The organism is Streptomyces spiroverticillatus, assembly GCA_014650415.1.
Classification (GTDB): Bacteria; Actinomycetota; Actinomycetes; order Streptomycetales; family Streptomycetaceae; genus Streptomyces; species Streptomyces spiroverticillatus.
On record BMUX01000005.1, the window covers coordinates 1 to 111,367 of the forward strand.

The following is a 111,367-nucleotide window of genomic DNA, read 5'->3' on the forward strand; positions in this document are numbered from 1 at the left end:
AGCTTCGTCACCCCCCGGGCAACGAGAGCCACCAACGCGAAAACCGCCAGCGTGATGACGACGAAGGCCAAATCGGCCATCGCGAACTCCTGAATGCAGTGGGTGGGTGAAGGCAGGTCTCACGACCCGGGGAGCCCGGCCAAGCCGTACGCCCTGAGATGAGGGAACGCCCTGCCGGGCCCCCTGTGACCTGCGTTAACGCCCTCCTGACGCCTGCACCGCCGCTCTTGACGCCTCCCGTACGGGCCTTGACGCGCCCCATACGGCCCCGCACGGCCGGGGCTCTACAGGCTGGTGGGCCGAGCTTCACCGGAGAACTCGTCCAAACCCGCCTTCCAGCGACGCTGCTGCGTGAGCCAGTGCACATAGCGCGGGGCAGCGTCGCGGAGATCGATGCTGAGCGGATAGGGGTCGAACTCGTCCAGGAGCAGCTTGCGGAGGAATTCGACCATGCCGCAGGAGAACAGGGTGAAGTCGTCACGGGTGTGGCGACCGCAGACCAGGACCGGCCGCCGATCAGGGTCGGGGTAGGACGGAGACCTCCCCGCGGGTCCTCCCGAGGGAGCCGCCGCCCCAGACGGACATGAAGGCTGTGCAGTCCTGCGGGAGCCGTGTGCCCCACCGCTCCTCCGCGGCCGCCCAGTCGATCTCCTCGTCGGCCCCGGGGTCCGGAGGAAGAATCCTGGCCAGCGCTGCGACACCCGTCGGGTCTTCCATGGCAATCCCTAGGCGGCGGGGGATGCCCAGCCGCGCAGTACCGCGTCGATCGTCGACCGGAACGCGGTCTCGGCCGCGGTGCCGGTGAGGCCCCCGGCCAGTTCGAGGGTCACGAGCCCGTGCAGGGCCACCCACAGCGAGACGGCGATCAGCGTGGTGTCGCCCACGAGGACCCGGTCCGCGACGGCACGGTCGATCGCCGCGACCAGCGGCCGTACCGGGTCGCGGTCACCGACGTGGGCCGACGGCACGAAGGACTGCGCTCCGCCGAACAACACCGCGTACAGGTGCGGGTGTTCACGCCCCCACCGGCGGTACGCCACGGCCAGCGCGTACAGATCCGCCACAGCGGTCTCGGAGTCGGGAACGGCCGTCAGGTCCTGGAACAGGCCGGCGACCGCCCGGTCGCGCACCTCGCGGACCACCCCGTCCTTCCCCTGGAACAACGTGTACACCGCCGCCGTCGACGTTCCGGCGGCGGCGGCCAACGCCCGGACCGTGACCGACTCCTGGGGGCGGGTGGCGAACAGCTCGGTCGCGCAAGCGACGAGCCGTTCTCTGACGGCGGCGTCGTTCGTTCTCGGCCTTCCCATGGGGAGCAGTTTACCCATGCTGATAACATCGTTTCAAAACAGCGTTCTGAAACTCTGCCGAGGAGCTCACCATGCCGTCGTCCGCCCTACGCCCCTTACGTCTTGTGCTCCGCCTACTGGCGGCCGTAGCCGCCGTGGTGGGGCTCGTCGCCCTCTTCCTGGCGCTGCTCGTCGCCACCGACGGCGCGGACTCGGGATTCGTCGCATGGTCCGTGACCGTCGGGGTCGCGGCCTTCGCAGCGCTGTGGCGGGGCCGCCGCCGCTCCGGGCGCGGACGGCTGGTGGCCCTCCTGCCGGTGCTCGTCGCGGCGGCCCTGACGCTGTCGGTCTGTGTCCCCACCGTCCCCACGACGCGCAACCCCCCGCCCGCCCTGCCCTTCGTGACCGCCGAGCACTGGCGGCTGTCCACCGGCAGCCGGGTCGCGGTCTACCACTACCCGCCCACCGGCAACGGCCCCCGGCGCAGCGCCCCGCTCGTCTACCTCAACGGCGGCCCGGTGCGCGGCATTTCGGTGCTCGACCACCGCTTCCTCCAGCGGCTCGCAGGCCAGGGCCACGACGTGTACGCGTACGAACAGGCCGGCGGCGGTCGCAGCGACCTGCTGCCCATGGGCCAGTACGCGATCACCCGGTCCGTCCACGACCTCGGCGCCTTCATCGGCAGACTCGGCAAGGGCCGCGCCGACGTACTGGGCTTCTCCTCGGGTGCGGTCGTACTCACCCGCGCGCTGGCCGACCCTGCCATGGCCGACCGACTGCACCGTGCGGTCATCGCCGAGCCGGGCCCCATGGACGGTCCTTCCGCCCGGATGCCGGAGCAGAAGGGCCGGCCGTCGGCCCGCGACATCGCACCGGCCATGACCGGGCCGCGCTCCACGCATGTCCCCCGGTACGCGGTGGCGTTCGGCCTCATGCGGCTCGGGCTGCTCGACCCGGACAACGGGCTGGTGGGGCAGGCGGAGGGCGTCAACGCCTTCACCGCCGCCGATCTCGGCAGCGACACCGCGTCCGCCTACTGCGCGCGGGACGCGCACCGCATCCCGGTCGAGGACACTGCGGAGAACTTCTCCTTCAGCGCCGCCGCCAGCCTCCGCATCCAGCAGACGATCAAGGACTCCCCCGCCCTCGCCCCACGGCTCAGCCACTCCCGGACCCCCGCGATGCTGATGATCGCCGAGTGCTCCTCCCAGGTCCGGCAGTGGCAGACCGCCGTCCTAGCGGACAACCCCGCCGTCCGGCGCACCCAGTACCTGCCCGGCGTCGGCCACCACATGTGGAACGGCCTGGACGACAACGACCGACGTGCGGCGGCCGTCATCACCGCGTTCCTCCAGGACAGGCCCGCACCGCTGCCCGACTACCCGAAGCGGGCCGACATCCCGGCCTTCCTCCGCGACCACAAGTAGCGCAATCCGGCGGGCAGGCCCCGCCCGTCCCTGCACTGCCCCTCTCCGCCCCGCCCGTCTCCGCCTCACCCCCCGGCCCCGGCGGTCCGGGTCCGCCCGCACCCGGCAGCGACACCACCATGGTGAGCCCCCCGCCCGGGGTGTCCTCCGGGGTCAGAGTGCCGCCCATGGCCTCCGTGAGGCCCCGGGCGAGGGCGAGGCCCAGGCCCACTCCCCGGGTGTTGTCCGTGTCGCCGAGGCGCTGGAAGGGGACGAAGACCCGGTCCCGGTCCGCGACGGGCAGGCCGGGGCCCCGGTCCGCGACGCGCAGTTCCACCCGGCCGCCGAGGGTGCTCGCGGAGAGGCGGACGGGCCGGTCGGCCGGGGAGTGCCGTACGGCATTGCTGACCAGGTTGGCGACCACCCGCTCCAGCAGCGGCGGATCGCTGAGGACGGAGGGTGCGGTGTCCAGTCGTACGCACACGACCTGCGGCCCGTCGGGCGGCAGCCCCTCCAGGGCGGCGGGCAGGACTTCGTCGAAGGCGGTGGGCCGCAGGGCGAGGGTGAGGGCTCCGGCCTGGAGTCTGCTCATGTCGAGGAGGTTGTCGATGAGGCGGCCGAGGCGGGCCATGGACTCCTCGGCGGTGGCGAGGAGTTCGTCCCGTTCCTCGTGGCTGAACTCGACGTCGGGGCTGCGCAGCGAGCCGACGGCCGCCCAGCCGACGGCGAGCGGGGTGCGCAGGTCGTGGCTGACGGCGGCCAGGAGTGCGGTGCGCATCCGGTCGGCGGCCTTTATGGGTTCCGCCTCCGCAGCGGCCTCCGCGAGCCGGTCCCGTTCGACGGCGGCGGCGACGTGGGCGGCGAAGGCGGTGAGGACACGGCGTTCGGCGCCGTCGAGCGTACGGCCGCGCAGCACGAGGAACAGGCCTTCGCCGACCGGGACTTGGGTCACCCCGTCGCCCGGAACCCGGCTGAGCCCCTCCCCCTCCGCCCGCTCCTCCACCAGCTCCGCCGACGCCACCCCGAACGTCTCCCTGGCCCGCGTGAGCAGCGCCTCGATCGCCCGGTCGCCCCGGACGATGTTCCCGGCGAGCGCCGACATCGTCTCCGCCTCCGCCGTGGCCCGCGCGGCCCGCCGGGACAGTTTCAGCGAGCGGTCGGCCATGGCCGCCACCGTCCCGGCCACCACCACGAACACCGCGAGCGCGAGCAGGTTGTCCGGTTCGGCGACGGTGAACCGGCCCCTGGGCGGGATGAACCAGTAGTTGAGGAGGAGCGATGCCGTCACCGCGCCGACCACCGCCGAGACGACCCCGCCGATGCAGGCGACGCCGAGCACGGTCACCAGGTACAGCAGTGCCTCGCTGGTGAGGTTGAGGGTGCCCCGGAACCGGTCGAGCAGCAGGGTCAGGAGTACGGGCAGGACCAGCCCGGCGACCGGCCCCGCGACCAGGCGGGACGTGGGCAGGGTGCGGCGGCGCGAGGGCAGCAGCCTGCCGCCTCCGGCGCGTTCGTGGGCGACCGTGCGCACGTCGATGTCGACGTCGGCGCAGAGCGCGACGGTGGTGTCGCCGATGCCGCGCCCGGTGAGGAACCGCTCCAGCCGGCCGCGTCTGCTGGTGCCGAGCACGAGCTGCGTCGCGCTCTCGGCGCGCGCGAACTCGACCAGGGCTTCGGCGACTTGGGCCCCGACGACCGAGTGGTACGTTCCGCCCAGGCTCTCCACGAGCTGCCGCTGCCTGGCAAGCGCGCCGTGCGAGGAACCCGCCGCGAGACCGTCGCTGCGTACGACATGGACGGCGAGCAGCGCACCGTGCGCGGCCCGGTCGGCGATGCGGGCGGCGCGCCGGATCAGGGTCTCGCCCTCGGAGCCGCCGGGCAGGGCGACGACGACGCGTTCCCGGATGCCCCAGGCGTCGGGCGTGCGGCGTTCGGCGCGCAGCTTTTCGTCGACGCGGTCGGCGACCCACAGCAGGGCGAGTTCGCGCAGGGCGGCGAGGTTGTCCTCGCGGAAGTAGTGGCCGAGGGCGGCGTCGATGCGCTCGGGCGGGTGGATGTCGCCGTGCGCCATGCGGCGGCGCAGCGCGTCCGGCGGCATGTCGACCAGTTCGATCTGGTCGGCCCGGCGCACGAAGTCGTCGGGGACGGTGGTGAGTTGGGGCGTACCGGTGATCTTCTCGACGACGTCCTTGAGGGACTCCAGGTGCTGGATGTCGAGCGTGCTGACGACGTCGATCCCGGCGTCCAGGAACTCCGCCACGACCCGCCAGTGCGCGGGGCGCGAGCCGTCCGGCTCGGCGGGGTGGGCGAGGTCGTCCACCAGGACTTCGCGCGGGCGGCGGATCAGTACGTCGTCGAGGGCGACGTACTCCATGGTGGTCAGGATCTCGTCGAGCAGCGCCTCGGTGTGGGGTCGCCCGTGGGCCCGTACGATCCCGATCACCACGTCCGTGCCGCGTGCGGCCCGACGGCGGGCCTCGTCGAGCATGCGGTACGTCTTGCCGACGCCGGGAGCGGCGCCGAGATACACCTTGAGCCTGCCGCGCACCTCCCGCACCTCCCCTCGTGCCCCCGCAGCACCGCCGCTCAGTACTTGTCCGGGTGGAGCCGGGCGAGGAGCAGGTACCCCACCAGAGCGGCGGCGATGACGATCCCGACGATGTTCTCGACAGTCATGCGCTTCTCAACTCTCGTACGGCGCAGTCCACTGGGGACCACGAGTTCGGCGTACGGGTCTGGACCGGCCCGCCGCACCCCATACTCCGGCCCGCCGCACCCCGAAGCCCCGGTCTTGACGCACCGCTGACACGGTGCCGCCGCATCCCTACGCGTCCCTGGCGCGACGGGCCAGATCCCTTGCCCGCAAGCCGGGTTGGCTACTCCCTCTTGCTAAGTACCGGTAGTCAGCGTTACGTTGTACCGGTACTCAGCGACACCGAATAGCTCCCTCAACACCCCACCCACACCTGCCAATTAGGAGTCCTGCCATGACCAAGACCAGCAACGGCTTCTCCGCGACCGGCCTGCGTCGACTGCGCGAGGTGCTGGAAGCGCACGTGGAGTCCAAGAAGATCCCCGGTCTCGTCGCCCTCGTCGGCCGGGGCGAGGAGACCCACGTCGAGGCGATCGGCACGATGCGCCACGAGGGCGGCACGCCGATGCGGCGCGACACCATCTTCCGGATGGCCTCGACCTCCAAGCCGGTCGCCGTCTCCGCGACCATGGTCCTGCTGGACGAGTGCCGGCTGCGCATCGACGACCCGGTCGACGCGTGGCTGCCGGAACTGGCCGACCGCCAGGTGCTCAAGCGGCCCGACGGCCCGCTGGACGAGACCGTCCCGGCCCGGCGGCCCATCACCGTACGGGACCTGCTGACCTCCACCTGCGGGCTCGGCCTGGAGACGACGGCGATGGGCTCCCCGATGATGGCCGCCTACTTCGAGCGCAAGGTGTACGGCGAGAACGGCTGGCTGCTCCCGCAGGTGGAGCCGGACGAGTGGATGCGCCGCCTGGGCACGCTCCCGCTGATGCACCAGCCCGGAGAGCAGTGGATGTACAACGTCAGCGACGACCTGCTCGGCGTGCTCGTCGCCCGTGTCACCGGCCGGCCCTTCGAGGAGTTCCTGCGCGAGCGCATCTTCGGGCCGCTGGGCATGAAGGACACCGGGTTCCACGTGCCCGCCGACAAGATCCACCGCCTGCCTCCGCTGTACGCGCCCGACCCGCAGACCGGCGAGTTCGTCGTCGGGGACCCGGCCGAGGGCGGACACCACAGCACGCCCCCGGCGTTCCCCTCCAGCGGCGGCGGACTCGACTCCACCGCCGACGACTACCACGCGTACTTCCGCATGCTCCTCAACCACGGCGTGCACGAGGGCGAACGCATCCTGTCCCGTCCCGCGGTCGAGCTGATGACCACCAACCGCCTCACCCCCGAACAGACGAACACCCGCGCCGCCATGGCCCGCAACCTCGTCCACCTCTCGTACGGCCAGGGCCAGCACGGCGGTTGGGGCTTCGGGATGGCGGTGCGCACCTACCGGGGCGACTACGCGCCGGTGGGCCAGTTCGGCTGGGACGGCGGGGCCGGTACGTCGACGTACGCCGACCCGCAGAACGGGCTCGTGGGCATCCTGCTCACCCAGACCGGCATGTCGACCCCGGACTCGGCACGGGTCATCAGCGACTTCTGGACCACCCTCTACCAGGCGGTCGAGGACTGACGCCGCTACTGACACCACTACTGACACCGCTGCGGACGACGAAAAGGGGCCGGGCGGTCCATGGCTGGAGCCATGGACCGCCCGGCCTTTCCGCGACCCCCCTCAGAGCCGCGGAAACGGGACTTCCCCCGTCACGAACCGTCCGGGTGAGGTTCCTTCGCAGCTCCGGGCCCCCGCCCCTGGCTCCGCTCGGTACCGGCGGTGCTCGTCACTCGCCCTCCACCCGCACGACGGATCGTTCGTGCGTCCCGTGCGATCACCAGCCTGGGGCACGGAAGTTCGGCCGTCGGCCGCGTTGACGGCCCCCTGACGTCGTGCGCGTCCGGCTTGACGGACTGCTGACGGCCGCCCCCGACCCCGGGCGGCAGATCGGCCGGGCAGCGCCCCGGGCGGCAGATCGGCCGGGCAGCGCCCCGGGCGGCGGATCGGCCCGGCAGTGCCCCGGGAAATGACCCTCGAACGCCAACTTGGCGCCACGGCACACCACTTGGGCTTGCGGTGGCGTCAAAGTGATGCCATCTTGGTGCCACGAAGGCGCGCAGGCCGTTCCACGCCTGCGCCGCCTCCTCCGCGCCATCCCCGCACCATCCCCACCCACGACAGGAGTCCGACTTCGCCATGGCTACCTTCCTCTACAAACTCGGCCGCCTGGCCTTCCGGCGGCGCTGGCTGACGACCCTGCTGTGGGTACTGGTCCTGGGCGGAGTGGGCTTCGCGGCCTCCACCGCCCCCGCACCTCCGACCGACACCTTCTCGATGCCGGGCACGGAGTCGCAGAAGGCCTTCGACCTGCTGCGGGAGAAGTTCCCCGCAGCAGGCACCGACGGAGCCGGCGCCCGGGTCGTGATCCGGGCGCCCCAGGGCCAAAAGATCACCGACCCGGCGACGAAGCCCGGGGTCGACGCACTCGTCGCGGACCTGTCCCGGGCCACCGGAGTCACCGCGGCCTCCGATCCGTACAAGCTGAAAACGATCAGCGAGGACGGCACCACGGCCTACTCCGTCGCCACCTACCGGGCCACCGCCCTGGAGCTGAAGGACGCCGAACACAACGCGCTCACACGGGCGTTGGACAAGGCCCGCAGCAAGGGGCTGACCGTGGAGGCGGGCGGTGACGCCATCAAGGTGGACGCCGCGATGGGCGGCGCCGAAGGCATCGGCATCCTGGTCTCGGCGGTCGTCCTGCTGATCACCTTCGGATCGCTCATCGCCGCCGGGATGCCGCTGCTCACCGCGGTCATCGGGGTCGGCGTCGGCATCGGCGGCATCGCCGCGCTCGGCAGCACCCTCGGACTGTCCGCCACCACCTCCACGCTGGCCATGATGATCGGCCTCGCCGTCGGCATCGACTACGCGCTCTTCATCATCTCCCGCTACCGCACGGAGATCGCCGAGGGCCGGGAGCGCCAGGAGGCCGCGGGCCGGGCCGTCGGCACCGCGGGTTCCGCCGTCGTCTTCGCGGGACTCACGGTCGTCATCGCGCTGGCCGGTCTTGCGGTGGTGGACATCTCGATGCTGACCAAGATGGGCCTGGCCGCCGCCGGGACGGTCGCCGTCGCCGTACTCGTGGCGATCACGCTGGTTCCGGCGCTGCTCGGGTTCGCACCCGTCAGGGTGCTGCGCCGCAGGGACCGCAAGGCCCTCACGGGCAAGCCGCTGACCGCACGCCAGCAGCGCAAGGCCGCCAAGGCCGAGGCGCGTCGCAGGCCCAACCTCGGTGCCCGCTGGGCGGGTTACGTGCTGCGCCACCCCGTGGCCGTCCTGGTCGTCGCCGTGCTCGGCCTCGGCGCGGTCGCCGTGCCGGCGGCCTCGCTCCAACTGGGTCTGCCCGGTGAGGGGACGATGGCCCCGGAGACCACCCAGCGCAAGGCGTACGACCTGCTCTCGGCCTCCTTCGGCCCCGGCTTCAACGGGCCCCTGACGGTCACGGTCAGCGCCCCGGACGCGAAGAAGGCGGCGGACGCGGTGGGCACGTCGCTCGCCGGCCGGAGCGGTGTCGCCTCGGTCTCCCCGGCCGCCGCCAACCCGGCGAACGACACCGCGATCCTCAACCTCGTACCGGCCACCGGCCCCACCGACGCCAGGACCGAGGACCTCGTCCGCTCCCTGCGCGAGAGCGCACGCGGCATCGAGGCGGACACCGGCGCCACCGAGGTCCTCGTGACCGGCCAGACCGCCATGTTCATCGACTTCTCCCAGACGCTCGACGACGCCCTGCTGCCCTACCTGGCCCTCGTGGTGGGCCTGGCGTTCCTGCTCCTGATGGTCGTCTTCCGCTCCGTCCTGGTCCCGCTCAAGGCGGCCCTCGGCTTCCTGCTCTCGGTGGGCGCGGCGCTCGGCGCGGTGGTGGCGGTCTTCCAATGGGGCTGGCTGGCCGACGTGTTCGGCGTCCAGCAGCCGGGGCCGGTGATGAGCACCGTGCCCATCCTGATGATCGGCGTCGTCTTCGGACTCGCCATGGACTACGAGGTCTTCCTGGTCAGCCGGATGCGCGAGGCCCATGTCCACGGTGCCCGTCCCGGCGAGGCGGTCGTCACCGGGTTCCGCTACGGCGGGCGGGTGGTCAGCGCCGCCGCGATCATCATGATCAGCGTGTTCTCCGGGTTCATCACCGAGCACAACGACCTGATCAAGATGATCGGCTTCGCCCTCGCGTCCGCGGTTCTCTTCGACGCCTTCGTCGTACGGATGGCCCTGGTGCCCGCCCTGTTCGCCCTGCTCGGCAAGTCCGCGTGGTGGATGCCCCGGTGGCTGGACCGCCTCCTGCCGAACCTGGACGTCGAGGGCGAGAAGCTGCCCCGTCCCGCGTCGGCCCCCCACTCCGCTCCGGAGCGTGAACAGCGGCCGCAGTACGCCGAATTCACGAGCCGCTGAGGACGATCCCCTGCATCATGACCACGCCCACATCGACAAGGTCTCGCACGGCCACGCCCCGCTGCTGCGCGTCGCGAGGCGGCCCGGGGCGCCGGACACATCGCGTACGGACACGGGGCGCACCGCTGCATCGGTGCCGCACTCGCCAGTCTCCAGACGGAGATCGCCCTCGACCAGTTGGTGCTCCGTCGCGACACCCTCGCCCTGGCCGTCGGGCGGGACGCGGTCGAGCGGGTCGGATTCGCCGGGGAGGGGACCTTCCTGCTCCGGCTGCCGGTCCGCCTCTGACCGGACGGGCCGTGCGGGCCCGGACGGGCCCGGACGGGCCCCACGGCCTCGCTGCGCTCGCACCGGCTTGCGGTTCGCGGAAGGATGGGCGGGGCATCCGCTCTGCGCCGGGGCACCCGCTCTTCGCCAGGGCACCCGCTCCTCGCACTCCGATTCGGCGAGCAGAACAGGAACCCACGCCACCATGACCGACGAACGGACCCCGCACCGGGCACGGACGTGGCTGCTGGAGGGCCTGAGCGAGCAGACGGCCCGGCATCCCGGTCCGCACGGCACACCGCCGGCCGAGCACACCGGTCACGCGTGGTGGCGCGTCATGTGCCTGACCGGCGTGGACTACTTCTCCACGCTCGGCTACCAGCCGGGCATCGCCGCCCTCGCCGCCGGGCTGCTGTCCCCGCTGGCCACCCTCGTGCTCATCGCGCTCACCCTGCTGGGCGCGCTGCCGGTGTACCGGCGGGTGGCGCGGGAGAGCCCGCACGGCGAGGGCTCGATCGCGATGCTGGAGCGGCTGCTGCCCTGGTGGGCGGGGAAGCTGCTGGTCCTGGTGCTGCTGGGGTTCGCGGCCACCGACTTCATGATCACCATCACTCTTTCGGCGGCCGACGCCTCCGCGCACGTGGTGGAGAATCCGTTCGCCCCGCACTGGCTGCGCGGGGAGAACGTCTGGATCACGTTGGTGCTGGTCGGAGCGCTCGGGGCGGTCTTCCTCAAGGGGTTCCGCGAGGCGATCCGGGTGGCGGTGGTCCTCGTGGCCCTCTACCTGGCGCTCAATCTGACCGTGCTGGCCGCAGCGGTGTGGCAGGTCGCCGCACGGCCGGTCGCGGTCGACAACTGGTGGGAGGCCGCCACCGCCTCGCACTCCTCGCCGCTGGCGATGGTCGGCGTCGCGCTGCTGGTCTTCCCGAAGCTGGCGCTCGGCATGTCCGGCTTCGAGACCGGGGTCGCGGTGATGCCGCAGGTCAGGGGCGGCGCGTCGGACACGTACGAGAAACCGGAAGGGCGCATCCGGGACACCCGCAGGCTGCTGACGACCGCCGCCGTGATCATGAGCTGCTTCCTGCTGCTGTCGAGCCTGGCGACGACGCTCCTGATCCCGCAGGAGGCGTTCAAGGCGGGCGGTCCGGCGAACGGGCGGGCGCTCGCCTATCTGGCGCACGAACACCTCGGCGAGGTCTTCGGCACGGTGTACGACGTCTCGACGATCGCCATCCTGTGGTTCGCCGGGGCCTCCGCGCTGGCGGGTCTGCTGAACCTCGTACCGCGCTATCTGCCGCGCTACGGCATGGCGCCGGAGTGGACGCGTGCGGTGCGGCCGCTGGTGCTGCTGTTCTTCGCGATCGCCGTGGTCATCACGCTGTGGTTCAACGCGGACGTCGACGCGCAGAGCGGGGCGTACGCGACGGGGGTGCTCGTCCTCATGTTGTCCGCGTCCTTCGCCTCCACGGTCGCGGCCCGGCGCGGCGGGCACCGGGCGGCGTCGGTGGGGTTCGGGGTGATCACGGCCGTGTTCGCATACACCCTGGTCACGAACGTGGTGGAGCGGCCGGACGGCATCAAGATCGCGACGCTGTTCATCCTGGGCATCCTGCTGACCTCCTTCGCCTCGCGCGTGCACCGGGCCTTCGAGCTGCGGGCGGCGACCGTGACGTTCGACGAGACGGCCCTGCGGCTGATCGACGCGGCGGCGGCCGAGGGGCCTCTGCGGGTCATCGCGAACGAGCCCGAGGAGCACTCGACCCGCGAGTACCGGGCCAAGGAGTACAGCCAGCGCGAGCAGACCCACATCCCGGACGGGCGGCCCGTCCTCTTCCTGGAGGTCTTCGTCAGCGACTCCTCCGACTTCACCACCGACCTGACCGTCCACGGCGACGAGAAGCACGGCGCGCGCAGGCTGCGGGTCCAGGGCGCCGGAGTACCCAACACCATCGCCGCCGTGCTGATGCAACTGCGCGAACGCACCGGGCAGGTCCCGCACGTCTACTTCAACTGGACCGAGGGCCACCCCCTCGGCCACCTGATCCGCTTCCTGATCTTCGGCGACGGCGAGGTGGCGCCGGTCACCCGCGAGGTGCTGCGCCGGGCGGAGCCGGACATGGCACGGAGGCCTCGGGTGCACGTGGGCTGAGGCGGGGCCGGCGGGAAAGGGATTCGGGGTACGGGGCGGCGGTTTGTCGCAACCTTGACGCCCGGGAGCGGCGGGGTCCGCCCCGCCCCGGCGCGCACCTCGCTAGGGTGCGCTCATGCCCGTCAACCGCCGTACGTGTCCGCCCAGTTCTCCCGCAGACCACCTCCCCGGGCCGCCCGCCCACCGGGAAGCCCGATCGTCATGAGCGCCTTCCGGCGACCGGCGCTCCACCTGAAGCGGGTCATCGCCTGCCTGCTCGCCTGCGCGGCGGCACTGCTCACCACGGGCTTCCTCACGGGCTGGTTCTGGCTGGTGGGCGTCGGCGTGTGGGCGCTGATCGCCGCCTTCCTCCTCGAATTCACCTTCGCCCCGTGAGCGGGGGCGCCGTGTCCGGCACCCGGCGCAACTCCCCCGCGCGCAGCGCCGGGCTGCTGCGGGACATGCTCGCGCCCGGCGGCCGGCCGCGGCCGGAGTTGGTGGTCGGCGGGGAGCACGATGTGTTCCTGCCGCCCCGGAGGCTCGGTCCTGCGGTGCGTTCGCGGCTCGGCATTCGGCTCCAAGTGCTGGCGGATTCGGGGCACTTGGTGGTCGAGGAATGCCCGACACGGCTGGCCGCCCTGGCCGGTTGACCGGCCCCCCTCGCAGTCGCCTCGGCACTGGCAATCCCGGCTACTCGGTGCTACCTTGTAGCAGTACTCGGTACTACACAGTACCAAGAGGGCCGAGGAGGACTCTCCATGGACGACCTGACGGAGATGCTCAAGGGCACGCTCGAAGGGTGCGTGCTCGAAATCATCGCGGGCGAGGAGACGTACGGGTACGCCATCACCCGCCGACTGAACGAACTCGGCTTCACCGACGTCGTCGAAGGAACGGTGTACACCATCCTCCTGCGACTGGAGCGCAAGAAGCTCGTCCAGGTGACGAAGCGGCCGTCCGAGGTCGGACCGCCGCGCAAGTTCTACGCGCTCAACGACGCCGGCCGCGAGGAACTCGCGACGTTCTGGACGAAATGGGCCTACGTGTCGTCGCGCATCGACAAGCTCAAGAAGGAGGGCGGACGATGAAATTCTGGGAAACCATCACGGGAAGCGATCTGAGCAGGGAGTGGAAGGCGTTCGAAGCGAGGGCCGAGGCCCTGCCGGACGAACACCGGGCGGCCTGGGGGCAGATCGTCAGCCATCTCCTCCCGCACGGCGACTTCACCGGCCGCAACCTGATGCCGATCCTCGACGGCGCCCTGGGTCTGCTCGAAGAGACGGCGGCGGACGGACAGAGCGTCCACGAGGTGCTCGGCGACGACGTCCCCGGCTTCTGCACGGCACTGGCCGGCGGAGAGGGCGCCCGCACCTACCGCGACCGCTGGCGCGAGCAGTTGAACAGGAACGTCGCACGCAAACTGAGCAGGCTGGGAGGCTGAGCCGAGATGGGCATCCAGGACATCATCGAGGGCAAGAAGCAGTGGCGGGCGCACAAGGCCCGGGTCAAGGCACTCCCGGCGGACTACCGCATCGTCTACGAGGAGATGCAGAAGTACCTGTTCAAGGTCGGCCCGGTCGACCTGCCCGACGGCCCCCTGCTCCCGGGAATCGTGGACTTCTTCGAGGAGGGCGTCGCTGCGGGCAAGGGCGTCCTGGAGGTCACCGGCAACGACGTCGCCGCGTTCTGCGACGGCCTGATCCAGGACTCCCCCACGTACGCGGACCTCTACCAGGCTTCCCTCGACGGGGACTTGGGCAAGAAGTCCCGCTAGCGCCGGGCGGGTCGGCCCCGGCCGGGAGCGGGGCGGCCGGACACCGGCCCGCCCCCGCGGGCGCTCGCCTCGGCCGGAACGGCCCCGGCGCACGACTGGCCCCGTACGTCGCCGTCTTCGCCTACAGGCGCGGGGCGACGTAGGCGGTGAGGTCCAGGAGGCGGTTGCTGTAGCCCCATTCGTTGTCGTACCAGCCGAAGACCTTCACCAGGTCGCCGTGGGCCTGGGTGAGGCCCGGGTCGAAGAGGCAGGAGGCGGGGTCCTTGATGACGTCGCGGGAGACGATCGGGGCGTCGGCGACGCGGAGGATGCCGTGCAGCGGGCCGTCCGCGGCCTCGGTGAACGCGGCGTTGATCTCCTCGGCGGTCGCTTCGTGGTCCAGGACGACGGTGAGGTCGGTGAGGGAACCGTCCTCGACGGGGACGCGGACGGCCAGGCCGTCGAGGACGCCGTCGAGTTCGGGGACGACCAGGCCGACGGCGCGGGCGGCCCCGGTGGAGGTGGGGATGATGCTGAGGGCCGCCGAGCGGGCCCGGCGGAGGTCCTTGTGGGGGCCGTCGAGGAGGGCCTGGTCGTTGGTGTAGCCGTGGATGGTGGTCATCAGGCCCCGGGAGATGCCGAAGCGTTCGTGCAGGACCGTGGCCATGGGGACGACGCAGTTGGTGGTGCAGGAGGCGGCGGAGACGATGTGGTGTTCGAGGGGGCGGTACGCCTCGTGGTTGACGCCCATCACGACGGTGAGGTCGGCGCCCTTGCCGGGGGCGGAGAGGAGGACCTTGCGGGCGCCGGACTTGAGGTGGAGCGCGGCGCTCGCGCGGTCGCGGAAGCGGCCGGAGGACTCGATGACGATGTCGGCCCCGTGGCCGGCCCAGTCCAGCGCAGCGGGGTCGCGCTGCGCGGTGACGGCGATGCGCCTGCCGTCGACGGTGAGGGAGGTCGCGTCGTGCTCGACGGGGAGGCCGAGGCGGCCGTAGGTGGAGTCGTAGGCGAGGAGGTGGGCCAGGGTGGCGGGCGCGGTGATGTCGTTGACCGCCACCACCTCCAGCCCGGTGTCCGCGCCGCGCTCCAGGAGGGCGCGCAGGTAGTTGCGGCCGACGCGGCCGAAGCCGTTGATGCCGACGCGTACGGTCATGAGAACTCCTCGTGTCGTGCGGTCGTGGTGGTGAACGCGGTCGTGGTCGCCGGGGGTGCCGTGTGCGGTACGACGACCACCGGGCAGTGCGCGTGGTGCAGCAACGCGTGGGCGGTGGCGCCGAGTTGGAGGCCCAGCGGGTTGCGCCGGTGGTGTGCGCCGAGGACCAGGAGGTCGGCGGTGGCCGTGAGGTCGCGCAGCACCTTGTGGGCGGGGCCCTCCACGGTGGTGCGGTCGACGCGGAGGCCGGGGTGGTCGGCGGCGGCGTGCAGCGCGTCGTCGAGCCGGGCCGCGGCCTGCTGTTCGTACGTACGGGAGAACCGGTCGGACGCGGACGGCAGCAGCCGCGGGTCCGGGGCGGGGCTGCGCCAGGCGGTCACGGCCTGGAGGGTGCAGGCCCGGGTGCGCGCCTGGTCGAGGGCGAACCGCAAGGACGCCTGGTCGGGGGTCGCCGCCTTGACGCCCACCAGGACCTTGCCGTGGAGTCCGTCGCGGTTGGCCTTGTCGCCGCGCACCACGACGACGGGGCACACGGCGCGCGCCGCCACCGCCAGGCTGACGGAGCCGAGCAGGAGTTCCGCGAAGGGGCCGAGTCCGCGGGAGCCGGTGATCAGGGCGGCGGCCCCGTGCGCCTCGTGGAGGAGCGCGGACTCCGCGTCCTCGGGCAGGACGGCGGTGGCCACCTTGACGCCGGGCTGCCGGGCTGTGGCACGTGCGGCGGCGACGGTGACGGTGCGTTCAGCGACGCTCAGCCGGGTGGCTCCGGCGAAGTCGTAGGCGAACGCGGCACTCTCGTAGCTCTCCCAGCGCGAGGCGTGCACGAGGCGCAGGGGCAGGTGGCGGCGGGCGGCTTCGTCGGCGGCCCAGTCGACCGCCTGGAGGCTCGATTCCGAGCCGTCCACGCCCACGATCAGGGGCAGTTCCATGAGGGGGTGGGCCTTTCCGGTCGTCGTGCGCGGGAGGGGCACGCTCAGGCTGGCGGGTGGTCGCGCGGGGCGGCAGGGGCCTCCTCGCCCTTTCGATGGGCCGTTCGGCCCCCGTTCCCGGCGGTGGGTCCGGGCGGGACGGGTGCCAGCTCCCGGGCGATGGCGTCGGCCCACGCCTCGACGGCGGCCCAGTCGCGGTAGTCGCCGTACCGGCACCCCATCAGCCGGAACATCAGCCGCCCCGTGAAGGGGAAGTGCTCCGGTCGGACCACTCCCGACAGCAGCCGGTGCTCGCGCGGCCGGAGCCGGACCGGGAGGTCCTGGAGGATCAGCGGCTCCTCCTTGTCCGCGAGCCGCTTCCACGGGCCCCGCAGCGCCCCCGGCATCCCGACGCTGAACAGCCACACCGGCCGGGACCGCAGCAGGTCGCCGTGGCGTCGTACGAAGTCCTTGGCCGGCGGCAGCCAGGCCTGACCGTGCACGGCACTGCCCAGGACGAACGCCCGCTGTTCCAGGGGCACCTGTACGTCCGTCAGTGCCCGCACCTCGACCGTGAGGCCGTGCTCGGCGAGGCGGGCGCCGATGCGTTCGGCGATCTCCCGGGTGGAGCCGTGCGCGGATGCGTGTCCCACCAGAACGTCCATGTCCACCCTCCCGTCGGCTGCTTCCGTACCTCACCGTCGCGCGGACACGGGGGCTGCGGGCAGGTGCCGTACGGTGCGCGCGCGGGGCCACAGGGCTCCTTCGCGGTGGGGCCGTTCGCCGGGTGGTGCGCCCCGTTCGGCACCGGGACCAAGAGGGGCCGGGGCGGCAGGCTGAAGGCAACGGCACGAGACGGTGCCCGAGGCCCGAGGGGGCGGCGATGATTCCTCTGATTCTGCTGGGAGCCACCGTGCTGGGCGCCGGGGTGATCTTCGGCTTCAGTTCGTTCGTGGTGGGCTTCGCCCTGCTGGTGGGCGGGGTACTGGGACTCGTCTCCTTCATCGCCGCGGGCCCCGGACGGCAACGGCCCGGCGAGCACGAGACGGTCATCGAGGAGCGGCACTACATCGGGGGCGACGGCCACCACCGGTACGACGACGACTACTACGACCATCACCGCAGGTGAGAGAAGGACGGGGTGCCCGGCTCCAGCGGGAGGCCGGGCACTCCTCCGCGTGCCCGCGGCCTCACGCGTGCGGCACCACCACCACGGGGCACAGCACATGGTGGATCACCGAGTGGACGGTCGGGCCCAGGTGCGGGCCCGCCGCCAGGGGACGGCCGACCACCAGCAGGCTCGCTCCCGCCGACTCCAGCAGCAGATGGTGTCCGGCCCTGCCGTGCACCACCTGCTGCACGACCTCCGTGCCGGGGAACTTGTGCCGCCAGGAGGTGATCACCGCGTCGAGCCTGCGGGTCCGCTCCACCCCCGGGTCCTTCGCGGAGGCCGTCGGCACCAGGGGAAGCGTCCAGGCGTGCACCACGTGCAGGGCGGTGCGCCGGGTCGCCGCCGCGTCGAAGGCGTACTCGAGGAGTTCGTCGCACGGGCGGTCCAGGTCGATGCCCAGCAGCACGGGCAGGTAGGGGGCGTCCTGTGCCCCCTGCCGTTCGTCGGCCGGCCGCTCCCCGGCCCGTACGAGAGCCACCGGGCAGGCGGCCCGCGCGGCGACCGCCTGCGCCACCGACCCGACCATGAGACCGGTCAGCGCGCCGTTGCCGCGCGAGCCGAGGACCAGCAGTTCGGAGGTTTCGGCGGTGGCGAGCAGTGCCTCCGCCGGATGCCCCGCCACCTCCTCCTCGACGATGCCGAGTGCGGGATGGGCGTAGGAGAGGTGGAGGGTGGCGCGGTCGAGCACAGTGCCGGGCTCCCCGACACCGCCCTCCGGCACGGCCGGCAGGCCCGGCGGGACGGGTGTCACGGCGGCGTGCACCAGGTGCAGGGGCAGTTCGCGCAGCAGGGCTTCGCGGGCCGCCCAGTCGGCGGCGTCCAGGCTCTCGGGCGAGCCGTCGACGCCTGCGGTGATGGTCCGTTGGTGGGACATGGGCACACCTTCCAGGGAAGTGGGGCCGGGGATCAGCCGGTCCAGGTCCAGTCGGCGACCTCGGGCAGGTCGGTGCCGTGGGCCCGGATCCAGGCGTGGTGGCGGGTGCGGGCGTCCGCCATGGTCTGGCGGACGGCCGCGGCGCGGACGCCGAGTCCGGGGACCCGGTCGACGACGTCCATGACGAGGCGGTACCGGTCGAGGTCGTTGCGTACGACCATGTCGAAGGGTGTGGTGGTGGTGCCCGCCTCCTTGTAGCCGCGTACGTGCAGGTGGGCGTGGCCGGTGCGGCGGTAGGCCAGGCGGTGGACCAGCCACGGATAGCCGTGGTAGGCGAAGATCACCGGCCGGTCGGGGGTGAACAGCGCGTCGTACGCGGAGTCGGACATGCCGTGCGGGTGCTCCTCGCGGGGCAGCAGCCGGGTCATGTCGACGACGTTGACGACGCGCACGCCGAGGCCGGGCAGGTGGTGGCGGAGCAACTGGGCGGCGGCCAACACCTCCTGGGTGGGTACGTCGCCCGCGCAGGCCAGCACCACGTCGGGGCCCTTCGCCGGGTCCTCGGTGCCCGCCCACTCCCAGATGCCCGCGCCGCGCGCGCAGTGGGTGCGGGCGTCGTCCAGGGACAGCCAGTCGAAGCAGGGCTGCTTGCCCGCGACGACGACGTTGACGTAGTCGCGGCTGCGCAGGACGTGGTCGGCGGTGGCCAGGAGGGTGTTGGCGTCCGGCGGGAAGTAGACCCGGACGACCTCGGGGCTCTTGTTGAGGACGTGGTCGACGAAGCCGGGGTCCTGGTGGGAGAAGCCGTTGTGGTCCTGGCGCCAGACGTGGGAGGTGAGGAGGTAGTTGAGGGAGGGGACGGGTGCGCGCCAGGGCAGGGCGCGGGTGGTGCGCAGCCACTTGATGTGCTGGTTGACCATGGAGTCGACGATGTGGACGAAGGCCTCGTAGCAGGAGAACAGGCCGTGGCGGCCGGTGAGGTGGTAGCCCTCCAGCCAGCCCTGGCAGGTGTGTTCGGAGAGGATCTCCAGCACCCGGCCGTCGGTGCTGAGGTGTTCGTCGGTGTCCAGGACCTCGCCCTGCCAGGCCTTGCCGGTGACCTCGAAGAGCGCACCGAGCCTGTTCGAGGCCGTCTCGTCGGGGCCCACGACGCGGAAGTCGCGGCTTCGGGCGGTGTCCCGCATGATCTGGGCGAGCAGGCCGCCGAGGACGCGGGTGGGCTCGTGGAGGGCGGTGCCGGGTTTGTCGACGGGGACGGCGAAGTGCTCCAGGGGCGGGACGGGCAGGTCGCGGGTGAGGAGACCGCCGTTGGCGTGCGGGTTCGCGCCGAGGCGGCGGGGGCCGGAGGGGACGCAGGCGAGGACCTGTTCCGTGGGCCGGCCGTCGGCGTCGAAGAGCTCCTCGGGGCGGTAGGAGCGCAGCCATGCCTCCAACTGCCGCAGGTGGTCCGGGTTTTCGCGTACGGAAGGCAGGGGCACCTGGTGCGCGCGCCACGTCCCCTCGACCGGTTCGCCGTCCACGGTGGCCGGTCCGGTCCAGCCCTTGGGCGTACGGAGCACGATCATCGGCCAGCGGGGGCGTTCGCGCGATCCCGCGCTGCGGGCCGCCTGCTGGGCGGCGGTGATCCGCTCCAGCGCGCGGTCCAGGGCGGCGGCCATCGCGGGGTGCACGATGCGGGGGTCGTCTCCCGTGACGTGGATCGGTTCGTGGCCGAAACCGCGCAGCATGGCGTCGAGTTCGGCCTCGGGGATGCGGGAGAGGACGGTCGGGTTGGCGATCTTGTAGCCGTTGAGGTGGAGGATCGGCAGGACCGCGCCGTCGTGCACGGGGTCCAGGAACTTCGTCGAGTGCCAGGACGCGGCGAGCGGCCCCGTCTCGGCCTCGCCGTCGCCGATCACGCAGGCGACGAGGAGCCCCGGATTGTCGAAGGCGGCGCCGTACGCATGGGAGAGGGAGTACCCGAGCTCGCCGCCCTCGTGGATCGACCCCGGGGTCTCCGGGGCGACGTGGCTGGGCACCCCACCGGGGAAGGAGAACTGCCGGAACAGCTTCCGCATGCCGTCTCCGTCCCGGCCGATCGTCGGGTACGTCTCGCTGTACGAGCCCTCCAGCCAGGAGTTGGCGAGCACCGCCGGGCCGCCGTGCCCGGGGCCCCAGACGCAGATCGCGTCGAGGTCGTGCTGCCGGATCAGGCGGTTGAGGTGGGTGTGCACGAGGTTGAGGCCGGGCGAGGTGCCCCAGTGGCCGAGCAGGCGCGGCTTGATGTGCTCGGGGCGCAGGGGCTCGGTGAGGAGGGGGTTGTCGAGGAGGTAGATCTGGCCTGCCGCCAGGTAGTTGGCGGCACGCCAGTGGGCGTCGAGGTCGGCGATTCGGTCGTGGGGCACGGTGAGGGCTCCGTCTTCGGGTGGGGTGTACGAGGTGAGGTGGGGCGGGACCAGGGGGGGCAAGGCCGCCCGCCGCTCAGTCGTGCGGGACGACCGCGACCGGGCAGGGCGCGTGGTGCAGCACGCCGTGGTTCACCGGGCCGAGTTGCATGCCCAGGTGGCCCTTGCGGCGGCGGGCGCCGATGACCAGCAGGTCGGCCGTGAGGGCGGCATCCAGCAGCGCGGAGCGGGCCGGGCCCTCGACGACCTCGCGGCGCACCGGGAGGCCGGCGAACTCGGGGCGGGCGCGCACGGCGGCCTTCAGCACCTCCTCGACCTGCCGTTCCGCCCGCAGCCTGTGGTCGTCCGGAGCCGCCCGGGGGTAGTCGGGCACCTCGTGCGCGGGGCAGCGCCAGGCGTGCACGACCGCCACCCTCGCACCGCGCAGCTGCGCCTCGTGGAAGGCGAACTCCATGAGCGGCGCGGCGTCCTCGGGTTCGTCCACGCCGACGACGACGGTGCCCCGCGCGGCCGTGGCGCCGCGTACGACGACCACCGGGGTCACCGTGCGCGCGGCCACTCCCAGGCTCACCGAGCCCAGCAGGAGTTCCGCCAGTTCCCCGTGCCCCCGGCTGCCGACCACGACGAGCCCGGACTCCTCGCCGAGCCGCACCAGCGCGGAGACCGGGTCCTCGGCCAGCACGGTGCTGGTCACCCGCACCTCGGGCTGCCTGCGTGTGGCGCGCTCCACGGCCGTGGCGGCGACGTTGTCGGCGTACACCTGGAGGGCGGAGCGGTTCACGCCCCAGGCCGGGTCCAGGGAGGCGTACCGCTCCCAGCGCCAGGCGTGCAGGACCCGCAGTACGGTGCCCCGGGCCGCGGCCTCGTCGGCGGCCCAGTCCAGGGCGGCCAGGCTCGCATCGGATCCGTCCACTCCCACGATCACGGGTTCGAGCATCGCGGCACCGCCTTCCCGGTACGCCCCCGGCGGAGGCACTGCTGCGGACGTTCCCACGCGCGGACCGGGCCCGGGAGGGGATAACCGGCCCCGGACAGGGTCGTTCGGCCCCTGCCGCGCACCCGGCCGGCCTCCGCACGGTGGACCGCAGACGTCCTGGACCGCAGGCAGCCCGGACCGCAGACAGCACCGACCCGCTGCCGCCCGGCGGAAGGAGGCGCACGATGACCGCACGGCCGCGCACCGTCGTGATCGGCGTCGGCAACGAGTTCCGCCGGGACGACGGTGCGGGCTGGGCGGTCGTCGCCCGCCTCCGGCCGGTCCTCGCCGGTACGGGCGTGGACCTGGCGGTGTGCGACGGCGACCCCGCCCGCCTCATCGGGCTCTGGGAGGGCGCCGGCCTCGCGCTGGTGGTGGACGCCGCCCACGCCCACCCCGCGCACCCCGGCCGGGTGCACCGGCTGGAACTGGACGCGGGCCCGGCGCAGCGCCCGCGGACCACCAGTTCGCACGGGCTCGGCCTCGGCGAGGCCGTCGAACTCGCCCGGATCATGGGCCGGTTGCCGGGCCGTCTGGTCGTGTACGCCGTCGAGGGCGCCGACGGCGGATTCGGCCCCGGCCTCTCCCCGGCCGTCGCGGCGGCGGTGGACGAGGTGACCGCCCGCGTCACGGACGAACTCCGGGCGTACGACCTCCTCGTGCCCGGTGCGGGACCCCTCCTGCCCGGTGCGGGACCCGTCCAGCCCCGTTCCGGGCCCCTCCCGCCGGATGCCGGGCCCCTGCCGTACGCCCCCGGAGGCGACCTGCCATGACGCACGACCCGGCGGCCGGAGCCGCACCGTACACGGCCGTCCGTTTCGAGGTGTTCGGCATCGTGCAGGGCGTGGGCTACCGGCCCTTCGTCCACCGGCTCGCCTCGGCACTCGGGCTCGACGGCTGGGCCGCCAACGCGGGCGGTCACGTCGAGGGCGTGGTCGCCGGACAGGCCCGCGCCGTACGGCAGTTCACCGCCCGGCTGCGCACGCAGGCGCCTCCGCTGGCCCGGGTGCACCGGGTCCGGGTCACCGAAGGCGGCGATCAACTCCCCTCTCCGGAGAGCGGGTTCACCGTACGCAACAGCCGTCCCGGAGACCCGGGGACCCGTCGCCCCCGGGAGATCCCGCCCGACGCCGCCCTCTGCGACGCCTGCCTGCGCGAGCTCCTCGACCCGGGCGACCGCCGCCACCGCTACCCCTTCCTCGCCTGCGCCGACTGCGGGCCGCGGGCCAGCGTCGTCGAGGACCTGCCGTACGACCGCGTCCGCACCACCATGCGCCGCTTCCCCCTGTGCCCCGACTGTGCGGCCGAGTACCGCGACCCGGGCGACCGGCGCTTCCACGCCGAGTCCCTCGCCTGTCCGGCCTGCGGCCCCCGGCTCTGCTGGCAGGACCCGGGCACCGGACGGGAGTTCTCCGGCGAGGCGGCGCTGCGGGCCGCCGTGAAGGCGGTCGACGGCGTGCAGATCGTCGCGGTGAAGGGGCTCGGGGGCTACCAGTTGGTGTGCGACGCCACCGACGGGACGGCCGTCGCCCTGCTGCGGCAGCGCAAGCACCGGCCCACCAAGCCCTTCGCGGTGATGGTCCAAGACATCGATGCCGCGCGGGAGTTGGCGTGCGTGTCGCGCACCGAGCGGGCCGCGCTGGAGTCCGCGGTGCGTCCCGTGGTGCTGCTGAACGCCCGCGCGTCCGAGGTGGCGGAAGCCACCCATCCAGGCACCGGGCGGATCGGGCTCTTCCTGCCGACCACCGGCCTGCACCACCTGCTGCTGCGCGAGGCGGCCGGGCCGCTCGTCGTGACCAGCGGCAATCTCGCGGGCGGGCCGATCGTCACCGACGACGCGGAGGCCCGCCGGGTGCTGGGGCCGGTCGCCGACGGGTTCCTCCTGCACGACCGGCCGATCCGGGCCCGGTACGACGACTCGGTCGTCCAGGCCACCGGCCGCGTCCTGCGCACCGTGCGCCGGGCGCGCGGCCTCGCCCCGGCGTCGCTTCCGCTGCCGGTCCCCGCCCGTACCCCTGTGGTGGCCGCCGGGGCCCAGCTCAAGCACACCTTTGCCCTCGCAGCCGGACGGAACGCCCAACTCTCGCCGCAGGGAGGTGACTTGGCGGACGCCGACACTCTCGACGCCTTCACCCGCGCCTACGCCGACCTGACCCGGCTGACCGGGATCACCCCCGCGGCCGTCGCCCACGACCTGCACCCCGGCTACCTCTCCACCCAGTGGGCGCACACCCTGTCCCTCCCCCGTGTCCCCGTCCAGCACCACCACGCCCACCTCGCGGCCTGCGCCGCCGAGCACGGGCTGCGCGGCCCCTTCACGGGCGTCGCCTACGACGGGCTCGGCCTCGGCGACGACGGCACCCTGTGGGGCGGCGAGATCCTGGTCGCCGACCTGACCGGGTACCGGCGGGTGGGCCGGTTCGCGACCGCTCCGCTGCCCGGCGGGGAGGCGGCGGTGCGCCACCCGTCCCGGATGGCCCTCGGTTACCTCTGCGCGCTGGAGCCGCTGGGCGCGCCGCGCCCGTACGCCTGGCTGACGCGTCCCTTCACCGACCGGCTCGACCCGCGCGAGACGGCCGTCGTGCGCCGCCTCGCCGAAAGCGGCCTCAACTCGCCGCGCGCCTCCAGCGCGGGGCGGCTCTTCGACGCGGTGGCGAGCCTGCTGGGCCTCGCCGACACGGTCGGCTACGAGGGCGAGGCCGCCGTCGCCCTGGAGAACGCCGCCGGAAGCCTCCGGACCGTACCGCTGGCACATCGGCTGGTACGGGCGTCCGGCCTTTGGGTGTACGACCCGGCGCCGACCCTCACCGACCTGCTGAAGCGGCAGCGCGCGGGCGAGGGCGTGCCGGAGCTCGCCGCCGCCTTCCACCTCGCGGTGGCCGGGGCGACGGCCGACCTGGTCGCCCGTGCGGTCGCGGACGGGGCGCCGCGCACCGTGTGCCTGGCGGGCGGCTGCTTCCTCAACCGGCGGCTGCTCACCGAGGTCCGGCGCAGGCTGCGGGCCCAGGGGCTGCGCGTGCTGGTGGCGGAGGCGGTCCCGGTGGGCGACGGCGGCATCAGCTACGGACAGGCGGCCGTCGCGGCGGCCCGCCTCGCACGCGCGCACTCGTGACCCCGTAACCCTGTGGAGGAGTGAGACTCATGTGCCTGGGCATCCCCGGCCGCGTGCTGGAGATCCACGACGAGGCCGGACTGCGCATGGCCACGGTCGACTTCGGCGGGGTGCGCAGGCCGGTGTGCCTGACGTACACGCCGGACGCCGACGTCGGTACGTACGTGATCGTGCACGTCGGTTTTGCGATCACGGAGGTCGACGAGGCGGAGGCGGCACGCACGCTGGCGGTGCTGCGGGCGATGGCCGACGCGGTCGAGACGGAGCTGGGCGAACCCCTGCCGGACCCCTCGCCCGGGTGAGGGGCCGGGCCGGCTTCAGGGGCCGCGCGGCACCACCTCCATCGTGTTCGGCCTGCCGGCCTTCAACAGCCTCCCGGACGGGCCCTTCGCGTACACCGCCCTGGACGCCACGACGCTCACCGTGCTGGGCAGCGTCCTGCTGCACGGCGGCGGCTCGATCGCCATCGCCCGGCTGCTCCAGGGCCGTGGGGCGGCGGTGTCCTAGCACCGGGGTGCGGACTCGGGTGCCGCAACCGGCCCAGCGGATCAGGGCCGTTTGGCCCCAGTGGGTCCCCGTACAGCCCCTGCCGGGCCGTCGGGCCGCGTTCGATGCTCGAAGCGTCGATTCAGCTCAGGAGGCCCGCCATGACGGACGGCACCCGCTCCGGCGACCCGGTCCACGCCCTGCTCGCGGACGGCACCACCGCGTGCATCCGCCCGGCCCGCCCCGAGGACCGGCCCCAACTGCTGGCTTTGTACCGGGAGATGAGCCCCGAGCACCTGCGGCTGCGGTTCTTCGCCGCGAGCCGCCGGTCCGCCGAACAGGCCGCGGAACGGGCGAGCGCCCCGCCCCGGCCCGGCTATCTGGCACTGCTCGCGGAGGTCCGGGGGCAGGTGGTGGGTCTGGCCGAGTACGACTGGACGGACGAGCCCGCCGCGCCCGCGCCCCTCCCACACGCCTCCCGCACCACCGCCCCGAGCGCCCCGAGCGCCCCCGCTCCCCGTACCGCCGAGATCTCCCTCGCCGTCGGCGAGGGCCTGCACCACCGGGGCATCGGCACCCTGCTGCTGGAGCACCTCGTCTCGGCCGCGCGTGCCGACGGGGTGACCTCCTTCACCGCCGTCGCGCTCGCCGAGAACCGTGCCGTACTGGAGGTCTTCGCCGACCTGGGGCTGTCCGTGGCCCGGCGGCTCGACGGGCCCGAGCTGCACTGCGTGATCCGGCTCGACGAGGACGACACCTACCTGTCGGCCGTCGAGGCGCGCGGGCGCGGCGCCGACGTGGCCAGTCTGGAACCGCTGCTGCGGCCGAACGTCGTCGCCGTGGTGGGCGCGGGACGCAAGCCGGGTTCGGTGGGGCGGGCGATCCTGCGCAATCTGCGCACCGGCGGCTTCCCCAGGTGGCTGTTCGCGGTCAACCCGCACGTGACCTCCCTGCTGGGGGTGCCCGCGTTCCCCTCGGTGACCTCGCTGCCCCGGGTGCCGGACCTGGCGGTGCTGGCCGTTCCGGCGGCCTCCCTGGTGCCGGTGGCCGAGGAGTGCGGCAAGACCGGCGTACGGGCGCTGGTGGTGGTGACCGCCGGGCTCGACGCGGCGCTGGGCGCGGACCTGCTGGCGGTGTGCCGCCGGTACGGGATGCGGCTGGTGGGCCCCAACTGTCTGGGCGTCGCCAACACCGACCGGGGCATGTCCCTGGACGCCACCTTCGCCGCCCACCACCCCAGGCCCGGGACGGTCGGGGTGGCCGTGCAGTCCGGCGGGGTGGGCATCGCCCTGCTCAGCGGGCTGTCCCGGCTGGGTCTCGGCACCTCCAGCTTCGTGTCGCTGGGCGACAAGTACGACGTCAGCGGCAATGACCTGCTCCAGTGGTGGGAGTCGGACGGGCGCACCGAAGTGGCCCTGCTGCACCTGGAGTCCTTCGGCAACCCGCGCGCCTTCTCCCGCACCGCGCGCCGCGTCACCCGCCGTATCCCCGTCCTGACCGTCGACGCGGGCCGCACCGACACCGGCCGCCGGGCCGCCGCCTCGCACACCGCCGCGGCGGCCACCCGGACCGTGACCCGGCAGGCCCTGTTCACCCAGGCAGGGATCACCGCGACCCGCACCATCGGTGAACTCCTGGACACCGCAGCCCTGTTCCAGTCGCAGCCGCTGCCGGGCGGGGACCGGATCGCGATCGTCACCAACGCGGGCGGCGCGGGCGTACTGGCGGCGGACGCGTGCGCGGAGGCCGGGCTCCAGGTGTCCCCGCTCGGCCCCGACACCGTCGAACGGCTCCTCGCCGTACTGCCCGACGATGCGTCCGCAGCCAACCCGGTGGACACCACTGCGGCGGTTTCGGAGGAGCAACTGGGTCTGTGCGTCGACCAGTTGGCGGAGTGTCCCGGTGTGGACGCCGTCCTGGTGGTGCTCGTGCCCACCGCGGTCGCCGCGGCGACCGGCGACGATCTCTCCCGGGTACTCTCCCGCACCCCGGGCCGTCGCTCCCGCACGGTCGCCGCGGTCCTTCTCGGCCAGGACACCTCCGTCTCCCTGCTGCCCTGCGCGGACGGCGGGCACGTGCCCTGCTACGCCGACCCGCAGGCCGCCGCCCGTGCTCTCGCGCACGCGGTCCGCCGGGCCCGTTGGCTGGCCAGGCCCGCCGGTACCGTCCCCTCCCTCACCGGCGTGGACGCATCCCGTGCGCACGCCCTGGTCGAGGGGTGGCTGGCGGCCCGCCCGGACGGCGGCTGGCTGGAGCCCGCCGCGTGCGCGGACCTCCTGGACTGCTACGGCATCCCGCAGATCCCGTGGGCCTGGGTGCGGTCCGAGGACGAGGCGGTGCTCGCCGCCGAACGGCTCGCCGGGGACGACGGCCGGGTGGTTCTCAAGGCCCACTGGCCGGGTCTGCTGCACAAGAGCACCCAGCACGCGGTCCTGCTGGACCTGCGCGGAGACGGCCAAGTGCGCTCCGCCTACCGGGACTTGGAGACCCGCTTCGAGGGCCTGCTGACCGGTGTGGTGGTCCAGCCGCAGGCCGCGCGCGGCACCGAACTGTTCGCGGGCGTCGTCCAGGACGGGGTGTTCGGCCCGCTGGTGATGTTCGGGCTCGGCGGCACCGCCGCCGACGTGCTCGCCGACCGGTCCGCCCTGCTGGCCCCGCTGACCGGAGCCGACCTCCACGACCTGCTGACCGCGCCGCGCTGCGCCCCGCTGCTGTTCGGGCAGGGCGGCGGCGGGCCGGTGGACCTGGAGGGCCTGGAGCAGGTACTGGCCCGCCTGTCCGCGATGGCCTGCGACCTGCCGCAGCTCGCGGAGGCCGACCTCAATCCCGTACTGGCGCGGCCGGACGGGGTGACCGCCCTCGACGTACGCGTACGGCTGCTGCCCCGCACCGCCCACGACCCCTACCTGCGCCGGCTGCGCTAGCCGGGCGGGACTCGCGAAGGAGATCACGATGAAGCACAGCAAGATCGGTTCCGTGATGACCTCGGAGGTCGTCACCGCCCGGCCCGACACCCCGTTCAAGGAGGTCGCCCGGCTGCTGGCCGAGCACCGCATCAGCGGACTGCCGGTCGTCGACGCCGACGACCGTGTGGTGGGCGTGATCTCGGAGACCGACCTCCTGTTCCACGAGGCCGAGGCCCCCGACCGGTACGCACCGCCGAGCCGCTTCCGCCTCCCCCGCCTCACCCCGGCCGCGCGCACCGCGCAGCACAAGGCGGCGGCCCGTACGGCGGGCGAGCTGATGTCGAAGCCGCCGGTGTGCGTCCACGCCGACAGCACGATCGCCGAGGCGGCCCGCACCATGGCCCGGCACGCGGTCGAGCGGCTGCCCGTCGTCGACGAGGAGGACCGGCTGGTCGGCATCGCCACCCGCCGGGACCTGCTCCAGATGTTCCTGCGGCCCGACGACTCGATCCGCCGCGAGGTCGTCGAGGAGGTCCTGATCCGGGCCCTGTGGCTGCCGTCCCTCTCGGTGAAGGTCACCGTCACGGACGGCCTGGTGACCCTGGAGGGCCAGCTGGAACGCCTCAGCGAGATACCCATCGCCGTGCACATGACCCGTCAGGTCGACGGGGTCGTCGCGGTCGTCGACAAGCTCACCTACCGCACCGACGACTCGCACCTGCGCCCCAGCGAGCAGGCACTGCGCGGAGTGGCCGACGACTGGCTGCGGAAGCTCTGAGAGCCGAGAGAGGACGGACGTCATGACGCTCAAGGTGCTCGTCGCGTACGCGACGAAGAACGGTTCCACCGAGGAGATCGCCCGCACCGTCGCCCGCACCCTGGACAAGGAGGGCGTCTTCGCCGAACCGAGGGCGGCGTCCGAGGTCGCCGACGTACGGGAGTACGACGCCGTCGTCCTCGGCAGCGGGCTGTACGCGGGGCGCTGGCTCAAGGACGCCCGCCGTCTCGCCGCCCGGCAGCGGACGGCACTGGCCGCCCGGCCCGTGTGGCTGTTCAGCAGCGGCCCGCTCGACCCGAGCGCGGGCGAGCGGGAGATCCCGCCGGTCGGGGGCGCCCGCCGCATCCGGGACCGGGTCGACGCGCGCGGGCACGCCACCTTCGGGGGCTGCCTGGAGCCCGGCGCCCAGGGCCGGATGGCCAGGATGATCGTCGAGCAGGGAAAGGGCGGCGACTTCCGCGACTTCGACGCGATCGCCGCCTGGGCGCACGGCATCGCGGCCGAACTGCGCACGCTCTTCCCGGACCTGAAGGAGGAGGGCTGACGCCATGAACGCGCCGACCCGGCCCGGCGGAGCCCGGCCCGCAGGATGGCGGTGGCGGTGGCGGAGCAGTCCGCTGCGCCGCCCCTGCGACGCCGTCGAGGCGTGGATCCGCCTGGTGATGCTGACGGTGCTGCTGGTTGCCGTGCCCCTGGCCGGGGCCCTGTGCGGGGTCGCCGCGTACGACTCCGGACATGCGAAGGCCGAGGCCCTGCGGTCCGCGCACCACGTCGTACGGGCCACGGTCGTCCGGGACGCCCCGAACCCGGCGGCGGCCTCCTACGGAACGGGGCGTACGGAGTACCCCGTCGCCGTCCGCTGGCGCGACGCCGACGGCACCCGGCGCGAGGCCGAGGTGAAGGTCGCGGCGGGCACCCGCGCGGGCAGCCGGGCCGACGTCTGGCTCGACCCCGCGGGCCGGGTGGTCGCCGCCCCCCGGAGCGAGAACGAGCTGTCGACGGTGGCCGTCGGCACCGGCGGGGCCGTCGCGGTCGGCGGCTGGCTCGTGACGGGCGGCCTGTGGTGGGCGGCGGGTGCGGTGGCGCGCCGCCGGCGCATGGCCGAGTGGGAGCGGGACTGGGCCCGCACGGAACCGCTGTGGAGCGGGCGCCGGACCTGATCCGCCGCCCGCCCGGTGCGGCCCCGAGGGTCCCTGCGACAGGGACCCGTACGCCCCGGAGGGGGGCCGGTCGGCCCCTGCCCGTACCGGCCCCCACCGCCGAACCTGGAACTGGAACCGGTGGGGCGCAAAAACCCCCGCCCCGCCCGAGGAGGGCAGCGATGACCAGCACACCGGCCGCGGGAGCGCCCCGTACGGCAGTCCTCGACAAGGACGGACTGGCCGCCCTGGTCGCCGCCCTGGTGGCCGACGGGCGCACCGTCGTCGGACCCACCGTCCGCGACGGGGCGATCGTCCTCGCCCCGATCGACTCGGCCGAGCAGCTCCCGTACGGCTGGGGCGTGGAGCTGGAGGCGGGCCACTACCGGCTGAGCCACCGCGAGGACGGCGCCGCCTTCGCGCACTCGGCCGGACCCCAGTCCTGGAAGAACTTCCTCCATCCTCAGCGCGAGAAGCTGTGGAGCGCGGACCGCGCGAAGGACGGCGAGCTCACGGTACGGGCCGAACCGCCGGAGGCCGTCTCGTACGCCTTTCTCGGGGTACGACCCTGCGACCTGCGCGCCATCGCGATCCAGGACCGCGTCCTGACCGGCGGGCACTTCCGTGACACGGGCTACGGGGAACGCCGGAGGGGAGCGTTCCTCGTAGCCGTCGAATGCACGGCGCCCGGGGCCACCTGCTTCTGCGTGTCCATGGGCGGCGGCCCCGGCACCGACAGCGGTTTCGACCTCGCCCTGACCGAGGTGATCGACGGGGCGGGCCATCGCTTCCTGGTCCGGTCGGGCAGCGAGGCCGGGACCGCGCTGCTGGATCAACTCCCTTGCACGGCGGCCGACAGGGAGACCCGACAGGCCGCGCGGACCGTCGTCGCCGACGCCGCCGACGCGATGGGGCGGGCCATGCCTCCGGTGGACCTCCAGCGGCTGATGGGCGGCAGCCTGGAGGCCGAGCGCTGGGACGACGTCGCCGCCCGCTGCCTCACCTGCGGCAACTGCACCATGGTCTGCCCCACCTGCTTCTGCACCACCACCGAGGAGGTCACCGACCTCACCGGCGACCACGCGGAGCGCTGGCAGCGCTGGGACTCCTGCTTCGACCTGGACTTCTCCCACCTGCACGGCGGCCCGGTCCGTTCCTCGGGGCGCAGCCGCTACCGGCAGTGGCTCACCCACAAACTCGGCACCTGGCACGACCAGTTCGACAGCTCGGGCTGCGTGGGCTGCGGGCGCTGCATCGTCTGGTGCCCGGTCGGCATCGACATCACCGAGGAGGTCACCGCGCTCAAGGCGGAGGCCGACACGAAAGGCCATGCCCAGCACGGCACGCACGAGAAGGAGGCGGAACGATGATGACCACCCTCAGCACCTCGCTGAACGCCCTGCCCGCCGAACACCGTCAGCGCCTGATGCGGATCGCCCGCGAGGTCTCCTTCCCCGCCGGCACCCGGCTCTTCGAGGAGGGCGGCCACGCCGACCGCTTCTGGATCGTCCGCACCGGCTCCGTCGCCCTGGACACGCACGTCCCCGGCCGCCGCTCCCCCGTGATCGAGACCCTCGGGCACGGTGAACTCGTGGGCTGGTCCTGGCTGTTCCGGCCGTACGTCTGGCAGTTCGGCGCCGAGGCCCAGACCCCGGTGCGCGCCTACGAGTTCGACGCCACCTCGGTGCGGCTGATGTGCGACGACGACCCCGCGCTGGGCATGGCGGTGAGCCAGTGGGTCGGCCGGGTTCTCGCCCACCGGCTCCAGGCTGCCCGCACCCGCCTCCTCGACCTGTACGCGCCCTACGGCAGCGGAAGCGGTGTGCGGCGATGACCGCCGTCCCGATGACCGCCGTCCCTGCCGCCCACGGGACTTCCGTCCCCGTCCCGTACCGGGTCGTGGCCCGCTGGGAGGAGACCCCGGACACGGCGACCCTGCGGATCGAGCCGGTCGGTGAGCCGCTGCCGCCTTTCGCACCGGGCCAGTTCGCGATGGTGTGGGCGTTCGGCCGGGGCGAGATCCCGCTGTCGGTGAGCGCCATCCCCACCACCGGGGGTCTCGCCCACACCGTACGGAGTGTGGGCGCGGTCTCCGAGGGCCTGTACGCGGCCGAGGTCGGCCAAGTGATCGGGCTGCGCGGCCCGTACGGCACGGGCTGGGAGCTGGAGAAGGCGGTGGGCCAGGACCTGGTGGTCGTCGCGGGCGGCATCGGGCTCGCCCCGCTGCGCCCCCTGATCCGTGACGCGGTCGCCGATCCCGGAACGTACGGACGGCTCAACGTCCTGGTCGGGGCCCGCACGCCGGCCGATCTGATGGCGAAGATCGAGACCCGGCAGTGGCGGACCGCGTACACCGGAGTGACCGTGGACCGGCCCGACGACCGCTGGAAGGGTCAGATCGGCGTCGTCACCAAGCTCCTGGACCGGGCCCGCTTCGACCCGCACAACGCGACGGCGTTCGTCTGCGGGCCCGAGCCGATGATCCGCGCCACCGCCCGCGCGCTCGTGCACGGCGGACTGGCCCCCAGCAGTGTCCGGGTGTCACTGGAGCGCAACATGCGCTGCGCCACCGGCCACTGCGGGCACTGCCAGCTCGGACCGGTGCTGCTGTGCCGGGACGGACCGGTCGTCGGCTGGGACCGGGCGGAACCGCTGCTCTACACGCGGGAGTTGTGACATGACCACCTCCCCGACGACCCCGACGACCCCGGCGGACCCGGCCGCCCCGGGCAGGCCCACCCTCGCCGTGTTCAAGCTCGCCTCCTGCGACGGGTGTCAGCTCACCCTCCTCGACTGCGAGGACGAACTCCTCGCCCTGTCCGGCGAGGTGGAGATCGCCCACTTCCTGGAGGCGACCAGCGCGGTGCGCCCCGGGCCCTACGACCTGACGCTCGTCGAGGGTTCCGTCACCACTCCCGCCGACGCCGAGCGGATACGGCAGATCCGCGCCGCCTCCCGCCACCTGGTGACCATCGGCGCCTGCGCCACGGCGGGCGGCATCCAGGCACTGCGCAACTTCGCCGACGTCGAGGAGTTCACCCGGGCCGTCTACGCCCGCCCCGACTACATCGACACCCTCGCCACCTCCACCCCCGTCTCCGCCCACGTCGACGTGGACTTCGAGCTGCGCGGCTGCCCCGTCGACCGCCGCCAGCTCCTCGAAGTCGTCACCGCGTTCCTCGCGGGGCGCAAGCCCGACATCTCCGACCACAGCGTCTGCTTCGAGTGCAAGCGGCGCGGCACCGTGTGCGTGACCGTCGCCCACGGCACCCCTTGCCTGGGCCCGGTCACCCACGCCGGGTGCGGGGCGCTGTGCCCGGCGTACGGACGCGGCTGCTACGGCTGCTTCGGCCCGGCCGGACGGCCCGGCCCCTCCGGCGGCTCGCTGTCGGTCAACCTGCCCGCCCTCATCCCCGTACTGCACCGCGACGGGATGGACGACCGCGACGTCGAGCGCCTGCTGCGCACCTTCAACTCGGCGGCGTTCCATGCGGAGTCGGAGGAGGATTCATGACGCACCGAGGCTCCCGCGTCCTGCACGTCGGCTCGCTCTCCCGCGTCGAGGGGGAGGGCGCCCTGCACCTGAGCGTCCACGACGACACCGTCACGGAGGCCCGGCTCCAGATCTACGAACCCCCGCGCTTCTTCGAGGCGTTCCTGCGCGGCCGGGCCCACACCGAACCCCCCGACATCACCGCCCGGGTGTGCGGTATCTGCCCGGTGGCGTACCAGCTCAGCGCCTGCGCCGCCGTCGAGGACGCCTGCCGGGTCACGGCCGGTCCGGCGATCGCCGCCCTGCGCAGGCTGCTGTACTGCGGCGAGTGGATCGAGAGCCAGACCCTGCACATCTACCTGCTGCACGCCCCCGACTTCCTCGGCTGCGACGGCGCCCTCGAACTCGCCCGCACCGCCCGCGCCGACGTCGAGCGCGGGCTGCGCCTGAAGAAGGCGGGCAACGAGATCCTGGAACTCCTCGGCGGCCGTGCCATCCACCCGGTCAACGTCCGCCTCGGCGGTTTCCACCGCGCCCCCACGCCCGCCGAACTCCGGCCCCTGCACGCGCAGTTGACCCGCGCTCTCGACGACGCCCAGGAGACCGTGGCATGGGTGTCCGGCTTCGGCTTCCCCGACGCCGAGACCGACGCGGACCTCTTCGCGCTGGCCGCGCCCGGAACGTACGCCATCGAAAGCGGCACCCCCACCGTCCTGCACGCCGACGCCAAGCACCACCCCGACGGCGGGCTCGACAGCTTCCCCCTGCACACCTTCCTGGACCGGGTCCACGAGGAGCACCTGCCGCACTCCACCGCCCTGTACTCCACCCTCGACGGCCGCCGCCACCTCACCGGCTCCCTCGCCCGGTTCGCGATCAGCGGCCGGTGGCTGACCCGCACCGCCCGGGACGCCGCCGTCGCCGCCGGGCTCGGCGACCCGTGGGAGGGGGCGGCGTGCCGCAATCCGTACCGGTCGATCCTGGTGCGCGCGGTCGAGGTCGTGTACGCCGTCACCGAGGCGCTGCGCCTCATCGAGACGTACGAGCCGCCCGCCCGCCCGTACGTCGAGGTGCCGCCCGTCGCGGGCACCGGGCACGGTGCGACCGAGGCCCCGCGCGGACTGCTCTACCACCGGTACGCACTCGACGCGGACGGCACCGTCACCGACGCCCGCATGGTGCCGCCCACCGCGCAGAACCAGGGTGCCATCGAGGACGACCTGCGCCGCATCGCGCAGGCGGCGCTCGACGCCGGGGAGACGGACGACGCGGCGCTGGCGGCCCTGTGCGAGCGGGCCATTCGCAACCACGACCCGTGCATCTCCTGCTCCACCCACTTCCTCGACCTCACCGTCGAGCGCACCCGCACCCTTTGACCGCCTTCGAGGAGGCCCGCCGTGCCCAGTTCCCCGCACATCGTGAGCGACGTGATGACGCAGACCGTCGTCTCGGTCGGACGTGACGCCGCGTTCAAGGAGATCGTCGAGCTGATGGCCCAGTGGAAGGTGAGTGCCCTGCCCGTGCTGGAGGGGGAGGGACGGGTGATCGGCGTGGTGTCGGAGGCCGACCTGCTGCCGAAGGAGGAGTACCGGGACGACCTGCCGGACCTCTCGCGGACCGGCGGCGGCGCAGCATCTGCCACCGGCTCGGCGGCGGCCGCCGCGAAGGCAGCGCGCCTGGCCGAACTCGCCAAGGCCTCCGCGACGACCGCGAACGCCCTGATGAGCACGCCCGCCGTCACCGTGCACGCCGACACCACCCTCGCCCAGGCGGCCCGCATCATGGCCCGGCGCGGGGTGAAGCGGCTGCCCGTGGTCGACCGCATCGGCATCCTCCAGGGCATGGTGAGCCGCGGCGACCTGCTCAAGGTCTTCCTGCGCCCCGATGCCGAACTCGCCGCCGAGGTGCACCGCACACTGGCCCCGCTCTTCCCCCGGCAGGACGTCACCACCACCGTGCACGACGGGGTGGTCACCCTCCGGGGCACGATGCACGACCGCCGCCTGGTCCCGGTGGCCGCCCGGCTCGCCCAGTCGGTCGAGGGCGTCGTCGACGTACGGCTGGACCTCTCCGTTCCGGACGATCAGCACCGATGAAGTACCTGGAGGAGTACCGCGACCCCGCCCTCGCCCGGCAGTTGCTCGCCGAGCTGGGGCGCGTCGCCACCCGCCCCTGGCGTCTCATGGAGGTGTGCGGCGGCCAGACGCACACCCTGGTGCGCCAGGGCATCGACGAACTCCTGCCCGCCGGCATCCGTATGATCCACGGCCCCGGCTGCCCGGTCTGCGTCACCCCGCTGGAGACCCTCGACCGGGCCATGGCCGTCGCCGCCCGGCCCGGCGTGATCCTCACCAGCTTCGGCGACATGCTCCGGGTCCCCGGCAGCAGCACCGATCTGCTCTCCCTGCGGGCCAGGGGCGCGGACGTACGGGTGGTGTACACGCCGATGGACGCGGTGCGCCTCGCCCGGCAGCACCCGGACCGCGAGGTCGTCTTCCTCGCCGTCGGCTTCGAGACGACCGCACCGGCCAACGCGATGACCGTCCTGCACGCCGACCGTCTCGGGCTCGCCAACTTCTCGCTGCTGGTCAGCCATGTGCTCGTACCGCCCGCCATGACCGCGCTGCTCGACGACCCGGACTGCGAGGTCCAGGCGTTCCTGGCGGCGGGACACGTCTGCGCGGTGATGGGCTGGGAGGAGTACGAGCCGATCGCCCGCCGGTACGAAGTCCCCGTCGTCGTCACCGGGTTCGAACCGCTCGACCTGCTGGAGGGCATCCTGATGGCCGTCACCCAGCTCGAGAAGGGCCGCCACGAGGTGGAGAACCAGTACGTCCGGGCGGTCCGCCGGACCGGCAACACCGCCGCCCGGGACGTCGTCTCCCGGGTCTTCCGCGTCACCGACCGGGCCTGGCGCGGCATCGGCACGCTGCCCGCCAGCGGCCTTGAACTCGCCCCGGAATACGCGGAGTTCGATGCCTCGCGGCGCTTCGATGTCGGCGGCCTGCACCCCGTCGAGGACCCCGCGTGCATCGCCGGGAGCATCCTCACGGGGGCCAAACTGCCCACCGACTGCGCCGCCTACGGAACCCGCTGCACCCCGCGCACCCCGCTCGGCGCACCCATGGTGTCCTCCGAGGGCACCTGCGCCGCCTTCCACGCGGCAGGCCGCACCAGGAGGACCCCCGCATGAGCACGAGCACGAGCACGAACACGGGCACCGCCCTCACCCCGAACGCCGACTGCCCCCTCCCCCACCACGAGCGCGAACGCGTCCAGCTCGGCCACGGGGCGGGCGGACGGCTCACCGCCGAACTCCTCGAATCCGTGATCCTGCCCGCCGTCGGCGGCTGCGGGACCGGGCCGCTCGAAGACGCCGCCCTGCTCCCCTCGTACGGTGAACTCGTCGTCTCCACCGACTCGTTCGTGGTCAGCCCGTTGTCCTTCCCCGGCGGCGACATCGGCTCGCTCGCCGTGCACGGCACCGTCAACGACCTCGCCATGCGCGGTGCGATGCCGCTCGCCCTCACCCTGTCGGTGATCGCCGAGGAGGGGCTGCCGCTGGACGAACTGCGCACCGTCCTCGCCTCGGCGGGCAAGGCCGCGCGCGAGGCGGGCGTGCCCGTCGTCACCGGGGACACCAAGGTCGTGGGGCGGGGAGCCGCCGACCGGCTGTTCCTCAACACCACCGGCGTCGGCCGCCGCCTGCCCAGTCTGCTGCCTTCGGCGGCGGGGGCTCGGCCGGGCGACGCGGTGCTCCTCTCCGGGCCGATCGGGCTGCACGGCACCGCCGTCCTGTCCACCCGCGAAGGGCTCGGCTTCGAGGCCGACATCGCCTCCGACACCCGCCCCCTGCACCGCCTGGTGCGTGCGCTCGCTCCGTACGGTCCGGACGTGCACGCCCTGCGGGACCCCACTCGGGGCGGGCTGGCGACCACCCTCAACGAGATCGCCCACGACTCCTGCCTCCGGGTGGAGATCGACGAGGCGGCTGTGCCCGTGCCCCCGGCGGTGGCCGCCGCCTGCGACCTCCTCGGGCTCGACCCGCTGATCGTCGCCAACGAGGGCTGCCTGGTCGCCTTCGTCGCGGCCCGCTCCGCCGACGCCGCGCTGGTCGCCCTGCGCGCCCTTCCCGAGGGCGCCCAGGCCGTACGGATCGGGCACACGGCGGAGGGCCCGGCGGGGCGGGTGGAGCTGCGCACTCTCGTCGGCGCACGCCGGGTGGTGGACGTACCCGTGGGCGAACAGCTCCCCCGCATTTGCTGACGTGCAGTCAACTGCCCCTCGGAACGAGCTCATTGGGGCCGAACGGCCCTGGTGTGCAGGGGGTCGCGCACGGCACGATCGGTACGGGACGACAGAAACGCGAGGGGCAGTCATGACCGCACGGGCGTTCTCGCCGCAGCAACCGATCCGGATCTTCCTCCTGGACGACCACGAGGTCGTCCGGCGCGGAGTGCACGACCTGCTCGACTCCGAGCCGGACATGACGGTGGTCGGCGAGGCGGGCACGAGTGAACAGGCCCTGGTCCGGGGGCCCGCGCTGCGCCCCGACGTGGCGATCCTGGACATCCGGCTGCCGGACAGCGACGGCATCACCGTCTGCCGCGACCTGCTGTCGCGCACGCCGGGGCTGGCCTGCCTGATGCTGACCTCGTTCGACGACGACGACGCGCTGCTCGACGCCATCATGGCGGGGGCCTCCGGGTACGTGCTGAAGCAGATCAAGGGCTCGGACCTGGTGGAGGCCGTCCGTACGGTGGCGTCCGGCCAGTCGATGCTGGACCCGGCGACGACCGCCCGGCTGATGAGCAGCCTGCGCGGACCCACGCAGGAGGAGCCGGCACAGGACGCGCGGCTGGCGGGGCTCAGTACGCGGGAGCGGGAGATCCTGGCGCTGATCGGGGAGGGGCTCACCAACCGGCAGATCGGCAAGCGGCTGTACCTCTCGGAGAAGACGGTGAAGAACCACATCTCGCGGCTGCTGTCGAAGCTCGGGGTGGAACGGCGCATCCAGGCGGCGGTGCTGGCAACCCAGTTCACGCCGCCGCCGGGCGCGACGGGCGAGTGAGCGGGGGGGCACGCCCGGCCCCGGGACCGCCCCAGCCCCCCACCCTCGCCCTACTTCAGCCCCTTGAGCGGCACCCGCCACACCAGCCGCGTCCCGCCCGACTCCCCCGCCACGACGGTCATCCGCCCCTCCAGCAGCTCCGCCCGCTCCTCGAGGTTGCGCAGTCCGCTGCGCCGCTGCTCTCCCTCGGGCAGCCCGATGCCGTCGTCCGCCACCGTCACGGTCAGCACCCCCTGCCCCACGACCACCGAGACGTCCGTCCGCGAGGCCCCGGCGTGCCGGGCCACGTTCGACAGCGCCTCGCCCAGGACCGCCACCACCTCGTCGGCCACCGCGTGCGGCACGTCCGTGTCCAGCAGCCCCTCCATCCGCAGCGCGGGCGTGAACCCGAGCGCCGCGACGGCCTCCTCGACCGTGCGCACCGCCCTGATCCGCAGGCCGCCGCCGGAAGCGGGCGACTCGTGGGACCGCAGCCCGAAGATGGTCGACCGGATGATCTTTATGGTCTCGTCGAGGTCGTCCACCGCCCGCACCAGCCGCTCCCTCGCCTCCGGGTGCTCGACGAATCGGCGGGCGCTCTGCAAGGTCATCCCGGTGGCGAACAGCCGCTGGATCGCCAGGTCGTGCAGGTCGCGGGCGATCCGGTCACGGTCCTCCAGCAGGCTCACCTGCTCGGCGTCCCGCCGCCGGTCGGCCAGTTCCAGCGCCAGCGCCGCCTGCCCGGCGAACCCGGGGAGCGGTGCCGTCTCCGCCGCGCTGAACGCGGGCCGCCCCGCCGTACGGACCAGGACGAGCACCCCCCGCTCCCCGATCGGGACCGCCACCGCGGGACCGAGCCCCTTCCACCGCTCCGGGGCGAACGTCACCCGGGGGTCGTCCCCGACGGACACCGACGCCACCAGCCCCCCTTCCCGCAGGGCCGCCCCCGCGAGCGTCCCCTCCCGGGGCACCGTCAGCCCGCGGTGCGCCTCCGCGCCCTCGCCCAGCGCCAGCACCCCGCGCAGCGACTGCTCCCCCTCCACCAGGTCGACCACGCCCAGCTCTGCGGACGTGATCAGGCACGCCCGCTCGACCATCACTTCCAGCACCCGGGCCTCCGGCATCCCGGACAGCAGTCCCGCCGTGAACTCGGTGCTGGCCTCCAGCCATTGCTCGCGCAGCCGCGCCTCCTCGTACAGCCGGGCGTTCTCGATCGCCACCCCGGCGGCGACGGCGAGCGTGGTCAGTACGGCCTCGTCCTCGGCGTCGAATTCGGCGCCGCCGCGCTTCTCCGTCAGGTAGAGGTTCCCGAACACCTCGTCGCGCACCCTGACCGGCACTCCCAGGAAGGAGTGCATGGGCGGGTGGTTGGGCGGGAACCCGGAGGAGGCCGGATGCGCCGACAGTTCCGGCAGCCGCAGCGGCTCGGGATGGCGGATCACCTCCCCGAGCAGCCCGTGCCCCGACGGCAGGTCACCGATCCGCGCCCGCTGCTCCTCGTCGACGCCGATCGTCAGGAACTGGGCCAGCCGCTGGTCCTCCCCGATGACGCCCAGCGCCCCGTACTCGGCGTCGACCAGCACCACCGACGCCTCGACGATCCCCCGCAGCACCTGCGGCAGATCCAGCTCCCGCCCCACCGACAGCACGGCCTCCAGCAGCCCGTGCAGCCGGTCGCGGGTGCCGCGCACCGTCTGGATGCGCACCTGGAGTTCGTCGAGCAGCTCGTCCAGCCGGAACCTCCCGAGCCGGGCGTCCGACCTCTCGGTCCCGCCCCTGTCCTCGGCCATCGACCCCTCCGTCCGGTGGCGGGCACGCGAAGTCGCCGCGCAGTCCACCGTATCCACGGGCCGGGCGGGGGGAAGGGTCCGGACCGCGGAAGGCCGGAATTCACGGCTCATCCGTCCCGGGGGTCCCCCCGGGCAACGACAGCCTGTACGACTCCCCGGGCGCCACCGACACCCGTTGCCCGGGGAGCCGGATCTCGATCGGCAGCCGGTCGGAGGCGGGCACGCTCACCTCCAGCCGCCCCGGCGTCATCCGCAGGCGTACGTCCCAGTGCCCCCGGTAGCGCAACGAGAAGCCGTACGAGGACAGTTGCGGCAGCGGCGCGGGGTCGAGCCGCAGCACGTCGCCCCGGGTCTCCAGCCCGGTCAGCCCCCGCTGCACGAAGCCGAGGGTGCCCGCCATCGCCCCGAGATGGATGCCTTCGCCGGTCGTGCCGCCCTGGAGGTCCGCGACGTCGCCCCGCAGCGCCTCCAGGCAGTGGCTCCACGCGTCGGCCCGCCGCACCCGTGCCAGGACGTGCCCGTGGACGAGCGCGCTGAGCGTCGAGCCGTGACTGGTGCGGGCCAGGTAGTGGCCGACGGTGCGACGCCAGGTGTCCGCGTCGAGCGAGTGCCCCAACCGGGCGAACACCGCGCGCAGTTCCTCCGGCGGCAGCAGATGGCCGAGCATCAGCACGTCGGCCTGCTTGGAGGCCTGGTAGCGGTTGACGGAGTCCCCCTCGGCCTCCAGGATCCGGTCGAGCCTGCGGATGTTCCCGTACCGCTTGCGGTATCCCTCCCAGTCCAGTTCGGCCAGCTCGCCGTACCCCTCGAACTGGCTGACGACACCTGCGTGGAACGGCACGTGCAGGGTCCGCGACACCTCCTCCCACAGCTCCAGTTCGCCGCCGTCCAGCCCGATCCGCTCGGCGAGTTCGCGACGGCGCGGTTCCGGCAGCAGGTCCAGCAGTTCCAGGGCGCGGGCGAGGACCCAGGCGGCCATGACGTTGGTGTACGCGTTGTCGTCGAGCCCCGGCCCGGACGCGTCCGGGTACGCGTCGTGGTACTCGTCGGGGCCGACCACCCCCCGGATGCGGTGCCGACCGATGCCCTCGTCGTACGTCGCCGAGGCCGCCCAGAACCGGGCGATCTGCAGCAGCATCTCCGCGCCCTTGGTGTGCAGGAACTCGGTGTCCCCGCTCGCCGCGCAGTACTGCCAGACGTTGTACGCGACCGCCGAGCCGACGTGCCGCTGAAGGTGCGAGTGGTCGGGCAGCCAGCGCCCCGACCGGGGGTTGAGGTGCAGTTTCTGGGTCTCCTCCCGGCCGTCGCTGCCGCTCTGCCACGGGTACATCGCCCCGGTGAGCCCCGCGTCCCGGGCGGCGGTGAGGGCGGGCTCCAGGCGGCGGTGGCGGTAGGTGAGCAGGGCGCGGGAGACCTCGGGGAAGTGCAGGTCGAGGTAGGGCAGGACGAACAGCTCGTCCCAGAAGACGTGTCCCCGGTACGCCTCGCCGTGCAGTCCGCGCGCGGGCACGCCCACGTCGAGGTCGGCGGTGTGCGGGGAGAGCGTCTGGAGCACGTGGAAGAGGTGCAGCCGCAGGATGCGTCCCGCTTCCCCGGGCACGTCCAGGGCGGCCCGCCGCCAGAGCTGGTCCCAGGCGGTCAGGTGGCTCTCCAGCAGTGCGTCGAAGCCGGGGGCGCGGGCCACCCGGTCGCGTGCGGCGTGCAGCGGGTCGCTGATGGCGGGGTCGCGGGAGGTGTGCAGGGCGACGGTCTTGTCGACGGTGACGGTGGTGCCGGGGGTGAGCCGCAGCCGCAGGTCCTGGACGACGCGACGCCCGTCGTGCCGGACGGCCGGGGCGGCCCCGGCGGGAGCTGCCGCGTCGGTGGTCAGCCGGGCCGCCAGGGCGATGCGGATGTCGGAGGTGCTGGTGCGGCAGCGCAGCCACACCGTGCCGGGGCTGCCCTCGCCGGTGTGCACGTGGACGAGGTGGCGGCCGTCGAGGTCGCGGTAGCGGTGCACGCCGCCGTTGGTGACACCGCCGTCGAGTGCCGCCTCGACGTCCAGGCACCCGGTGAAGTCCTCGGCCGTGAACTCGGTGCGCAGGGCGGCCAGATGGGGGTCGCCCATGTGCACGAGGCGCAGCTGCCGCATCCGCAGGGTGCCGTGCCCCGGGAGCACGTACCGCACGGTCCGCTCCAGCAGTCCGGAGGAGAGCAGGAGGGTCTGCCGGTGACCGTGCGCCGATGCCGAGTCCGGGCGGAGCCAGTCACCGGGACCGTCCTGCCCGTACGGACGGAACCGCAGCGGAAGCCAGTTGGGCAGGTTGACCAGGTCCTCGTTCTCCACCCGGCGTCCGGCCACCACGGAGTGCAGCCGGTTGTAGCAGCCGGCGGCGTACGTGCCCGGGTAGTGCACCCCGTCCGCCGCGCACTCGGGGGCGGCGCCGCGGGTGGCGAAGTAGCCGTTGCCGAGGGTGCACAGGGACTCCCTGAGCGCCTCCTGCTCGGGGGTGTGCCCCTCGTACTCCCAGGTCCCGTCCGTGTCCCTCATTCCGGTGCCTCTCCGGTGAGCAGTTCGCCGAGGTCGTGCACGACCAACTGGGCTCCGTGGCGCAGCAGTTCGGCAGAGCCGTCCGGCAGGGCGGTGCGGTCCACACCGATCACCAGGCCGAATCCGCCGCGCCTGCCCGCCTCGACCCCGGCGAGGGCGTCCTCGACGACGGCGGTGCGGGGCGCGGGGACGCCCAGCCGGCGGGCGGCCTCCAGGAAGAGGTCGGGGGCGGGCTTGCCGGGGAGCCCGAGGCGGGCGGCCTCGCCGCCGTCGACCAGGGCGTCGAAGAGGCTCAACACCCCTGCCCGGGTGAGGAGTTCACGGGCGTGCCGGGAGGCGGAGGCCGCGGCGAGGGGCATACCGGCACGGCGCAGGGCGCGCAGGAGGCGTACCGTCCCGGGAAAGGCCAGGACGTCCTGCTGCCGCAGCCGTTCGACGTACCGCGTGTCCTTGTCGGCGGCGACGTCCCGGACCAGGGCGGGCTCGGGGGCGATGCCGCGCGAGGCGAGGAAGGCCGCCGCGCCGTCCTGGCGCGATTTGCCGTCCACGAAGCGCGGGTAGTCCTCGTCGACGTCGAAGGGGCGGCGCTGGTCGGGGCGGAGCGGCGGGTACTGCCGCAGGAAGGCGTCGAAGGCGGCCTGCCAGGCGAGGGCGTGCAGCCGGGCCGAGTCGGTGATCACGCCGTCGGTGTCCAGGACGACCGCCTCGACGCCGCTCAGAGCGGGGGCCGGGTGCGGCACCGCGGGCCGGTGGCGGTGGGGGTGGCGGTGGGCGAAGGTCACGGGCTGCCCTCCTGTCTCGTACGACGGTCGAGGCCGTGGGCCCAGCCTCCGGCGGGAACGCGGTTCGGTACAGGGGCCGTTGGGCCCCCGTACCGTCCGGCGGCCGTCACGGGAGCGAGGCGGGCCAGTGCAGGGCGGCGGCCGCGACGACCCCGGCGTCGAGCAGTACGCCGAAGGACAGCCAGGGGTGGAACCAGACCGCCTTGAGGACCAGCCCGGTCACCCCGGCCGCGACCGCCACGGCCGACCACGCACCGGCCTGCGCGGCCAGCGCCGCCCCCGCCACGACGTACAGGACGGCGGTGGCGGTGGCGAGGACGACGGAGGCCGTCCCGGAGCGCTTCCACGCCCAGGAGTGCCGGGGGTCGAACGGTGCGGACGCGTCGGCGGAGACCCACCACATGGGCAGGTGGATCAGACCGTGTGCGAAGAGGAAGGCCGCGACGAGCACGGTGCTGGTCATGACCGCACCTCGCGCCCGGGTTCCTCCGGGCCCTGGTCGAGGCGGAACGGCGGATAGGCGTCCGTCAGGAGAGCGGCGTAGGCGGCCACCCGCAGCATCCACCGGTTCACTCCGACCACCAGGTCGAAGATGCCGCGCGGGTAGCGGCCGGTGAACAGCAGGGCGATCCCGGCGAACAGGACGAGCACGCCGAGGAGTCCGCCCGCCGCCCAGGGCACCCGCACACCGCCCAGCAGCAGACTCAGGATCAGGTAGTGCGGCAGGGCGAGCAGCCACCACTTCACCAGCACCAGCCCCCGGGAGAGCCGCTGCGGATACGCGACGTCGAAGTGCGCCGGATAGCCCGGTACGTCGTGCAGCGTGAACGGCGGGTAGCGGTCGGTGCCGAGCGCGCCGTACGCGTAGTACCCCACCCGCCAGCTCCAGCGCAGCACGCCCACGCTGAAGTCGAAGAGCGGACGCGGATAGCGGCCGGTGATCAGGACGGCGAAGAAGGCCACGACGCCCACCACCAGGAAGGCGGCCCACAGCAGGACCAGCACGAGGTAGTGGGGCAGCGCCAGCAGCCACTTGACCAGCCACAGCCAGCGCGACGGGGCCGCGTCGCAGCGGGCCGCGAGCCGGACCGGGTACCCGGCGGGCGGCGGCTTCACGGGCGCGGCGTTCACGGGCCCGGCGTTCGCGGGCGCGGCGTTCGCGGGCGCGGCGTTCGCGGGCGCGGCGTTCGAGCGCCCGGTGTTCATGGGCCCGGTGTTCATGGGACGGGCATTCCCGGGTTCGGTGTTCATGGGTTCGGTGTTCATGGACCGACCCTCCCGACGATCAGCGACGGGGACGCGTCGACGCCGGCGTCCGATCCGTGCGTCTCCTCCACACGTCCGGTACGAGCCTCCCGCCGCCCCGCCGCGAACACCCGGGGCCGGGCGGGCCCGGTGCGGTGCCGAACGGCCCCCGCCGCGGGGCCCGTCGGCACTCGCGCACCCGCGCCCGGCCGCGGGACGCTGAGAACGGGACATGAGAGCAGCAACCCGACAAGGAGGACGACATGACGGGCGTGACCGAGCGTCGGTCGAACTGGCCGACTCTGATTCCGGACCTGTTCGGCTGGGTCGAGGCCGGCATCCCCGGCCTGCACAGCACATCCGGCCTGCACAGCATCCGCATCGAGGAGTCCCTCACGGACGGCATCTACACCCTGCGTGCGGAACTCCCGGGCATCGACGCCGCGAAGGACGTCGAACTCACCGTCACCGAGGGCATCCTGACGCTGCGCGCCGAACGCCACGCGGAACTCACCGACAAGCAGCACACCGAGTTCCGTTACGGGGCCTTCGCCCGCGCGGTCCGGCTGCCCGCCGGAGCCAACGGCAACGACGCCGCGGCCGCGTACAAGGACGGCGTGCTGACCATCACGGTCCCGGTCCCCGAGGCCGAGGCCGGCACGCGGACCATCCCGGTACGACCCGTCTGACGACGACGCGCGCACCGCGGCACGGCAGCACCGGGCAGGGGCCCGCGGGCGGCCGGCCCCGGGGGAACTCCCGGGGCCGGCCGCCTCAGCGCTGCCCCTTCAGGAACGCCGCCGCCACCGGGCCCGCGTCCTTGCCGCCCGAGCCGCCGTCCTCGATCAGTACGGCGAAGGCCAGGTCGCCCCGGTAGCCGATGAACCAGGCGTGCGTGCGCGGCGGGCTCTCGTCGCCGTACTCGGCCGTGCCGGTCTTCGCGCCGGGTTCGCCCGGCATCCCGCGCAGGGCCTTCCCCGAGCCCTCGGTCACCACCGCCCGCATGAGCGTGCGGAGTTGGGAGGCGACGGCGGGCTCCAGTTCCGTCGGGGCCTTCGCCCGCCGCTTCACCGCGTCCGGTACGAGCACCGGCTGACGGAAGGTGCCGTCCTTGACGGTCGCCGCCACCGAGGCCATCACCAGCGGGCTGGCCTGCACCCGGCCCTGCCCGATCATGGCGGCGGCCTGGTCGTTGGCGCTGGTGGTCACCGGCACCGAGCCGTCGTAGGTCACCGCGCCGACGTCCCAGCTCTGCCCGATGCCGAACGCCTTCGCGGTGTCCGTGAGCGAGCGCGGGGTCAGCCGGTCGCGCAGGGCGATGATGCCCGTGTTGCAGGAGTGGGCGAAGTCGTCGGCGAAGGTGGCGCCTGTGGGCAGCTGGAAGAGGTCCTGGTTCTCGAACCGTTGCCCGTTGACGGTCTCGTACTTCGGGCACGGCGTCGGGGTGCTCGTGCCCATCCCGCCGCCGATCAGCGCGGCGGCCGTGACCACCTTGAAGTCCGAGCCGGGCGGGTACTGGCCGCGCAGCGCCCGGTTGGTGCCCGTGGGCGGGTTGTCGGCGGCGGCCACGATCTCGCCGGTGCTGGGGCGGACCGCCACGAGCGCCGCGTTCTTCGACAGCCCGCGCAGCGCGGCCTCGGCGGCCTTCTGGACCGGTATGTCGAGCGTGGTGCGTACGGGAGTACCGCCCGCCCCCTTCGAGGTGTGCAGGGTGGCCAGGGTGCGGCCGGTGCTGGTACCGACGATGGCCACGCCGGTCGCCGGACGTCCGGCGAGCTGCTTCTCGTAACGGTAGTTGAGCCCGCTCTTGCCGGGCGCGCCGACCAGCGCGGGGGCGAGCCCGCCCAGGGGGGTGCCGTCGGCGGCCAGGATCTCCGCGCGCCGGGACTCGCTCGTCGCGGCGAGCTTGCTGCCGTCGGTGAGCCTCGGGTGCACGACCGCCGGGCTCCAGGTCACCCGCCAGTCGTCGCCGGTCTTCGTCAGGGGCGCGGCGGAGTCGTACGAGAAGCGCTCGCCGCCCTTGAGGTGCAGGGTGACGCGGAAGGCGTACCGGCCGCCGTCGGCTGCGCCGATGTGCTCGCCGCGCCGCAGCTCGAAACGCGTGCCGGGGAGGTCCTTGGCGAGCGCGCCCAGCCGGGCGGCGGCCTTGGCCGGGTCACTGGTGGCGCGCCCGGCGGCCTGCGCGTCGCCGGAGGCCCATGCGTCGAGGAAGGCGTCCACGGCCACGGCCCGTGCGTCCTTCTCCTCTCCCCCGCGCAGCAGCCGCCAGGCGGCGGTGCCCGCACCGGCGACCAGCACCAGAACGAGGAGGAAGAGCAGGTAGGGGCGGCGCCGTCTCGCGGCGTGTGTCGTGTCGGACATGCGGCGATCAGAACAGGCTCCGCGCACCGGCGTCCAACAGTCCTATCCCGGCGAAACGCATACCCAAATGCCTATGATGCCTGTTCATGGACCTCATCAAGCATGTGCGCTACTTCGTGGCGGTCGCCGAGGAAGGACACTTCGGGCGGGCCGCGGCACGTCTCGGCATGGCGCAGCCGTCGCTGTCGCAGCGCATCCAGCGGCTTGAGCGGGAGTACGGGGTCCGGCTCTTCGACCGGACCAGCCGGGGCGCGGAGCTGACCGAGGGCGGCCGGCTGATGCTGGCCGAGGCCCGGCCGTTGCTGGAGCGGGCCGACGCCCTGGAGGGGATGGCGGCCCGGGTGCGCAGCGGTGCGGCCGGGCTGCTGCGGGCGGCGGTGCCGCCGGAGCTGGACAGTGCGGTGGTGGCCGCGCTGGTCAGCGGGTTCCGGGAGGGCTCGCCCGGGGTGCGGCTCGAACTGCGGGAGCGGGGCGCCCAGGCGCAGTTGGCCGAGCTGGCGGCCGGGAGCCTGGACGCCGGGGTGCTGCGGCACCCGGTGGACGTGGCGGGTCTCGCGCTGGGCGAAGTGATGTCCCGCCCCCTGGGAGCGGTCGTCCCGGACGACGGCAGCGCCCCGGCGGGACCCCTGGCGCTCGGCGAACTCACCGGCCGTGACCTGGTGCTCTTCCCCCGCCCCTCCGGCCCCGCCCTGCACGACGAGATCCTGGCCACCTGCCGCAGGCACGGCTTCGAACCCGGTACGGTGATCGCCGGCCGCGATCCGGCGTTCGTCACCGGCATGGTGCTGTCCGGCACGGCCGTCGCCTTCGCCCCGCGCGAGCGCGAGGTGCCCGCCGGGGCGGTGTGGCGCGAACTCGCCGGTGCGCCGCTCCTGGAGCGGGTGTCGTCGGCGTGGCTGCGCAGCCGTCAGGGCGATCCGGCGGTGGAACTGTTCGCGGCGGTGGTGGAAGCGGCGTTGGCCGAGTACGGAGGAATGATCCCGGTGGCACAGACCGTCGCGGCAGGACGTCTCGGGGCGCCGGTTCCGCGCCTGGGGTTCACGGTATGAGCGGGGCGGCGACCGGCGCGGTGCGCACCCGGCTGCGTGCGGTGTTCGCGGACGCGGGCGTCACGGGCCAACTGCACGCGCTGGACCTGGACAGCGGCGCGGAGGTGGGGATCGGCGCCGACTCCCTGGTCAGCACGGCCAGTACGCACAAGCTGTGCCTGGCCGTGACGGTCCAGCGGCTCGCCGACACCAAAGCCCTCGACCCGACGGAACAGGTCGAGGTCCCGGTCGACGGCCGCACCCCCGGCGGCACGGGCGTGGCCATGCTCCGCGACCCGGTGCGCATGTCGCTGCGGGACCTGCTCGCCCTCGCCCTCACGGTCAGCGACAACGCGGCGGCGGACGTCCTCTACGACCGCGTCGGCCTGGCCGGCGTGAACCGGGCCATGACCGAACTCGGTCTGACCCGCACCCTGGCCGTGCACACCGGCCGCGACCTGCTCGCCACGATCGACGAGGACTGCGGCGGCGACCAGGCCCGCCTGCTGGTGGACCCCGGCCTGACCACCCGCCTGCGCGTCCTGGACCCCGAGCGCACCAACCGCAGCACCCCGCGCGAACTGACCCGCCTCCTCGCCGCCCTCTGGCACGACGAGGCGTGCACGCCCGAGCGCGCGGCCGAACTCCGCTCGATGCTCGCCCACCAGGTGTGGCCGCACCGGCTGGCCTCCGGCTTCCCGTTCGACGACGTACGCGTGTCGGGCAAGACGGGCACCCTGCCGACGCTCCGTCACGAGGTGGGCGTGGTCGAGTACCCGGACGGGGGCCGCTACGCCGTCGCGGTCTTCACCCGCGCCGCCCGCACAGCAGCGAACCAGCCCGCCGCCGACGCGGCCATCGGCACGGCGGCCCGCCTCGCGGTGGAGTCGCTGCGCGTGCCGCCCGGCCGGGGCGCGTGAACGGCGGGCCGTTCGGGCGCTACTGCGGCGGGTCCTCCCCGGTGAGACCGTCGACGGCCTCGCGCAGCAGGTCGGCGTGGCCGACATGGCGGGCATACTCGTCGTGCAGGTCCACCACGATGCGCCGCAGGTTCGGTGCGGAGCCGTCGGGCCACGCCGTGTTCTTCGCGGGCTCGTCGAGGCGGCCCTCGGCGAGGGCCTTGGCGATCGCAGCGCGCGAGCGCTCGGCGGCCCGCTGCCACAGGGCGTAGAGCTCCTCGGGGGTGTCGTCGGCGGCCGAGCGCCACACCCACTGGGGGTCGGTCCTGGCCTCGGGCGCGTCCAGCGGCGGTCCGGGTGCCTCGCCGGTGAAGTCCATGGCGTACCACTCCTCGACGAGCGCCAGGTGCTTGAGGAGGCCGCCGAGGGTGAGCGTGGACGGGGGGAGCGACTGGTTCAGACCGGCGGCGTCCAGTCCGCCGCACTTCCAGGCGAACTGGGCGCGGGAGCGGTCGAGTGCGAAGAGCAGCAGCTCGGCCTCGCCGGCGGTGTTCGAGGGTTCGTGGATCGTGGTGTTCAGGGCGATGTGGTCGTTCATGCAGGTCACGCTAGGGTCGGTTCCGGACGATCTACGACCGGAACAGTCGCGCGCAGAGAAACGCGCAGAAGAACGCGCAGAGAAGAACGCGCAGAGAAGATCGCGGCGATCACGCGCAGGGGGACCCGATGGAATCCGACACGAGCCCCACCGCGCGTGCGCTGCTGGCCCTCGAACTCCTCCAGTCCTTCCCCGGCATCACCGCCGCCCGGCTCGCCGACCGGCTCGGTGTCTCGGAGCGGGCCGCCCGGCGGTACGTCGGCATCCTGCGCGAGGCGAACATCCCGGTGGACTCCGACCGGGGCCCGTACGGCGGATACCGGCTGGGCCGGGGTCTGCGGCTGCCCCCGCTGACGTTCAGCGCGACCGAGGCCCTGTGCCTGGTCATGGCCGTCCTGGACGGGCACCACGACGCGAACGACACGACCGGCCCGGTCGGCAGCGCGCTGGGCAAGATCGTGCGCGCGCTGCCGGAGCCGGTCGCCGCCCAGGCGGAGGCCGTACGCCGGGCCGCCGCGCCGGTGCCCGACCGGGCCGCCGCCCGGCCCGACCCTGGGGCCACGGCCGAACTCGTCCGGGCCTGCTCGGAGCACCGGCGGGTCCTGCTGGCCTACCGCTCGGAGGCGGGTGCGCAGTACGACACCGAGGTCGACCCGTGGGCGGTGGTGGTGCGCCACGGCCGGTGGTACCTGCTGTGCTGGTCGCACACCTCCGACGGCCGCCGGGCGTACCGGATCGACCGCATCCGCACCGTGGAACTGCTGGCCGAGGTCTTCGACCCGCCGGTCGGGCTCGACCCCGTCGCCGTCCTGGAGGAACATCTCGCGGTCGGCTGGGAGTACACCGCCGAAGTGATCGTCGACGCCCCGTACGGCACGGTGGCACACCTCGTGCCGTCGAGCCTGGGACGGCTGGAGCCCGTCGACGCCACCACCTGCCGGCTCACCGGCACGACCAGCAATCCCCGGTGGTACGCGGAGCAACTCGCCGCGCTGCCCGCCCCGTTCCGCGTCACCGGCGGCGAGGAACTGCGCCACTGCGTCCGCGAACTCGGCCAACGCCTGCTCACTGCCGCGGAGCGGGCTGCGCACGCGTGAGCAGCAGGACCCCGTACACCGTCAGCGCCGCGCCGAGGGCCTGCGGCGCCAGCCACCACCCCGTACGGACCTGGTCCCCGAAGAGCACCGCACCGAGCACGAGGCTGGCGGCCGCCTCGCCGAGGGTGAGGGCGGGCTGCGACACGAACAGGGGGCCGGAACCCATGGCGTTGGTGAGCAGGAAGAGGGCGGCCGCGCCCGCCGCCACACAGCCGTACGTCTGCAAGGCGGTGAGCAGTGCCGGGACGCCTCCCTCTTCCAGGTGCGCCATGGCGCTCTTCATCAGGGTCGCCGTCAGGCCGTAGGCGATCGCGCTGCCCAGGCCGAAGAGCACCGCCCGTGCCTTCCCGTACGGCCGCCGTACCGCCCATCCCGCGCACAGGACCACCGAGGCCGAGCCGACGGCCACGGCCGCCGTCCACGTCACGCCGCCCACCGGCCTGTTGCCCTCGGCGGGTGCGGCGGCGCCCAGTGCCAGGGCCAGCCCGCAGGACGTGAGCAGGCACGCCCTCCAGCCTCCCGGTGGCATCGGGGTGCGGGTGAAGGCATGGGCGAAGAGGAGGGCCAGGGGGAGTTCGGCGACCAGGATGGGCTGGACGAGGGTGAGCGAGCCCCAGGTCAGGGCGGCCGCCTGGCAGACGGCCGCGAGGACGATCACGGCGATCCCCGCGAACCAGGCCCGGTTGCGCAGCAGATGACCCACCAGGCGGAGGCTGAAGGCGTCGTTCTCGGGCACGGTGCGGGCGGCAACGCGCTGGAGCACCGTGCCCGCGGCGTTCGCGGCGGCGGTCAGTACGGCGAAGGCCGCGCCGAGCGCCGGGCCGCCCCAGTCCGCAAAGCCCGCCCCGGCAGTAAGGTTCACCCCGTCCGTGAAGCTCACCCCGGCAGTGTGCCCGAGCCCCCGCGTGGGAACCGGTTGCCCCCGCGCAGGAGGGGCGCGGTGGTGGCCCGCACCGGGTGGGCCGCGCGGACGCTTCCGCCGGCGTGGACTCCGTACGCCAACAGCAGCAGCCACCCGCCGACGAACAGCAGGTGCAGCCGTTGCGGTACGCCGTGCCAGCCCGGATGTTCCAGCAGGGGGCCGACGGTGGCGAGGGCCGCGAGCATGGCCGCGCCCGTCAGGGGCAGCCCCCAGCGGCCCACCGTGCGCCAACCGCCCTGCTCCGGATGGTGTTTCGCCCACCAGGCGAGCCAGGCCATGGATGCGAAGAGGAAGAAGTGGACGAGGCCGCTCGTCACCGTGTGGAGGGGGTGGACCGCGTTGCACCCGGGTTCCAGGGAGGGGGCGCAGTCCATCGGGAGCAGCACGTCGGCGGTCGACGCGGCGCCGAAGCCGACCAGCGCCCACCAGCCGGGGCCCCCGCCCTGTCTGCGCCAGGCCAGCGCCGCCAGCACGAGGAGGGCCGCGGAGCCGAACTCGAAGGCGGTGAACAGGGGGCGGGTGGCCTGGTCGGCGGCGTACAGCTCGCTGACGTAGGAGTGGCGGGGGTCGAGTCGGGTCGGGACGGCCGTCTCCAGGAGCCAGGAGTTGTAGAGCAGGGCCGCGCCGACGAGGCCTCCCGTCGTCAGCCGGCCGCGCCACCGTACGTGTCGTCCGTCCGTCCGTGCCGCCGACGTGTCGCCGCCCATGGCCCCGCCCTTCCGCACCTGCGGGGCGGGCCGTCAGGGAAGAGGTGCCCCGAGGTGCTGTGCGATGGAAGGCTTGTGTCCCTGCGGGAAGAGCGGCAAACGCGGTGGGAGGACCCCCACTTCGGGCCCGGTGGTCTACAGACCCAGGTCGCGGCCCACGATCTCCTTCATGATCTCGGTGGTGCCGCCGTAGATGGTGGAGATCCGCGAATCGAGGTAGTCGTGGGCGATGCGGTATTCCATCATGTAGCCGTAGGCGCCGTGGAGTTGGACGCAGCGTCCGACGATGGCGACGTAGTTCTCGGTCGCCCAGAATTTGGCGGATGCCGCGTCGACGGCGGTCAGTTCGCCGCGCGAGTGGCGGGCGAGCAGGTCGTCCAGGTAGGCGCGGCCGACCCGGGCCGTGGTGACCATGTCGGCCAGCTCGAAGCGGGTGTTCTGGAAGGTGCCGATCGGGCGGCCGAAGGCCTGGCGTTCCTTGACGTAGGCGAGGGTCCGCTCCAGCACTCCTTCGATGGAGGCCACCGCGTTCGCGGCGATCGAGATCCGCTCCTGCGGCAGATTGCGCATCAGGGCGGAGAAGCCCGCGCCCTCCTCGCCGAGCAGGTTGGCGGCGGGCACCCGGACGTCCTGGAAGAAGAGTTCGCTGGTGTCCTGCGCGTGCAGGCCGACCTTCTCCAGGTTGCGGCCCCGGGAGAAGCCCGGCCTGTCGGTCTCGACCACCAGCAGGCTGATGCCGTCGTGGCGGCCGGGGCCGGTACGGACGGCGGTGACGACGAGGTCGGCGTTCTGGCCGTTGGAGATGAAGACCTTGCTGCCGTTGATGATGTAGTCGTCGCCGTCGCGGACGGCGGTCGTGGCGATTCCGGCCAGGTCGCTGCCGGTGCCGGGCTCGGTCATCGCCACCGCGACGACGAGTTCCCCGGCGGCGATGCCGGGGAGCCAGCGGGCCTTCTGGGCGGCGTCGGTCAGGTCGGTGAAGTACGGGATCACGATGTCGCTGGAGAGCGTGATCGCCGCGAGGCCGTCGGCGGCGGGGTGGCGGGAGAACACCTCGCCGATCACCGCGTTGAAGCGGTAGTCGGTGACACCTCCGCCGCCGTACTCCTCGGGGATGTTGAAGCCGAGGATGCCGGCCCGGGATGCCTCCTCGAAGAGGGCGCGGTCGACCTTGCCCTCGGCCCGCCACCGCTCGGCGTGCGGGGCGGCGTGCTTGTCGGCGAAGGCGCGGGCCGTGTCCCGGAGGAGCTCGTGCTCGTCCTCGTACAGCGACCGCTCGGCGGAGATCACACCGGTCATCGGAACCTCGGTTTCGGATCGTGGGCGTATGCCAGGTTTCGCGTGTGTACGTCGGTCAGCTCGCCGGGATCAGCACCGGTTTGGTCGTCAGGCCCGCCCGGTGGTCGGCCACCGCACGGTCGAGGTCGGCGAGCGGGTACGGGGTGACCAGGCGGTCCAGGGGCAGTCGGCCCGCCCGGTGCCGCCGGACCAGTTCGGGGACGAGTACGGCGGGGTCGGCGTCGCCCTCCACACAGCCGTGGACGCGCAGCCCGCGCATCATCAACGACCGTACGTCGACGGCGACTTCGGCGGGACCGAGCCCGACCAGGGCGAGCGCACCGCACGGCCGGAGCAGTTCCAGCGCGCGGGTGATCGCATCGGGCCGCCCGGTGGTGTCGAGCGCATGGGTCACCGGCGGAAGCGGCCCGTCCAGCGTGGCGACAACCTCGGCGCCGCACTGCTCGACGAGTGCCCGCCGGGCCGGGGCGGGCTCCGCCACCACGACCTCGACGCCCTCGCCGAGCGCGGTGAGTGCGGCGGCCGAGCCGACCCCGCCCGCACCGATCACCAGCAGCCGGTCGCCGGGCCCCGGGCGCAGCACGTTGAGCACCGCGCCCGCCCCGGTCAGGAACCCGCACCCCAGCGGCGCGACCGCCTGCGGGGAGACGTCCCCGACGACGACGCAGGAGCGGGCGTCGGTCAACGCGGCCGTGGCGAAGGACGACTGCCCGAAGAAGGAGCCGAAGACCGGCTCGCCGTCGACGTGCAGTGTGGGCGAGCCGTCGAGTCTGCGTCCCGAGCCGTTGAGGGCGCTCGCCCAGGCGCAGTACCCGGGAAGTCCGGCCCGGCACCGGTCGCAGCCGCCGCACGAGGCGAAGGAGACCACCACCCGGTCCCCGACCGCGAGGCCGGTGACCGCCGAACCCAGGTGTTCGACGGTGCCGCAGCCCTCGTGGCCGAGGACGGCCGGGCGCTCGCCGAGCCTGCGCCGGGTGACGAGGTCGGTGTGGCACAGGCCGGCCGCCTCGATCCGTACGACCACTTCGTCGGAGCGGGGGTCGTCCAGCTCGGCGGGGACGAGTTCGCTGGGGGCGGTGCCGCGCGAGAGGACGGCGGAGACCTTCACTCCGGCTCGTTTTCCGGGGCGGAGTGCTCCCGTTCCAGGGCGAAGTAGAAGAGGTGCCCGCTGTCGGAGACGGCGGCTGCCTTGCCGTTCATGACGCCGAGCAGCGTGCTGTCGTCCACCCGCTTGAAGTGGTCGAACACCGCCATGCCGTCGTACACCATGGTCGCGGTCGTCTCGCCCCGGAACTCGATGTTCCAGAGGCTGGCCGCGCCCCGCCCCGACGTGGTGTCGGAGTACAGGCTCCCGTCCTCCGCACGGCAGATCAGCGGCTGGGCGTCCTCCACGGACAGGAACCGCTTGCCGTGCCACCGGCTGCGGGCCAGCAGCTTCTCCACGGGGTGGCCGGTCGGGAAGGCGAAGCCCCGCCAGGAGCCGAGGATCGACGCGGCGCCGACGGGTTCCAGGTCGGCCCACAGCGCGTCGAGCGCGTCCGCGTCGACCGGTCCGGCCGCGTTCCGCAGCGCTTCCCACCGCTCCCGCACGGATTTCTCGTCGCCGCTCATCGCACCCTCAGCTTCCGCAGCAGGGCCAGTTGGCGGTTGGTCGTCCGGACGAATTTCAGTGCCGACTGACCGAGCGGCGGCCCGAGCGGCATGAGGCGCTGCACGGCGACGGTCTGGTTCTCGGTGTACTTGCGGATGCCTTCCGCGCCGTGCCTGCGGCCGAGTCCGCTGTCGCCCATGCCGCCCATCTCGGCCTCGATGCTGCCCGCAGCCGCTGCCGCGCCGTCGTTGACGTTGACCGATCCGGAGCGGAGGAGGGCCGCCAGCCGGGCGGCTTCCCGGGTGTCCTTGGACCAGATCGACGCGGAGAGACCGTACGTCCCCCGGTTGGCCAGCGCCACGGCCTCGTCGTCGGTGGCGTACGGGTACAGGGAGACGACCGGCCCGAAGGTCTCCGCCGCACAGACGTCCATCTCCGGGGTGACGCCCTCCAGGACCGTGGGCTCGTAGAACAGCGGCCCGAGGTCGGGGCGCGCCCGGCCCCCGATGAGGACCTTGGCCCCCTTCGCGACGGCGTCCTCGACGTGGGCCGTGACCCCCGCGAGCCGTGCCGCCGAGACCAGTGAACCCAGGTCGCTGTCGTAGTCGTACGAACTCCCCAACCGCAACGACTCGGTGACCCGCACCAGTTCGTCGCGGAAGGCGTCGTACACCTTCTCGTGCACGTAGACGCGCTCGACGTGGATGCACATCTGGCCGGTGTTGGTGAACGCGGCCACGGCGGTGCCGGCCGCCGCCCCGGGGATGTCGGCGTCCTCGCGCACGATCAGGGGGTTCTTGCCGCCGAGTTCGAGGGAGGCGCCGGTCAGACGGCGGGCGGCGCGTTCGGCGACGGTGCGGCCGGTGGCGGTGGAGCCGGTGAAGCAGACGTAGTCGACCGCGTCGACCAGGGCATTGCCGACGGTGGGTCCGTCACCGGCGACGATCTGCCACAGGTCGGTGGGCAGGCCCGCCTCGTCGAGCAGGGCGCGGGTCCAGAGCAGGGTCAGGGGGGTCTGCGGGTCGGCCTGGGAGACGACGCCGTTTCCGGCCAGGAGGGCGGGGAGTACGTCGCCGACGCCGAGGTAGAGGGGGTAGTTCCAGGGGGAGACGATGCCCACAACGCCCCGGGGGACGCGAAGTTGGGTGACCCTGGTCAGGCCGGGGACCATTCCGCGTACGCGGCGGGGGGCCAGGTGGCGGGCGGCGCGGCGGGCGTAGTGCCGGGCGATCGTGGCGACCTGGGCCACCTCCATCCAGGCGTGGTAGCGGGACTTGCCGGTCTCCCACTGGATGAGGTCGAGCACCTGGTCCTGCCGGGTCAGGAGCAGGTCGTGGAAGGCGAGCACGATCTCGCCGCGCCGGGCGAGCGGCAGGCGGGCCCACCGGTGCTGGGCGGCCGAGGCCGCCGCGACCGCCGCGGAGACGTCCCGGGGTGCGCAGGAGGGGACGGGCGCGATCGGCGACAGGTCGAAGGGCGCCAGGGCGGTGCGGGGTTCGACCGCATGCGGACGGGTCTCGTCGCGGTGCACCCAGGCGCACCACTGGTCGATCAGTCCGTCGGTCACCCAGCGGGGGCGCGAGCCGCCCGCAGTCCCGGGTGGTGGTGCCGTGGTGTCCTGCTCCGTGCTCATGGGGCTCCTAGGGAGGGGGCCTTGCGGAGGGCGGCGGGGTGCGCGTGCACGGTCTCGGATTGCCGCGTGCACGGGTCTTGCTGACCACTTGACGCATCATTATGTTAATCGGAAATCACATCGGGGAACAAGCAGGTGACTCCCCCGAGGTTCCAGCAAGTGACCCGCCCGAAGTTGGTGCCGTGGGCGCTTCCGGAAAGCCCGGGATGCGCTGCCCCACCGCGTGGAAGGCAGACAAGTAAATGGAAGATCTCACTCGAAGGCGCGCCCTCTCGATCGGCGCCGTCCTGGGTCTCACCGCCGTGACGAGCGCCCCGCAGGCCTGGTCGTGGTCCTCCAAGGGCTCGCTCGCCGGGACCGACGCCGTCGCCGACCCGTTCCAGGTCTGGGACCCGGTAGCGGACGACGTCGCGGCGCGGCTGCTCGCCGAGGGCTCCATCGACTCGGTCAACAAGGCCTGGAGAGCGTGGAACCGCAACAGCGACGCCCTGCCGGCCGGCCTGCCCGGCTACCTCACCGACTACCTGCGCGACGTCAACAAGCTCCCCTCCTGGGCCGATCCCGCCCTGCTCGCCGCCTCGGAGAAGCTCTACAAGCGCCTGAACAGCTATCTGTTCGTGTCCGAGAGCCTGGGCAGCGGCATCCTCTCCACCGTCATCCCGCGAGAGGCGCGTGCGGTGTACTGGTCGGCCGGCGGCGCGAACATGAAGGAGCGCGCGGCCAAGACCTTCACCTTCGGATACGACCTGCACAGCCCGACGACCTGGCAGCCGCAGGGCTTCTTCGTCGTCAGCGCCAACAAGACGCGTCTGGTGCACTCGGTGGTCCGCAACCTGCTGGTGACCTCCAAGCGCTTCATGGAGACCTCGGACCAGCCGAAGCCCATCAGCAACGGCGACATCCTGATCACCTTCCACTCCGTGGCCACCGTCGCGTACAAGAACATGAAGAAGTGGGGCATCAAGGTCTCGGAGCAGGAGGAGGCCGCCGACCTGCACGCCTGGCAGGTCGCGCTCCATCTGCTGGGCGTGCAGCGCCAGTTCATCCCGGCGAGCTGGGAGGAGGCGCTCAAGCAGGCCGACCAGATGCTGTGGCCGGTCGTCGCGCCGACGGCCGAGGGCATCAACCTCGCGAAGACGCTGATCGGCTACATCGAGGACGCGACCCTGGGGCTGACCAGCGGGTTCGTCAACGAGATGGTCCGCTATCTGATCGGCGACAAGTACGCCGACTGGCTGGGACTGCCGCGCGACTGGGTCATGCGCGGTCTGATCAAGGTGGCGTGGCCGGTGTACGTGAGGTTCCGGGAGGGTCTCTCGCCGGTCGCCCCGGAGGCGCTCCATCTCTTCGACCAGTTCATCCGGGGTGTGGCGATGATGTTCCTGAACAACGGGACGTCGCCGACGCAGACGCTGATCACGCTGCCCGGCGCCAACCGGCCGGGGGCCTGAGACCTGGCGGGACCAGGCGCCCCGCGGTCCGCTCGCGGGGCGCCGTCGCCACTCAGTCCGTCTCCGTCGCCACTCAGTCCGTCGCCGTTCACTCCAGCCCGAGGGCGCCGACCACCAGCGCGGTGACCGCGCTGCGGTTCTCCGGGGTGTCCCGCCAGCGCAGCAGACGGCCGCTCTCGACCACCACTCCGAACCCCGCGTGCACGAGCAGGCGGGCCTGCCGGGGATCCACGTCCGTTCGTACGAGCAGGAGTTGGCGCTCCCACACGGCGATGTGGTCGCGCTGCGCCCGGATCAGCGGCTGGCGCAGACCGTCCGGGAGGCCGACGACCTCGGCCTCGGCGACGCCAGTGAGCGCGGTGTGCTCGAAGCTGTAGTCCACGTACGTGACGGCCAGCGCGACCAGTGCCTCGCGCGGCCCTCCGGCTCCGGCGAGGCTGCGGTCGACCGCCCCGGTCAGCAGTTCCGCCGCCTGCAGGCAGGCCGCCACCAGGATGTCCGTCTTGGTGGGGTAGTGCCGGTAGATCGCGGAGGGGACCAGTCCGACCGACGCGGCGATCTGCCCGTTGGTGACCTTGGCGAAGCCGTCCCGCGCGAACAGCGGGACGGCGGCGGCCAGGATCTCCTCGCGCCGCGTCTGCGGCACCGTGCGGGCGGGCGGTTCGGCGGACCGGGGTACGCCCGTGAGGGCGGCGGGGTCGGTGGCGGCCACCCGCAGCGCGGACGCCACCAGGGCTTCCTCGGCGCGGCGTTGGGTGATGGAGACGTGGTGCATGGTGATGGAGCCGATGGCCCCGAGGGCCGACACGGCACGCAACTCGGCGGTCTCCATGGGGTGTTCGCGGCGCACCGCCTCGGTCACCCGGCCCACCACGCGCGCGAACTTCGCCCGCAGCAGCCGGCGGTCCGCAGGCTCCAGGTAGCGGGCCTCCCACCGGTACAGCCCGCCCGAGGCGCGGTGGGTCACGGCGACGTGGGCGACGGCCCGCAGCACGTCCGCCAGGTCCGCCTCGGCGGGCAGCCCGTCCAGGGCGCCGACCAGCCGGTCCACGGTGGTGTGCGCGCACTCGGTGAACAGGGCGTACTTGTTGGGGAAGTGCCGGTACAGGGCCGCCGCGCTGATGCCGACCTCGGCGGCGATGTCCGCCATGGACGCCGCGTGGTACCCGCGCTCGCTGAACACGCGGCCGGCCGCTTCGGAGATGAGCTGGCGACGGTTGCGCGGCCGCGCGGCCGCGAGCGGATCGGCGCTCACCGGAAGGGCGCGACGTACGGGGTCAGAGGCATGCGGCAAGTCAATCACAGGGTGGCGACACGCTCGGAAGGCCTCGGCGGGATGAGCGGGCCCCATGTGACTCATGATTCACATCCAAGTGATTTTTGATTAACAAAACCCTTCTGGGGCGGTCGTCGCGCGGGCATGATTGCACCCACCCCCACACCCTCCCTTCCGAGTGCAGTCCGAGTGCAAGGAGTGGCATGTCCGCGGATACGGCTCCCGCCTGGTCCTTCCGTCACCACTGGATGGCGCACACCGCCACCCACGCACTGATGCGCCCCGACCGCCCCGCCCTGCGCCATCTCGGGGCCACCACGACCTGGGCCCAGCTCTCCGAGCGCTCACTGCGGCTGGCCGCCGCGCTCGCCGACCGGGGGGTGCGGGAGGGGGACCGGGTCGCCCTGCTCACCCTGAACCACCCGTGGTTCGTGGAGAGCGTCCTGGCCGCGAACAGCCTGGGCGCCATGGCGGTGCCGCTCAACTTCCGCCTCGCACCACCGGAGTTGGACGGCATCCTCGCCGACTGCACACCGTCCGCGATCGTCGTCGACGTACGCCTGCTGCCGCTGCTGCGCGCCGCACCGGCGGCGACCGACATCCGTACGGTGATCGTCATCGGCGAACCGGAAGGTGAACCGGACACTCCCGCAGGCCACTTCGCGTACGAGGACTTCCTGACCGCACACCCGCCGATGGAACTCCCCGACATCAGCGAGGAGTCCACCGCCCTCATCATGTACACCTCCGGCACCACGGGACGGCCGAAGGGGGTGATGCTCTCGCACCGCAACATGCAGGTGCAGGCCCTCACCTGCATCCAGGCGATGGACATGTTCGACGACTCCGACGTCGGCTTCCTCACCGCCCCCTTCTTCCACATCGCGGGGCTGGGCTCGATCGTCGCGAACCTGCTGGTCGGCGGCACGGTGGTGATCCACCCGCTCGGCGCCTTCGACCCGAAGGCCGTGCTCGACGCGTACGAACAGGAGGGCGCCACCGTCGTCTTCAACGTTCCCCAGCAGTGGGACCTGATCTGCGCGCAGCCCGGCATCGCCGACCGCGATCTGAAGCTGCGGGTGATCAGCTGGGGCGCCGCCCCCGCGAGTGACGCGACCCTGCGGGCCATGAGCGCGTGCTTCCCCGAGGCGCTGAACGTCGCGGTGTTCGGGCAGACCGAGACCTCGCCCATCACCTGCGTCCTGCGCGGCGAGGACGCGCTGCGCAAGCTGGGTTCGGTGGGCCGGCCGATCCCGACCGTGCAGTACCGCGTGGTCGACGAGGCGATGAAGGACGTGCCGCTCGGGGAGGTCGGCGAGATCGTCTACCGGGGTCCGACGGTGAGCCGCGGCTACTGGAACAAGCCGCAGGAGACCGCGGATGCCTTCGCCGGAGGGTGGTTCCACTCCGGCGACCTGGTCCGGCAGGACGAGGACGGCTTCGTCTGGGTGGTCGACCGCAAGAAAGACATGATCATCAGCGGCGGCGAGAACGTCTACTGCGCCGAACTGGAGAACGCCGTCGCCGAGCACCCCTCGGTGCTGGAGGTCGCGGTGGCCGGCCGCGCGGACGAGCGCTGGGGTCAAGTCCCGGTCGCGTACGTCACGTTGGCGCCCAGCACCGCCCTCGCCCTGGACGGGCTGACCGACTTCCTCCGGGGCCGGCTGGCCTCGTACAAGATGCCCAAGGACCTGGTGGTGGTCCCCGGACTGCCGCGCAACGCCGGGGGGAAGGTCGTCAAGGGAAAGCTGCCCGACCGGGCGGCGTGAGCAGACGGCTGTCCCCGGCACCTCTCCGGGCCGGGGACAGCATCCGTACGACTACATCCGTACGACTAGTTGAACTCCGGGTCCTTCAGCTGGCTGTAGACCTCCTTGCCGGAGGCGTCGAAGGCGTGGATCTTGGCGTCGAGGCCCCAGTCCTCCTGGCTCGGCACGGAGGGCGCGGAGAGTTCCGCCGCGTAGGCGAACGCGCCGCCGCCCATGACCGTGGGGTACTGCTTCGGGTCGTCGCCGTAGCTGACGGTGACCTTGGCGATGCCTTCCGTGTAGTGCCCGGAGCCCACCACGAGCTGCTTGCGCTTGCCGATGGGGGTGCCGGTGGAGTTGAAGTACGCGATCTGCTTGCCGGTGCTCCACAGGCGGTCGTTGATGAAGGTGGGCGGGTGGCTGGAGCTGGTGCCCTTGTCGCCCTTCGCGCCGCATTCCACGTACTTCTTGTCCGCGTCCACGGCGAGGACCGTGCCGTCCTGGTCCGGCGCGGCGACGGGGGCGCGGAGCGCGACCACCGGCTGGTAGCGCGAGGCGTCCTTGCCCAGGCAGGTGGCCAGGATCTTCGCCGTCGCCTTCGCGTCGATCGGGGTCGTCTTCGTGCTGGTGACGGTGAAGACCGACTTCTGCGGGGCGGTCTTGCCGGAGGACGTCGTACCGGCCCCCTGCGACGGGGACGCCTTGCCCTCCTTCTTCGCCTGGGCGCCGTCCGCCGGGCCCGGGGTCGGCGACCCGGTGCGCGTCGGGTTCCCGGCCGGGTCGGCGAGCACCGGCTTGGCCTCCCCGCCCCCGCTGCCGCCGAGGACGGTCGCGGCGGCGACGCTCATCACCGCGACACCGCCGGCGACCGCGAGCGGCACACCCCACTTGCGACGCGCGGAAGGACGGTGGCTGTCTTCTTCGATCTTCATCAGGAGCTCCTCACGAGTCCGCCGGTGGTCCGGCAGATCACGGTCGGAAGGAGCCGCAGGAACGCCCTGCGAGTGATTCATCGTGCGACCTCTTCCGCGTGGACGGGACGTGTGGAACCGAAGGACGCCGGAACCGAGGCTCCGGCCAGGAGATCCGCGCCCATCCTCCGACGGGCCCGGTGCAGCCGGGACTTGACGGTACCCACCGCCACCCCCAGCGCCGTCGCGGCCGCCTGCTGGTCCAGACCGGACCACAGGCACAGCTCGACGACCTCGCGCTCGTGGCGGGGCAGCCGGGCCAGCGCCCGGTGGATCTCCGACATGCGTCTCTCGTCGTCGACCCGGCCCGCCACCCGGTCCGCGTGGTCGACCACCGGCTCGTCGTGCGAGACGAGCCGGTTGAGGAGGGCCTCGGCCCGCCGCAGCCGGCGCCTGGTGTTGGACACCAGACGGTCGGCGATGCCCAGCAGCCACGGCAGGGCCGAGTCCCGGTCGAGGACCGTCTCCGTACGTCTGCGCCAGGCGTGCAGGAAGACGGTCGAGGTGAGGTCCTCGGCCTCCGACCAGTCGGCGGTGCGCCGGAACAGGTGGTTGTAGACGGTCTTGCCGTGACGGTCGAAGATCCGGCCGAAGGCCTCCCGGTCACCGTCGACGGCTTGCGCCCACAGCTCCCGGTCGGACATCCCTCCGACCGGTGCGGCGGGGCCGGCGTCGTTCAGTTCCATGCTCTGTACGTGTCCGGCACCCGCACGAAGGTTCCCGCGCAGCCACATCCGTTTCACCGAGCCCGTTCCCTCCCCCACGATTCCCGCAACGGGCTCGCCGCCCGCCGCCTCGCACTGGCCCTGCTCCACCACGTCCCGGACACGCGGCTGCCCCGCGTCCGGGACTTCGCGAAAGAACTGGGGTGCGGCAATGGAACCATCCAGGCCGCGATGCCCTCCGCAAGGCGGCGGACATCCTCGCCTGCGAGGCAGCCGTACGACGTCCCGCCGTGCCCACGGCCGACGGGCCGGCGCACACCCTGGAGGCGGTACGCGCCGGGGGCGACGGGCGGAGCGTGGGAGGGCGTGACGGGCGTGGGGCCGGTGCGGCTTCCCGTCCCGGTCGGCGATATTCGCTTGCCCCTTGATCGCCGGGGGCCTACGGTGTCGGGCGTCGGCCACAAGGCCGGGCGATGGACTGACGTACAAGAGAAGGGAGGCCGCGATGTTCACCCCGAATCCGGCGCTCCAGATCGTTCCCGCCGCTCCCGTGCACGTCTGCCGGGTCTGCGAGAACCACCTCAACTGATCAGCCCAGCCGATCTGGTGGCGCCTCCTCGCTTTACCGCCGTGGAGGCACAGTGTCTTTCCGTTCCGTCAACTCCCTTTCCGTCGTCTTCCGTTCGGCCGCCGAGGCCGATCTCGACGGTGTTCTTCCGCTGCTCGTGGCGGATCCGGCGAGCGTCCTGTCGGCCGACGCGTATCGCAGCAAGCTCGCCGACGGCCAGTACCGTCTCGCCTGGACCTGGATCGCTGAGGACCCGTCAGGCGACGGCGGGCCGCTCGCGGTCGCCGTCTGGTGGGGGCCGCTGGGGCACGCCACGCCCGGTGCGCTCGATGCCGTCTACGTCGACGCCTCGCGCGTGACGGACGGTCAACGGGCCACGCTGGTGACCGAGTTGCTCCTTGCCGCGCATGCCGCGTTCAAGGAGGCGGGGGCTGCCGAGGCGCCCGCGTTCCACATCTTCCTGCCCGGGGACTTCCGGGACCGGCCCGAGGTGGCCGAGGCGCTCGCCTGGCGGGAGGAAGCGGCGAGGGCCGCCGGGCTCGTGGGGTTCCTGGAGCGTCTGGGGTACGAGTGGACGCCGCAGGACGGGCTGCGGGAGCCGGCCTCCCGGAAGCTGACCTTCGAGGCCGAGCCCGACGACGAGGTCTTCGTGGACCTCTTCCAGCAGGTGCTGGAGGGCACCCTCGACGCGGGCAGCCGGGCGGAGGCCGAGCAGATCGGGTCCGAGGCCCAGGCCCGCAGCGATCTGGCGGTCTACCGGGACGACCTGGTCGGCGAGCGGTCCTGGTGGCGGGTGGCCCGCGACGCGGCGGGCGAGGTCGTCGGGTTCGGCATTCCCTCCGCCAACTACGTGGGGCTCGCGGTCGGTTACCTCGGGGTGCTGCCCGGCCATCGGGGCAAGGGTTACGTGGACGAGATCCTCGCCGAGATCACCGCGGTCCTCGCCGCACAACCGGGTGCCGGGGAGGTCCGGGCCGACACCGACCTGGGGAACCGCCCGATGGCCGCCGCCTTCGAGCGCGCCGGGTACCGGCACTTCCGGTCGCGGGTGGTGCTGTCGGAGCACGTCGGGTAGGCCACCGGGGTGCGGGCCCTCGGGCCCGCACCCCTTCTCCGTATCAGACCCGGAACACCGATCCGATGAACTCGGCGAGCAGCCGCTCCTTGAGCGGTCCGGGCAGGGCGTCGAGCAGGACCAGTACGGGCGCCATGCGCGTGGGCAGCCCCTTGTCGGAGCCGAGGCCCGCGAAGGCGAGCACGGAGGCGATCTCCTCCGGGCCGAGCGCCCCCGGGTCGAGTCCGGCGGCGAGCTCGGCGAGTCCGGGGTCGACGGTCACCGGCGGGAGCGCTCGGGCGGCCCTGAGCGCTGTCGCCAAGTCGCCGAGCAGGGCGTCGACTTGACCGACGGCCGCCGGGGTCAGGGTGAGGTGGAGGTTGGGCGGCAGGCCGTCGAAGGAGAGCTGCGGCTGGAGGTACCAGCCGCGCTCGCGCATCTCGTCGGCGAGGTGCAGGAGGAGGCTCAGGTCGGGCGGTCCGGCAGTCGTGCCGGTGACGGTGAACGCCACGAGTCCGGCGGCCGGTTCGCCGAGGATCTTGATGCCCTCGGTCGCCCGCAGCCCCGCGAGGAGCCGGTCGGAGGCTTCGGCGACCCGCGCGGCCAGCGCGGTGTAGCCGTCGTCGCCGACGTGCTGGAGCACCGCCCACGCCTGGGCCAGCAGACCGCCCGACTTGGTGCCCTGGACGGTCGGGTTGACGACCGGGTAGCCGGGCCAGCCCGCGTGCGCGAAGTACTGGTGGCGGCGGAGCTCGGCGTCCCGGTACAGGACCACCGACGCCCCCTTGTCGGCGTACCCGTACTTGTGCAGGTCCACGGAGAGCGAGGTCACGCCCGGCACCGACAGGTCGAAGGGCGGCACGTCGCGGCCCGCGCGCCGCAGGTGCGGCAGCAGCCAGCCGCCGATGCAGGCGTCGACGTGGCAGAGGACGCCCCGGGCGGCGGCTGCGGCGGCGATCTCGCCGACGGGGTCGATCACACCGTGCGCGTACGAGGGCGCGGAGGCAACGACGAGCGCGGTGCGGTCGGTGAGGGCCGCCGCCATGGCGACCGCGTCGGCGCGGAAGGTGTCCGGGTCGACGGGCACGACCACGGTGTCCAGCCCCAGATAGTGGGCGGCCTTGTGGAAAGCTGCGTGGGCGGTCGCGGCGATCACGAGCTGCGGCGCGGTGATCCCGCGCACCGTCCGGGCGTGGTCCCGGGCGGCCTTCACGGCGAGCAGGATGCTCTCCGTGCCGCCGCTGGTGAAGGTGCCCTGCGCACCGGGTGCGCCGAGGAGCCGTGCCGCCGCCCCCACCACGTCGTTCTCCAGCCGGGCGACGCTGGGGAAGACCGTCGGGTCGAGGCCGTTGACCGTCGCGTACGCCGTGTACGCGGCCGCCGCGAGCTCGTCGAGCCCGGCCAGGCCCGCATCGTAGACGTACGCGAAGGTGCGCCCGCCGCGCGTGGGCGCGTCGCCCTCGCGCAGGGCGTGCAGCTCGGCGAGCACGTCGGGGGCGGGGCGGGCGGGTTCAGTCGTCACGGCTGGTCTCTTCCTTCAGGGGTACGTTCGCGGGCCGGCCCGCAGCGCCGTCCTCGCGGTAACGGTGCAACGCCCACAGGCCGGCGGCGGCGAGCACGGCGGGCAGCACGCTCATGCCCAGCGTGATTCCGGTCAACGCGGCGTCGGGCTGGGCCACGTGACGGTCCGCCTCCGACGAACGGAACCCGGTCACGGCGAGCACCAGCGCGAACACCCCTGCCCCCAGCGCGAAGGCGAGGGTCTCGGCGGCGGTCCACAGCCCGGTGAAGGTGGCGGCCCTGCGCCGGCCGGTGCGGGCGGCGTCGGCGGCGAGGGTGTCGGCGAGCATGGTCATGGGCAGCAACTGGAGCCCGGCGTAGGCGACGCCGATGACGGCGGTGGCCGCGTACCCGACACCGTTGCCGATCACGGGCGTGAGGGCGAGCAGCAGAGCCCCGCCGACGAAGAGCAGCGAGGCGCACCACTGTGCGGTCTTGACGCCCCGCGCCCGGGCCAGCCGGTTCCACAGCGGCATGACGAGCACCAACGGCCCGATGAGGCAGGCGAAGAGCGGGGTGACCGCACCCGGCCGCCCCAGGGTGTAGGTGGCGAAGTACTGGACGCCCGCGAGCATCACCCCGACGGCGAGCGCCTGCACCGACCACATGGCGAGCAGGTGGAGGAACGGCCGGTGCGACCTGGCAGTCGCCAACTGCGCCCGGATCGACGGCTCGGCCTCGCTCCGCACCACGGTGGGAGCCCACCGCGTACTGAACCACGCGCCGAACATCCCGACCGCCAGCAGCAGCGCGACGGCGACCCCCATCGTGCGGTAGCTCGCCGGGGTGTCGCCGTCGGCGTGGGCGATGGCGGGCGCGAAGGCACCGGACAGCAGGATCGCCACGCCCAGGAACGCCACCCGCCAGCCGAGCACCCGCCCCCGTTCGGCCGGGTCGTCGGTCATCTCGGCGGGCAGGGTCACGTACGGCACCTGGAAGACGGCGTACGAGGTGGCGGCCAGCAGGAACACCACCGCGACGTACCCGGCGGCGGCCGCTCCGCGCAGGGGCGGCGCGGCGAAGATCAGCGCGAACAGGGGCGGCAGCGTGCAGGCCCCGAGCAGCAGGAAGGGCCGGCGCGGCCCGCCGCGCAGCCGACTGCGGTCGGACAGGGCGCCGACCAGCGGATTGATCAGCACGTCCCAGGCCTTCGGCAGGAACACGGCCGCCCCCGCGACGGCGGCGGGCACGGCGAGGACGTTGGTGAGGTAGTAGAGCAGGATGAGTCCCGGCACGGTGGCGAAGGTGCCGGTGCACAACGACCCGAGCCCGTAGCCGATCCGCACCCGACGCGGCAGGGCCGGACCCGGTTCGGGGCGGACGGGGAGTTCTGCGGACATGCGGCAGATCATGGATCACGGCTGACCCGCGCGACAAGGGTCAGGCATGACGGGTTCGTGAATTCGGGCTGGTGGAGGGGGACTTGACAGCACGCCCGGACCGGTGGGCACGGCTTCCCGGACCGGGCACGGGCCCCGGTGAACGCACCCCTGGCCCCAGATCCCGACCGCATGGTAAGCATTTGGCGGGCGGTGCCGCCCGCACGCCGCCCGCGGGAGAGGACTGAGCGTGGAGAGCATCACCAAGAACAGACAGTCGACCGCCGCCCTGCGCTCCATGGTCGCCCGCGCGTACGGCGACGAGCGGGTCCCCACCGGTGACGACTGGTACGGCGAGCTGGGGCACGGCTGGTTCAACGTCGCCTACCGCATCCGGCTGCGCGACGGCGCCGAGGTCGTCCTGAAGGTCGCCCCGCCGCCGGGGGTGGAGGTGATGACGTACGAGCGCGGAGCCATGGCCACCGAACTGGCCACCCTGGAGCTGCTGCGCACGCACACGTCCGTGCCGGTCCCCGCCCTGGACTTCGCCGACCGCAGCCGCGAGCTCTGCGACGCCGACTACTTCTTCATGCCGTACGTCGACGCCGACAACCTCGGCATCGTCTCCGCGGCCCTCCCCGCCGCCGAGCGCGAGGCGTACCTGGAGCAACTGGGCGCCCTGAACCGGGAGATCAACTCCGTGCGCGGCGAGCACTTCGGCCCGATCGCCGGGCCGGGCGATCCGAGCTGGCGGCGGGTGTTCACCGGCATGGCCGAGAGCGTGCTGCGCGACGGCGAACGGCGGGGCGTCGACCTCGGGCAGGAGTACGACGCGGTCCGCGCCGCCCTCGCCACGCACGCCGACAGCCTCGACGACGTCACCGAGCCCCGCCTGGTCGAGTGGGACCTGTGGGACAGCAACGTCCTGGTCCGCGACGGCAAGATCGTCTGCATCATCGACCACGAACGCGCCTTCTACGGCGACCCGTTGATCGAGGCCGGTTTCACCGGCAATCAGCTGCCCGCCTACGGCGACTCCTCGGCCTTCATGCGCGGATACGGCCAGGAGGAGCTGGTGGGCACGGAGCTGGTGCGCCGCCGCCTGTACTGCCTCTACCTGGCGCTCGTCATGGTCATCGAGACCGAGTACCGGGGACACACCGACACCGGGCCGTACGACTGGGCCCGCCTCCGAGTCGGCGAAGCCATGGCCCTGTTGGGCCGCACCTCCCCCTGACAGCCGCCACCGACCACACCGCCCGGCTCGGCACCGGGTCGGTGGGGGGGCTGCCGGGGCACGGGCACGGCCGGCGTGTACGGCGCCTACGCCAAGGGCTCCTTGAGCAGCTGTCGTACGTACGCACGCAGCACACTCGGCATGTCGACCGTGTCATGCGTGGCGTGCGTGGCGTGCGTGTCATGGCCCCGGCCGGTCAGCCACTGCACCTGCAACCCGTCCATCAGCGCCACGAAGCCGTCCGCCGCGGTACGGGGGTCGACCCCGTCGCGCAACTCCCCCTGCTCCGCCAGGCCTTGCAGGGCGCGCTGCACGTAGGCGCGGGTCCGGGCGTAGTGGTCCCGGAAGTAGGCGTGCGCGGGGTGGTCCTCGGCGATGGCCTCCGCCGCCAGCCGTACGTACAGCTCGACCATGCCCGGGTGCCGGGCGTTGTGGTCGGCGAGCTCGACGAGATGCCGTACGGCGGCCTCCGGCGAGAATTCCTCGGGCGCGAACCGTACGTCGTCCTCGGCGTCCCGCCGCTCCAGCACCGCCGCCAACAGGGCCTCCCGATGGGGGAAGTGGTGGAGGAGCCCGACGTGGCTGATCCCGACGCGCTTGGCTATCTCGCGCAGGGAGGCGGCGTTGTACCCGACGTCGGCGTACACCTCGGCGGCGGCCCGCACGATCTGCTCGCGTCGCGCACGGCCCTTCGCATAACCGACCGAAGCGCCCTCGCCCTTGACCCCACCAGCAGACATGGCGACATCATCGCAGGCGGGAGGCAGGGGGCCGGCGGGTGAAGACGACCTCGCACCCGGTGCACAGCGCTGCCAGCGGCAGCCAGATCACCGGAAGGCACCAGAGGGGAAGGCCGAAGTGGTGGACCGCCCCGGACGCGAGCAGCGAGGCGAGCGTCAGCCAGCCGGCGAGCCGCACCAGGGAACGCATGCCCCGGGTGGGCCGGGGCTCCGCACGCCGTCGCATGCGAAGGCCGCACGCGAAGGCGAGCAGCAGCCCCGAGGGGCCCGTCGCGAGGGCCAGCCCCAGTGACGCTTCGGAGAGCCTGCTCGGGCTGATGACGGTGGGCTGCTCGGCGCCGCCCGCCGCGATCGTCACCACGTCGCCGCGCCAGAGTGTCCCCACCACCCGGTCGCCGTCCTTCTGCCCGTCCAGGACCGGTCCGTCATTGCGGAACTGGGCGTACAGGGAACCGGTCTCGGGGCTGGTGAGCCTGGCCCGGATGCTCGCACCCCGCTTCCCCCGCCCGAGACGGACGTCCGACACCACGAACTCCACCCGCCGCAGGCAGTCCGCCGCCCCGGTGCGCGCTGCGGCGGGGCAGACGGGCGCGGTCCTGAACGCGCGGTCCGCCGCGTACCGCTCCGGCACACTGACGGCGAGCAGCCACATCGAGACGGCCGCCAGGGCGAGGCCCAGCAGCAGCCAGAGCACGGCCGTGGCGGGGCTGTCGAGCGGACGCACACGGCTTCTTGTCATGTGTGCGTCCTGCCCGCGCCGGGTACGGCGGTGACCGGACCCCGGCGAAAGCCAGCCGATCGGGGGCGGGTGTCGGCCCGTACGGCGGCGGCCGGAGCCCGCTCGCGGGCGCGGGTGCGCGCGGCAGGCCGTGGGTGGCGGGGGCGAGCGGTCGTACGCCCGGCCCGCTCGGCGGGGCTGTGCGGCTCGTGGACGTTCAGCTTCGGGGACGGCCGCACACCCCGGCCATGTGCACGTGCCCAGCATGCGCGGCGGCCTGCTGGGCACCGGCACGACGGTCCACGATCACCGCCCGTGGGACTCGATCACCGCCTGCGGGACTCGATCACCGCCTGCGGTCAGAGAATCCCGTGGCGCTCCCACACCGTACGCAGGCCGTCGCCCGCCAGGAGTTCCGCGAGGACCGTGCTTTCGGCTGCCGCTCGGGACCGGGCGCGGTCGAGGACGTCCTCCTCGATGTCCTGCGGGATCACCGCCACGCCGTCGTCGTCGGCGAGGACGAGGTCGCCGGGGTGGACGGTGACGCCGCGCAGTACGACCGGCTCGGCGGCGGCGACGATGCGCATGCGGGCCCGGTAGTCCAGTGGACGGTTGCCCCGGGCGAAGGCCGGGAAGCCGAGTCCGGCGATCTTCGGGGTGTCGCGCAGGCAGCCGTCGGTGACGACGCCCACGGCGCCGTGGCCGAGCGCCGCCGCGCTGAAGAGTTCGCCCCAGAAGGCGGACCGGGTGCTGTCGGCGGTGGCGACCACCGCGACCGCGCCGGGGAGCAGCCCGTCGATGAAGGAGATGGAGTCGTCGTAGGGGTCCGCACTGTCGAGAGTGGTCGGCGCGAACTGCACCGTGGCGGCGCGGCCGAAGCAGCGGGAGCCGGGGACCAGGGGACGCAGGCCCGCTTCCAGGACCTGGCCGCGGCGTCCGGCCGCGTCCAGGGCGTCGGAGACGATCGGGGAGGTCAGGGCCTCGTCGCCGGGGAGGGGCACGAACGGCCCGCGCGGGGTGCTCACTTGGCGGCCTCCGGCTTCGCCGTGGCGCCGATGACGTGTCCGCCGCCGGGGCGGAAGGGGAACTCCGCCTCGATCTCCGGGGTCAGGCGGACGCCGAGGCCCGGGGAGACGGGGATGGTCAGACAACTGTCCTGAAGGTGGAGGGGCTCGACGAGCAGAGCCTCGCGCAGCGGATTGGGCAGGGTGCAGTATTCGAAGAGTTCGACGTGCGGGTGGGCGGCGCAGGTGTGGAGGTTGGTCATGAGCGTGACGCCGCTGCCCCACACGTGTGGCACGCACGCGATGCCGTGTTCGGCGGCCAGGTCGGCGACCCGGCCGAAGGCGACGGGCCCGCCGACGAAGGTGGCGTCGGGCTGGGCGAGGTCCACGCCCCCGGCCTCGATGAGCACGCGGAACTCCTCCACCGTACCGTCGGACTCGACGCCGGAGACGGGGACGTCGAGCGCGGCACGTACGGCCGCGTAACCGGCGACGTTCTCCGCCCGGCACGGCTCCTCGTACCACCGTGCGCCCAGTTCGCCGACGACCTTGCCGACGCGTATCGCGTCCTCGACCGACCACGGGTCCGAGGAGCAGCCCTGGACGGCGTCGACGACGAAGCGGGTGCCCGGGGGCAGCAGCGGGACGACGTGGCGGACCAGTTCGACGGTGGTGTCCGGGTCCTGCATGGCGCGGAACTTGACCGTGTGCAGGCCGGCTTCGACCTGGGCCAGCGCCCAGTCGGTGACCTGCTCGAAGGTGCTGCCGAGGCCGCCGCTGGCGTACGCCTCGATGGTCGGCCGGCGCAGTCCGCCGAGGAGTTCGTGGGCGGGTACGCCTTCGCGCTTGCCGACCGCGTCGATGCAGGCGGCCTCGACCGCCCCGAGGGTGCCGGAGGCGATCCCGCCGCGCGACCAGAAGGCGGTGCGGTCGCGCAGGTGGTCGCCGACGTGCAGCGGGTCGGCGAAGTCCTGGCCCTCGATGTACGGGCGCAGTGCCTCGACGATTCCGGGGACGGCGGTCGGGGCCATGATTCCGGCGCCGGCCTCGCCGATGCCGGTGGTGCCGTCGCTGAGGGTGACCTCGACGAGTGCGGCGTCCCAGGAGCGGATGACGCCGCCGACCCAGGCCAGCTCCTCGCCGGGTGCGTAGACGGCGGACAGGAGGACGGGGCGGATCGAGGCGACCGTCAACTGGCGTTCACTGAAAGGCTGTTGGGGCATGTTCACTCCGTACGTGGCGAAGGGGTGGTTTCGGGGGCGGCGTCGGCGTCGCCCGCGGGCAGCCGGTCGACGTCCAGGGAGCGCAGCCAGGTCTCGACCCCGCCGACGTGGGCGGCTGCGGCGACCGAGGCCAGGTGCGGGTCGCCGAGTTCGAGGGCGCTGAGGATCAAGTGGTGCTCGCTGCTCATGCGTTCGGCGGCCGAGCCGTCGACGGCTCCGCGCCAGCGGCGGGCGGCGGTGGTGTCGCCGGATACGGACTCCAGGAGTGCGGCCAGCACCTCGTTGCCGGAGGCGCGGGCGACGACGCGGTGGAACTCCAGGTCGGCGCCGATGCGTTCGTCGAGGTCCGCGTCGGACTCCATGACCGCGATCAGCTCCCGCAGCCCGGCCAGTCCTTCTGGGGTGATGCGGACCGCCGCCTGGGAGGCGGCGAGGGCGTCCAAGGTCCGCCGGATTTCCAGGAGTTGGAGGATGTTGCGGCTGCGCATCAGGTCGAGGGCGAAGGCGGTGCCGTCGAGCAGTCCGCCGGGCCGCAGGTCGGTGACGTACGTACCGGCTCCGACCCGGGACTCCAGGACGTTCATCGTGGTGAGCGCCCGGACGGCCTCGCGCACGGTGCTGCGGGACATCCCGAAGCGGGCGGCGAGTTCGCGTTCGGTGGGCAGCCGGTCGCCCGGCTGGACCTCGGTCTGCACGATCATGTGCTTGATCTGTTCGATGGCGTCGGCTGCGGAAGGCACGGTGGGTGGTTCCTCTTCGGTTCAGGGAGTGATCAGCGGGCGGTTTCCTCCACAGTTTCCCCGGCCGGTGCGGGGCCACGGCTGTCGCCGTCCGTTGCGCGCAGATCCACGTTGTGGGTTTCCGGCGCCTTCAGGACGGCGAGGAAGGAGATCGCGGCCAGGCCGCTGACCAGCAGCGCGATCGGCCGGACCGCTCCTCCGGTCGCGCCGACGATCGCGGTGGCGACGAACGGCGCCGGTCCGGCGATCAGCGCGGCGGTCGACTCGCGGGCGAGCGCGATGCCGCTGAAGCGGAAGCGAGTCTCGAAGAGTTCGGCGTACAGGGAGGCCTGCGCCGCGCACATGGGGGCGATGCCGCCGGCGCCAGGCCGAGGGTGGCGCCGTGCTGCGTGCGGACATACGGCTCTCCCCGTCGACCAGGCGATTGGCCCGACCGATTCACGGTTCGGGCCCGACGCAGCTCAGTATTAGGAGGGTTGATCAAAGAAGTCCAGAGCTTTGGCCGGGCCAATTCACGGCAGGGAGTTCTTGTGGTCCCTTGACCGCCTCAGCCGGCCGCCCGCTCCAGCGCCCCCCGCAGCTCCGCCGCGCTCTGGAAGCCGATCCTCGGGCGCTCGACCAGTGCCCGGTCGATCACCTCGGCGAGCGCCCCCGGCACCGACGGGTCGCGGCGGCGGATCGGGACGGCCGTCTCCTGGAGCACCACCTGCCAGGGGTCCTTCGCGCGCGGGAACTCCCTCGGCAGTTGCCCGGTGAGCATGTTGTAGAGGCAGGCGGCGAGCGCCCACACGTCCACCTCGGGCGCCGCCCGGCGGAAGTTGACGACCTGCTGGCGCGGCATGAACATCGGCTTGCCCGCCGCCGCCCCCGTACGGGTCAGCCCGCTCAGCCCGGCCTGGTCGAAGGCCTTGCTGATGCCGAAGTCGGCGATCTTCGCGGTGCGGGAGCCGTTCGCGCCCTGGTGCAGCAGGATGTTGGAGGTGCTCAGGTCGCGGTGCACCACGCCCTGCTCATGGGCGTGCTCCAGGCCGCGCAGCGCGTCCAGCGCGATCGGCACCGCCTCCTGGACCGGCAGTCGTCCGCCCCGCTGCTCCAACAGCCGGTCCAGGCTGCCGCCGGTGCAGAACTCCGTGGTCAGGAAGAAGGTTCCGCCCGCGAACCCCGCGTCGTGCAGCGCCGTGACGTGCGGGTGCTTGAGCGCCCGGGTCAGGGCCACCTCGCGCAGGAAGCGGGCCCGCGCGGTGGCGTTCGCGGCCACCTTCGGGAGCATCACCTTCAGCGCCACGTCCTCCCCGGTGGCCTCGTGCCGGGCGAGGTAGACGGCGCCCATGCCGCCACGCCCCAACTCCCTTATCACCGTGTATCCCTGAATGGCGGTCAGATCGGGTCGACCCTCCTGCGCCAGCGCGAGCAGCAGGTCGAGCACGGCCCCCGGCTCGGCCTGGCACGGGGCGCACAGGATCTCTCCGGCGCGCCCGCCCGCCTCCTCGCCCATCTCCCGGGCGCACTTCGCGCACCGTACGAGAACCCGTGTGGCCCGGCCGGATACACCCACCCGCAGGACGGTGTCGCCGAGCCGGATCTCGTCGCCGTCGGCGAGGTCGTGCTCGGGGTAGGTCTCGGCGGTGGCCTCCTCGGGGGTGAGGCCCTTGCGGCGCTGGCCGATCTTCTCGCCGTTGACGTAGGTGCCGTTGAGGCTGCCGAAGTCGCGGATGCGGATGTCGGGCGGGTTGATGTCGAGCAGGCAGTGGTGGCGGGAGACGGTCTTGTGGTGCTCGTCGTCGGGGATCCGCGGTGAGCAGTCCACCGAGCGGCCGAGCACGCACGAGGTCCGCTCGTCGAAGACGTACGCGTCGGGGTCGAGTCGCCCCTCGACGAGCGTGAGGGTGACGGTGGGCGGCGAAGTCATCGTGCTCCTCCTACGATTGCGGGGCGGCCTGCGGCAGCCGTCTCCCGGCCCGCGTCCGACCGTGAGCAGCGCATGAACTCCCGCTGCACGCAGGGCTTTTGGGTTTTGGGAACGGTAACGCATCGTTCTGGAGCGTCAGTTGGTCCGCGAGGGTGAAGCCCGGGGTGGCGAGGCGTGCGCGCCTCACCCGACCGTGATGGAATCAACCACCATGAACGATCACTTTCCCGGCGCAGCCGATCTGCTGGACAGGATGGAACGCAACCTCGCGGAACACGCCTGCCACCTGCATCGCAGCATGGCCGGTGCGGACGTCACGGAGGCCGGTGACCTCCTGGTCGCGGACAGCGGCCTGGCCGACGACACCTTCAACATCGTCGCCGCCGCGCGCTTCTCCGCCGCCGACGCCGACCCCCGTATCGCCGACACCGTTCAGCTGTTGGCCCGTACCGGGCGCCCCTTCTCCTGGTGGGTGGGGCCCGCCTCGACACCGGCGGACCTGTCGGCGCACCTGGCGGCGGCCGGGCTGCCCGCGTCCGAGCACGAGGCGGCGATGTGGGTCGAACTGGACGGGACCCTCGCGCCACCCGCCGCCCCGGGGCTGGACCTCCAGCCGGTGACCACGCCCGAACAGCTCGCCGACTACGCCACGGTGCTCGCCGCGAACTGGAACCCGCCCGCCGGGACCGTCCGCCGCTTCTTCGCCGCGGCGGCCCCGCAGGCATTGGCCGCGCGGTGCCCGGCCCGCTACCTGGTCGGTTACGCGGAAGGCCGTCCCGTCTGCTCCGCCGAGGTGTTCCTGCACGCGGGAGTCGCCGGGATCTACAACATCTCCACCCTGGCCGCCCACCGCCGACGCGGCTACGGCGGCGCCATCACACTGGCCGCACTGCACACGGCCCGCGACCGGGACCACCGCATCGCGGTGCTCCAGGCTTCGGCCGAGGGCGAGCCCGTGTACCGGCGCCTGGGATTCCGCACCTGCGGCCGCTTCACCGAGCACGCCGTCAACGCCTGAAGGGGTCGTACGGGACGAACCCGCCGCCCGGGCCGGGCGGGGCGCCGCATACCGTGGCACGAGGATCTCGACCCGACCCCGGAGAGGGCGCATGCACGACGAACGACTCGCCGAGTTCTCCCGCGAGCGGCTGGACGGCCGCCCCCTGCCCGAGGACCTGCGCACGCTGCTGGTGGCCCAGTGGGAGGGCCGCACCGACTTCCTGCACCTCCTCGACCTCGACTTCTTCGAGACCGGAGAGGTCCACCCCCTCCTGGACACCAGCTACCTGCGCCCCGAGGAACTCGCGGACCCGGAACTGCAGAGCGTCAACGCCGCCGCCGCGGAGATGGCCCGACACGTCAAGCTCGTGGCGAAGGGCGGCAAGGGCTGGCTGGGCTACTGGCTGCACCCCGACGAGCCCGCGGACCCGGCGGCCTGGCGCCTGGTCGAGCTGGACACCGAGTTCAGCTTCTGGAGCCTGTCCGGCCGCACCCTGACCGAGGGGGTCGCCGCCGAGCGGGCGCACTACCGCGACGAGCCCGACGAACGCGCCGCCTTCGCTCAACTGGCCGACGAGGTCGCCGCGTTGGGCATGCCCCTGACCACCCGCGACTACGACTCCCTCGACGAAACCGAGTACACGGTCGACCCGGCGCAGCTCATGGACGCCCTGATCGACGCCGAACGCGCGAAGCGCGGGCTGGGCTGAGGGGAGGCCGGGAGCGGATTCGCGGGACAATACACACATGCCCCACGGACGAACCCCGGACTCCCCCGCGCACCACCGCCCCCACCCCGTCGCCGACGCAGCCGCGTACCTCGCCGGTGGGTGGAGTGTCGAGCGGGGCGTCCGCGACCTGGCTCTCGGGGTGGAGGGCAGGTTCGTGGGGACCGCCGACTTCCGGGAGGGCGAGGGGTCCGGCGGAGTGCTGTCGCACGAGGAGGAGGGCCGCCTCGACTGGGACGGCAGGACCTTCCCTTCGAGCCGTACGCTGCGGCTGTGCCCGCGTGGCGACGGGACGGCGGAGGTGGAGTTCGCCGACGGCCGCCCCTTCCACGACCTCGACCTCCGCGAGGGCTCCTGGCACGCCGTCCACCCCTGCGCCGCCGACCGCTACGAGGGCACCTTCACCGTCCGCTCGGCGGACGAATGGCACCTGGAGTGGCGGGTCACCGGCCCGGCCAAGGACCAGTCGCTGCGCTCGGTCTACCGGCGTCGCGCCGACGGCTGACACCCGCTCCGGGCCGAGTGTCAGACCCGTGTGTCAGGATCGGTGGAGATCGGAAGGGTGCGGACGAGGGGGAGGGGAGGCGGGGGACGGGTCCTCGGTGAGGGTGCCGTCGCTCCGGCTGCGTATGACGCAATGGAATGCCTTGAGTGGCGCCAAGGTGGTCGAACTGGCTCTGCGGCTGCGGTCGTTGGAGTGCACCTGGGAGATAGGTGCGACGCCCAGCGCCCGGCGGTCTTCGGCGTGTCCCCGGCGGGTGCCGGTGATCCGGCCGCAGTGGGAGCTGCTCGACACCGGGCTGGAGAGAGACGCGCGTGCGGCGGCGCTCTGGGCGCGGGAGCAGGAGGAGGAGTTGGTGGAGCGCGTGCAGTTGCGCTTGACCGACTACGACTTCTCGGACGAGTGGGACCGCACCCACGACACGTTCGTCCGGATGGCGACCGCCCTGTGCGCCGCCCTGGGCGATCCGACCGCGCGCAGGCCCGGCTCCCCCGCCGAGATCCACTGGGACGACACCGACACCAAGCTGCTCCTGGAGCACACGGGTAGCTCCGTGTACCTGGAGCGGGTGACCCACCACCGGCTGGACCTCGACGAGGAGGTCCGGCGGATGGACGAGATCGAAGAGGAAGAGGAGGGGCTGCTGTGACGGGGTGGGAGGGTTTCGGCGAGGGGCTCGCCCAGCAACTGAGCACGCTGGCCGCCGAATCGGTGCTCATCATCAGGGACAGCGGCCCGACGAACCGGTACGTGCAGTTCCTCCAGACCGACAGCAGGCTGCTCGCGGAACTCGTCTCCGACCACTGGCTCGAACCCGCCGTGCGGGCCGGGGAGTCCGGGGCGCGCCTGATCGCGGAAGCGGGCTGGCGGCAGCCCGAAAGCACCGTCCCCGACGGCAACTGGGAGACCTCGCTGGACTGGCCTTCGCCCGCCCGTGACTACCGCCGGCTGGCCGCCATGTCCGTGGCCGGACTGCGCGACGGCCTGCGGATCAGCGGGCCCGAGGCCCTGGTCTACGACGCCTGGTCGCCGCCTGGGAACCGGCCCCTGCGGCTGCCCCTGCTGGGCATCGAGCCCAAGGCCTGACGGGTGCCGTCGGGCCGCTGCCGCACGGTACGGCTGTAACAGAACGAAGACGTGGCGGAAGACCCCCTGTAACTCGGTGCGAGATACAAATACTTTCGACCACTTGCACCGCGCTCCTTCTGGGGGAACACCGTGAAGTCCGCCCGCATCACCGCTCTCACCGCAATCAGCATCGCCGCCGCCCTCTCCCTCACCGCCTGCAACGGGGACGACTCCGGCGACAACGCGTCCCCCCAGGGTTCCTCGTCCTCCTCGTCCTCCTCCCCCTCCTCCGACGGTGCCTCGAAGCCGGGTTCCGGTTCGGACGACGGCAAGGGAAGCGCGGGCTCCGGCTCCGGCTCCACGAAGGCCGCCCCGAAGCCCGACGGCAAGGTCACCTTCTGCAAGACCGCGGACCTGGCCATCGACGCCCGGTACTCCGCACCGGACAAGCAGGAGGGCCGCATCGACATCACGATGATCAACCGGGGCTCCACCACCTGCTCGGCCACGGGCTTCGCCGGAGTCGACATCAAGGACACCGACAACACCTCGAACCCCATCGAGCGCGGCCGCGCCGAGCCCCGCATCACCACCCTGAAGCCCGGCAAGGCCGCCGTCTTCAACCTCGCCTACACCATCGACCCCACCGGCAAGAGCCTCGCGCACCCGGTCGAGCTCCAGGTGACGCCGCCGAACGAGACCCACACCGTGTACCTGAAGTGGCCGAAGGGCGCGGGCGCGATCAAGGGCGCGTACACGGACGTCCAGGTCTACCCCACGCACACCGTCGAGTAGACGGGACGGCTCACCAGGCAGAACGGATTACCCACCGGCCCCCTCGTCCGCCCCTGCCGCATGGCGTCCCGTGGGCCGGTTCAGCAGGTGGCGGGGGTCGGTGGCCCGCACGATGGCCGACTCCACCGCCGCCACCCGGTCGGCGAGCAGCCCCAGCGCGGCCACCGCACGCCCGAGCCCGTCGTCCCCGGCACCACCGAGTGCCTGTCCGCGTACGTACGCGGAGGCGATCTCCTCGCGCCGGGCGGCCTGTTCGGGGGTGAGCGTGCCGCGCAGGGCGGCGAGTTCGAGGAGGTTGGACTCGGCGCCGGTGGTGAGGGTCTGGGCCTCGCTGCGGTAGTGGTCGTCGATGACCGCGCCCAGCTCGGCGGTGTTCATGGCGGGGCTGATCCGCTGGACGATCTTGTTCATGTTGCGGTACGAGCCCTGGAGCTGGAAGGGCGGCCGGGTGCGGGAGGCGTCCGTCTGCGCGGCGGAGGCGATGTACGCCCGGTTGACCGCGAGGACCGTCTCCCGGGCGGCGAGCAGATGCCGCAACACGGCCTGGACGCGGTCGAGTTCGACTCCCGACAGCGCGTGGGCGAGACGGTCGGCGCGGGCGGTGGGGTCACCGGCGGCGAGCCGTACGAGGAGGTCGAGGTCGCTGCGGTCGTGCCCGGCGAGCGGGGCGAGGTCCGGGTGGGAGGTCAGGGCGTTCTCCACGAAGCTCGCCGCGAACGCCTCCTGCTTTCCGCTCAGTACGTCGCCGAGGTTCCACACGTCGGCCCGGTTGGCGAGCATGTCGGGCACGCGGAAGCGCTCTCCTGACTCGGTGTACGGGTTGCCCGCCATGCACACGGCGAACCGCTTGCCGCGCAGGTCGTGCCCGTTGAGCGACCGGGTCGTGTCGCACAACGGGATGAATTTCTGCAGGAGTTCGGGTGAGGTGTGCTGGATGTCGTCCAGATACAGCAGGACGTTGTTGCCCGCCGCCAGCGCGAACTCGATCTTCTCGATCTCCTTGCGGGCGGTGGCGTTCGGCGCCTCGGCCGGGTCGAGGGAGGTGACGTCGTGGCCGAGCGCGGGCCCGTCGACCTTGACCAGGAGCAGGCCGAGCCGCTCGGCGACGTACTCCATCAGGGTCGTCTTGCCGTAGCCGGGCGGAGAGAGCAGCAGGAGCAGACCGCTGTGGTCGGTCCGCCGGCCGTCGTCCGCCGCGCCGAGCTGTTTGGCGAGGTTGTCGCCGATCAGCGGGAGGTAGACCTCGTCGACGAGACGGTTGCGTACGAAGGAGGACATGGCGCGGGGACGGTGCTCGGCCAGCCGCGACCGGGCCCGCTCGGCGGCGACCAGCTCGCCGCGCCGCGCCTGGTACGCCCGGAAGCCGGGCACCGTACGGGCCTCGAACTCGGCGGTACGGGCGAGGAATTCGTCCAGCCGGAAGGTCAGGGCACCCCGGACGACCCGGGGGTGGGTGCCGAGCAGCCCGGTGACGGTGGTGGACAGGTCCGCGTCCACCTCGCGGCGCGGCAGCCCGGGGCAGAGCTCGACGGCGACGGCTTCGGCGATGTCCCCCGAGTCGACGTCCTCGCCGGAGGCGGCGGCGTACGGCACGAGCCACCCCTCGACGAGCCGGTGCGCGGAGGCCAGGTCTCCGGCCACCAGGAAGTCCCGAAGGTCGGCCTCGTACGGGCAGGCCCCCAGTGCGCGGCGGAACTTGTCGAGCAGGGTGCGGGCGGCGTCGCTCGTCGCGAAGCCGGCATCAAGGGCCAGCTCCTCGACGAGGTAGGCGGCTGCGGCGTGGGCGTGCGCGGGGACGGCGTGCCCGCCGGGGACCGCCAGGTCGTCCGGACCTGACGCGCCCCCGGCGCCCGCAATGCCGGAGACCGCTCCAGCAGCGGGACCGGCCTGGACGGCAGGGCGTGCAGAGCCGGGGGCGGCTGCGGGCAGGGCATGCGCGGCCCCGGGCGAGGCTGCGACGCCGGACCGCCCTTCGCCGCTCCCGGCGCCGGGAGCGCCCGGAACACCGGGAAGGCCCGAGACACTCGGGCCCCCGCGAGCGCCCCCACCGAATCCGCCCCCACCGAACCCATCCCCACCGCCCTCGAACTCCGCCGCCGCCACCGCCAGTTCCTCCCGCAGCGCGTCCAGCGCCGGGGCGAGGCCGAAGGTGTCGCGGGCGCGGACCAGGGAGATCGCCTGGCGGCGCCACCTCTCCCGGGCCGGCTCGGTCGTGCCGTGGGTCCAGAAGAGCTGGGCCCCGGCCCGTACCGCAGCCGGGTGGCGGAGCAGGTCGGCGTGCTCGTGCAGCCGGATCAGGGCGCGCAGGACGGCGGTCGCGTCGTGGTCGTGGACGCCGCGCGCGTATCCCTCGTCGTACGCGGCTTCCGCCGTCTGCCGGACCAGCGCGGGCACCTCGCCCTCACCCGCCTCCCCGAGCGACTCGGCGACCGCCTGCGTCCCGTACCGGGCCAGCACGCGGGAGGCGAGGTACTCCGCCCGGTAGACGGCGGGCGACTCCGACACCAGGTCCTGCGACCAGTACGGGCGGGTGGCGGCGAAGGCCGGGTCGGTGACGGGGGCGCGGTAGTCGGTGCCGGTGAGGGCGAAGGTGGGGGTGCCGTCGGGTGCCGGGACCAGGGTGAGTTCCGGTTCGCCGGACGTGACGGCGAAGCGGTGGCGGCCGAGGCGGATCGTGGTGCCGCCGTCCGCGTAGAGCTCGGTGCGGTCGCGCAGGGAGCGGGCGGCCTCCTGGCGTGCGGCCGCGAGCCGTCCCAGGAGTTCCTCCGCCCTCACCGGGTCGCCGATTTCGTGCAGTTGGGCGGCGGTGCGGCGGACCTTGGCGGCCATCGGGTCGGAGGCGAAGTACGTGTTGACCGCGTCCTCGGAGTCCAGGGCCGCCGCCCGCCGGCCGATCGCCTCCAGGGCCCGGTGGGCGGAGGCGGCGAGCCGCTCGCCGCGCCGGGCGCGGGCGTCGTGCAGGGCCTGGCGGCGGGCCGCGAACGTGTCCTGGAGTTCGGTGCGCTGCTCCTCGATCGCGGCGAGGAAGTCGTCGTGCTCGGCGAACCGCGCTTCCAGGTTTTCCAGCTGAAGGAGGAGGCGGGCGAGTCCCGTGTCGCAGTCGTCAGGAGTGTGCGAGGCGGCCAGCGCCGCCGTCACCGACTGCCCGAGCAGGGCGAATTCGGCGGCGAACTCCGCCCGGCCCTCGCCCTCCAGCAACGCTCGCCGCCGGGCGTCGAGTTCGGCGCGCACCCGGTTGATGCCGCCGAGGACGTCCGCGATGCGCTCCAGGACGGAGGTGCGTACGGCCGCGTCGGCGATGTCGAGTCCGGTGACGACCTCGGTGAGGGTGCGCAACCCGGCTGCCTGCTCGGCCAGTTGGTCGTCGAGGGGCTGCGCCTCGGCGACGGTGGCGAGGGCTTGGGCCTCGTCGGCCCGGCGTGCAATCTGCGCGTGGTGGTCGGCGAACGCTTCGTCGCGCCCGAGGAAGGCGACGGCGCGGCCCGCCGCCGAGGCGATGTCGTGTTCGGTGTCCTCGGCGAGGGCATTGATGCGTGCGGTGTCGGCGTAACGCATCTCCTTCAACGTGATCAAATGCCCCTGGGCGCGCCGGAGTTCGCTGATCCGGTCGATCCACTCCCCCGCCGTGGCGGGCGCCTCGCCGCGCACCCGGCGCACAAGCCCCGTGAGGTCGGAGGCGGCGGCGTCGACCGCCTGCGCCGCCTGCCGGGTGAGCGCGGAGACGGCCCGGAACTCCTCCAGTACCTGAACGGCCGTCGCCCGTACGTCCTCCAGCGGACCGCGCAGATCCTCCTCCCCGGCGTCGCCGAGCCAGTGGTACCGGTCGGCGACCCGCACGCAGGTCGCGGCCAGCGCCTCGTACACGGCGGCGGTCGGCGTGGTGGCGGTGGCCTGGCGGGCGACGGCCAGGCAGTCGGAGATCCCGTGCACGAGGTCGGCGTTGCCGATCCGGAAGAGGGGCCCGTCCCCGGCGGGCACGGACGCCGCGTGCACGTCCGAGACGTACGGACTGCTCCAGCGCTGCACCTGATGGACCCGCCCGGGCTCGCCGCTCCCGCGCAGCACGGCCAGCACGCCGTCGTCGAAGAGCGCGTACCCGGTGCCGGTGAGCGGGGCGGCGACCGTCTTGCGGATCAGGTTGTACGGGAGGAACAGGGTGCGGCCGGTGCGCGGGTCGCGGTAGACGTAGAGCACGTCCTCCCCGTTGGGCGAGCGCACCTCGGCCGCGAACTCCAGCCCCTCGGGGTCGACGGCGTCGAACACCTTGGCCGTGCCGGAGGCGAGCGCGTACCCGCCGGGGAAGACGACGCCCTGCCCGTCGGGGAGCCTGCGGGCGGACTGCCCAAGGGCGTCGAGCCGTACGACGGTGTGCGTGAGGGTGTGAAACACCAGGTGGCGGGCGGTCTCCTCCTTGTACGGGCGGACCTTCAGCAGGATCAGGTCGCCGACCCTGGCGTGCGCGACCTCGGCGTCCGCGAGGGCCTGGAGGGGCTCGGCCACGGGCTCGGAGTGGATGCCGTCGGGCGACTCGGTGTCGTTCTCGGTCTTCACCGTCAGGGAGCCGCCGACGGTGGTGACGTAGAGGGCGCCGTCGGCGACCGACAGGTGCGGATGGCGGCCGAGGGCCTGGTCCTCGCGGGTGGCGGGCACCCAGGTGACGTCGTCCTGCGGCGGCTGTACGTGGTCGCGCTCCCCCTGCGCGTCCTGGAACCGTACGGTCCCGTCGGGTGCGACCTCCCAGCGCAGCACCCGCAGATCCGTGGCCCGCTCTCCGGTACGGAACACGGCGAGCAACTTGCCCTCCGTGCGCCGCAGTTGTACGAGCCGGGCGGCCTGGAAGTACCGGTGCAGCTCCTCGAAGGCGGCGACGAACGCGGGGTCGTCGAGCAGCCCGGGTACGGCGGACTCCGCTGGCAGCGGGGCACCGTCCCGACCGTACAGCGAGAAGACGTCACCGACGGCAGCCCCGCCCACGGGCGCGGGCTCACGCCGGTGCCCGAGCAGCAGGGCGTCACCGACGGCGACGACATCACTGGGCAGGCTCGCGGCCTCGGTGCGGAGCTGATCGGTACCGGCGAGCGCGAGCTCGGTGGAGCCGAAGGCGGCGATGCGGGCCGCGTTGAGGGTTTCGGCCCGCCGCGCCAACTCCCCTGCCTGGGCGGCGAGTCGGTCCCGGAGGACGTCGTAGGTGCTGAGGTCGGCGGGGGCGGGGGCCGCAGCGGTGTCGGCGGGGATGCTGGGGGCCGGGCCGGTTCCGGTGGTCATGCGATGCGGCTCCCTTGTACGTACCTGTGAGCGGATGGGACGGGAACAGGCGGTCAACTGCACTCTCCGGGACGGCAGTTGCCCGCATGCGAAGGTCAGCCGGTGGACACACCGTTCAGCGCGGCGCCGGTCTTCGGGCCGTCCTTCAGGGCCGAGAGCTGCTGGTCGCCCAGGCCCAGGCGTTCCGCCGTGTCGAGCAGTTCCTGGATCTGGGTGCCGTGGCGGCCTCCGACGCCCCCGCGCATCAGCTGCATCAGCAGGGCCGACACCGTCAGGTTCTGGACGTCCCCGCTGCTCAGCGACCCCAACATCTTCGTCAGGTCCTCGGGGAAGCTCGCCGAGCCGTCCAGCCACGGGCCCGCCAGGGTCTGCGCGGTGGTGGAGTTCTGGACGAAGCCGTCGATGCTCTTGCCCAGCGCGATGGATCCCGCGATCCGGTCGAAGAAGGCTCCGTCGCCCCCGACGATCTGGATGTCCGCGCTCTCCAGCCCCGTGGCCAGCACCGTCGCCTGCGCCTCGGCCACCTGCCGCTGCGCCTCCAGGCCCGCGAGGCGTACGTCCTTGTCCGCCTCCAGGCGCAGCCTGAACTCCTCGTGCGTACGGGACGCCTCGTCCAGGGCGGCCATCGCGGCGGCCTTCTCGGTCAGGCCCTCCGCCTCGGCCTTCAGCTTGCCGCCGATGGCCGCGGCCTCCGCCTCCGCCATCGCCCGGGCTCCCGCGGCCTCCGCCGCGAGGCGCGCCTCGGTGGCCTCGGCCTCCGCGCGGCCCGCCTTCTCGGTGACAGCAGCCTCCGCGTCCCGTACCCGGACCTCGGCCAGACCGGCCGCCGCCGCTTCCGCCTGGATGCCCTCGGCCAGCCGCAGCTTGGCCTGCGCGTCCAGGTCGGCGGACTTCAACCGGGCCTCGGCGAGGGTGAGTTCCTCGGCGGCGCGGTGCACGGCGGCGGCCTCCGCAGCCTCCGCCGCCTTGATGTCCTTGACCAGATTCTCCTGCGCGACGGCCTCCGCCGCGATGATGATCGCCTGCCGGTCGCGTTCGGCCGCCTCGACCGCGCGCAGCCGCAGAATGGACTCCTCCTGCTCGGCGACCGTACGGTCCACCGCCACCCGCTCGCGCACCACGTCCGCGATCTCCCGCTTCTGCGACTCGACTTCCTTGTCGGCGGCGATGCGGCGCAGCTGCGTCTCGCGCTCGCGGGCGATGACTTCGAGCAGGCGGTCCTTCTCGATGCGCTCGGCCTCGACGGCGATGACGCGTTCGCGGTTCTTCTGCGCGACTGCTATCTCGCGGGCCTGGTTCTCGCGCTGGATGCCGAGGTCCTCCTCGGTCTTGAGGAACGCGGTCTGGGCGCGCAGCCGCTCCTCCTCCATCACCCGCGCCGTCTCGGCCTCTTCCCGCGCCCGTACGGTCTCCACCTCGCGGCGCTGCTTGATCTCGGCGTCGGCCTGCCGGCGCTCCAGCTCCAGGATGGCTTCGCGGGCGTCGACGTTCTGCCGGGTGATCTCCTTCTCCTCGTGCCGCTGGTACTCGTTGGTGCGCACTCGCTCCACGGCGGTCAGTTCGGTGATCTTCCGGATGCCCTGGGCGTCCAGGATGTTGCTGCTGTCGAGCTGGGAGAGCGGGGTCTGCTCCAGGTAGTCGATCGCCGCGTCCTCCAGGCTGTAGCCGTTGAGGTCGGTGCCGATGACCTGGATGATGCGGTCGCGCAGTTCGTCGCGCTTGGTGTAGAGGTCGGTGAAGTCGAGCTGCTTGCCGACCGTCTTGAGGGCCTCGGAGAACTTCGCGTTGAAGAGCTCCTGGATGGTCTCCTTGTCGCTGGCCCGTTCGGTGCCGATGGCCTGGGCGACCTTGATGACGTCCTCGACGGTCTTGTTGACCCGGACGAAGAAGGAGATCCGGATGTCGGCGCGGATGTTGTCCTTGCAGATCAGGCCGTCGCGGCCGGTGCGGGTGATGTCGATGGTCTTCACCGAGATGTCCATGATCTCGGCCTTGTGGAGCACGGGCAGCACGACCTGCCCGGTGAAGGTCACGTCGACCTTGCGCATCTTGGAGACGATCAGGGCCTTGCCCTGCTCCACCTTGCGGAAGAGCCGGGTCAGGGTCAACAACAGGCCTACGGCCACGAGCAGTACGACGGCGCCGAGCACGACGGCGCCCAGGGTGATGGCATCCATGGGGAATCCCTCGATGAGAGGTACGGGTTGCGGCGGGAGCGGGGCGCGTGGGCCCGGGTGAGGAGGTGCGCGGGGCACGGCGGGTGTCTCAGGCGCGCGGGCCGGGCTCGGTGCCGTACGGCCCGATCCCGTACGACCCGATCCCGTCCAGCTCGATCCCGTACGCCGAGACCCAGAAGAACTCGCCCTCCTCGTCGTACGCGTAGAGCAGCCCGGTGCTGCCGAGCGCGAGCGCCTCGGCCCCGTACTGCCGTACCTGCACGACGGCCGTGGAGCCGTCCCGGGCCGCGACCTCCGCCTGGCCGAAGCCCGCGTCCACCCGTCCCGTACGGATGGTGCAGGTCAGCCCGACGAAGTCGTGCCGGGACGGCCCGGGTTCGTCGGGGAAGAGCTTGGCCAGCGGGCGTACGCAGATCCGGGTCAGCACCCAGGCCAGCGTCACGGCGGACACGAGCACGGCGGTGCCCAGCGCGAAGCGGCCGGTGCCGCCGAAGCACGCGCGGGCGGCGAGGACGGAGCCGGTCAGGCTCAGGAACCAGGTCAGTGCGACGAACAGCGACGCCGACAGGGCGACCGGCACTCCGCCGAGCCCCAGCGCGTCGGTGTTCACGTCGCTCTCGAAGCTGTCGTGGTCGGCCCCGCCGATCAGCACGAGCAGCCAGAAGCCCACGACGACGACCAGTGCCGCCGTGAACAGCGCGGTGGGGAAGCTCGCGGCGGCACGAAGAGAGTCCGTCATCAGCCCGTCCCCCTCGCTTCCGTCCTCCGGCAGGGTCCGTCCGTTCCCCCTGCCGCCGCCACGATCGTGCCAGGGGCACAGGCGTTCGCGCATTGCCGGAATCCGGCAATCTTTACGCGTTCTTGATGCCGGTCGGCGCGCGGCCCGCACGGCTGGGCCGATCAGGTGACGGTGACGGCTCACGCCGGGCGCACGGCGGTGACCTCGTACGTGAGGGCAGTGCTGCGGGCGTGCCCGTTGCAGGTGAGCCGGAGCGGCGGCGAGCGGTGGGAGCGTACCTCCACCTCGTACGTGGACAGGCCCGGCGCGAGGCCGGCGACGCGGACGGACCACCGGTCGTGCTCGCGGTCGCGGACGGTCTTCTCCACCGCGTAGGCGTGCCGTCCGGCGGGCCCTGCCCGGTGCAGGACCGCCGAGACGGCGGCCTGTTGCGCCGGGGTGAGGTCGGTGTAGCCGCGCAGGTGGGCGGGGTGGATGCGGTCGGCGAGGTGGGCTTCCACGGTGGTGAGGGCGGCGTCGGCATCGAGGTTGCCGTAGTAGACACCGTCGGGGGCGACCAGCACGTTGGCGGCGAACCGGTCGCCGCCGACGTGCGTGCACTCCCACACCAGCTCGGGCCAGCGCTCGCTCAGCGCCCGGCCCACCGGCCGGCCGCGCACCGCGCAGCAGGCGTCGTGCACGCCGTGGGCGCAGACGAGCAGGACGGGCGGGTGGCCGGTCTCGCCGGGTGCGTCGAGGGCGTCGGCGATCTGGATCAGGTCCTCGTCGCGGGTCCAGGTGCCCCAGTGCTGCCGGTGGGCGCCGTCGCGTTCGCCGCGCAGGACCGCCCAGCGGGGCGGGGTGTCGGTGCGGCGGCGGCCGTGGCGGCGGATCAGCAGGATGCGGGCCCGCAGCGCGGCGGCGGCCGCGTAGACGCGGGCCTTGGTGACGGGCTCCAGGTCGAGTCCGTCGAAGCCGTTGGCGGGCCAGCTGCCGTGGTGCTCGACGAGCACCCAGATCGAGCCGTACGGTGCGGTGCCCGCCAGTGCGTCACCGCGTGCTCGGGCGGCATCGGCGCAGAAGAAGCGGCCCGGTGTGGTCATCGCTTCACCCCGTGGCAGGTACCACGACGCCCGCACGCAGCAGTCGTACGACCAGGTCCTGCCCGAGATCGCCGGTGGTGTGCTCCCCGCCGTCGAGCAGCCGCCGCACCTGCTCCGCCTCCGCCTCGGCGAGGTCCAGCCAGCCGACCCGGGTGCTGAGCCGGCTGCCCTCCAGCCGTGCCGCCAGCGCCTCCCGCAGTCGTACCGGAGTGTCGGCGGTGACCCCTTCGAGGGCCGCCAGCTGGGCCAGCGGTCCCATCGGCTCAGGGCGGCCCTGGGCCCTGCGGGCGCGGTGGAAGCGCGGGACGGGGTCGCTCGCGGTGAGCGCCGCCGCAAGCCGCTCCCGTACGAATGCGAGGTCGTCGTCCGGGGCGTCCACGCCCAGCGGCAGCGAGGCGCGCATGGCGGGGTCGTCGCGCAGCAGCGCCAGCGCGGACTGGACGAGCTGCTCGGCCAGGGCGTGGCGGGTCCAGTTGTGCACGCCGAGGGTGAGGTGGACGGAGACCTCGCCCTGGGCCTCGGCCGCGTGCAGCCAGCCCCGGGGGAGGTAGAGGACGTCGCCGGGCTCCAGCAGGGTGTCGATGACCGGTTCGCCCTTCGCCGCTTCGGCGACGGCGGCCCGGTGGTCGGTCCAGGGCTGGTCGCGGAGGGGGTCCGGGTGGACGGGTGCGTGAATGACCCAGCGCTTGGTGCCGGCGATCTGGAGCACGAAGACGTCGTGGACGTCGTAGTGGGCGTCGAAGCCGCGGTTCTGGGGCGGGGTGACGTAGGCGTTGGCCTGGACCGGGTGGCCGAGGTCGGTGCTGAGGGCGGAGGTGAAGTCGGTGAGGGGCTGCCAGGTGCGTTGCAGGGCCTGGAGGACGAGGGTGGCGCCGTCGGCGAAGGCCCGCCACAGGGCGGTGTCGTCGAGCTGGTCGGTGATGGTGGCCCCGACGCCTCCGGAACTCGTGAAGGACGCCTCCGGGAGTGTGGTGCCGTTCTTGGCGACGCGCAGGAAGGGCGTCCGCAGTCCGCGCCGGGCGATCAGCTCGTCCACGGCGCCGGGCGAGAACAGGTCGGAGAAGTCGCTCGCCGCGCGGGTCAGGAGCGGGGTGCGGGCCCAGACGTCACGGGCGAATTCCTCCCGGCCGAGGCGGGTGAGACGCGACTCCAGGACACCGCGGCCGTGGTCGGCGGCGGTGTCCTGGAGGTCGAGGGAGCCGACACTCAATGTGCGCCGCCGTCCGCACCGCCGTCGTGCACGCCGGGCGTCCCGGCCGCACCACCGTCGGCCGGACCCTCGGCACCGCCATCGGCACCGCCGTCATGGACGCCCGGGGTGCCTGCCGCGCCACCGTCGGCCGGACCCTCCGCACCGCCGTCGGCACCGCCGTCATGGACGCCGGGGGTGCCTGCCGCTCCGCCGTCGGCCGGGCCTTCGGCACCCCCGTCCGCACCGCCGTCGTGCACGCCCGGGGTACCGGCTGCCCCGCCGTCCGCCGGACCCTCCGCGCCACCGTCGGCACCGCCGTCATGGACGCCGGGGGTACCTGCCGCTCCGCCGTCGGCCGGGCCTTCCGTCTGGGTCGGGTCCTGCTCGGGGTGAGTCATGCTTCCTCCTGCGAGTCGGGTGTGGCCGCTGAGGCTGGTGAACGCCCTTGCGCGGCTCCCAGTACCCCTCAAAAGCTCACCCACTCGTGCCCCACCGGCAACCGGAGCCCGCAGGGCCCAATCCGGAGGATCACCCCGGCCCGCTCAGCCCGTCCTCGACCGTACTCAGCCGTCCTCGGCCGTCCTCAGCCGTGGAACTCGACGCGGTCGATCAGCCCTTCGCGCACCCGGTAGACCACCAGCACGCGGACCGGCTCGTCGCGCAGGCCGTGGGCGATCTCGTGGTCGACGACCCAGTCGCCCTCGGTGAGCCGCCCGGAGATCTCCGCCCGGCAGCGCCCCTCGGCGAAGACGGCGGTGTACGCCTCCCGCAGTTCCTGGCGCCCCCTCAGCTCGCTGCCGTCGCGGCGATGGATCACCACTTCCTCGGCGTAGGTGGCGGTGAAGGCGTCGATGTCGTGGGAGTTGTAGGCGGCAAGCTGCCGGTCGACCACTGCGCTGGGTGCGTTCATGCCGCTCATTCTCGTGGCCCGCGGAGCGGCGGCGGCAGGCGGGGGCCGGAGGGGGCCGGAGGGGGCCGGAGGGGGCCGGAGGGCCTCCGGCGGCTCCGTGCGGCGGAGCGCGGGCTGCGGCTCAGGACGGCCCCAGCCCGCCCGGCCGTCCTCAGGCCTTGATGACCTCGACCTTCTTGTCACCGGCGGTCGCCTGGACCGTCGGCTTCACCGTTCCCGTCTCCCGGTCGCTCGCGGTGGAGGCGTCGCTCGCGGAGGGGCTGACCGCGAGGGCGATACCGGCGGCCGCCAGGGCGGCGACGACGGTGGCGGCGGCGATGTTCTTCATGGGCTTCATGGGCTTCATGGGTTTCCTCCCGAAGATGGTGGCACGTGGTGAAGGTGTGGTGAATCTATCGCGCAACTGCCCGACAGGGAACGGGTGTTGGATCACCACCCGAAGCGGCCGGGAACCGGCGACGTCGGCAGCCCCCGGAGCACCGGAAAGGCCGGGGTTAGGGTGGCTGGCGTGAATGCGCTGGGTGGAAGCCTCGATGACCTGGACCGCCGTATCGTCGCCGCGTTGCAGGTGGACGGGCGGGCTTCCTGGCGGCGGATCGCCCAGGCCCTCGACGAGCCGGAGCGGACGGTGGCCCGGCGCGGCACACAGCTGCTGGGCAGCGGGCAGGTGACGGTCGCGGGTCTGGTGCCGCGCGGGGAGACCGTGATCGTACGACTGTCGTGTCGTCCCGAGTCCGTGCGCGAGGCGGCGGTGGCGGTGGCCCGGCGGGAGGACACGGTGTTCGGTTACGCGCTGGCCGGGCCGGTGGACTGCGTGGCCGAGGTGCAGTGCCCGCCGGAGCAGTTGTCGCGGTTCATGCTGGAGGAGGTGCCGGGCGTCCCCGGCCTCGTATCGAGTCAGGTGTCGCCCGTACTGCGCTACTTCCGTACGGTGCACGACTGGCGGCCGGGAATCCTGGGCGCGGACGAGACGGCGGCACTGGACCGGTTCCCGTCGGCGGCCGAGGGCGTGGGGGTTCCGGACGTCGAGATCGGCCCCGAGGAGCGGGCGATCCTGCGGGCCCTCGCGGTCGACGGGCGCCGCACGCACGAGGAGTTGGCGGCGGTCGCGGGCGTGTCGGAGGCGACGGCCCGTCGGCGGGTGGAGGCGCTGTCGCGTTCGGGGATGGTGAACATCCGGGCGTCGGTGGAGCCCGCGCTGCTCGGGCTGCCGGTCGAGGCGATGCTGTGGATCAGGACGCGTCCCGACGAAGTGGAGGCGGTGGGGCGCCTGTTGGCGAAGTCGCCGCTGGTGCGGTACGCGGCGGTGGTGATGGGTGAGCACCAGCTGCTGGTCGACGTCACGCACCCGTCGCGGGAGGCGTTGTACGAGTACCTCACCACGGCCCCCTGGGTGAGCCGGGTCGAGGCGGTGCAGTCGCACCTCGTGGTCGAGGCCTTCAAGCGCAGCGCGATGCCGACTCCGCTGCTGCGGGAGCTGCTGGCCGCCCGGGGCGCGGCGAAGGACTGACGTAGAGGACTGACGCACCGGAGGAGAAGCCAACCGGGCGGCGGCCGTGCATCGGCCGCCGCCCGGTTTTTCGGCGTTCCCGGACCCCCGGCCGCAGGGAGTCCGCAATCGGCACAGCCACGAGCACAGTGGCCAGAAAATTCACCATCGCCAATCCATTGACTGTTTTCGTCAGTCGGTCGCAGGATGGGGCCACCCCGACCCCGCACAAGGACGGTTATGACCGACGACGACCTCTGCCACTCCGACGCCACCGATCTGGCCGCCCGCATCCGCCGCCGCGAGCTGTCCGCCCGCGAGGTCGTCCGGGCCCACCTGGACCGGATCGACCGGGTGAACCCCGCGATCAACGCCGTGGTAACCCTCGACCCCGAGGGCGCCCTGGCCGCCGCCGCTGCCGCCGACGAGCACCTGGCGCGCGGCGGGGAGGCCGGGCCGCTGCACGGGCTGCCGATCGCGTTCAAGGACACCCACCTGACCCGGGGCATGCGCACCACCCACGGCTCGCCGCTGCACGCCACCGACGTGCCCGACCACGACGAGCTGCTGGTCGAGCGGATCCGGGCCGCCGGTGCGATCCGTATCGGCAAGACCAACGTCCCGGAGTTCGCGGCCGGTTCGCACACGTACAACCCGGTCTTCGGCACCACCCGCAACCCGTACGACCCCACTCGCTCGGCCGGCGGCAGCAGCGGCGGTGCGGCGGCCGCCCTCGCCGCCGGGCTCCAGCCCCTCGCGGACGGCAGCGACATGGGCGGCTCGCTGCGCAACCCCGCGTCCTTCTGCAACGTCGTCGGGCTGCGCCCCACCCCCGGGCGGGTGCCGACGGAGACCGGCTCCAACCTCTGGGACACCCTGGCCGTGGCCGGGCCCATGGGGCGCACGGTCGCCGACACGGCCCTGCTGCTGTCGGTGATGGCGGGCCCCGATCCACGCTCCCCGATCAGCCTGGAGGAGCCCGGTTCGGCGTTCCGTACGGTACGCGAGCGCGACCTCACCGGGCTGCGCGTCGCCTGGGCGCCGGACCTGGGCGGCCGGGTGCCGGTCGACCCCGAGGTCCTGGCGGTCCTCGCGCCGCAGCTCAGGGTCTTCGAGGAGCTGGGCTGCCGCATCGAGGAGGCCTGCCCCGAACTGGACGCCGCCGAGGACGTGTTCCGCACCCTGCGCGCCCACGAGTTCGCGCTCGGCCTCGGCGACACGCTCGACGCGTCGCGCGACGCCCTCAAGGCGAGCATCGTCTGGAACGTCGAGGAGGGCCGCCGCCTCACCGGCCCCGACCTCGCCCGCGCCACCGCCGCGCACAGCCGCCTGCACCTTGCGGCGGTGGACTTCTTCTCCCGGTACGACGTGCTGCTGGCCCCGGTCAGTCAAGTCGCCCCGTTCGACGCCGAGTTGGAGTACCCCCAGGTCATCGCGGGGCAGGCCCAGCACACGTATCTGGACTGGATGCGTTCCGCGTACTTCGTCTCGGTGCTGGGTGCTCCGGCGCTCAGCGTGCCCGCCGGGTTCACACCCGAGGGGCTGCCCGTCGGCATGCAGATCGTCGGCGCACCGCGCGCCGAGCGCACGCTGCTGGAGGTCGGCGCTGCGTACGAGGCGGCCACCGGCCACGGGCTGCGCAGGCCCGGCCTTCCTGTCGCCTGACGACGCACCCGCCTCCTGTTCGCCTGACGACGACCCCGCCTCCTGTCCCGGGAGTTCCTTGCTCATGAGTCCGCACACTTCTCGTCCGGCACGTCACTCACTGTGGGCGGCCGTGCCCGTACTGGCCTTCCTGGCCACGCCGTTCCTGCCCTTCGTCAGCGGGCCCCACCTGTGGCTGGGCCTGCCCTCGGTCCTCGTCTGGTGCGTGCTGTGGACCGCCGGAACCAGCGCCGCCCTCGCCCTGGTCGAGCACCTCGCCCACCACGGCGAACCCGAAGAGTCCGCCACGCCCACCCCGGAGGTCCCCCGATGAACACCGTCATGGTGATCACCCTGCTGGGCATCGTCTCCATCGCCGTCGTCGGGATGACCGGCCGCCGCGCGAAGTCGAAGGACCTCGGCGACTGGACGGTCGGCAAACGCGGCTTCTCCTCCGTCGCCACCTGGTTCCTCCAGGCCGGCGAGTCCTTCACCACCTTCAGCTTCCTCGGGCTCGCCGGTCTGGCCTTCGGCGGCGGTGTCGCCGCCTGCTACGCCCTCGCGTACCTCGCCATCAGCATCGTCCTCCAGTACCTGACCGGCCCCCGGATCTGGCGGCTCGGCCGCGACCGCGGGTACATCACCCAGGCCGACTTCTTCGCCGACCGCTTCAACAGCCCGCTGCTCGGCAAGGTCGTCGCCGTCGTCGGTGCGGTCTTCCTCCTCCCCTACCTGCAACTCCAGATCACCGGCCTCGGCCTGATCGTCCAGCTCGCCACCGGCAGCAAGGCGGGCGGCACCCTGAGCATGGTGCTGGCGACCGGGCTCACCGTCGCGTTCGTCCTGTGGTCCGGCATCCGGGGCCTCGCCCGCGCCGCGTACCTCAAGGACGTACTGATGGTGGTGGCCCTGCTCGCGCTGCTGATCGCCGTGCCGCTCTCCTTCGACGGCGGCGTCGGACAGCTCTTCCACGACGTCCAGGACCAGCACCCCACCCTGCTCGGCTTCCACGGGGAGTACGACACCACCTTCTTCGTCACCGCCACCGTGATCAGCGGCATCGGCGGCGGCCTGGCCACCATGGCGCACCTGTGGCCGCCGGTCCTCTCCGCCCGCAGCCCGCAGGCCCTGCGCCGCAACTACGTCTGGCTGCCGATGTACCAGGTGGCCCTGGCCGTCCCGGTCCTGGTCGGCTTCGCGGGCATCCTGCTGCTGAGCCCCGACAGCGGCTCGCAGGAGATCCTGCTCACGCTCGCCGGGCACACCATGCCGGACTGGCTGGTCGCCGTGGTCGCGGTCGCCGCCGCCTCGGCCGCGATGGTGCCGTCCGCCGCCATCGTCATGGGCATCTCCACCCTCGTCTCGCGCAACCTGCTCCCCGCCCGCACCGAACGCTCCCGGCTGCGCGCCAACCATGTGTGCGTGGTCGTCGCGGCGGCGCTCGCACTCGTCCTCGGCCTGACCCGCCCCGACCTGCTCGGCAACCTGCTGCTGCTCACGTACGGCGGCCTCTCCCAGCTCGCCCCGGCCACCCTCGCCGCACTGGCGAAGAAGAACCTGCTGGGTACGATTCCGGCGCTGCTCGGCATCGTCACCGGCGTCGCGGTCCTGGCCTGGCTCACCTTCGGCGGAACGGACATCGGCACCTGGGACGCGGGCCTGATCGCCCTGGCGCCGAACCTGGTGGTCACGGTGGTCGCGCAGCTCGTGGTGCGGCGGCGGACGGCCGGGGCCGAACGGGCGACCACCCGCAAGGAAGCCGTCGCGGCGTGACGAAGGACCGGGGGCGGTACGGAGACCCGTACCGCCCCCGGCGCGGACAGACAAGGGAAAGGCGCAGGACATTGGAACGGCACGAGGACCGGCACGACGACCAGCACCAGGACGGACCCTCGGACCGGCACCAGGACGGACGCCGCCCCGACCGGTCCGAGGACTGGCTGCTGACCGATCTGTTCGAAGTCCTCGGGCAGCGGCGCGGTGACCGGCGGGCCGCCGCCGAGGACTCTCCCCTGGAGCAGGTGCTCGCCGCCTGCGAGGTCCTGATGAGCGACGTCGGCGAACCCTCCCTGCGCGCCGTCGCGACCCGGGCCCTCGCCGCGTACGCCCAGCTCGACGACGCAGGCAAACGGGCCTTCTTCACCCACGTCACCCGGACCTACGACGCCGACGCCGACCAGGTCCGCGCCGCCTACCACCGCTGGGAGGAGGCCCGGCGCACCGGCTCCCGGGGCGAGGCGGAGCTCGTCCGCCTCTTCGACGCGGTCGAGCCGCCCCGCCAGCAGTTGCTGCGCCGGATGAACCACGCGCCGGACGCCACGCTCGCCCTGGTCGGAATGCGTGCGGACGTACGCCGCCTGATGCGCGAGGACCCGGCGCTGCGGCCCCTCGACCACGACCTCCACCACCTGCTCACCTCCTGGTTCAACCGCGGATTCCTGCACATGGCGGAGGTCACCCGGGACGCGCCGCCCGAGCTGCGCCACCACCTCATGCGCGGCGAACGGGTCCACCCGATGGCCGACGAGGACGAGCTGCGCCGCCGCCTGGAGCCCGAGGACCGCCGCATCTACGCCTTCTTCCACCCGGCCACGGGGGAGGTGCCGCTGATCTTCGTCGAAGTCGCGCTCGTACGAGGCCTCCCCGACCGCATCACCCCGCTGCTGGCCCCCGGACCGGCCCTCGACCCGGCGGAGGCGGACACCGCGGCCCTCTACTCCATCAACAACGCCATGGACGGGCTGGCCGGGATCTCCTTCGGCAGCCTGCTCATCAAGCAGGTCATCGAGCAGGTCGGCGAACAACTCCCCCACCTGACCCGCTTCGTCACACTCTCCCCGATCCCCGGCTTCCGCCACTGGCTCACCGAACAGGCCGAGACGGACCCCCAACTGGCCTTGCTGGCAAGGAATTTGGATGCACGTACGGACCCGGACGAAGTGCGCCCCCGCCTCCTCCCCGTCCTCACCCGCTACATCGCCGCCGAACGCCGCGCCGACGGACGCCCCCTCGACCCCGTCGCCCGCTTCCACCTCGGCAACGGCGCCGCCGCCTGGCAGCTCGACTGGCCCGCGAACGACTCCGCCGAGGCCTGGCGGCAGTCCTACGGCGCGATGATCAACTACCTCTACGATCCGGCCCAGTTGGAGCACCGCCACGAGGACTTCGTACGACGCGGAACGGTCGCGCTCGACGGCCCCCTGCGGAACGCACTCACCTCGCCCACGAACGCCACCTGAAAGGAACCACCCCCATGCCCCCCTTCACCACCCTCTACCAAGCGTTCGCCGCACAGGCAGAACGCCACCCGGCCAAAGCCCTCTTCGAGCTGCCCGACGGCCGGGGGATCAGCTACGCCGAGACCGCGCGGACCGTGCACCGCATCGCCGCACGGCTCGTCGCCGACGGGGTCGTATCGGGCGACCGGGTCGCCGCACAGGTGGAGAAGTCCCCGGAGGCCATCGCGCTGTATCTGGCGACGTTGCAGGTCGGGGGCGTGTTCCTGCCGCTCAACACGGCGTACACGGGCGCGGAGATGGACTACTTCCTCGGCGACGCCCGCCCCCGGGTGCTGGTCTGCTCACCGGAGCGCAGGGCCGAGTACACGGGCGATCTGACGAACGACCTGACGATCGAGACCCTCGGCACGGACGGCGACGGCACACTCCTGGACTCCGACGCCTCCTGCGACGAGGCGCACGAGGCATCCGCCGACACCCCGGCGGCAATCCTCTACACCTCCGGCACCACCGGCCGCTCCAAGGGCGCGGTCCTCACGCACGGCAACCTCTCCTCCAACTGCCAGGCCCTGCTGTCCACTTGGCAGTTCACGGAGAACGACCGGTTGATCCACGCCCTCCCCATCTTCCACGTCCACGGACTCTTCGTCGCCGCGAACATGGTCATGGCGGCCGGCGCCTCCATGTACTACCTGCCCAAGTTCGACACGGAGACGATCCTCGACCTGCTGCCCCGGGCCACGGTCCTGATGGGCGTCCCCACCTTCTACACCCGGCTGCTGCGAAGCGACCGCCTCACGACGGAGGCCTGCGCCGCGATGCGCCTCTTCGTCTCCGGCTCGGCACCGCTCCTCGCGAGCGACCACGAGGCCTTCGAGGCCCGTACCGGACACGCCATCCTGGAGCGTTACGGGATGACCGAGACCGGCATGAACACCACCAACCCGTACGGGGGCCCGCGCAAGCCCGGCACGGTCGGCAAGCCGCTGCCGGGTGTCGCGGTACGCGTGGTGGACCCCGAGACCGGCAAGCCCCTGCCCGACGGGGAGATCGGCAGCATCGAAGTACACGGCCCCAACGTCTTCACCGGCTACTGGCAGATGCCCGAGAAGACCGCCGCCGAATTCCGCCCCGACGGCTTCTTCATCACGGGCGACCTCGGCCGCATCGACGAGGACAGCCACCTGTGCATCGTCGGCCGGGGCAAGGACCTGGTCATCTCCGGGGGCTACAACATCTACCCCAAGGAGATCGAGACCCTGCTCGACGCACACCCCACGGTGCTGGAGTCCGCCGTGATCGGCGTACCCCACCCCGACTTCGGCGAGACGGTGGTGGCGGTCGTCGTCCCGGCAGCGGGCGGGAAGCCGGAGGAGTCGGAACTCCTGGCCTCGATCGCGGACGACCTGGCCCGCTTCAAGCACCCGAGGGCGGTACGGGTCGTCGACGAACTCCCGCGCAACGTCATGGGCAAGGTCCAGAAGGCCGAACTCCGCAAGCAGTACGGGGACTTGTTCACGGGTGCCTGACCAGGGCTCCTGGGCTCGAGCCGGTGGTGCACCGGCTCGAGCGGGGCGGACGATCCGGGCGGCGCGGCCCCTCCCCTGCTGCAAGGCGGGCACCCGTGCGGGGGCGGAGGTGACGACACGATTCGTGGAGGCGCGGCTGGGGCGTACGGGCGGCTCTCGTGTCCGACGCTACGATCTAGCCAACGTTGATCAGATCGGTCACGTTCATCACGTTCATCACGTTCATCACGTTCATCACGTTCATCGGGAAGGGTGCTCATGTCGGTGATCCGGCTGCTGGTCCTCGGAGCGGTCCGCATGCACGGGCGGGCCCACGGCTACCAGGTACGCAACGACCTGGAGTACTGGGGCGCCCACGAGTGGTCCAACGCCAAGCCGGGGTCGATCTACCACGCGCTCAAGCAGATGGACAAGCAGGGACTCCTCGTCGCGCACGAGGTCGCGCCGAGCACGGTGGGCGGTCCGCCGCGCGTGGAGTACGAGATCACGAACGCGGGCAACGAGGAGTACTTCCGGCTGCTGCGCGAGTCGCTGACCTCGCACGACCAGAAGACCGACGTGCTCTCGGCCGGACTCGGGTTCATCGTCGACCTGCCGCGCGACGAGGCCGTGGCCCTGCTCAAGCAGCGGGTCGAGGGGCTGGAGCAGTGGCGCTCGGGCGTCACCGAGCACTACGTGCCGGAGGGCGGGCCGGGGCAGCTCGGGCACATCGGCGAGATCATGAACATGTGGATGCACCTGGCCGACAGCGGCGCCCAGTGGACCCGCGACCTGATCGCCCGGATCGAGGGCGGCGCGTACACCTTCGCGGGCGAGGGCGAGCCGTTCGTCGGCGTACTGGGTGACGACGAGCCGAACCCGTACGCGACGGGCAGCCCGCACCCCGACGACCTGCGCTGACGCCGCCGCGCAGGGATCACCAGGCACTGACGCCCCGCGCGGGGATCACCCCGCACTGACGCCTCCGCCCGGGATCACACCCCCGCCGCGTCCAGCAGCAGCCCCGCCGCCGCCTTCGCCTGCTGGGCGGTGTCCCGCGCGCCCGTGATGGCGGCCGTGGCCATCGCCCCGTTGGCCAGCAGGGCGAGCTGGGCGGCGAGCGCCTCCCCGGCGGCGGGCGGCAGGTCCGTCTCCGCGAGGAGTTCGGCCAGGCGGGTGCGGAGGCCGAGTTTGTGGCCCCGGGCGACGGCGGCCACGTTCTCCGAGATGCCGCCCATCTCGCCGTAGGTGTTGATGAAGACGCAGCCCCGGAAGGCAGGTTCGGCGAACCAGTCGGCCAGGAAGTCGAAGACGGCCAGCACTCTCGCGCGCGGGTCGGCGCCGCCCGCGACGTACCGCTCCACGCCCGCGTTCACCACCTCGTCGCGGCGGCGCAGCACTGCCTCCAGCAGGTCCGACTTGGAGGGGTAGGCCTGGTAGAGCCGCTTGAGCGAAACGCCTGATGCGGTGCGGATGGCGTCCATGCCGACGGCTTGCACCCCGCGTTCGTTGAACAGCGTCGCGGCCGCGTCCAGGACGCGGATCTCGGCGGCCTCCGTGTCCATTTCCCGATCACCCCTTGCATTGAGAACCATCGTTCTCCTATCTTAGCCGACAGCGGGAGAACGATCGTTCTCCACCGCAACCACCCAATGTCAGGGGACAGTTGTGTCTGCTACGTCTGCTACGCCTGCTGCATCCGCCACACCCGCTGTGCGGTACCGGACCGTCGACGTCGACGGCGTCGAGGTCTTCTACCGGGAGGCGGGCGACCCGTCCCGGCCGGCGCTCGTGCTGCTGCACGGCTTCCCGTCCAGCTCGCACATGTACCGGCGGCTGCTGGCCGAACTCGCCGACGAGTTCTGGCTGATCGCCCCCGACCACGTCGGATTCGGCCGCTCGGCAACGCCGCCGGTCGACCGATTCCCGTACAGCTTCGAGAAGTTGAGCGAGGTGACACTCGGGCTGCTGGACCGGATCGGGGTGGACCGCTTCGCCCTCTACGTCCAGGACTACGGCGCGCCCGTCGGACTGCGGATCGCCGCCGACCGGCCGGAACGCGTCACCGCACTGATCACCCAGAGCGGGAACGCGTACCAGGAGGGCTTCACGCCCTTCTGGGACCTGCTCTTCCGGCACGCCGCCGACCGTGCCGCGCACGAGGACGACGTACGGAAACTCCTGACCGTCGAGGCCACCCGCTGGCAGTACGAGCACGGGGTGCCCGCCGACCGGCTGGAGCGGATCGCGCCCGAGGCGTGGCTGCTCGACCAGGCGGGGCTCGACCGGCCCGGCAACAAGGAGATCCAGCTCCAGCTCTTCTGGGACTACCAGTTCAACCTGGAGCAGTACCCGCGCTTCCAGGAGTACTTCCGTACGCACCGCCCGCCGACGCTCGTCGCCTGGGGCGCGGGCGACGAGATCTTCGGCCCCGAGGGTGCGAAGGCGTTCGCCCGGGACCTGCCGGACGCGGAGATCCACCTGCTGGACGCGGGGCACTTCGCGCTGGAGACGCACGGGGCCGAAATCGCCTCTCTGGTACGGGACTTCCTGCGGCGGAACCGATGAGCGGGGCGAGCGCGGCCCCCAACAGCCGCGTCAGTGACGCACTGGGTGCGCTGACGACAGGGGCGGTGGCCCTGGGGCTGGTGCTGGTGCTGGCCGTGGCGCAGGGTGCGGCCGGACTGCATGTGTTCGCGATCCCGTTCGTGGCCACGGCGGCGGTCCTCGCACTCGCCCCCGGAGCGCCGCTCGCCCGGCCCCGGGCGATCCTCGTCGCCTACCCGGTGGCCGTGGCGACGGCGCTGGCGGTCACCGCCGTGGCCGGTCCTTCGACGTACACGGCGGCGATCGCGGTCGCCCTGTCGGTCGCGCTGATGGCGTGGGCGCGGGCACCGCACGTGCCGGCGGTGCCCGCCGCCGCGGCGATCGGGCTCCAGGACCCGGGCCTGGGATACGTACTGGATCCGCTGGTTCCCGGTGTGGTGCTGGTGCTGGGTGCGGCGCTGGTGGCGGGTCGGGTGCTGCCTCGCTATGCGTACGGGTGGCGCTGAGGGCGGTCGGCCGTCAGACCAGGACGACGCAGCCCTGCCGTTCCAGAGTGGCGAGGAGCGGCAGGTCGGGGTCGATCTCGTTCCAGCGCAGGTCCAGCTTCTCCAGGGAAGGCAACTCGGCTAGCCAGGAGGGGAGTTGAGTCAGTCCGTTGCTGCGCAGGTCGATGTGGCGCAGGAGGGGGAGGCCGGTCAGGGCGGGCGGCACTTCGGTGAAGGAGTTCCCGCGCAGGTCCAGATGGCGCAGTTCGCGCAGGGCGGCGAACGATGCGGGGAGTCGGTCCAGGGGGTTCCCCCGGAGCCAGAGTTCGCGCAGGTGGTGGAGGCGGCCGATGCTGTCGGGCAGGGCGGTGAGCACGTTGTGCTGGGCCCTCAGCTCGATGAGGCCGGTCATGTCACCGAGGGTGTCCGGGAGGCGGGCGAGGGTGTTCTCGCCGAGGTTGAGGTAGCGGAGTCGGGTCAACCGGCCCAGGGTGTCCGGGAGTTCATCGATCCGGTTGTCGTGCAGGTAGAGGAAGTCGGTGAGGTCGGTCAACAGGCCGATCTCTTCCGGCACTTCGGTGAGTGCGTTGTGGCCGAGGTCGAGGGTGGTGAGGTGGCGCAGTCCGGCGACGGCGGGCGGGAGGTCGGTGAGGCCGTTGTCGGCCAGGATCAGGACACGCAGGTCGGTCCGCTGCCAGACGGAGTCGGGCACGGTGCCGAGCCCGTGCCGCCAGAGGTTGAGCGTGTGGGGCATGGCGGATCGCTTTCGCAGGGGGCGGGGGCCCAAGGTTCGGGGTCCGGGCCTGAGGTCCGGAGCACCGGGTCCGGAATCCGGGGCGCAGGGTCCAGAGCTAGCGGGCGACGCGGTAGCGGTAGTAGGCGACCTGTGAGGCGAAGGTGCGGGTGTCGACCAGTTCGAGGTCGGAGCGGCGCTCGTGGTGCGCGAAGTACGGGATGCCGCCGCCGACCAGGACCGGGTAGACCCTGACCCGGTACTCGTCGATCAGGTCCAGCGCGGCGGCCTCGGCCGCCAGGGTCGCGCCGCCGATCGCGATGTTGCCCTCCCCCGGTTCGGCCCGCAGGCGTTCGACCTCCTCGGCGAGAGTGCCGGACGCCTGGCGGGCGTTGCCCTCCACGGTCGCGAGGGCGGACCTGGAGAACACCACCTTGGGAAGCGGCTTCCAGACGGCGGCGAACTCACGGGTCGAGAAGTCGAGCGAGGGATTCTGGTGGACGGTCTGCCAGTACAGCATCGTCTCGTACAGCCGACGGCCCATCAGATGCACGCCCAGTTCCCGTACTTCGTCGGTGGCGAAGCGGAAGACCTCCTCGTCGGGGGTCGTCCAGTCGAAGCCGCCGTCGGGGCCGACGATGTAGCCGTCCAGGGAAGCGCTCATCGAATAGGTCACGTTGCGCATCGGCGATCCCCTGTGTCGGCGGGCGGGAGGCTCGTGGCGAGCCGGGCGAGGAGGGTGGCGAGCTGAGCCCGGTCCTCCGGGTCGAGGGCGGCAAGGAGTTGGCGTTGGTTGGTGAGGTGGGTGGCGATGAGGTCGTCGGTGAGGGTGAGGCCCTCGGGGGTGAGGGTGATGCGGCGGCTGCGCGAGTCGGACTCGGCCACGGTACGGACGACCAGGCCCCGGGCCTCCAGGCGGTCGACGCGTTTGCTGATCGCACCGGTCGTGACCAGGACCGTACGGCTGAGTTCGCCGGCGGAGAGCGTGTAGGGGTCGCCGGAGCGGCGGAGTGCGGCGAGCACGTCGAAGTCGCCGTTGCCCAGGCCCGCGGCGGCGAAGGGCGGGCGCAGTCGGCGGTCGAGGTCGTCGGCGAGGCGGAAGAGACGGGACGTGACGAGCATGGGCGAGACGTCCAGGTCGGGACGTTCGCGGTTCCACTGTTCGACGATGGCGGCGAGGGGATCGGCCTGCATCCCTTCACTATATCTTCCGCGGATGATATTTATCTTCCATGGAAGATATACGTGTGGACGGACCCGTGAGACCCGGCGGTACTGATGCCGCCGCCAGTGCCGGTACGCGGCGGCGGGTCATTGCCGCCAGCCTCGTCAGTTCCGTCGGGGACGGTATCTACGTACCGCTGACCATGCTGTTCGTCCACTCGCTCACCGGGCTGTCCCTGACCGCGATCGGCACCGGGCTGACGGTCGCCGGGCTCGGGGCGCTGGCGTTCATGCCGGCGGCGGGGATTCTCATCGACCGGTTCGGCGGGCGGCGGGTGCTCATCGGGGTGCTCGCGCTGCGCGCGCTCGGGTTCGCCGCGTACCCGTTCGCGCACTCCTACCCCGCCTTCCTGGCCGTCGCCCTGGTGGTGGCGGTCGGTATGTGGGCCTCGTCCCCCAGCCAGCAGGCGCTGATCGGCGACCTCGCCCGGGGTGCCGAGCGCGACCGGCTGCTCGCGTGGGACCGGAGTCTGCGCAACGCCGGCATGGGGTTCGGGAGTCTGGCGGCCGCCGCCATGCTGGCGCTCAACGGCACGGCCGGGTTCATCGCCGCGGCCGAGGCGCTGGCCGCGGTCTTCGCCGTCGCCGCGATCCTGGTGTCCCGGGTCCCCAACACCCGCACCGGGGAACGGACTTCACGGTCCCGCGAGGGGTACCGGCAGGTGCTCGCCGACCGGCCCTACCTCCTCGCGACCACCGCCAACTTCCTGATCGCCTTCGGCTACACCGCCCAGGCGATGGCCCTGCCGGTCTTCCTCACCCGCGACGTCGGGCTCCCCGACGCCCTGGCCGGGGCCGTCTTCGCCCTCAACACCGTGCTGGTCGCCGTCGCCGGGGTGCCCGTGTCCCGGCTGACCCTGCGCGGCAGGCGCACCCGCGCCGCAGCGCTGGGCGCGGCCGTCTTCGCCCTCTCCTTCGGGGCGTTCGCCCTCCTGCCCCGGTTCACCGGCGGCTCGGGAGCGCTCGTCGCCGTACTCGCGGTCGCGGTCCTCTACACCGCGGGCGAACTCATCCACTCCGCGCCCGCGCAGGGGCTGTCCGTACAGGCCGCGCCCGATCATCTGCGCGGCCGGTACCTGTCCGTGTACCAGTTGTCCTGGTCGGTCTGCCGCACCGTCGCGCCGATGCTGCTGGGCTTCCTGCTCGACGCGCAGCCGTGGCACCTGTGGTCGGTGCTCGCGCTGATGGTCCTGAGCGGGGCGGCGATCCTGCTGCGGGCGGAGCGGTCGTTGCCGGTGCACGCGGTCCGCACCGGTACACATGCCATGGGCACCGGCGCGCACGTCACGAGCACCGGCACGCACGTCACGGGCGGCGGTCAGCCCCCGAGCGGGCCGCCGAGGGAGGTGGCGGGCACCGAGCGGGCGTTCTTGGGGAGGCGCGGCAGGGGCACGGACGTGCCGTGATCGGACAGGTTCATCGTCGCGGTCGCCTTCCCCGCGCCGAGGTCGCACGCGAGAACGATGCGGACGATACGACCGTCCTTGTCGACCCAGACGTCGGCGAACGCCGGGAGTGCGTCGCCCATCTGCTTCAGCGGACCTTCCATCAGCGCGCGACGGTCCTGCGCCATGCGCAGCATCAGGGCCTGGCTGTCGAGCTTGCCCCGGTAGTGGACGGTCGCGGTACCGTTGACCTTCTCCTCCCCCACCTCGGTGACGTCGTGCGCCATGGTCACCTGGCGCAGGACGTGTTCCGGGTCGTTGAGGGGTGCGCGCAGGAGGTAGTGCGCCACGGCCTTGTCCCGCTCGACAGCGCGCCAGGCGGTGTCACCCTTGCCCTCGCTCGGCATCCGCGCGTAAACGGTGCCGTCGCAGAAGATCTCGTCCAGGGGCACCTGCTTGGTGCCGCCGGTCTGCGACAGTGCGGCCGTGAGGGTGCCCTTGTCGGCCTTCATGTCGAAGGCCCCCTTCACGGTGATCGTGAAGTCCTGTCCGCCTCCGGCCAGTTGAATGCTCTCGTCGATACGGGCCGAACTCTTCCCGGCGGCGTCGACCGCGGCGCGCACGGCGGCGGCGGGGTCGGCGGGCGTCGTCGGGGTCGGGGCCGGGGTCTGCGCCGGGGAGGTCTTCTGGGCCTGTGCTCCTGACGCGGGCGACTTGCCGTCCGTACCGGTACCGGAGCCGGACGAGCAGGCGGTGCCGAGTACGGCGAGGGCACTGATGCCACTGATGCTGATGAGAAGGGCTGAACGACGCATGGATGTCCCCGTTGGCGCGTGTGCGGCAAGACAAGCAAGACAGGATCGCCGCTTGCCCTAGAACGGGCATTCTATGGGCTCTGCTTCAGGGCCAGGAGACCGGCCGCCGTCTCCTTGAAGCCGCAGCCGTCCAGGTAGAACCCCCGCAAGTGCTCCTCGAAGTCGACGTGCAGCCACTCGCACCGCGCGGCGCGCGCCCCGTCGGCCGCCGCCGCGACCAGTGCGGCGCCCACGCCCTGCGACCGCCGGTCCCGGGCGACGACCGTGTCCAGGAGGAAGGCATGGACGCCGCCGTCCCAGGCCACGTTGACGAAGCCGACCAGACGGGCGTCCTCGCGGGCGCACACCCAGCCGAGGCTGTGCCGTTCGAGGCGGGTCCGCCAGTCGGTCGCGGCGACGGGGTGGCCGAAGCCGTCGGCGTGCAGCGCGTTGAGGGCGGTGTTGTCGACGTCGCCCCGCCACTCGTAGTCGATCGTCATGCCGTGAGCGTAGGGCGCGACCGGTTTCCGGGGCCGGGCGGGCGGGCGGGTGTGGAGCATGTCGTACTGGTGTCGTCCATCGCTGATGAGCGAGCGGTGCACTTGGGGACGATGGGACACCTGGCCGACACGAGCAGGGCTCGAGGGCTCGACACCTCGGTCCCGGACCTGTTCGGGAGCTTGCTGGAGCGGGCGGAGGCTGGCCACGGCGCCGACGGCGTGACCGGCGTGACCGGGGCGATCACGAAGGGCGGGCGGAACACCTGACCGGCCGCGCTCCTGGGCCCCTGACACCCGGCGGCCGTGTGGAACCGCACCGCGGCCGGGGCCGACGCACTCGCCGCACGAGACCCCGGCCGCCCTCGCCGCACGAGGCCCCGGCCGCGCAGCCACCACGCCCGGGCCCCGCCGCGTGAGCCGCCGGCCCCCTCCCCCCGCCCCACCCCACCCTCGTCCGCGTCGCCGACGGGTGCCCCTCCAGGCGGTACCGCCACCTGGTCAGCGGACATGGGAGCGGCCATCGCGGTCAACAGATCAGCCATGAAGCGTTTCGGGGCCGTGGGCCTCCTCGTCCTCCTCGCGGCGGCCAGCCTGGCGGCGGCCTTCGGCGTGTCGGCCTGGTGGTGGTGCGCCGCCGGGCCGTTGGCACTGGCCGCGCTGGTCGGGACGTACGACTTCGTGCAGCGGCGGCATTCGGTGCTGCGCAACTACCCCGTCATCGGGCACGCCCGCTTCCTCCTGGAGGCAATCCGGCCCGAGCTCCAGCAGTACTTCGTGGAGCGGAGCTTCGACGGGCGGCCGTTCGACCGCGACACCCGGTCCATCGTGTACGAGCGGGCCAAGGGCGTCGACGCCGAGGAGCCGTTCGGCAGCGAGCGGGACATGCACGGGCGCGCGGACGAGTTCCTGGTGCCGTCGATGCACCCGGTGGACCAGGCGAAGAGCCCGCCCCGGGTGCGGGTCGGCGGGCCGCACTGCACGCAGCCGTACGACATGGCGCTGCTGAACGTGTCGGCGATGGGCTTCGGGTCGCTGTCCGCGAACGCGATCCTGGCGCTCAACACGGGCGTCGCGCGGGGCGGTTTCGCCCACGACACGGGCGAGGGCGGGCTCTCCGAGTACCACCTGAGGCCGGGCGGCGACATCGTCTGGGAGCTCGGCACCGGATATTTCGGCTGTCGTACGAAGGACGGGGGCTTCGACGCCGAGCAGTTCCGGGAGAAGGCCGCCCACCCGGCGGTGAAGTGCGTGTCGCTGAAGCTGTCGCAGGGGGCCAAGCCGGGGATCGGCGGGGTGCTGCCCGGGAACAAGGTCAACGCGGAGATCGCCCGGGTGCGCGGGGTTCCGGAGGGGGAGGAAGGGGCGGGGCTGGGGCCCCTTTGGCCCGGCGGGCCGGGGCTGAAGCTGCCCGGTGCTGGGAGGCGGCCCCACGGGCCCCGGTGTCGCGGGCGTCCGGCACTGGAGGTGCGGGTGGGGGCCGGTGCCGGGGCGGCCCCGCCGCCCAAGGGGCGAGGGAAAAGGGAAGAGGTGGCCCGCCCAAGGGGCCCAGGCGGCGTGCAGCGCCGGGGAGTTCGGGTGCCCGGGCGCGGGCCCCGGCACCCGAACTCCCGGTTACTTGGTCTGGGTGGAGAGGGTCACCCCGCTGAAGCCCTCCTTCGCGGCCAGCGTGAAGTAGACCCAGCCGGACGGCGGGTTGTCGATGGTCAGGGTTTCGGTGTTGCCCGTGTTGGTGGACTTGGACTGGTAGGCGGTCGTGGTGGCCCAGGAGGAGCCGCCGTAGTAGAGGTCGGCGTTTCCGGTGCCGCCGGTGCTGGTGAGGGTCAGCTGCTTGACCCCGGCGGGCAGGTTCACGAAGTGGTAGCTCAGGCCGCCGGTGGCGACGGCGAGGTTCTCGCGGCGGCAGTTCTGGTCGAACTGGCGGGCGTCGCTGAGGGTGCACAGCGGCGTGGTGGGCGTGGTGGGCCCGGTCGCCTCCGGCAGCGGGCCGCAGTCGGCGGTGGCGCAGGTGGTGGTGAGCCAGGTGGCGAAGTCGGCGTCGTAACGGGTGCCGATGGTCTGCTTCAGGTGGGTGCGGGCCCCGTTCCAGTCACCGGTGCGGTACTTGGTGAGGACGGTCTGGATGTCGGCCGGGTGCGCCTGGAGCATGTAGCGGACCGCGAGGAAGCCCCAGCGGTAGACACGGTTGGAGTCGGCGTCGGGGTCGGCCTCGCCGCCGTACACGGTGTCGAAGAGGTCGCTCAGCTTGTACGTCTTGCGGGCGGCCTCGGCGATGGCGGCGGCGTTGCGCTCGTTGCGGTAGCCGTAGGAGATGTTCTCGGCGATGCCCTCGACCCACCAGATGGTCGGCGTGGTCATGCCCGCCTCGAAGTCGCCGTGCATGTTGTAGCGGCCGTCGAGGTAGTGGGTGTACTCGTGGTTGAGGTTCCAGATCTGGAAGGAGGGGCGCAGCCACTGGGCCTCGTGGGCGATGAAGCGGGCCTGGTTGCCGGGGGTCGCCGGGTTGCCCTCCTCGTACATGCCGCCGTTGTCGACGTCGATGTTGTAGATGGCCCAGGCGTACAGCGAGTACTGGGTGTAGTCGTCGAAGACGACGACCTCCAGGTTGGTGTTCACGTCACCGGGGATCGGGCCCTTGTCGCCGATGATCTTGTGGAAGTAGGCGTCCTGGTTGACCAGGCTGGTGCAGGTGGCGGCCAGTTGGCCGGGCGACATGTCCTGGGCGCGGATCTTCAGGCCCGGGGTGCAGGTGTGCTGGGTCGGCAGGACCGCCGGGAGGACGCGCTCGCCGAGGTCGCAGATGCCGTACGCCGCACAGTTGCCCCGGTCGAACTGGCGGGTGGCCCAGCCCAGGTTCATGGTGAGCGGCGCGGTGGGGCCGACGTTCGGGTAGCGGTTGATGAGGTCCTTCAGCAACGGACGCAGGCGTTCCTTGAGTTCGGGCACCTCCAGGGCGTGGCCGAGGAAGCGGCCGACGTTGCTGACGACGTCGAGCCGGTTGAGCTGCGCCTCGTTGCGGGTGACGAACCCGGCCCAGGTGTTGAGGATCGTCGGGTCGGCCTTGAGGGCGGCGCGCCAGCCGCGGGAGTCGTTCTTGGCCTTGAAGCCGTTCTCGACGACCCACTCGACGTGTTCCATGGCGAGGTTCATCTGGCCGGGCCAGGTGCCGTCGTAGGTGCCGAGCAGCCACTTGACGACGCCCGCGAACCGGCCGGCGGTCTGGGTGCTGTCGATCAGCGTGACGACCTCGTTGAGGATCTCGCCGTTGGCGTCGGTGACGTCCTTGCTGCGCGGGGCGGCGAAGAAGGCGTCCAGCGCACCCTGCGCCGCACCGGAGAGCGCGGTGCCGTAGTCACCGACACTGCTCGCGTTGTTGTCCTGCACGTAGTACCCGGCGCGCAGGAACATCACCAACTGCCCGACGGAAGCACTGTTGTTGCCGGTGTACGAGGTGGAGGCGTCCCGCAGCGCGTTGGCGACGGTGACCATCTGGGGCTCGCGGAAGGCCTTGCGCGCGTTGTCCCCGGTGAGGTTGAACAGCGGGTAGGTGCAGTCGATCTGCGGCAGCGCTTTGAGCTGCTGGACCAGTGCGCCGCCGGTGGCGTTGATGACGCCGGAGAGGTCGGGGCAGGCGGCCGCGGTCCGCTTGCTCGGCCTGGCGGCGGGGGCGGGCCGCGCGGCGGACTCCTCGGCCTTGTCCTGGGAGGAGATGCGCAGACGGGCGCGCTCGTCCTTGGCGTGCGGCGACAGGGGGACGGGTATCGCGCGCGGCGCGGCGGCCGGGGCCGGGCTGCCGCCGGGGGATGCGGGCGCCGCCTGGGCGTGCGGGGCGAACAGTCCGAGCGTGAGGAAGGCGGCCGCGCCGAGCGCGGGGAGTCTTCGCCGGAGCCGGGCGCGGGACGTCGCTGTGCGGAAGGAGTGCATGTGTGGGGGCCTCCGGGCCGGTGGGTGCAGTGGAATGCACGGGAATGCGGTGGGGTTCGGCCGCGTGCGGAAGCGCACGGGGCCACTGTGACGTGACGCGTAAAATTTCACATGTCGCATTGTTTGGGGAAGACCTCGGGCGGAATTCGTCGGCCGCGGCGCCGAAAACGTTGCCCGTCATCGCCCCGAACCCACCCAACAGGCCCAGCGGAACCCCCATGTGACGTCGCCTCACCGGTCATCGGACGCCGTCCGCACCCCGATCTGCGGCACGTCCTCCGCGAGGGCTGAATCTTCGGGTTGCGGCGTGCCATGCTCAGGGCATGACTGACCGCGATGAGCCGAAAGCGGCTCCGTCGAACGGGGACAACTGCGTTGTCGTGGAGGGCGATCGGACCTTCTCCACCAGCGGCTACGTCGTGTCCCGGCCGCCCGTGCACATCGCCGACCACACCTTCCCCATGCCCGTCCCCGCAGTGCAGGACCTCCTGGACGGGCTGCCCGGCTCCGCCACCTTCCTGATGCCGGTGCACGGGCCGGCCGGTGAGATCGTCGACTTCCGGATCGTGGCCGCTTCACCCGATGCGGTCGACATCGGATCCCGCCGGGGCAAAGAGATGGTCGGCCTCAGCATCCTGGAGACGTATCCGGCGGTCGCCGGCAGCGACCTGTGGCACGGGTACGTCTCGGTGCTGGAGAGCGGGGGCCGTTACGAGGGCGAGCCCTTCGAGTACGAGGAGGTGCTCGCCGGAATCCCCCGCCGGTCGCGCTTCGCGGTGCGTGCGGCGGCCTGCCGGGGCGGGCTGGTCGTCTCCTGGGTACGGCTGGACACCGGCGAGCGCGAGCAGCGCCGCCTCGCGGTGATGCAGCGGCTGGCCGGGATGGGCTGGGCGGACTGGGACCTGGTGCTCAACAAGATCACCTGGTCGGACGAGGTCTTCGCGGTCTTCGGCCGCGACCGGGCGCTCGGCCCGATCACCCTGGAGGAGCTCCCCGCGCACGTCCTCCCGGAGGACCTCCCCGGGGTGGGCGACGCGGTACGGCAACTGCTGGGCGGGGGCCGCCCCGTCGACCACACCTTCCGCATCACCCGGCCCGACGGCGAGGTGCGACACGTGCGCATCGTCGCCGAGGCCGAACTCGACGTGGACGGCACACCGGTGGAGGTCCACGGCTTCTTCCAGGACCGTACCGGCATGCACCGGGCCGCGCAGGAGGTGCTGGAGCACCAGCAGGCGGCCTCTGCGCAGCGCGGCCTGCTGGCCGCCGAGAAGGACCTCGCCGCCCGCCTGCAACACGCCCTGCTGCCGCTGCCGCAGCAGTCGCTGCGCCTGGCGGGGCTGACGGTGGACGTGGCGTACCACCCCTTGCAGGAGGGGCTGAACGTGGGCGGCGACTGGTACAGCGCC

At 72.8% G+C, this 111,367-nt stretch carries 104 protein-coding genes and 2 pseudogenes (1 of these 106 cut by a window edge); 55 read left to right on the plus strand and 51 right to left on the minus strand.

Annotation, left to right across the window (positions count from 1 at the left end):
* Positions 1-284: 284 nt before the first annotated feature.
* The 3 genes from IE269_RS43110 to IE269_RS14490 all read right to left on the minus strand — a co-directional run bounded on the left by IE269_RS43110 (position 285) and on the right by IE269_RS14490 (position 1,310).
* The gene (locus IE269_RS43110) at positions 285-452 is read right to left on the minus strand and encodes a hypothetical protein (RefSeq protein WP_229897684.1); all 168 of its coding nucleotides are present in this window, start codon (positions 450-452) and stop codon (positions 285-287) included.
* Between the two features lie 64 nt (positions 453-516).
* Positions 517-717: an SMI1/KNR4 family protein gene (locus IE269_RS43115; RefSeq protein ID WP_229897686.1), complete on the minus strand. Its 201-nt coding sequence runs from the start codon at positions 715-717 to the stop codon at positions 517-519.
* 8 nt (positions 718-725) lie between these two features.
* Positions 726-1,310 carry a TetR/AcrR family transcriptional regulator gene (locus IE269_RS14490; protein ID WP_189823355.1) on the minus strand — a complete coding sequence of 195 codons (585 nt, stop codon included), beginning with the start codon at positions 1,308-1,310 and terminating at the stop codon, positions 726-728.
* 71 nt (positions 1,311-1,381) lie between these two features.
* On the opposite strand from IE269_RS14490, the gene IE269_RS14495 reads away from it, so the two are divergent.
* The gene (locus IE269_RS14495; RefSeq protein WP_189823356.1) at positions 1,382-2,716 is read left to right on the plus strand and encodes an alpha/beta fold hydrolase; all 1,335 of its coding nucleotides are present in this window, start codon (positions 1,382-1,384) and stop codon (positions 2,714-2,716) included.
* On the opposite strand, the gene IE269_RS14500 is transcribed toward IE269_RS14495, so the two are convergent.
* Both IE269_RS14500 and IE269_RS14505 read right to left on the minus strand, forming a co-directional pair.
* Positions 2,628-5,252: a sensor histidine kinase gene (locus IE269_RS14500; RefSeq protein WP_189823357.1), complete on the minus strand. Its 2,625-nt coding sequence runs from the start codon at positions 5,250-5,252 to the stop codon at positions 2,628-2,630. The genes IE269_RS14495 and IE269_RS14500 overlap by 89 nt on opposite strands.
* Before the next feature lie 29 nt (positions 5,253-5,281).
* Positions 5,282-5,371, minus strand: coding sequence for a potassium-transporting ATPase subunit F (locus IE269_RS14505; protein ID WP_189823358.1), 90 nt, complete (start codon positions 5,369-5,371; stop codon positions 5,282-5,284).
* A gap of 311 nt (positions 5,372-5,682) precedes the next feature.
* Between IE269_RS14505 and IE269_RS14510 the strand changes: the two genes are divergently transcribed.
* The 8 genes from IE269_RS14510 to IE269_RS14545 all read left to right on the plus strand — a co-directional run bounded on the left by IE269_RS14510 (position 5,683) and on the right by IE269_RS14545 (position 13,961).
* Positions 5,683-6,918: a serine hydrolase domain-containing protein gene (locus IE269_RS14510; RefSeq protein ID WP_189823359.1), complete on the plus strand. Its 1,236-nt coding sequence runs from the start codon at positions 5,683-5,685 to the stop codon at positions 6,916-6,918.
* A 618-nt stretch (positions 6,919-7,536) separates the two neighbouring features.
* Positions 7,537-9,792, plus strand: coding sequence for an MMPL family transporter (locus IE269_RS14515; RefSeq protein ID WP_189823360.1), 2,256 nt, complete (start codon positions 7,537-7,539; stop codon positions 9,790-9,792).
* A gap of 472 nt (positions 9,793-10,264) precedes the next feature.
* Positions 10,265-12,208, plus strand: a complete 1,944-nt coding sequence (locus IE269_RS14520) for an APC family permease (protein ID WP_189823361.1) — start codon at positions 10,265-10,267, stop codon at positions 12,206-12,208.
* Between the two features lie 201 nt (positions 12,209-12,409).
* Complete coding sequence (locus IE269_RS14525) at positions 12,410-12,583, plus strand: hypothetical protein (RefSeq protein ID WP_189823362.1); 174 nt, start codon at positions 12,410-12,412, stop codon at positions 12,581-12,583.
* Positions 12,580-12,837, plus strand: a complete 258-nt coding sequence (locus IE269_RS14530) for an alpha/beta fold hydrolase (protein WP_189823363.1) — start codon at positions 12,580-12,582, stop codon at positions 12,835-12,837. Before IE269_RS14525 ends, IE269_RS14530 begins: the two co-directional genes overlap by 4 nt.
* A 108-nt stretch (positions 12,838-12,945) precedes the next feature.
* Positions 12,946-13,275, plus strand: a complete 330-nt coding sequence (locus IE269_RS14535) for a PadR family transcriptional regulator (RefSeq protein WP_189823364.1) — start codon at positions 12,946-12,948, stop codon at positions 13,273-13,275.
* Positions 13,272-13,628, plus strand: a complete 357-nt coding sequence (locus IE269_RS14540) for a DUF1048 domain-containing protein (RefSeq protein ID WP_189823365.1) — start codon at positions 13,272-13,274, stop codon at positions 13,626-13,628. The genes IE269_RS14535 and IE269_RS14540 overlap by 4 nt, the downstream gene beginning before the upstream one ends.
* 6 nt (positions 13,629-13,634) lie before the next feature.
* Positions 13,635-13,961, plus strand: a complete 327-nt coding sequence (locus IE269_RS14545) for a DUF1048 domain-containing protein (RefSeq protein ID WP_189823366.1) — start codon at positions 13,635-13,637, stop codon at positions 13,959-13,961.
* A gap of 121 nt (positions 13,962-14,082) precedes the next feature.
* Here IE269_RS14545 and gap read toward each other — a convergent pair whose 3' ends face one another.
* The 3 genes from gap to IE269_RS14560 are packed head-to-tail and all read right to left on the minus strand — an operon-like array spanning position 14,083 to position 16,663.
* Positions 14,083-15,093, minus strand: a complete 1,011-nt coding sequence (gap, locus tag IE269_RS14550; protein WP_189823367.1) for a type I glyceraldehyde-3-phosphate dehydrogenase — start codon at positions 15,091-15,093, stop codon at positions 14,083-14,085.
* Entirely contained in the window at positions 15,090-16,019 is a 930-nt protein-coding gene (locus IE269_RS14555) for a universal stress protein (RefSeq protein ID WP_189823368.1), read from the minus strand. The genes gap and IE269_RS14555 overlap by 4 nt, the downstream gene beginning before the upstream one ends.
* Positions 16,020-16,063: 44 nt before the next feature.
* A complete protein-coding gene (locus IE269_RS14560) occupies positions 16,064-16,663 on the minus strand; it encodes a flavodoxin domain-containing protein (RefSeq protein WP_189823369.1) in 600 nt (199 codons plus the stop codon).
* A gap of 218 nt (positions 16,664-16,881) precedes the next feature.
* Between IE269_RS14560 and IE269_RS14565 the strand changes: the two genes are divergently transcribed.
* Positions 16,882-17,127: a hypothetical protein gene (locus IE269_RS14565; RefSeq protein WP_189823370.1), complete on the plus strand. Its 246-nt coding sequence runs from the start codon at positions 16,882-16,884 to the stop codon at positions 17,125-17,127.
* A gap of 61 nt (positions 17,128-17,188) precedes the next feature.
* Here the strand turns inward: IE269_RS14565 and IE269_RS14570 are convergent, their stop codons facing one another.
* From IE269_RS14570 to IE269_RS14580, 3 genes are all read right to left on the minus strand, one after another.
* Positions 17,189-18,043: a universal stress protein gene (locus tag IE269_RS14570; protein WP_189823371.1), complete on the minus strand. Its 855-nt coding sequence runs from the start codon at positions 18,041-18,043 to the stop codon at positions 17,189-17,191.
* Positions 18,044-18,075: 32 nt separating this feature from the next.
* A complete protein-coding gene (locus tag IE269_RS14575) occupies positions 18,076-20,427 on the minus strand; it encodes a phosphoketolase family protein (RefSeq protein WP_189823372.1) in 2,352 nt (783 codons plus the stop codon).
* Between the two features lie 76 nt (positions 20,428-20,503).
* Complete coding sequence (locus tag IE269_RS14580) at positions 20,504-21,364, minus strand: universal stress protein (protein WP_189823373.1); 861 nt, start codon at positions 21,362-21,364, stop codon at positions 20,504-20,506.
* A gap of 224 nt (positions 21,365-21,588) precedes the next feature.
* Here IE269_RS14580 and IE269_RS14585 point away from each other — a divergent pair, with 224 nt between their 5' ends.
* The 17 genes from IE269_RS14585 (at position 21,589) to IE269_RS14660 (ending at position 38,388) form a co-directional block, all read left to right on the plus strand.
* Positions 21,589-22,176 carry a hydrogenase maturation protease gene (locus IE269_RS14585; RefSeq protein ID WP_189823374.1) on the plus strand — a complete coding sequence of 196 codons (588 nt, stop codon included), beginning with the start codon at positions 21,589-21,591 and terminating at the stop codon, positions 22,174-22,176.
* Complete coding sequence (gene hypF / locus IE269_RS14590) at positions 22,173-24,515, plus strand: carbamoyltransferase HypF (RefSeq protein WP_189823375.1); 2,343 nt, start codon at positions 22,173-22,175, stop codon at positions 24,513-24,515. The genes IE269_RS14585 and hypF overlap by 4 nt, the downstream gene beginning before the upstream one ends.
* Positions 24,516-24,544: 29 nt before the next feature.
* On the plus strand, positions 24,545-24,817 hold the full coding sequence (locus IE269_RS14595; protein WP_189823376.1) for a HypC/HybG/HupF family hydrogenase formation chaperone: 273 nt from the start codon (positions 24,545-24,547) through the stop codon (positions 24,815-24,817).
* 43 nt (positions 24,818-24,860) lie between these two features.
* Entirely contained in the window at positions 24,861-25,022 is a 162-nt protein-coding gene (locus tag IE269_RS14600) for a hypothetical protein (RefSeq protein ID WP_189823377.1), read from the plus strand.
* 140 nt (positions 25,023-25,162) lie between these two features.
* Positions 25,163-27,925 carry a bifunctional acetate--CoA ligase family protein/GNAT family N-acetyltransferase gene (locus tag IE269_RS14605; protein ID WP_189823378.1) on the plus strand — a complete coding sequence of 921 codons (2,763 nt, stop codon included), beginning with the start codon at positions 25,163-25,165 and terminating at the stop codon, positions 27,923-27,925.
* Between the two features lie 28 nt (positions 27,926-27,953).
* Complete coding sequence (locus IE269_RS14610) at positions 27,954-28,685, plus strand: CBS domain-containing protein (RefSeq protein WP_189823379.1); 732 nt, start codon at positions 27,954-27,956, stop codon at positions 28,683-28,685.
* A gap of 22 nt (positions 28,686-28,707) precedes the next feature.
* Positions 28,708-29,229: a flavodoxin domain-containing protein gene (locus IE269_RS14615; protein ID WP_189823380.1), complete on the plus strand. Its 522-nt coding sequence runs from the start codon at positions 28,708-28,710 to the stop codon at positions 29,227-29,229.
* A gap of 4 nt (positions 29,230-29,233) precedes the next feature.
* Positions 29,234-29,845 carry an Rv1733c family protein gene (locus IE269_RS43120; protein ID WP_229897688.1) on the plus strand — a complete coding sequence of 204 codons (612 nt, stop codon included), beginning with the start codon at positions 29,234-29,236 and terminating at the stop codon, positions 29,843-29,845.
* Between the two features lie 161 nt (positions 29,846-30,006).
* On the plus strand, positions 30,007-31,194 hold the full coding sequence (locus tag IE269_RS43125) for a 4Fe-4S dicluster domain-containing protein (protein ID WP_229897690.1): 1,188 nt from the start codon (positions 30,007-30,009) through the stop codon (positions 31,192-31,194).
* Positions 31,191-31,658, plus strand: a complete 468-nt coding sequence (locus tag IE269_RS14625) for a Crp/Fnr family transcriptional regulator (RefSeq protein ID WP_189823382.1) — start codon at positions 31,191-31,193, stop codon at positions 31,656-31,658. The genes IE269_RS43125 and IE269_RS14625 overlap by 4 nt, the downstream gene beginning before the upstream one ends.
* Positions 31,655-32,500 (plus strand): FAD/NAD(P)-binding protein, encoded by an 846-nt coding sequence (locus tag IE269_RS14630; protein ID WP_189823383.1) that lies wholly within the window; start codon positions 31,655-31,657, stop codon positions 32,498-32,500. The genes IE269_RS14625 and IE269_RS14630 overlap by 4 nt, the downstream gene beginning before the upstream one ends.
* 1 nt (position 32,501) lies before the next feature.
* The gene (locus IE269_RS14635; RefSeq protein WP_189823384.1) at positions 32,502-33,338 is read left to right on the plus strand and encodes an NADH-quinone oxidoreductase subunit B family protein; all 837 of its coding nucleotides are present in this window, start codon (positions 32,502-32,504) and stop codon (positions 33,336-33,338) included.
* Entirely contained in the window at positions 33,335-34,693 is a 1,359-nt protein-coding gene (locus IE269_RS14640; protein WP_189823385.1) for a Ni/Fe hydrogenase subunit alpha, read from the plus strand. Before IE269_RS14635 ends, IE269_RS14640 begins: the two co-directional genes overlap by 4 nt.
* Positions 34,694-34,714: 21 nt before the next feature.
* Positions 34,715-35,413, plus strand: a complete 699-nt coding sequence (locus tag IE269_RS14645) for a CBS domain-containing protein (RefSeq protein WP_229897691.1) — start codon at positions 34,715-34,717, stop codon at positions 35,411-35,413.
* A complete protein-coding gene (hypD, locus tag IE269_RS14650; RefSeq protein WP_189823386.1) occupies positions 35,410-36,510 on the plus strand; it encodes a hydrogenase formation protein HypD in 1,101 nt (366 codons plus the stop codon). Before IE269_RS14645 ends, hypD begins: the two co-directional genes overlap by 4 nt.
* Positions 36,507-37,583, plus strand: a complete 1,077-nt coding sequence (gene hypE / locus IE269_RS14655; protein WP_189823387.1) for a hydrogenase expression/formation protein HypE — start codon at positions 36,507-36,509, stop codon at positions 37,581-37,583. The genes hypD and hypE overlap by 4 nt, the downstream gene beginning before the upstream one ends.
* A 112-nt stretch (positions 37,584-37,695) precedes the next feature.
* The gene (locus IE269_RS14660; RefSeq protein ID WP_189823388.1) at positions 37,696-38,388 is read left to right on the plus strand and encodes a response regulator; all 693 of its coding nucleotides are present in this window, start codon (positions 37,696-37,698) and stop codon (positions 38,386-38,388) included.
* Positions 38,389-38,438: 50 nt separating this feature from the next.
* Here the strand turns inward: IE269_RS14660 and IE269_RS14665 are convergent, their stop codons facing one another.
* From IE269_RS14665 to IE269_RS14685, 5 genes are all read right to left on the minus strand, one after another.
* Positions 38,439-40,157, minus strand: coding sequence for a sensor histidine kinase (locus IE269_RS14665; protein ID WP_189823389.1), 1,719 nt, complete (start codon positions 40,155-40,157; stop codon positions 38,439-38,441).
* A gap of 100 nt (positions 40,158-40,257) precedes the next feature.
* On the minus strand, positions 40,258-42,687 hold the full coding sequence (locus tag IE269_RS14670) for a glycoside hydrolase family 65 protein (protein ID WP_189823390.1): 2,430 nt from the start codon (positions 42,685-42,687) through the stop codon (positions 40,258-40,260).
* Positions 42,684-43,469, minus strand: coding sequence for an HAD family hydrolase (locus IE269_RS14675; RefSeq protein ID WP_438817554.1), 786 nt, complete (start codon positions 43,467-43,469; stop codon positions 42,684-42,686). Before IE269_RS14675 ends, IE269_RS14670 begins: the two co-directional genes overlap by 4 nt.
* A gap of 106 nt (positions 43,470-43,575) precedes the next feature.
* Entirely contained in the window at positions 43,576-43,932 is a 357-nt protein-coding gene (locus IE269_RS14680) for a hypothetical protein (protein WP_189823391.1), read from the minus strand.
* Positions 43,929-44,735 carry a DUF4389 domain-containing protein gene (locus IE269_RS14685; protein WP_229897692.1) on the minus strand — a complete coding sequence of 269 codons (807 nt, stop codon included), beginning with the start codon at positions 44,733-44,735 and terminating at the stop codon, positions 43,929-43,931. Before IE269_RS14685 ends, IE269_RS14680 begins: the two co-directional genes overlap by 4 nt.
* A 242-nt stretch (positions 44,736-44,977) precedes the next feature.
* On the opposite strand from IE269_RS14685, the gene IE269_RS14690 reads away from it, so the two are divergent.
* Positions 44,978-45,403, plus strand: coding sequence for an Hsp20/alpha crystallin family protein (locus IE269_RS14690; RefSeq protein ID WP_189823392.1), 426 nt, complete (start codon positions 44,978-44,980; stop codon positions 45,401-45,403).
* A gap of 85 nt (positions 45,404-45,488) precedes the next feature.
* Here IE269_RS14690 and IE269_RS14695 read toward each other — a convergent pair whose 3' ends face one another.
* Complete coding sequence (locus IE269_RS14695; protein ID WP_189823393.1) at positions 45,489-47,075, minus strand: penicillin-binding transpeptidase domain-containing protein; 1,587 nt, start codon at positions 47,073-47,075, stop codon at positions 45,489-45,491.
* An 86-nt stretch (positions 47,076-47,161) separates the two neighbouring features.
* Between IE269_RS14695 and IE269_RS14700 the strand changes: the two genes are divergently transcribed.
* Together IE269_RS14700 and IE269_RS14705 are read left to right on the plus strand one after the other, a co-directional pair.
* A complete protein-coding gene (locus IE269_RS14700; protein ID WP_189823394.1) occupies positions 47,162-48,124 on the plus strand; it encodes a LysR family transcriptional regulator in 963 nt (320 codons plus the stop codon).
* Positions 48,121-49,023 (plus strand): serine hydrolase, encoded by a 903-nt coding sequence (locus IE269_RS14705; RefSeq protein WP_189823395.1) that lies wholly within the window; start codon positions 48,121-48,123, stop codon positions 49,021-49,023. Before IE269_RS14700 ends, IE269_RS14705 begins: the two co-directional genes overlap by 4 nt.
* Before the next feature lie 19 nt (positions 49,024-49,042).
* On the opposite strand, the gene IE269_RS14710 is transcribed toward IE269_RS14705, so the two are convergent.
* Positions 49,043-49,600, minus strand: coding sequence for a DinB family protein (locus IE269_RS14710; RefSeq protein ID WP_189823396.1), 558 nt, complete (start codon positions 49,598-49,600; stop codon positions 49,043-49,045).
* Positions 49,601-49,728: 128 nt separating this feature from the next.
* On the opposite strand from IE269_RS14710, the gene IE269_RS14715 reads away from it, so the two are divergent.
* The gene (locus IE269_RS14715; protein WP_189823397.1) at positions 49,729-50,697 is read left to right on the plus strand and encodes a helix-turn-helix transcriptional regulator; all 969 of its coding nucleotides are present in this window, start codon (positions 49,729-49,731) and stop codon (positions 50,695-50,697) included.
* On the opposite strand, the gene IE269_RS14720 is transcribed toward IE269_RS14715, so the two are convergent.
* The 6 genes from IE269_RS14720 to IE269_RS14745 all read right to left on the minus strand — a co-directional run bounded on the left by IE269_RS14720 (position 50,666) and on the right by IE269_RS14745 (position 56,849).
* Positions 50,666-51,577 carry a DMT family transporter gene (locus tag IE269_RS14720; protein ID WP_229897693.1) on the minus strand — a complete coding sequence of 304 codons (912 nt, stop codon included), beginning with the start codon at positions 51,575-51,577 and terminating at the stop codon, positions 50,666-50,668. The genes IE269_RS14715 and IE269_RS14720 overlap by 32 nt on opposite strands.
* Positions 51,574-52,326, minus strand: coding sequence for a DUF998 domain-containing protein (locus tag IE269_RS14725; protein WP_189823398.1), 753 nt, complete (start codon positions 52,324-52,326; stop codon positions 51,574-51,576). Before IE269_RS14725 ends, IE269_RS14720 begins: the two co-directional genes overlap by 4 nt.
* Positions 52,327-52,461: 135 nt before the next feature.
* On the minus strand, positions 52,462-53,625 hold the full coding sequence (locus IE269_RS14730) for an acyl-CoA dehydrogenase family protein (protein ID WP_189823399.1): 1,164 nt from the start codon (positions 53,623-53,625) through the stop codon (positions 52,462-52,464).
* Between the two features lie 55 nt (positions 53,626-53,680).
* Positions 53,681-54,733 carry an alcohol dehydrogenase catalytic domain-containing protein gene (locus IE269_RS14735; RefSeq protein ID WP_189823400.1) on the minus strand — a complete coding sequence of 351 codons (1,053 nt, stop codon included), beginning with the start codon at positions 54,731-54,733 and terminating at the stop codon, positions 53,681-53,683.
* Positions 54,730-55,236, minus strand: coding sequence for a DUF4334 domain-containing protein (locus IE269_RS14740; protein WP_189823401.1), 507 nt, complete (start codon positions 55,234-55,236; stop codon positions 54,730-54,732). Before IE269_RS14740 ends, IE269_RS14735 begins: the two co-directional genes overlap by 4 nt.
* Complete coding sequence (locus IE269_RS14745) at positions 55,233-56,849, minus strand: succinic semialdehyde dehydrogenase (RefSeq protein WP_189823402.1); 1,617 nt, start codon at positions 56,847-56,849, stop codon at positions 55,233-55,235. The genes IE269_RS14740 and IE269_RS14745 overlap by 4 nt, the downstream gene beginning before the upstream one ends.
* A 242-nt stretch (positions 56,850-57,091) precedes the next feature.
* Here IE269_RS14745 and IE269_RS14750 point away from each other — a divergent pair, with 242 nt between their 5' ends.
* On the plus strand, positions 57,092-58,300 hold the full coding sequence (locus IE269_RS14750; RefSeq protein WP_189823403.1) for an oxygenase MpaB family protein: 1,209 nt from the start codon (positions 57,092-57,094) through the stop codon (positions 58,298-58,300).
* 88 nt (positions 58,301-58,388) lie between these two features.
* Here IE269_RS14750 and IE269_RS14755 read toward each other — a convergent pair whose 3' ends face one another.
* Complete coding sequence (locus IE269_RS14755) at positions 58,389-59,594, minus strand: TetR/AcrR family transcriptional regulator (protein WP_438817555.1); 1,206 nt, start codon at positions 59,592-59,594, stop codon at positions 58,389-58,391.
* 185 nt (positions 59,595-59,779) lie between these two features.
* On the opposite strand from IE269_RS14755, the gene IE269_RS14760 reads away from it, so the two are divergent.
* Positions 59,780-61,345 (plus strand): AMP-binding protein, encoded by a 1,566-nt coding sequence (locus IE269_RS14760; protein ID WP_189823405.1) that lies wholly within the window; start codon positions 59,780-59,782, stop codon positions 61,343-61,345.
* A gap of 65 nt (positions 61,346-61,410) precedes the next feature.
* Here IE269_RS14760 and IE269_RS14765 read toward each other — a convergent pair whose 3' ends face one another.
* Together IE269_RS14765 and IE269_RS14770 are read right to left on the minus strand one after the other, a co-directional pair.
* A complete protein-coding gene (locus IE269_RS14765; protein ID WP_189823406.1) occupies positions 61,411-62,256 on the minus strand; it encodes a hypothetical protein in 846 nt (281 codons plus the stop codon).
* Positions 62,257-62,333: 77 nt separating this feature from the next.
* Positions 62,334-62,981, minus strand: a complete 648-nt coding sequence (locus IE269_RS14770; RefSeq protein ID WP_189823407.1) for an RNA polymerase sigma factor — start codon at positions 62,979-62,981, stop codon at positions 62,334-62,336.
* A gap of 114 nt (positions 62,982-63,095) precedes the next feature.
* On the opposite strand from IE269_RS14770, the pseudogene IE269_RS43130 reads away from it, so the two are divergent.
* Both IE269_RS43130 and IE269_RS14775 read left to right on the plus strand, forming a co-directional pair.
* Positions 63,096-63,194, plus strand: a pseudogene (locus IE269_RS43130) (GntR family transcriptional regulator YhfZ); the annotation flags it as partial.
* A gap of 407 nt (positions 63,195-63,601) precedes the next feature.
* On the plus strand, positions 63,602-64,603 hold the full coding sequence (locus IE269_RS14775; protein WP_189823408.1) for a GNAT family N-acetyltransferase: 1,002 nt from the start codon (positions 63,602-63,604) through the stop codon (positions 64,601-64,603).
* Between the two features lie 43 nt (positions 64,604-64,646).
* On the opposite strand, the gene IE269_RS14780 is transcribed toward IE269_RS14775, so the two are convergent.
* Together IE269_RS14780 and IE269_RS14785 are read right to left on the minus strand one after the other, a co-directional pair.
* Positions 64,647-66,104, minus strand: a complete 1,458-nt coding sequence (locus IE269_RS14780) for a pyridoxal phosphate-dependent decarboxylase family protein (RefSeq protein WP_189823409.1) — start codon at positions 66,102-66,104, stop codon at positions 64,647-64,649.
* Positions 66,094-67,482, minus strand: a complete 1,389-nt coding sequence (locus IE269_RS14785) for an MFS transporter (RefSeq protein ID WP_189823410.1) — start codon at positions 67,480-67,482, stop codon at positions 66,094-66,096. The genes IE269_RS14780 and IE269_RS14785 overlap by 11 nt, the downstream gene beginning before the upstream one ends.
* Positions 67,483-67,711: 229 nt before the next feature.
* Between IE269_RS14785 and IE269_RS14790 the strand changes: the two genes are divergently transcribed.
* A complete protein-coding gene (locus tag IE269_RS14790; protein ID WP_189823411.1) occupies positions 67,712-68,698 on the plus strand; it encodes a phosphotransferase family protein in 987 nt (328 codons plus the stop codon).
* An 86-nt stretch (positions 68,699-68,784) separates the two neighbouring features.
* Here IE269_RS14790 and IE269_RS14795 read toward each other — a convergent pair whose 3' ends face one another.
* The 7 genes from IE269_RS14795 to IE269_RS14825 form a co-directional block, all read right to left on the minus strand.
* Entirely contained in the window at positions 68,785-69,438 is a 654-nt protein-coding gene (locus IE269_RS14795; RefSeq protein WP_189823412.1) for a TetR/AcrR family transcriptional regulator, read from the minus strand.
* Between the two features lie 7 nt (positions 69,439-69,445).
* Positions 69,446-70,177 carry a hypothetical protein gene (locus IE269_RS14800; protein ID WP_189823413.1) on the minus strand — a complete coding sequence of 244 codons (732 nt, stop codon included), beginning with the start codon at positions 70,175-70,177 and terminating at the stop codon, positions 69,446-69,448.
* A 338-nt stretch (positions 70,178-70,515) separates the two neighbouring features.
* Positions 70,516-71,181, minus strand: a complete 666-nt coding sequence (locus IE269_RS14805; protein WP_189823414.1) for an RraA family protein — start codon at positions 71,179-71,181, stop codon at positions 70,516-70,518.
* Entirely contained in the window at positions 71,178-72,383 is a 1,206-nt protein-coding gene (locus tag IE269_RS14810) for a mandelate racemase/muconate lactonizing enzyme family protein (RefSeq protein ID WP_189823415.1), read from the minus strand. The genes IE269_RS14805 and IE269_RS14810 overlap by 4 nt, the downstream gene beginning before the upstream one ends.
* 2 nt (positions 72,384-72,385) lie before the next feature.
* Entirely contained in the window at positions 72,386-73,123 is a 738-nt protein-coding gene (locus tag IE269_RS14815) for a FadR/GntR family transcriptional regulator (protein ID WP_229897694.1), read from the minus strand.
* 32 nt (positions 73,124-73,155) lie between these two features.
* The gene (locus IE269_RS14820; protein WP_189823416.1) at positions 73,156-73,467 is read right to left on the minus strand and encodes a hypothetical protein; all 312 of its coding nucleotides are present in this window, start codon (positions 73,465-73,467) and stop codon (positions 73,156-73,158) included.
* A 203-nt stretch (positions 73,468-73,670) separates the two neighbouring features.
* On the minus strand, positions 73,671-75,032 hold the full coding sequence (locus IE269_RS14825; RefSeq protein WP_189823417.1) for a protein kinase domain-containing protein: 1,362 nt from the start codon (positions 75,030-75,032) through the stop codon (positions 73,671-73,673).
* A gap of 253 nt (positions 75,033-75,285) precedes the next feature.
* On the opposite strand from IE269_RS14825, the gene IE269_RS14830 reads away from it, so the two are divergent.
* From IE269_RS14830 to IE269_RS14855, 6 genes are all read left to right on the plus strand, one after another.
* Entirely contained in the window at positions 75,286-76,050 is a 765-nt protein-coding gene (locus IE269_RS14830) for a GNAT family N-acetyltransferase (RefSeq protein ID WP_189823843.1), read from the plus strand.
* A 91-nt stretch (positions 76,051-76,141) separates the two neighbouring features.
* Positions 76,142-76,741, plus strand: coding sequence for a hypothetical protein (locus tag IE269_RS14835; RefSeq protein ID WP_189823418.1), 600 nt, complete (start codon positions 76,142-76,144; stop codon positions 76,739-76,741).
* 37 nt (positions 76,742-76,778) lie between these two features.
* Complete coding sequence (locus tag IE269_RS14840; protein WP_189823419.1) at positions 76,779-77,264, plus strand: DUF6314 family protein; 486 nt, start codon at positions 76,779-76,781, stop codon at positions 77,262-77,264.
* Positions 77,265-77,406: 142 nt separating this feature from the next.
* Positions 77,407-77,910, plus strand: a complete 504-nt coding sequence (locus tag IE269_RS14845) for a DUF6301 family protein (RefSeq protein WP_229897695.1) — start codon at positions 77,407-77,409, stop codon at positions 77,908-77,910.
* Complete coding sequence (locus IE269_RS14850) at positions 77,907-78,347, plus strand: TY-Chap domain-containing protein (RefSeq protein WP_189823421.1); 441 nt, start codon at positions 77,907-77,909, stop codon at positions 78,345-78,347. The genes IE269_RS14845 and IE269_RS14850 overlap by 4 nt, the downstream gene beginning before the upstream one ends.
* A 132-nt stretch (positions 78,348-78,479) precedes the next feature.
* Positions 78,480-79,124, plus strand: coding sequence for a DUF4232 domain-containing protein (locus IE269_RS14855; protein ID WP_189823422.1), 645 nt, complete (start codon positions 78,480-78,482; stop codon positions 79,122-79,124).
* A gap of 27 nt (positions 79,125-79,151) precedes the next feature.
* Here IE269_RS14855 and IE269_RS14860 read toward each other — a convergent pair whose 3' ends face one another.
* From IE269_RS14860 to IE269_RS14895, 8 genes are all read right to left on the minus strand, one after another.
* On the minus strand, positions 79,152-84,389 hold the full coding sequence (locus tag IE269_RS14860; protein WP_189823423.1) for a DNA repair ATPase: 5,238 nt from the start codon (positions 84,387-84,389) through the stop codon (positions 79,152-79,154).
* Between the two features lie 95 nt (positions 84,390-84,484).
* The gene (locus IE269_RS14865; RefSeq protein ID WP_189823424.1) at positions 84,485-86,566 is read right to left on the minus strand and encodes a flotillin family protein; all 2,082 of its coding nucleotides are present in this window, start codon (positions 86,564-86,566) and stop codon (positions 84,485-84,487) included.
* 88 nt (positions 86,567-86,654) lie between these two features.
* Positions 86,655-87,305 (minus strand): hypothetical protein, encoded by a 651-nt coding sequence (locus IE269_RS14870; RefSeq protein WP_189823425.1) that lies wholly within the window; start codon positions 87,303-87,305, stop codon positions 86,655-86,657.
* A gap of 179 nt (positions 87,306-87,484) precedes the next feature.
* Positions 87,485-88,387 carry a sucrase ferredoxin gene (locus IE269_RS14875; protein ID WP_189823426.1) on the minus strand — a complete coding sequence of 301 codons (903 nt, stop codon included), beginning with the start codon at positions 88,385-88,387 and terminating at the stop codon, positions 87,485-87,487.
* Positions 88,388-88,391: 4 nt separating this feature from the next.
* Positions 88,392-89,597 (minus strand): cupin domain-containing protein, encoded by a 1,206-nt coding sequence (locus tag IE269_RS14880; protein ID WP_189823427.1) that lies wholly within the window; start codon positions 89,595-89,597, stop codon positions 88,392-88,394.
* The gene (locus tag IE269_RS14885) at positions 89,594-89,977 is read right to left on the minus strand and encodes a BatC protein (protein ID WP_189823428.1); all 384 of its coding nucleotides are present in this window, start codon (positions 89,975-89,977) and stop codon (positions 89,594-89,596) included. Before IE269_RS14885 ends, IE269_RS14880 begins: the two co-directional genes overlap by 4 nt.
* Positions 89,978-90,162: 185 nt before the next feature.
* The gene (locus IE269_RS14890; RefSeq protein WP_189823429.1) at positions 90,163-90,489 is read right to left on the minus strand and encodes a nuclear transport factor 2 family protein; all 327 of its coding nucleotides are present in this window, start codon (positions 90,487-90,489) and stop codon (positions 90,163-90,165) included.
* 151 nt (positions 90,490-90,640) lie between these two features.
* Positions 90,641-90,835 (minus strand): hypothetical protein, encoded by a 195-nt coding sequence (locus tag IE269_RS14895; protein ID WP_189823430.1) that lies wholly within the window; start codon positions 90,833-90,835, stop codon positions 90,641-90,643.
* Positions 90,836-90,997: 162 nt separating this feature from the next.
* Between IE269_RS14895 and IE269_RS14900 the strand changes: the two genes are divergently transcribed.
* The 7 genes from IE269_RS14900 (at position 90,998) to IE269_RS14930 (ending at position 99,290) form a co-directional block, all read left to right on the plus strand.
* A complete protein-coding gene (locus tag IE269_RS14900) occupies positions 90,998-91,999 on the plus strand; it encodes an Lrp/AsnC family transcriptional regulator (RefSeq protein WP_229897696.1) in 1,002 nt (333 codons plus the stop codon).
* Between the two features lie 219 nt (positions 92,000-92,218).
* A complete protein-coding gene (locus tag IE269_RS14905) occupies positions 92,219-93,643 on the plus strand; it encodes an amidase (RefSeq protein WP_189823431.1) in 1,425 nt (474 codons plus the stop codon).
* A 64-nt stretch (positions 93,644-93,707) separates the two neighbouring features.
* Positions 93,708-93,956, plus strand: a complete 249-nt coding sequence (locus IE269_RS14910) for a hypothetical protein (protein WP_189823432.1) — start codon at positions 93,708-93,710, stop codon at positions 93,954-93,956.
* A complete protein-coding gene (locus IE269_RS14915; RefSeq protein WP_189823433.1) occupies positions 93,953-95,395 on the plus strand; it encodes an SLC5/6 family protein in 1,443 nt (480 codons plus the stop codon). The genes IE269_RS14910 and IE269_RS14915 overlap by 4 nt, the downstream gene beginning before the upstream one ends.
* A gap of 71 nt (positions 95,396-95,466) precedes the next feature.
* Positions 95,467-96,861 (plus strand): malonyl-CoA decarboxylase domain-containing protein, encoded by a 1,395-nt coding sequence (locus IE269_RS14920; RefSeq protein WP_229897698.1) that lies wholly within the window; start codon positions 95,467-95,469, stop codon positions 96,859-96,861.
* 14 nt (positions 96,862-96,875) lie between these two features.
* Positions 96,876-98,390, plus strand: a complete 1,515-nt coding sequence (locus tag IE269_RS14925) for a malonate--CoA ligase (protein ID WP_189823434.1) — start codon at positions 96,876-96,878, stop codon at positions 98,388-98,390.
* Between the two features lie 258 nt (positions 98,391-98,648).
* On the plus strand, positions 98,649-99,290 hold the full coding sequence (locus tag IE269_RS14930; RefSeq protein WP_189823435.1) for a PadR family transcriptional regulator: 642 nt from the start codon (positions 98,649-98,651) through the stop codon (positions 99,288-99,290).
* 74 nt (positions 99,291-99,364) lie between these two features.
* On the opposite strand, the gene IE269_RS14935 is transcribed toward IE269_RS14930, so the two are convergent.
* Complete coding sequence (locus tag IE269_RS14935; RefSeq protein ID WP_189823436.1) at positions 99,365-99,934, minus strand: TetR/AcrR family transcriptional regulator; 570 nt, start codon at positions 99,932-99,934, stop codon at positions 99,365-99,367.
* Positions 99,935-100,082: 148 nt separating this feature from the next.
* Here IE269_RS14935 and IE269_RS14940 point away from each other — a divergent pair, with 148 nt between their 5' ends.
* Positions 100,083-100,937: an alpha/beta fold hydrolase gene (locus IE269_RS14940; protein WP_229897700.1), complete on the plus strand. Its 855-nt coding sequence runs from the start codon at positions 100,083-100,085 to the stop codon at positions 100,935-100,937.
* Entirely contained in the window at positions 100,934-101,422 is a 489-nt protein-coding gene (locus tag IE269_RS14945) for an HPP family protein (protein ID WP_189823438.1), read from the plus strand. The genes IE269_RS14940 and IE269_RS14945 overlap by 4 nt, the downstream gene beginning before the upstream one ends.
* A 13-nt stretch (positions 101,423-101,435) precedes the next feature.
* Here the strand turns inward: IE269_RS14945 and IE269_RS14950 are convergent, their stop codons facing one another.
* The 3 genes from IE269_RS14950 to IE269_RS14960 form a co-directional block, all read right to left on the minus strand.
* Positions 101,436-102,155, minus strand: coding sequence for a leucine-rich repeat domain-containing protein (locus tag IE269_RS14950; protein ID WP_189823439.1), 720 nt, complete (start codon positions 102,153-102,155; stop codon positions 101,436-101,438).
* Positions 102,156-102,252: 97 nt separating this feature from the next.
* On the minus strand, positions 102,253-102,819 hold the full coding sequence (locus tag IE269_RS14955) for a dihydrofolate reductase family protein (protein ID WP_189823440.1): 567 nt from the start codon (positions 102,817-102,819) through the stop codon (positions 102,253-102,255).
* On the minus strand, positions 102,807-103,328 hold the full coding sequence (locus IE269_RS14960) for a MarR family winged helix-turn-helix transcriptional regulator (protein ID WP_189823441.1): 522 nt from the start codon (positions 103,326-103,328) through the stop codon (positions 102,807-102,809). Before IE269_RS14960 ends, IE269_RS14955 begins: the two co-directional genes overlap by 13 nt.
* A 38-nt stretch (positions 103,329-103,366) precedes the next feature.
* Here IE269_RS14960 and IE269_RS14965 point away from each other — a divergent pair, with 38 nt between their 5' ends.
* Positions 103,367-104,764 (plus strand): MFS transporter, encoded by a 1,398-nt coding sequence (locus IE269_RS14965; protein ID WP_189823442.1) that lies wholly within the window; start codon positions 103,367-103,369, stop codon positions 104,762-104,764.
* Here IE269_RS14965 and IE269_RS14970 read toward each other — a convergent pair.
* Both IE269_RS14970 and IE269_RS14975 read right to left on the minus strand, forming a co-directional pair.
* Positions 104,677-105,558, minus strand: a complete 882-nt coding sequence (locus tag IE269_RS14970; protein WP_189823443.1) for an SCO4651 family lipoprotein — start codon at positions 105,556-105,558, stop codon at positions 104,677-104,679. The two genes, IE269_RS14965 and IE269_RS14970, sit on opposite strands and share 88 nt — an antisense overlap.
* A gap of 71 nt (positions 105,559-105,629) precedes the next feature.
* Complete coding sequence (locus tag IE269_RS14975) at positions 105,630-106,037, minus strand: GNAT family N-acetyltransferase (RefSeq protein ID WP_189823444.1); 408 nt, start codon at positions 106,035-106,037, stop codon at positions 105,630-105,632.
* A 3-nt stretch (positions 106,038-106,040) separates the two neighbouring features.
* On the opposite strand from IE269_RS14975, the gene IE269_RS14980 reads away from it, so the two are divergent.
* Positions 106,041-106,304 (plus strand): imine reductase family protein, encoded by a 264-nt coding sequence (locus IE269_RS14980; RefSeq protein WP_189823445.1) that lies wholly within the window; start codon positions 106,041-106,043, stop codon positions 106,302-106,304.
* A gap of 273 nt (positions 106,305-106,577) precedes the next feature.
* Positions 106,578-107,393: pseudogene (locus IE269_RS14985) on the plus strand (glutamate synthase-related protein); the annotation flags it as partial.
* Between the two features lie 255 nt (positions 107,394-107,648).
* Here the strand turns inward: IE269_RS14985 and IE269_RS14990 are convergent.
* Positions 107,649-109,958 (minus strand): M9 family metallopeptidase, encoded by a 2,310-nt coding sequence (locus IE269_RS14990; RefSeq protein ID WP_229897702.1) that lies wholly within the window; start codon positions 109,956-109,958, stop codon positions 107,649-107,651.
* A 323-nt stretch (positions 109,959-110,281) separates the two neighbouring features.
* On the opposite strand from IE269_RS14990, the gene IE269_RS14995 reads away from it, so the two are divergent.
* On the plus strand, positions 110,282-111,367 hold the 5' portion of the coding sequence (locus IE269_RS14995) for a PP2C family protein-serine/threonine phosphatase (RefSeq protein ID WP_229897704.1). The gene runs 558 nt beyond the window's last position; the window shows 1,086 of its 1,644 coding nt (coding positions 1-1,086); its start codon is at positions 110,282-110,284; its stop codon lies beyond the right edge, outside the window.

What these genes read in the sequence shown, in the direction of transcription:
- IE269_RS43110 (WP_229897684.1), bottom strand. Translation starts at nt 452, where the DNA reads ATGGTCGAATTCCTCCGCAAGCTGCTCCTGGACGAGTTCGACCCCTAT.
- IE269_RS43115 (WP_229897686.1), bottom strand. Translation starts at nt 717, where the DNA reads ATGGAAGACCCGACGGGTGTCGCAGCGCTGGCCAGGATTCTTCCTCCG.
- IE269_RS14490 (WP_189823355.1), bottom strand. Translation starts at nt 1,310, where the DNA reads ATGGGAAGGCCGAGAACGAACGACGCCGCCGTCAGAGAACGGCTCGTC.
- IE269_RS14495 (WP_189823356.1), top strand. Translation starts at nt 1,382, where the DNA reads ATGCCGTCGTCCGCCCTACGCCCCTTACGTCTTGTGCTCCGCCTACTG.
- IE269_RS14505 (WP_189823358.1), bottom strand. Translation starts at nt 5,371, where the DNA reads ATGACTGTCGAGAACATCGTCGGGATCGTCATCGCCGCCGCTCTGGTG.
- IE269_RS14510 (WP_189823359.1), top strand. Translation starts at nt 5,683, where the DNA reads ATGACCAAGACCAGCAACGGCTTCTCCGCGACCGGCCTGCGTCGACTG.
- IE269_RS14515 (WP_189823360.1), top strand. Translation starts at nt 7,537, where the DNA reads ATGGCTACCTTCCTCTACAAACTCGGCCGCCTGGCCTTCCGGCGGCGC.
- IE269_RS14520 (WP_189823361.1), top strand. Translation starts at nt 10,265, where the DNA reads ATGACCGACGAACGGACCCCGCACCGGGCACGGACGTGGCTGCTGGAG.
- IE269_RS14525 (WP_189823362.1), top strand. Translation starts at nt 12,410, where the DNA reads ATGAGCGCCTTCCGGCGACCGGCGCTCCACCTGAAGCGGGTCATCGCC.
- IE269_RS14535 (WP_189823364.1), top strand. Translation starts at nt 12,946, where the DNA reads ATGGACGACCTGACGGAGATGCTCAAGGGCACGCTCGAAGGGTGCGTG.
- IE269_RS14540 (WP_189823365.1), top strand. Translation starts at nt 13,272, where the DNA reads ATGAAATTCTGGGAAACCATCACGGGAAGCGATCTGAGCAGGGAGTGG.
- IE269_RS14545 (WP_189823366.1), top strand. Translation starts at nt 13,635, where the DNA reads ATGGGCATCCAGGACATCATCGAGGGCAAGAAGCAGTGGCGGGCGCAC.
- gap (WP_189823367.1), bottom strand. Translation starts at nt 15,093, where the DNA reads ATGACCGTACGCGTCGGCATCAACGGCTTCGGCCGCGTCGGCCGCAAC.
- IE269_RS14555 (WP_189823368.1), bottom strand. Translation starts at nt 16,019, where the DNA reads ATGGAACTGCCCCTGATCGTGGGCGTGGACGGCTCGGAATCGAGCCTC.
- IE269_RS14560 (WP_189823369.1), bottom strand. Translation starts at nt 16,663, where the DNA reads ATGGACGTTCTGGTGGGACACGCATCCGCGCACGGCTCCACCCGGGAG.
- IE269_RS14565 (WP_189823370.1), top strand. Translation starts at nt 16,882, where the DNA reads ATGATTCCTCTGATTCTGCTGGGAGCCACCGTGCTGGGCGCCGGGGTG.
- IE269_RS14570 (WP_189823371.1), bottom strand. Translation starts at nt 18,043, where the DNA reads ATGTCCCACCAACGGACCATCACCGCAGGCGTCGACGGCTCGCCCGAG.
- IE269_RS14580 (WP_189823373.1), bottom strand. Translation starts at nt 21,364, where the DNA reads ATGCTCGAACCCGTGATCGTGGGAGTGGACGGATCCGATGCGAGCCTG.
- IE269_RS14585 (WP_189823374.1), top strand. Translation starts at nt 21,589, where the DNA reads ATGACCGCACGGCCGCGCACCGTCGTGATCGGCGTCGGCAACGAGTTC.
- hypF (WP_189823375.1), top strand. Translation starts at nt 22,173, where the DNA reads ATGACGCACGACCCGGCGGCCGGAGCCGCACCGTACACGGCCGTCCGT.
- IE269_RS14595 (WP_189823376.1), top strand. Translation starts at nt 24,545, where the DNA reads ATGTGCCTGGGCATCCCCGGCCGCGTGCTGGAGATCCACGACGAGGCC.
- IE269_RS14605 (WP_189823378.1), top strand. Translation starts at nt 25,163, where the DNA reads ATGACGGACGGCACCCGCTCCGGCGACCCGGTCCACGCCCTGCTCGCG.
- IE269_RS14610 (WP_189823379.1), top strand. Translation starts at nt 27,954, where the DNA reads ATGAAGCACAGCAAGATCGGTTCCGTGATGACCTCGGAGGTCGTCACC.
- IE269_RS14615 (WP_189823380.1), top strand. Translation starts at nt 28,708, where the DNA reads ATGACGCTCAAGGTGCTCGTCGCGTACGCGACGAAGAACGGTTCCACC.
- IE269_RS43120 (WP_229897688.1), top strand. Translation starts at nt 29,234, where the DNA reads ATGAACGCGCCGACCCGGCCCGGCGGAGCCCGGCCCGCAGGATGGCGG.
- IE269_RS43125 (WP_229897690.1), top strand. Translation starts at nt 30,007, where the DNA reads ATGACCAGCACACCGGCCGCGGGAGCGCCCCGTACGGCAGTCCTCGAC.
- IE269_RS14625 (WP_189823382.1), top strand. Translation starts at nt 31,191, where the DNA reads ATGATGACCACCCTCAGCACCTCGCTGAACGCCCTGCCCGCCGAACAC.
- IE269_RS14630 (WP_189823383.1), top strand. Translation starts at nt 31,655, where the DNA reads ATGACCGCCGTCCCGATGACCGCCGTCCCTGCCGCCCACGGGACTTCC.
- IE269_RS14635 (WP_189823384.1), top strand. Translation starts at nt 32,502, where the DNA reads ATGACCACCTCCCCGACGACCCCGACGACCCCGGCGGACCCGGCCGCC.
- IE269_RS14640 (WP_189823385.1), top strand. Translation starts at nt 33,335, where the DNA reads ATGACGCACCGAGGCTCCCGCGTCCTGCACGTCGGCTCGCTCTCCCGC.
- hypD (WP_189823386.1), top strand. Translation starts at nt 35,410, where the DNA reads ATGAAGTACCTGGAGGAGTACCGCGACCCCGCCCTCGCCCGGCAGTTG.
- hypE (WP_189823387.1), top strand. Translation starts at nt 36,507, where the DNA reads ATGAGCACGAGCACGAGCACGAACACGGGCACCGCCCTCACCCCGAAC.
- IE269_RS14660 (WP_189823388.1), top strand. Translation starts at nt 37,696, where the DNA reads ATGACCGCACGGGCGTTCTCGCCGCAGCAACCGATCCGGATCTTCCTC.
- IE269_RS14665 (WP_189823389.1), bottom strand. Translation starts at nt 40,157, where the DNA reads ATGGCCGAGGACAGGGGCGGGACCGAGAGGTCGGACGCCCGGCTCGGG.
- IE269_RS14670 (WP_189823390.1), bottom strand. Translation starts at nt 42,687, where the DNA reads ATGAGGGACACGGACGGGACCTGGGAGTACGAGGGGCACACCCCCGAG.
- IE269_RS14680 (WP_189823391.1), bottom strand. Translation starts at nt 43,932, where the DNA reads ATGACCAGCACCGTGCTCGTCGCGGCCTTCCTCTTCGCACACGGTCTG.
- IE269_RS14685 (WP_229897692.1), bottom strand. Translation starts at nt 44,735, where the DNA reads ATGAACACCGAACCCATGAACACCGAACCCGGGAATGCCCGTCCCATG.
- IE269_RS14690 (WP_189823392.1), top strand. Translation starts at nt 44,978, where the DNA reads ATGACGGGCGTGACCGAGCGTCGGTCGAACTGGCCGACTCTGATTCCG.
- IE269_RS14695 (WP_189823393.1), bottom strand. Translation starts at nt 47,075, where the DNA reads ATGTCCGACACGACACACGCCGCGAGACGGCGCCGCCCCTACCTGCTC.
- IE269_RS14700 (WP_189823394.1), top strand. Translation starts at nt 47,162, where the DNA reads ATGGACCTCATCAAGCATGTGCGCTACTTCGTGGCGGTCGCCGAGGAA.
- IE269_RS14705 (WP_189823395.1), top strand. Translation starts at nt 48,121, where the DNA reads ATGAGCGGGGCGGCGACCGGCGCGGTGCGCACCCGGCTGCGTGCGGTG.
- IE269_RS14710 (WP_189823396.1), bottom strand. Translation starts at nt 49,600, where the DNA reads ATGAACGACCACATCGCCCTGAACACCACGATCCACGAACCCTCGAAC.
- IE269_RS14715 (WP_189823397.1), top strand. Translation starts at nt 49,729, where the DNA reads ATGGAATCCGACACGAGCCCCACCGCGCGTGCGCTGCTGGCCCTCGAA.
- IE269_RS14725 (WP_189823398.1), bottom strand. Translation starts at nt 52,326, where the DNA reads ATGGGCGGCGACACGTCGGCGGCACGGACGGACGGACGACACGTACGG.
- IE269_RS14730 (WP_189823399.1), bottom strand. Translation starts at nt 53,625, where the DNA reads ATGACCGGTGTGATCTCCGCCGAGCGGTCGCTGTACGAGGACGAGCAC.
- IE269_RS14740 (WP_189823401.1), bottom strand. Translation starts at nt 55,236, where the DNA reads ATGAGCGGCGACGAGAAATCCGTGCGGGAGCGGTGGGAAGCGCTGCGG.
- IE269_RS14745 (WP_189823402.1), bottom strand. Translation starts at nt 56,849, where the DNA reads ATGAGCACGGAGCAGGACACCACGGCACCACCACCCGGGACTGCGGGC.
- IE269_RS14750 (WP_189823403.1), top strand. Translation starts at nt 57,092, where the DNA reads ATGGAAGATCTCACTCGAAGGCGCGCCCTCTCGATCGGCGCCGTCCTG.
- IE269_RS14760 (WP_189823405.1), top strand. Translation starts at nt 59,780, where the DNA reads ATGTCCGCGGATACGGCTCCCGCCTGGTCCTTCCGTCACCACTGGATG.
- IE269_RS14765 (WP_189823406.1), bottom strand. Translation starts at nt 62,256, where the DNA reads ATGAAGATCGAAGAAGACAGCCACCGTCCTTCCGCGCGTCGCAAGTGG.
- IE269_RS14770 (WP_189823407.1), bottom strand. Translation starts at nt 62,981, where the DNA reads ATGGAACTGAACGACGCCGGCCCCGCCGCACCGGTCGGAGGGATGTCC.
- IE269_RS14785 (WP_189823410.1), bottom strand. Translation starts at nt 67,482, where the DNA reads ATGTCCGCAGAACTCCCCGTCCGCCCCGAACCGGGTCCGGCCCTGCCG.
- IE269_RS14795 (WP_189823412.1), bottom strand. Translation starts at nt 69,438, where the DNA reads ATGTCTGCTGGTGGGGTCAAGGGCGAGGGCGCTTCGGTCGGTTATGCG.
- IE269_RS14800 (WP_189823413.1), bottom strand. Translation starts at nt 70,177, where the DNA reads ATGACAAGAAGCCGTGTGCGTCCGCTCGACAGCCCCGCCACGGCCGTG.
- IE269_RS14810 (WP_189823415.1), bottom strand. Translation starts at nt 72,383, where the DNA reads ATGCCCCAACAGCCTTTCAGTGAACGCCAGTTGACGGTCGCCTCGATC.
- IE269_RS14820 (WP_189823416.1), bottom strand. Translation starts at nt 73,467, where the DNA reads ATGTGCGCGGCGCAGGCCTCCCTGTACGCCGAACTCTTCGAGACTCGC.
- IE269_RS14825 (WP_189823417.1), bottom strand. Translation starts at nt 75,032, where the DNA reads ATGACTTCGCCGCCCACCGTCACCCTCACGCTCGTCGAGGGGCGACTC.
- IE269_RS14830 (WP_189823843.1), top strand. Translation starts at nt 75,286, where the DNA reads ATGGAACGCAACCTCGCGGAACACGCCTGCCACCTGCATCGCAGCATG.
- IE269_RS14835 (WP_189823418.1), top strand. Translation starts at nt 76,142, where the DNA reads ATGCACGACGAACGACTCGCCGAGTTCTCCCGCGAGCGGCTGGACGGC.
- IE269_RS14840 (WP_189823419.1), top strand. Translation starts at nt 76,779, where the DNA reads ATGCCCCACGGACGAACCCCGGACTCCCCCGCGCACCACCGCCCCCAC.
- IE269_RS14860 (WP_189823423.1), bottom strand. Translation starts at nt 84,389, where the DNA reads ATGACCACCGGAACCGGCCCGGCCCCCAGCATCCCCGCCGACACCGCT.
- IE269_RS14865 (WP_189823424.1), bottom strand. Translation starts at nt 86,566, where the DNA reads ATGGATGCCATCACCCTGGGCGCCGTCGTGCTCGGCGCCGTCGTACTG.
- IE269_RS14870 (WP_189823425.1), bottom strand. Translation starts at nt 87,305, where the DNA reads ATGACGGACTCTCTTCGTGCCGCCGCGAGCTTCCCCACCGCGCTGTTC.
- IE269_RS14875 (WP_189823426.1), bottom strand. Translation starts at nt 88,387, where the DNA reads ATGACCACACCGGGCCGCTTCTTCTGCGCCGATGCCGCCCGAGCACGC.
- IE269_RS14885 (WP_189823428.1), bottom strand. Translation starts at nt 89,977, where the DNA reads ATGACTCACCCCGAGCAGGACCCGACCCAGACGGAAGGCCCGGCCGAC.
- IE269_RS14890 (WP_189823429.1), bottom strand. Translation starts at nt 90,489, where the DNA reads ATGAACGCACCCAGCGCAGTGGTCGACCGGCAGCTTGCCGCCTACAAC.
- IE269_RS14895 (WP_189823430.1), bottom strand. Translation starts at nt 90,835, where the DNA reads ATGAAGCCCATGAAGCCCATGAAGAACATCGCCGCCGCCACCGTCGTC.
- IE269_RS14905 (WP_189823431.1), top strand. Translation starts at nt 92,219, where the DNA reads ATGACCGACGACGACCTCTGCCACTCCGACGCCACCGATCTGGCCGCC.
- IE269_RS14910 (WP_189823432.1), top strand. Translation starts at nt 93,708, where the DNA reads ATGAGTCCGCACACTTCTCGTCCGGCACGTCACTCACTGTGGGCGGCC.
- IE269_RS14915 (WP_189823433.1), top strand. Translation starts at nt 93,953, where the DNA reads ATGAACACCGTCATGGTGATCACCCTGCTGGGCATCGTCTCCATCGCC.
- IE269_RS14925 (WP_189823434.1), top strand. Translation starts at nt 96,876, where the DNA reads ATGCCCCCCTTCACCACCCTCTACCAAGCGTTCGCCGCACAGGCAGAA.
- IE269_RS14930 (WP_189823435.1), top strand. Translation starts at nt 98,649, where the DNA reads ATGTCGGTGATCCGGCTGCTGGTCCTCGGAGCGGTCCGCATGCACGGG.
- IE269_RS14935 (WP_189823436.1), bottom strand. Translation starts at nt 99,934, where the DNA reads ATGGACACGGAGGCCGCCGAGATCCGCGTCCTGGACGCGGCCGCGACG.
- IE269_RS14945 (WP_189823438.1), top strand. Translation starts at nt 100,934, where the DNA reads ATGAGCGGGGCGAGCGCGGCCCCCAACAGCCGCGTCAGTGACGCACTG.
- IE269_RS14950 (WP_189823439.1), bottom strand. Translation starts at nt 102,155, where the DNA reads ATGCCCCACACGCTCAACCTCTGGCGGCACGGGCTCGGCACCGTGCCC.
- IE269_RS14955 (WP_189823440.1), bottom strand. Translation starts at nt 102,819, where the DNA reads ATGCGCAACGTGACCTATTCGATGAGCGCTTCCCTGGACGGCTACATC.
- IE269_RS14960 (WP_189823441.1), bottom strand. Translation starts at nt 103,328, where the DNA reads ATGCAGGCCGATCCCCTCGCCGCCATCGTCGAACAGTGGAACCGCGAA.
- IE269_RS14965 (WP_189823442.1), top strand. Translation starts at nt 103,367, where the DNA reads ATGGAAGATATACGTGTGGACGGACCCGTGAGACCCGGCGGTACTGAT.
- IE269_RS14970 (WP_189823443.1), bottom strand. Translation starts at nt 105,558, where the DNA reads ATGCGTCGTTCAGCCCTTCTCATCAGCATCAGTGGCATCAGTGCCCTC.
- IE269_RS14975 (WP_189823444.1), bottom strand. Translation starts at nt 106,037, where the DNA reads ATGACGATCGACTACGAGTGGCGGGGCGACGTCGACAACACCGCCCTC.
- IE269_RS14990 (WP_229897702.1), bottom strand. Translation starts at nt 109,958, where the DNA reads ATGCACTCCTTCCGCACAGCGACGTCCCGCGCCCGGCTCCGGCGAAGA.